The following is a 115343-nucleotide window of genomic DNA, read 5'->3' as shown; positions in this document are numbered from 1 at the left end:
GGCGGGCCTGAACCCCGAAAAGGACTTCCGCAACGTCGCCTTCTCCGGCGCGCATGACGCCACGGTGGCCTTCGTTGCCGCGGGCCGCGCCGAGGCCGGCGTGCTCAACGCCTCGGTCTGGGACAAGCTGGTCGAGGAAAAGAAGGTCGACACCGGCAAGGTGCGCGTCTTTGCCACCACGCCGCCCTATTTCGACTACAACTGGACGGTGCGCGGCGACCTGGACCCGGCGCTGGTCAGCAAGCTCACCCAGGCCTTCCTGCAGCTCGATCCGGCCAATCCGCAGCACAAGGAGATCCTGGCCCTGCAGCGCGCCTCGAAGTTCATCCCGACCGAGGCGAAGAACTACGTCGGCATCGAAGACGCCGCCAAGTCGGCCGGCCTGCTGAAATAAGACACGCGCCGCATGAGCTTTGCGTTGGACGGCGTGGGCCTGACCCACGGGCAGGGCAGCACGGCGCTGGCCGATATCCGGCTGGCGGCGGCGCAGGGCGAGAGCATTGCGCTGATCGGCCCCTCGGGCGCGGGCAAGACCTCGCTGCTGTCGGTGCTGGGCACGGCGTGGGCGGCGCAGCCGCAGCGGCTGCGCGGCTCGGTCCAGGTGCTGGGCAATGACCTGCAGGCGCTGAACGCCCATGCGCTGCGCGGGCTGCGCGCGCGCATCGGCACCGTACACCAGGCACCGCCCCTGCCCGCGCGCCAGCGCGTCGTCACCAGCGTGCTGGCGGGCCGGCTGGGCCAATGGCCGGCGTGGAAGGCGCTGGCTTCGCTCGCCTATCCCATGGATATCCCCGGCGCGCGCGCCGCGCTGGCGCGTGTCGAACTCGAGGGCAAGCTGTTCGCGCGCTGCGACCAGCTCTCGGGCGGGCAGCTGCAGCGCGCCGGCATCGCGCGCGTGCTGTACCAGCAGCCCGCGCTGGTGCTGGCCGATGAACCGGTGTCGGCGCTGGACCCGGCGCTGGCGCTGGCGACCATACGGCTGCTGGTCGACGATGCGCGCGCGCGCGACGCAACGCTCGTGGCGAGCCTGCATGCGGTCGATCTCGCGCTGGGCTGCTTCGCGCGCATCGTCGGCATCCAGGCCGGGCGCATCGCCTTCGACCTGCCCGCGGACCAGGTGAGCGAAACGCAGCTGCAGGCGCTGTATGCCGGCGAAGGCCAGCAGCTGCCTGCACTGCTGCCGCTTGCAGCCACGCCGTTGCCCATGAACGCATGCCGCTAGATCCCGCAACGCGCGACCCCGCCAGCCGCGGACGCCTGGCGCAGGCGCTGCTGGCGCTGTGCATTCTCTGGCCGCTGTTCGAGGCGGCGCAGGTGCGCCCGGGCGCGCTGTTCGAGGCCGGCAACCTGCAGGTCATCGGCAGTTTCCTCGGCGCCTTCCTGCCGCCGGCCACGGGCGGCGAGTTCCTGGGCTATCTGGGCCAGGCCACGCTGCAGACGCTGGCGATTGCCACGGCCGGCATGGTGCTGGCCTGCGCGCTGGGCGTGCCGCTGGCCTATCTGGCCAGCGCCGCGGGGCGCGAGCGGCGCCCGCTGAACCCGCTGGTGCGCGGCTTGCTCACGGTGCTGCGCGGCATTCCGGAGCTGGTGTGGGCGCTGGTGTTCGTGCGCGTGTTCGGGCTGGGGCCGGCCGCGGGCGTGCTGGCGCTGGGGCTGACCTATGGCGGCATGCTGGCCAAGGTCTACGCCGAAATCCTCGAATCCGCCGACCCCGCCCCCGCGCGCGCGCTGCTGCACAGCGGCGCGCGCCGGCCGCTGGCCATTCTCTACGGGCTGGTGCCGCAGGCGGCGAAGGAGCTGGTGTCATATACCGTCTACCGCTGGGAATGCGCGGTCCGCGCCTCGGTGGTGATGGGCTTCGTCGGCGCGGGCGGGCTGGGCCAGCTGATGGACCAGTCGATGAAGATGCTCAATGGCGGCGAAGCCTCCAGCATCCTGATCACCTTCCTGGCGCTGGTATTCGCCGCCGATGCCCTGTCGCATCTGCTGCGCCGCGCGCTCGATGCCGCGCCCGGCGCGCAGCGTTCACCCTGGGGCTGGCGCAGCGCCGGCGGACTGCTGGCGCTGCTGCTGGCGGTCTGGGCCAGCTTCAGGCTGCTGGACATGGACTTCGCGGCGCTGTTCTCGCGCGAATCGGCCGGCGCCATGGGCCAGTTCATCGCCAGCTTCTTCCCCATGGATCTGAGCGCCGATTGGCTGCGCCGCGTGGCCCTGGGCACCTGGGAGACGCTGGCGATCTCGGTGGTCGGCACGCTGCTGGCGGCCGTGCTGGGCCTGCTGCTGGCGCTGGCGCCGATGCGGCCCGCGAGCCACTTCCTGCTGAATCTGCTGCGCTCGGTGCCGGAGCTGGTATGGGCCACCATCACCGCGCTGGCGGTGGGCCTGGGGCCCTTTGCCGGGGCCCTGGCGCTGGCGCTGCACACCGGCGGGGTGCTGGGGCGGCTGTATGCGCAGGCGCTCGAGAACGCGCCGCGCGCACCGGCCACGGCGCTGCGCCTGAGCGGCGCGGGGCGGGGCCTGGCCTTTGTGTTCGGCACGCTGCCCGGCGCCGCACCGCAGCTCGCGGCCTACACGCTCTATCGCTGGGAAATGAACATCCGCATGGCGGCGATCCTGGGCTTCGTGGGCGCGGGCGGCCTGGGGCAGCTGCTGTATTTCGAGCTTTCGCTGTTCCACTACGCGCAGGCGGCCACGGTGATCTGCGCCATGCTGCTGCTGTCGATGGCCGTGGACCATGCCAGCGCCCGGCTGCGCCGGCGCATGGGGTGAGCTTGCCGGCAGGGCCGCGGCAATGGCCCTGCCTCAGCACGGCGCCCCGAGGCCCACGCCTGCGTCCGCCAGGGCCCGCACGATGGACGGCTGCCCTGCCTGCGCGGCAATCATGAGCGCCGACCAGTTTCTGGCGTCCCTGGCATCGAGATCGGCGCCCGCCGCCAGCAGGGCATGCACCACGGCCGCATGCCCGCTCTGCGCGGCAAGCATCAGCGCCGTCATGCCCCCGCGGTCGCGGGCTTCGAGGTCCAAGCCGGTTTTCAGCAGCGCCTCGACCCTTGCCAGGTCGCCGCGCGTGGCGGCGCGCAGCAGCGCATGCGGAGCATGCATGCCTGGCGCGGGCGCCGCTTCAGGGCCATGCGCCGCAGCATGCGCCTGCCGGCCTGCGGCATCGAGGCATCGGGAGAGAAGTGTTTTCCACATCCACAGGTCGTTTTCAGGGTGCGCTGCCCGGCGGTCCGAAGGAGCGGGGAACGCGGGCCGATGGCGCCGCATGCCGCGTATCCCGCGAACCGCCTGCTGCCAGCCGCTCAGCGCAGCACCGTGATGCGGTCGACCTCGAACTCGGTCTTGCGCAGGCCCTTGTCGAATTCGCCCAGCAGTTCGACGCGCTGGTCGGCGCCGATGGTCTGGCCCGCGGGGAAGTCCTCGTCGTCGATCTCGATGCTGATGCGGCCGCTGGCGTCTTCGAAGGTATAGCGGTCGCCGCCATCGTGCGAGACGATGCGGCCCTGCAGCCGCGCATGCTGGTCGTCCTTGCCGGTATCGAGCAGCTGCTTGACGGTCAGCAGCGGCACATTGCTCGGGCCGCTGTAGCTGCCCTGGGCTGCGGGCTTGGCCGCATTGCTCGGGCCGGTGTAGCCCGCGGGCTGGGCGGTGGCCGCGGCCGTGCCCAGGGCCAGCAGTGCGGACAGGGTCAGGGTGGAAGCAATGGTACGCATAGTGTCACTCCTTTGGTGGATCGAAGGGCCGCGTGCTGCGGTATGTATGTATTGGATAGCGCGAAGCTGAAGGCAATCTGATGCCACCTCAAGACTGCGGGAAATCCAGCACCACGCCCAGGCCGCGCCGCTCCAGCCCCTCCTCGAAGTGCAGCGCCGCGCCATGCAGCGCCGCGATGCGCGCCACGATCGACAGGCCCAGCCCATTGCCCGGCTGCCCCGTGCCCAGCACGCGGAAGAAGCGCTCGCCCAGCCGCTGGCGTTCGGCCGGCGCCACGCCCGGGCCATCATCGCGCACCGCCAGCCGCACGCCGCCGCCGGCAAGCCGCGCGGATTCGATGCGCACCCGCCCGCCTTCGCCGCCATAGCGCACCGCGTTGTCCACCAGATTGCGCAGCGCGCTGGCCAGCAGCGCGGGCGTGGCCTGCAGCGCCGGCACCGCCAATGCGCGTTCGAGGCGCATGCCCTTGGCGCGTGCCGGTGCCGGGTCCAGCGTATCGATCAGCGCCGCCAGGTCCACCGCCTCGCGCGGCAGCGGCTCGGCCTGGGGCTCCAGGCGCGCCAGCGCCAGCAGGCTTTCTATCAACCCGGTGCAGCGGTCCAGGTCGGCGCGCAGCTGCTGCAGGTGGTGGCCCGGCAGCTTCAGTTCGCGCTCGATGAGCTGCACGCGCATGCGCAGCGCGGCGAGCGGCGTGCGCAGCTCGTGCGCCGCGTCGCTGGTGAAGCGCCGTTCGCTGTCGAGCGCCGTGCCCAGCTGCGCCAACAGCGCGTTGAGCGCGTCGAGTATGGTCTGCAGCTCGCGCGGCGGGTCGGGCACGGCCACCGGCGCCAGATCGCCGGGCGTGCGCGCGCCAATGCGCAGCGCCGCGTCTTCCAGCGGCCGCAGCAGCCGGCGGATCAGCACCCAGCTCACCAGGCCCAGCAGCACCAGCAGTGCCAGCGCGGGCCAAGCCAGGCTTTCGGCCATGTCGGCCAACAGCTCCAGCCGCTCCTCGACCGGCTGCGCCACCTGCGCCACGCTGCCATCTGCGGCGCGGCGCAGATGCACGCGCCAGAGCTCGCCATCGGCCCAGACATTGGCCCATTCCTTGGCTTTCACGCTTTCGCCCACGAAGGGCGTGTCCGGCGTGTCCTCGCCGCGCAGCATGACGCGGCCGTCGGGCGCGACGATCTGGTAGTACATGCGCAGCTTCATGGCCTTGCCGTGGCTGTCGTGCAGCTCCTGCCGCCCGGCCGCGGCATCGGCCTCGGAGCCCAGCTGCAGCACCAGGCGCGAGCCCTCCTCCAGCGCCTCGTCGAAGACTTCGCTGGTGGCGAACCAGGCGACGCCGATGACGATCGCCAGGCTGACCAGCGACAGCGTGAGGCTGCTGCCCATCACCATCAGCAGCAGGCGCCGGCGCAGCGACCAGCCCGCGGTCTCGTTGCGGCGCCAGGGCTGCCACGAAGCGAATTTCATGGCGCCGCCAGCCCGTAGCCCTGGTTGCGCACCGTCACGATGAAGCCGCTGCCCAGCTTCTTGCGCAGGTTGTAGACATGCGCCTCGATGGCATTGCTCTCGACCTCCTCGCCCCAGCCGTAGAGCGCCTCCTCCAGCTGCGCACGGCTGAGGATATGCGTGGGGTGGCGCATCAGCGCCTGCAGCAGCGCGAATTCGCGTGCGGTGAGCGTGAGCGGCGCGCCATCGAGCGTCACGCGCTTGGCGGCCGGGTCCAGCGCCACCGCGCCATGGCGCAGCTCGGGTGTCTGCTGAGGGGTGCCGCGGCGCAATGCCGCGCGCACGCGCGCCGACAGTTCCTCGAGATCGAAGGGCTTGACCAGATAGTCATCGGCGCCCAGGTCCAGCCCCTGCACGCGCTCGGCCAGCGTGTCGCGCGCGGTGATCATGATCACCGGCAGCTGGGCGCCGGGCGCGCCGGCCGCACGCAGCGCGCGCAGCACGGCGTCGCCATCGAGCCCCGGCAGGCCGCGGTCGAGCAGCACGCACTGGTAGCTGTGCGTGGCCAGCGCCGCCGCGGCCTGGTCGCCGCGCTGCAGCCAGTCCACGGCATAGCCATCGAGCTGCAGCCAGGACTGCAGCGAGCTGCCAAGGGAGGGGTCGTCTTCGATCAGGAGTATGCGCATGCCCCGACCCTAACGCACAAAGATGAAGCGAATCTGATTCAGAAGCCGGCTTCGTCCATTTCCGCGCAGGTCATGTCGCGTTCGCGCACCACCCGCAGCCAGGCGCCGATGCGCGGCAACTCGTAATGGAAGAAATAGCGCGCCGCCGCGCGTCGGCCCACGTTGGCGGGCGACTGCGCATCGGCGCGCAGCGTGGCCTGCGCCACGTCCAGCCACATCCACGCCAGCACGACATGGCCCAGCGCCTGCATATAGGGCACGGCATTGGCCAGCGCCTCGGCCGGCCGGCCCGTGGCCCACGCGGCTTCGGTCGCTTGCAGCGCCTGCCGCAGCGCGCCAGCCAGCTGCGCGGCGGCATCCGCCAGCTCCGTGCCGGCCGCTGCCTCGATGCACGCCTCGATGCGCCCGGCCAGCAGCTGCAGGCCGCGCCCGCCCTCCATGCGCACCTTGCGCCCCAGCAGGTCCAGCGCCTGGATGCCATGCGTGCCTTCGTGGATCATGTTGAGCCGGTTGTCGCGCCAGTACTGCTCCACGGGAAATTCGCGCGTGTAGCCGTAGCCACCGTGGATCTGGATGGCCAGGGAATTGGCCTCCAGGCAGAATTCGCTGGGCCAGCTCTTGGCAATGGGCGTAAGCACCTCCAGCAGCAGCCGCGCCTCATCAGCGGCTTGCGGCCCCCCGGTGTGCTGCTCGTCCACCAGCCGCGCGCAGTACAGGTTCAGCGCCAGCGCGCCCTCGCCATAGGCCTTCTGCGCCAGCAGCATGCGCTTGACATCGGCATGCTCGATGATGCGCACCTGGGGCTGGGTCGCATCCTTGCCGCCGGCTTCCATCGGCCGGCCCTGCGGGCGGCTGCGCGCGTAATCGAGGCTGGCGTAATAGCCGGCCAGCCCCAGCATGGTGGCGGCCATGCCGATGGCGATGCGCGCCTCGTTCATCATGTGGAACATGTACTGCAGCCCGCGGCCTGGCTCGCCCACGCGGTAGCCAATGGCACCGGCCGCGCCGCGCACGGGGTACCTGCCCTCGCCGAAATTCAGCAGCGTATTGGTGGTGCCGCGCCAGCCCAGCTTGTGGTTCAGCCCGGCCAGCGCCACATCGTTGCGCTCGCCCGTCAGCGCGCCGTGGACGTCCACCAGATGCTTGGGCACGATGAACAGCGAGATGCCCTTGACGCCCGCAGGCAGCCTGCCGTCATCGCCGGGAATCTTCGCCAGCACCAGATGCACGATGTTCTCGGTGATCTCATGGTCGCCCGCGGAGATCCACATCTTGTTGCCCGTCAGCCGGTAGCGCGGGCCCAGCGGATCGTCCCCATCCGGCGTTGCGCGCGTCGTGATATCCGACAGCGAGGACCCCGCCTGCGGCTCGGACAGGCACATGGTGCCGGCCCAGCGGCCATTGAATTCATTGTGCGCAAAGACCTCTTTCTGCAGCGCGCTGCCATGCGCCATCAGGGCGCTGGCGCTGCCCGTCGTGAGCAGGTGCGCGCTGATGCTGATGGAGGCCGCGGCAAAGAAGCTGTTGGCCGCCGCTTCCAGCACATAGGGCAGCTGCATGCCGCCGATGGCATAGTCCTGCGCAGCGCCCAGCATGCCCGACTCGGCATAGGCCAGCCGCGCCGCACGGGTACATTCGGGCAGGACCACCTTCTCGCCATCGAGGCGCGGCTCCTGGGTATCGACGGTGCGGTTGAAGGGCGCGTATTTCTCGCGAGCGATGCGCTCGCAGGTGTCGAGCACCGCGTCGAAGGTCTCGCGCGAATGGTCGGCAAAGCGCCCGCGTGCCGTCAGCGACTGCACCTGCAGCCAGTCATACAACAGGAAATCCAGCGTCGCGCGCAAAGCCATGGCCACTCCTCGATGCCGAAAAAGGCCGCACGCCGCGGCCCGGAAACAGACGCACAGACGCTTACAGCACCTCGAAGATGCCGGCCGCGCCCATGCCCCCGCCAATGCACATCGTCACGCACACGCGCCTGGCGCCACGGCGCTTGCCTTCGATCAGCGCATGGCCCGTGAGCCGCTGGCCCGACACGCCATAGGGATGGCCCAGCGCAATCGCGCCGCCGTTGACGTTCAGGCGGTCGGCGGGAATGCCCAGCCGGTCGCGGCAATAGAGCACCTGCACCGCAAAGGCCTCGTTGAGCTCCCACAGATCGATGTCCTGCACCGTCAGGCCCAGTTTCCCGAGCACCTTGGGCACCGCGAACACCGGGCCGATCCCCATCTCGTCGGGCTCGCAGCCGGCCACCGCAAAGCCCAGGAAGCGGCCCATGGGCGTCAGGCCGCTGCGCCCCGCATACTCCTCGCTGACCACCACGCAGGCACCCGCGCCATCCGAGAACTGGCTGGCATTGCCGGCCGAGATCAGCCCGCCGGGCAAGGCGCTGCGCAGGCCGCTGATGCCTTCCCTGGTCGTGCCCTCGCGCGTGCCTTCGTCCTTCGACACGGTGAGCTGCTGCGTGATCAGGCCGCGCACCTTGTCCACCACGCCGGCGGTGACGGTGATCGGCGCGATCTCCGCGTCGAACAGGCCCGCGGCCTGCGCCGCGCAGGCCCTTTGCTGGCTGGCCGCGCCATATTCATCCATCGCGTCGCGCCCGATGCCATAGCGCTGCGCCACGTTCTCGGCGGTCTGCAGCATGCTCCAGTAGATCTCGGGCTTGCTGCGCAGCAGCGCCGGGTCCTGCAGCATGTGCTTGTTCATCTCCTGCTGCACGCAGGAAATCGACTCGACGCCGCCGGCCACGTAGACCTCGCCCTCGCCGGCGATGATGCGCTGCGCCGCGGTGGCAATGGTCTGCAGGCCAGAGGAGCAGAAACGGTTGATGGTCATGCCCGAAGTCGTCACGGGCAGGCCTGCGGCCAGCGCGATCTGGCGTGCGATGTTCGCGCCGGTCGCGCCCTCGGGGTTGGCGCAGCCCATCAGCACGTCATCGACAGCAGCCGGGTCGATGCCGGCACGCTGCACGGCGTGCTTCACGGCATGGCCGCCCAGCGTCGCGCCATGGGTCATGTTGAAGGCGCCCTTCCAGCTTTTTGTGAGAGGCGTGCGGGCGGTGGAGACAATCACTGCGGAGGTCATTCGATATCCTTGGATTCAGTTCGTTTCGGAGCGGGGCATCAGCTGAAGCTCTTGCCTTCGGCCGCCAGGCGCGCCAGCAGCGGCGCGGGCTGCCAGAACCGCGCGTCGTCATGCGGGTTCTGCGCGAAGCGCTGCATGGCCTGCACCACGTTGATCAAGCCCACTTCGCCCGCGTAATGCATGGGCCCGCCGCGGTGGATCGGGAAGCCGTAGCCCGTCAGATAGACCATGTCGATATCGCCGGACTTGCCCGCGATGCCGTCCTCGAGGATGTGCGCGCCCTCGTTGACCAGCGAGAACACCAGCCGCTGCACGATTTCCTCGTCGGAGATCCTGCGCGGCGTGATGCCCTGGTCCTTGCGGTGCTGCGCGATCATCTCGTTGACCAGTTCGGAGGGGATGGCATCGCGCTTGCCGGGGGCATAGTCGTACCAGCCGGCGCCGGTCTTCTGGCCGAAGCGGCCCAGCTCGCAAAGCCGGTCGGCCGTGGCGCTGTATTTCATGTCCGGCTGCTCCACGGCGCGGCGCTTGCGGATCGCCCAGCCGATGTCGTTGCCCGCCAGATCGCCCATGCGGAACGGCCCCATGGCAAAGCCGAACTTCTCTATCGCCTGGTCCACTTGCTGGGGCGTGGCGCCCTCGTCGAGCAGAAAGCCGGCCTGGCGGCTGTATTGCTCGATCATGCGGTTGCCGATGAAGCCGTCGCACACGCCCGACACCACCGCCGTCTTCCTGATCTTCTTCGCCAGCTGCATGACGGTGGCCAGCACCTCCTTGGCCGTTTCCCGGCCGCGCACCACCTCCAGCAGCTTCATCACATTGGCCGGGCTGAAGAAGTGCATGCCCACCACATCCTGCGGGCGCTGGGTGAACGCCGCGATCCTGTCGACATCGAGCGTCGAGGTGTTGGAAGCCAGGATCGCGCCGGGTTTGGCCACGGCATCGAGCTGCCTGAACACCTGCTCCTTCACGCCCAGCTCCTCGAACACGGCCTCGATGATCAGATCGGCGTGCTTGAGATCGTCATAGGACAGCGTGGGCGTGAGCAGCCCCATGCGCTCCTCGTATTTGTCCTGCTTGAGCTTGCCCTTCTTGACCTGCGCCTCATAGTTCTTGCGAATCGTCGCCAGGCCTCGGTCCAGCGCCTCCTGCCTGGTCTCCAGAATGGTGACCGGGATGCCGGCGTTGAGGAAGTTCATGGCAATGCCGCCGCCCATGGTGCCGGCGCCGATCACGCCCACCGTGCGGATCTCGCGCACCGGGGTGTCCGCGGGCACATCGGCAATCTTCGATGCCGCGCGCTCGGCCAGGAACAGATGGCGCAGCGCGCGCGACTCGGGCGTGAACATCAGCTGCGTGAACAGTTCGCGCTCGAGCTGCATGCCGGCCTCGAACTTGCGCTGTGCGGCGGCCGCAACGGCATCGACGCATTTGAGCGGCGCGGGGAGGTTCTTCGACATCCCCTTGACCATATTGCGCGCAAACTGCAGATAGGCCTCGGCCTGCGGATGCTTGCAGGGCAGCTCGCGCACCAGCGGCAGCGGGCGCCGGTCCGCAATCCCGCGCGCAAACTCCAGGGCTTCGGCGCGCAGGCTGTCGGCCGAGGCCGCCACCACATCGAACAGCTTCTGGCCGGGAATCTGGGCCAGCAGTTCGCTTTTCACCGTCTCGCCGCTGACGATCATGTTCAGCGCCGTCTCCAGCCCCAGCACGCGCGGCAGGCGCTGCGTGCCGCCGGCGCCGGGCAGCAGGCCCAGCTTGACCTCGGGCAGCGCCACCGAGGTGCCCGGCGCCACCACGCGGTAATGGCAGCCCAGCGCCAGCTCCAGCCCCCCGCCCATGCACACCGAATGGATGGCCGCGACCACCGGCTTGGCCGATTGCTCGATGGCGCCGATCACCGACAGCAGGTGCGGCTCCTGCGTCGCGCGCTCGGTGCCGAATTCGGTGATGTCGGCCCCGCCCGAGAACGCCTTGCCCGCGCCGGTGATGACGATGGCCTGGACCTCGGCATCGGCATTGGCCTGGTTCAGCGCCTCGACCACGGCCCGGCGCGTCGCCAGGCCCAGGCCGTTGACCGGCGGATTGTTCAGCGTGATGACGGCAATCTGCCCGTCCTTCTGGTAGTCAGCGCTCATGCGGAGGTCCCTTGTGGAATGGAAAAGAACGATCGTGCGATTTATTGTAGGAAGTTGGGGGGAGATGAACAGGGGGGGTTTGTCTCGCCAGGGACAAGGCCGGGGCGCCGGGGTGGTGCCAGACGAGGCACTTTCCTGACTGTCCGACAGGGCAAGGAATCCGCAGCAACTCGAGGACAGGACGTTCATCCTTCGACAGGCTCAGGACGAACGGATAGTTCATCCTTTGACAGGCTCAGGACGAACGGATAGTTCATCCTTCGACAGGCTCAGGACGAACGGATAGTTCATCCTTCGACAGGCTCAGGACGAATGGATAAATAGGCGCTGCGCTCACGCCTCACCGTTCGTGGTGAGCCCGTCGAACCATGGACGGCCTGCCCTCGGGCCCAGGCACGCCCTTCCCGAGCAGCACGGCCCTCCCCTCACACCTCCAGCCATTCCCTGCGCACCCGATCATCGGCCCGCAACCCCTCGGGCGTCCCATCGAACACGATCGCCCCATGCCCCATCACCAGCGCCCGGTCCGAGATGCGCATGGCAATCGTCAGCTTCTGTTCGATCAGAAGCACCGCCACACCACGCGACTTGATGGTCTGGAGATATTCGCCGACCAGTTCCACGATCTTCGGCGCCAGGCCCTCGGTGGGCTCGTCGATGATGATCAGGTCCGGGTCGCCCATCAGCGTGCGGCACAGGGTCAGCATCTGCTGCTCGCCGCCCGACATCACGCCGGCCTCGGTGTGCTGGCGCTCCTTGAGGCGCGGGAACATCGCGTACATGTCGTCGAAGCTCCAGCGGCTGCCGCGGCCGTTGCCCTTGCGGCCCAGCAGCAGGTTCTGGTGCACCGTGAGGTTGGGGAAGACATCGCGGCTCTCGGGCACATAGCCGATGCCGAGGTGCGCGATCTCGTAGGCCTTGCAGCCAGCCAGCGGCCTGCCCTTCCATTCGAGGGTGCCCTCCCAGTCCACCAGTCCCATCACCGCCTTGGCCGTGGTCGAGCGGCCCGAGCCGTTGCGCCCGAGCAGCGCGACGATCTCGCCGGGGCGCACCTCGAAATCCACGCCGTGCAGCACATGGCTCTTGCCGTAATAGGCATGCAGATTGGCGATCTTCAGCATCTTCAGTGCGCTCCCGCCTGCTGATCGGCCACGGCCGATCCCAGATAAGCCTCCTGCACGCGCGCATTGGCGCGCACCTTGTCGGGGGTGTCGAAGGCAATCACCTCGCCATAGACCACCACCGCGATCTTGTCGGCCAGGCCGAACACCACGCCCATGTCGTGCTCCACGGTGAGCAGCGTGCGCCCTTCGGTCACCTGCTTGATCAGCTGGATGAAGCGCGCGGTCTCGCTGTTGCTCATGCCGGCCGTGGGTTCGTCCAGCAGGATCACGCTGGCCCCGCCCGCGATCGTGATGCCGATCTCCAGCGCGCGCTGCTCGGCGTACGTCAGGTTCATGGCCAGCACGTCGCGCTTGCTCTCGAGCTGGATCATCTGCATCAGCTGCGCGGCGCGCGCGTTCGCATCGTGCAGCCGCGACAGGAAGCGCCAGAAGCTGTAGCCGTAGCCCATGCTCCACAGCACGCCGCAGCGCAGGTTCTCGAACACGCTGAGCTTGGGGAAGATGTTGGTGATCTGGAAGCTGCGCGACAACCCCATGCGGTTGATCTCGAAGGGCTTCCTGCCGTCGATGCGCTGGCCATGCAGCAGCACCTCGCCGCTGCTGGGAGCAAAGCGCCCGCTGATCAGGTTGAACAGCGTGGACTTGCCGGCGCCGTTCGGGCCGATGATCGCCACGCGTTCGCCGGCTGTGACGGCAAGGTTCACCCCGCGGATGATGTCGGTCTTGCCGAAGCGCTTGTGCAGGTCCCTGAGTTCCAGTGCATAGGTGGTCTGTGTCATGGCTGTGCCTCCCCGCGTTTGATCTGCCCTTCGATTTCTTCCTGGACCTGGCTCCACTGGCGCACGAAGCGCCGGCGCACCAGCTCGAAAGCGCCACCGCCGAGCAACAGCAAGGCAATGGCCCCTGTCCAGCTCGCGCTGCTGCGCGTGTCGAGCAACAGGCCCATGAAGCGCAGCTGGTCGCCCAAAGCGGCATTGAGCTGCAGGTGGTAGATCATCTCGACCACCGCCGCCAGGCCCGCGACGCCCGCCAGCGCGCACGCCGCCAGCAGCGCGTAGCCGGGCAGCAGCCGCCCGAGCCGGCCGAACTTCGCCACGCGCAGATTCATCATGATCAGGCTGGCCACGCCGCCGGGCGCATACATCACCATGAACAGGAACACCAGGCCCAGGTACAGCAGCCAGGCCTTGGACAGCTCCGACAGCAGGATCGAGGCGAACACCAGCAGCACCGCGCCGATGATCGGCCCGAAGAAGAAGGTCGCGCCGCCGAGGAAGGTGAACAGCAGGTAGCTGCCCGAGCGCATCACGCTCACGCTGTCGGCGGCGGTGATGATCTCGAAGTTGATGGCCGCCAGCCCCCCGCCGATGCCGGCAAAGAAGCCCGCGATGATGAACGAGAACCAGCGCACGCGCTGGGTGTTGTAACCCACGAACTCCACGCGCTCGGGGTTGTCGCGCACCGCGTTGAGCATGCGCCCGAGCGGCGTGCCGGTGAAGGCGAACATCAGCGCGGTGCAGACGAAGCAATAGACGGCTATGAGGTAGTAGACCTCGATCGCCGGGCCGAAATCCATGCCCAGGAAGGGCTGCCCGTAGACGCGGTCGGTGGTGATGCCGCCCTCGCCGCCAAAGAACTCGGGAAACATCAGCGCCATCGACGCCACCAGCTCGCCGATGCCCAGCGTGATCATGGCAAAGGTGGTGCCGGACTTGCGCGTGGTCACATAGCCCAGCAGCACGGCAAAGAACATGCCGCCCAGCCCGCCGACCACCGGGATCAGCACCAGCGGGATCTCCACGCCGCCGATCCTGTTCATTGCATGGATCGCAATGAACGAGCCCATGCCGGTATACACCGCATGCCCGAAGCTCAGCATGCCGCCCTGCCCCAGCAGGATGTTGTACGACAGGCAGATGATGATCAGGTAGCCGATCTGGCTGAGCATCGTGAGCGCCAGGCTGCTGGTGAACAGATGCGGCGCCACGGCCAGCGCCAGCGCGAACAGCGTCCAGAGGATGAAGCGGCCGATATTCAGGGGCTTGAAACGGTAGGCTGCCGCCGCAGCGGCAGGCCGCACCGCGCCCGCGGGCCCGGCCTTGCCGGCCGCCAAGGTGGGGGTGGAAGTGTTCATGGTCAATCCTCGCGGGTGCCAAGCAGGCCCTTGGGCCGGAAAATCAGTATCAGCACCAGAAACAGATAGGGCAGGATCGGCGCCATCTGCGAAATGGTCAGCTTCAGCACGGGATAGCCGAAGCTCTGCTCGGTCACCCTGGTGCCCAGCGCGCTGAGGAAATTCACCATCGAATAGTCCAGCGCCACCGCAAAGCTCTGCACGATGCCGATCAGCAGCGAGGCGAGGAAGGCTCCGGCCAGCGAGCCCATGCCGCCCACGACCACCACCACGAAGATGATCGAGCCCACCGACATCGCCATGGCCGGCTCGGTCACATAGGTGTTGCCGCCGATCACGCCCGCCAGGCCGGCCAGCGCGCAGCCGCCGCCGAACACCAGCATGAACACGCGCGGCACGTTGTGGCCCAGCGCCTGCGCCATCTCCGGGTGCTTGAGCGCGGCCTGGATGACCAGGCCGATGCGCGTGCGCGTGAGCATCAGCCACACGGCCAGCAGCATCAGCAGCGCCACCAGCATCACGAAGGAGCGCGACTTGGGGAACTGCGTGCCGTAGAGCGTGAACAGCGGGCCCTGCAGTTGCGGCGGCAGCGCGTAAGGCACCGTGCCCCGGCCCCAGACCAGTTGCACGATCTCCAGGATCAGATAGGACAGGCCAAAGGTGACCAGCAACTCGGGCACATGGCCGAACCGGTGCACCCGGCGCAGGCTGTAGCGCTCGAACAGCGCCCCCAGCGCCCCCACCAGCAGCGGCGCGATGAACAGCGCCGGCCAGTAGCCCACCACGCCGCTGAGCGTGTAGGCGAAATAGGCGCCCAGCATGTAGAAGCTGGTGTGGGCGAAGTTGAGCACGCCCATCATGCTGAAGATCAGCGTCAGCCCCGAGCTGAGCATGAACAGCAGCAGCCCGTAGCTCACGCCGTTGAGCAGCGAGATCGTCAAGAATTCAGCAGTCATCTGGAGACCCGGAAGAGAAAGCCGTCAAAGGGAGGGGGCGCGTGCCCCCTCGGCGTCACTTGGCCCAGGAGATCAAGACGGGCGTTTCATCTGGCACGAGGTCGGCGTGCTGGCCACATAGGGCTCGAAGTATTTGACGGGCGCCAGCGTATAGCCGGTGTTTTCCGAGTCGATCGGATACTTGCCGCCGGCCTTTTCCCAGCGGCTGATGTACAGGCCCTGCTGCAGCTGGTGGTCGCTCTTGCGCATCTCGACCTCGCCATTGAAGCCCTTGAACTTCATTCCCTCCATGGCCGCCGCGACCTTGACCGGGTCGGTGGACTTGGTGCGCTGGAAGGCCTCGGTCAGCATCGCGAAGGCGTTGAACACCGAGGCGGTGTACATGTCCTCGTTGAAGCGCTTCTTGAAGTCGGTGACGATGCGGCCGATCTCGCCGGGCAGGTTCAGGTGGCCGTAGCCGACCATGTACACCTTGCCCGCGGCATTCGCGCCCATGGCCGTGGGAGCGCCCGTGGCAATCGCGTAATAGGTGTAGAACTTGACGTTGTTCAGGCCCGCGTCGTTCGCCGCCTTGATCAGCAGCGCCAGGTCCGAGCCCCAGTTGCCGGTGATCACCGAGTCGGCGCCCGACTGCTTGATCTTGGCGATATAGGGTGAGAAGTCGCGCACCTGCGCCAGCGGCGCGAGGTCGTCGCCGACGATCTGCACGTCGGGGCGCTTCCTGGCCAGCATGTCCTTGGCATACTTCGCGACCTGGTGGCCGTGCGCGTAGTTCTGGTTGATGAGGTAGACCTTCTTCACGTCGGGAAGGTCCTTCATGTAGGTGGTGAGCGCCTCCATCTTCATCGAGGTGTCGGCGTCGAGGCGAAAGTGCCAGTAGCTGCACTTGCTGTTCGTCAGGTCCGGGTCCACCGCCGCGTAGTTGAGGTAGACGACCTCCTTGCCCTTGTTGCGCGCGTTGTGCTTTTCCAGCGCATCCATGATCGCCAGCGCCGGGCCGGAGCCGTTGCCCTGCACGACATAGCGCGCGCCCTGGTCCATGGCAGAGCGCAGCGCGCTGGTGGTCTCCTGCGGGCTGAGCTTGTTGTCGATGCCTATCACCTCGAACTTGACCCCCGCCGGGTTCTTCTTGCTGAACTCCTCGGCCAGGAACTGGAAGCTCTTGAGCTGGTTCGATCCCAGCGCCGCCATCAGCCCGGACAGCGGATCGAGCCAGGCGATCTTCACCGTCTCGCCCTGCTGGGCCATAGCGCCGCCCGTGCCTGCCAGAACAACCGCTGCCGCCACTGCCTTTAAAGCGAACTTCATTTGTCTGTCTCCTTATGGTGGATAAGCAAATGCAGCGTAGCGGCTTGACCTTCGAGCTTGGGATGGGGATTGCCCTAGCGGGTATCGCGCAGGTGACTGGGTATTTCCGATGAGAATGAAGAAGCGCCATGCACTGAGGCAGTGCATGGCGCAAGATCTGTGCTTTGTGTTTGTAGGTGGGCCGTTCACCCTTCTACAGGCTCAGGGCGAACGGTAGTTTCCGTTCGTGCCGGGCCCGTCGACAACCATTCATGCTGAGCCTGTCGAAGCATGGATGGCCAGCCCTACAAACACCCATACCCGCCCGCTACCGGGCAGACACCCAAACTCAAACCCCCGGCAACCGGTAATCCCTCAACTGCTCCCGCAACCGCGTCTTCAGCATCTTCCCCGTGGCCCCCAGCGGAATTGCATCGACGAACACGACATCATCGGGAATCTGCCACTTGGCCGTCTTGCCCTCGTAGAAGCGCAGCAGCTCCTCGCGCCCCAGCTGCGCGCCGGGCTTGAGCGCCACGGCGACGATCGGGCGCTCGTCCCATTTCGGGTGCGGCATGCCGATGCATGCCGCCATCGCCACGGCCGGGTGCGCCATGGCGATGTTCTCGATGTCGATGGAACTGATCCATTCGCCGCCGGACTTGATCACATCCTTGCTGCGGTCGGTGATCTGCATGAAACCGTCGGCGTCGATGGTGGCGACATCGCCCGTGGGAAACCAGCCGCGGCCCTGTTCGTCATAGACCAGCGGGCTGCCCTCGCCCTTGTAATAGCTGTCGATGATCCATGGCCCGCGCACCAGCAAGTCGCCATAGGTCTTGCCGTCCCAGGGTTGCTCCTGGCCGTCATGGCCGACGATCTTCATGTCCACGCCGTAGATCGCCCGGCCCTGCTTCTGCAGGATCTTCATCTTCTCGTCCCCGGGCATATCGAGGTGCTTGTTCTTGAGCGTGCAGAGCGTGCCCAGCGGGCTCATCTCGGTCATGCCCCAGGCATGCAGCACCTCGACGCCGTAGTCTTGGAAGGTGGTGATCATGGCCGGTGGGCAGGCCGAGCCGCCGATCACCGTGCGCTTGAGCGAACTGAAGCGCAGGCCATGGGGCTGCATGTAGCCCAGAAGCATCTGCCAGATCGTCGGCACGCCCGCGGCATAGGTCACGCCCTCGGCCTCGATCAGCTCGTAGAGCGACTTGCCGTCGAGCGCCGGGCCGGGAAACACCACCTTTGCGCCCGTGAGCGCGGCCGAATACGGCACGCCCCAGGCGTTGACGTGGAACATCGGCACCACCGGCAGCACCGCATCGCGCGCCGAGATGCCCATGACGTCGGGCAGCGCGGCCGCATAGGCATGCAGCGTGGTCGAGCGGTGGCTGTAGAGCGCGGCCTTGGGGTTGCCCGTGGTGCCGCTGGTGTAGCACATGCTCGAAGCGGTGTTCTCGTCGAACTGCGGCCAGTCGTAGTCGGCCGAATGCGCGCCGATCCACTCCTCATAGCTGCACAGGCCGGGAATGCCGCTGTCCGCGGGCAGCCGGTCGGCGTCGCACAGCGCCACCCATTTGCGCACCGTCGGGCACCTGGCATGGATGGCCTGCACCAGCGGCAGGAAGCTGAGATCGAAGCACAGCACGCGGTCTTCGGCATGGCCCACGATCCAGGCCACCTGATCCGGGTGCAGGCGCGGATTGATGGTGTGCAGCACGCGGCCCGAGCCGCTGACGCCGAAATACATCTCCATGTGGCGGTAGCCATTCCATGCCAGGCTCGCCACGCGGTCGCCATGCGCCAGCTCCAGCGCGCCCAGGGCGTTGGCCAACTGCTTGGAACGCGCCGACAGCTCACGGTAGGTATAGCGGTGGACGTCGCCCTCCACGCGGCGCGAGACGATCTCGGCATCGCCATGGTGGCGGGCCGCGAAATCGATCAGCGACGAAATCAGCAGCGGTTGGCTTTGCATCAATCCCAGCATGAATGGTCTCCTTGTTCCCAGATGTTTTATCCATCCATCCTAACGCGCGATTGCGCGCCGCGGTCAGCGGACTGTCACCAAGGTAACGGATGGCCCGACATTGGCCCAGGTCGCCCGCGGTGGGTCACAATCAACGCCATGAACCCGCTCGACCCCACCCGCCCCGATCCTGCCGGCGGCCCCGTCTGGGGCTGGCAACCCGGCTTTGCCGCGCTGGGCCCGGCATTCTTCACCGCGCTGCAACCCACGCCCGTGCCCGCGCCCTACTGGGTGGCCGTGAGCCAGGATGCCGCCAACACCCTGGCGCTGCCGCCGGACTGGCTGCAAAGCGACGAGGCGCTGCAGGCGCTCAGCGGCAACCAGCTGCTGCCCGGCAGCCAGCCCATGGCCACGGTCTACAGCGGCCACCAGTTCGGCGTCTGGGCCGGCCAGCTTGGCGACGGGCGCGCCATCCTGCTGGGCGAGACCTTCGGCAACACCGAGATCCAGCTCAAGGGAGCGGGCCGCACGCCCTATTCGCGCGGCGGCGACGGCCGTGCCGTCCTGCGCTCGAGCATCCGCGAGTTCCTGTGCAGCGAGGCCATGCATGCGCTGGGCATCCCGACCACGCGCGCGCTGGCCGTCACCGGCTCGCCGCTGGCGGTGCAGCGCGAGACGCGCGAGACCGCGGCCGTGGTCACGCGCCTGGCGCCCAGCTTCATCCGCTTCGGGCATTTCGAGCATTTCGCCGCGCGCGACATGCAGCCCGAGCTGCGCGCATTGACCGATTACGTGATCGACCGCTACTACCCCGCCTGCCGCAAGGCCGCCAACCCCGCGGCCGCGCTTTTGCAGGCCGTGAGCGAGCGCACCGCCGAACTGCTGGCCCTGTGGCAATCCGTGGGCTTTTGCCATGGCGTCATGAACACCGACAACATGAGCATCCTCGGGCTCACCATCGACTACGGCCCGTTCCAGTTCCTCGACACCTTCGACCCGGGCCACATCTGCAACCACAGCGACGTGCAGGGCCGCTATGCCTTCAACCGCCAGCCCCAGGTCGCCTACTGGAACCTGTTCTGCCTGGCGCAGGCGCTGATGCCGCTGATCGAGACGGAAGAGCCGGCAGTGGCTGCCCTGTCCACCTACAAGGCGGTGTTCGCGCAGGCCTTTCTCACGCGCATGCGCGCCAAGCTGGGCCTGGCGCAGGCCCAGGACGACGTGCAGCGCAGCGACAGCGACGGCACGCTGATCGAACAGCTGCTGGCGCTGCTGGCAGCCAACCGCGTCGACTACACGGTGTTCTGGCTGCGCCTGACCGAGGCCGTGGAATCGGGCGATTTCACGCCGGTGCGCGACCTCTTCCTCGACCGCGAGGGCTGGGACGGCTGGCTGGTCGGCTACTCCGCGCGCCTGGTGCAGTCCGATGGCGCCAGTGCCGCCGCGCTGATGCGCCGCACCAACCCACGCTTCGTGCTGCGCAACCACCTGGGCGAACTGGCGATCCGCGCCGCCAGCGAAGGCGATTTCAGCGTGCTGCACCAGCTGCAGCAGGTGCTGCAACGACCTTACGATACCCATCCGGAACATGCGCAATGGTCCGGATTTGCGCCAGAATGGGCTTCTTCCATCGCCATCAGCTGTTCATCATGAGCTTTCCCACACAGAAAACCGACGCCGAGTGGCACGCCGTGCTGCAGGAAAAGGGTGCCGAGCCCGGCGCCTACCAGATCACGCGCCACGCGGCCACCGAGCGCCCCTACACCGGCAAGTACGAGCAGCACTGGGCAGACGGCAGCTACCACTGCATCTGCTGCGGCGCCAAGCTGTTTGCCTCCGGCACCAAGTTCGATGCCGGCTGCGGCTGGCCGAGTTTTTCGCAGGCCCTTCCCGGAACCATCCGCGAGATCGTCGATCACAGCCATGGCATGACGCGCACCGAAACCGTCTGCGCGCAATGCGGCGCGCACCTGGGCCATGTGTTCGAAGACGGCCCGCAGCCCACGGGCCTGCGCTACTGCATGAACTCGGCGTCGCTGGACTTCTCGCCCAGCACGTCCTGACCCACACGGCCGCCGCCCGCCGCAACGGCCGTGCCCTATTGCCCCTTGGCCCGCGAGCCCCATGAAACTCCTGATCGACTTCTTCCCCATCATCCTGTTCTTCGTGGCCTTCAAGGTCTGGGGCATCTATGCGGCCACGGCCGTGGCTATCGCGGCCACGGTGGTGCAGATCGCCTATCTGCGCCTGCGCAACGGCCGGGTCGAACCCATGCAATGGGTGAGCCTGGGCGTCATCGTGCTGTTTGGCGGCGCCACGCTGCTGGCGGAGAGCGAAACCTTCATCAAGTGGAAACCCACCGTGCTGTACTGGCTCATGGGCGGCGCGCTGCTGGGCGGCCAGTTGCTGTTCAAGAAGAACCTGCTGCGCTCGGTCATGGGCGCCCAGCTGCAGCTGCCCGAGGCCGTCTGGCTCAGGCTCAACTGGGCCTGGGCTGCGTTCTTCGCCGGCATGGGCGCGCTCAACCTGTGGATCGCCTACCACTTCAACACCGACACCTGGGTCAACTTCAAGCTGTTTGGCGGCATGGGCCTGATGCTGGTGTTCGTGGTGGCGCAGGCGCTGTATCTGAGCCGCTACCTGAAGGAAGACGGCGCCGAAGCCGCCGCCGCGCCCAAGGAACTGCCATGAGCGCGCTGCCCGCGATAAGCGCCGAAGCCATGGAGGCTGCACTGCGCGCGCGCCTGGCGCCCACGGTGCTGCAAGTCATCGATGAAAGCCACCAGCATGCGGGCCATGCGGGTGCCAACGGCACGGGTTTCGGCACCCATTTCAGGGTGCGCATCGCGGCCCCGGAATTTGCCGGGCGCGCGCGCGTGGCACGCCATCGCCTTGTGTATGATGCGCTGCAAGACTTCATTGACCAGGGTGTTCATGCCATCGCCATTGAAGTGCTTTGACTACAGGCCTGCCTTTCGGGGCCTGGCAACGTGGAGCCTCCACGGTTCCCTACCTTTCTTTCGGAAATTCGCATGAATAAACAGTTCTTGTCCAGCCTGGTGACGGCTGCCGTTCTGGGCGGCACTGCCCTGGGTGCTTCGGCCCAAAACCTGGCCATCGTCAACGGCAAGCCCGTTCCCAAGGAACGCGTGGAAGTGCTCAAGCAGCAGATCGAACGCTCGGGCCGTCCCATGTCTCCCGAGATCGAAAGCCAGATCAAGGAAGAAGTCATTGCGCGCGAAGTCTTCATGCAGGAAGCACGCCGCCGCGGCCTCGAGGCTTCCCCCGAGTACAAGTCGCAGATGGAACTGGCCCGCCAGACCGTGCTGATCCGCGAGCTGTTCGAGGACTTCCGCAAGAAGAACCCGGTGACCGATGCCGAGATCAAGGCGGAATACGACAAGTTCGTGGCCGCCAACCAGGGCCAGGAATACCGCGCCAGCCACATCCTGGTGCAGACCGAAGAAGAAGCCAAGGCCATCATCGCCTCGCTCAAGCAGGGCGGCAACTTCGCCGAGATCGCCAAGAAGCAATCCAAGGACCCGGGATCGGGCGCGCGCGGCGGCGACCTGGACTGGGCCAACGCCAACAGCTTCGTGCCCGAGTTCACCGAAGCCATGGTCAAGCTGCAAAAGGGCAGCTACACCCAGACGCCCGTCAAGAGCCAGTTCGGCTGGCACGTCATTCGCCTGGACGATACCCGCCAGGCCGAGCTGCCCAAGCTGGAGGACGTCAAACCCCAGGTGGCCCAGCAGCTGGAGCAGCAGAAGCTGATCCAGTTCCAGGAAGGCCTGCGCGCCAAGGCCAAGGTGGAGTGATCCGGATGGCGCCTGGATGGGCGCCACGGCATGGAAAAAGCGGCCTCGGCCGCTTTTTTCGTTCTGTGTGCTGGCACCGCCGTGCGGCGGCGCCGGCGCCTCAGGGACGCGGCACGTTGGCCCACTTGCGCAGGCCGTCGGTGCCGGACGCGGCGCGCGCGAACAGGATGCCGGCCAGGGTGGCATGCAGCACGGCGCGGCCGCGGCCCGGGGCACGCAGGGCACACATCAGCAGGCCCAGACCGAGCAAGGCCGTGGTTTCATGTTCATACGGCGCGCTGACGCGCGCATCGTCATAGCTGATCATTTCGTGGACGCAATCCTTGACGCTCTTTTCCATGGCAGTGCTCCTTGAGGCGATGAAAGAAAGCTTCAAAATTAACTGCTCGGGCCGAGGCGCGGGGCCGGTGCACAGGCCGCAGCCACGTAGGCCATGGGGAGACAAGGCCCGGAACGCTCACATCTTCGACAGCGACTGCTCCGGCTTGGAAGTCGCCGCGGATTGGACGGCGCTGGCGAAGCCCTGGATGGGCTCCTTTGCGTCTGCCGGCCTTGGTGGATGGAACGCAGGCTGGGCAGACGTCGACGCAAACAGGATGCGGCCCTCGCGCGAGCCGCCCAGGCGCTGGATGACGATCGCCCCGTCGTCATGGATGTAGATGCGCAGCTGCGGTACCTTGGGGCTCTGCCAGTAGCAGGGATCGCCATCAAGGCAGTGCCAGTCGTTGTCTTCCGACATCTTCTTCTTCAGCAAGGCATCGAGATACGCCTTGTCGTCGTGGTAGCTGGACTCGACCGCGTGCCAGTGGCGCAGCAGGCTGTCATAGGCCTGCTGGCGGGAAGCACAGGGCTCCATGCCTTCAACGCGCTTCAGGAAGGCGACTGCACGGCGTTCAAACTCGTAAAACAATTTGAGCTCCTTGTCTGTAAGCCGATTTCGTCCAAACAGGTTACGAATAGTCGTCAATGCGTCAGTTCTAACAGACGGGCTCGCCAACTCGCGTAACCCGGAAGTAAGTTTCAACCGGTTTCACTTACAAGTTGAATTCACTCAACAGCTTGTATCGTCTCCATGGTTCAATCAGCCATCGAGGAACGAAATGCACCGACCACAACCGAACGATCCACCCGTCCCGTCGCCACTGCCTTCTGAACAGCCAGAGGAAATGCCCATTGGAGACCCACCGGCAGCCCCTGGAACGGCGCCTCCGATCCAGGATCCCAGACCGGATCGAGAGCCCGCCTGACGGGCTTTGGACCTCACTTGGAATGGGGTGCGGCGATGTTGGCAGGGCAAGCGCAAATCAAGTAACAATAGTGACTGATAGCACCACGATCAGGCCTTTGCCGCAGCTTGGGCATTGAGGGATACTGCCTTCGGCCTGCGGCAACGGCGCAGGCCGAAGGGGTTTGCAATTCTTTTCGCCACGCTCCGGAACTTCACTTCCGGGGCTGGACTCACACAGGCTTTTTTTCAATCTCGACGTTTGAACAGGAGCCTCTTCCGTGCTGTCCATGCCCCGCCGCTTCCCGCATTTCCTTGCCGCCGCCAGCCTGGCCCTGGGCGCCCTGGCCCCCACCCTGGCAAGTGCCGCCCCCCACTTCGTGAGCATCCGGGGAGAGTCGGTGAATGTGCGCGAGAAACCCAACACCCGTTCGGCCACGCTGTGGGAGCTGGGCCGGGGCTATCCATTGCAGGTGACGCAGCGCCAGGGCCAGTGGCTCAAGGTTCGCGACTTCGAATCGAGCCTGGGCTGGGTGCACTCGCCGTTGACGGCCAAGACACCGCACATGGTGATCACCGCGCGCAGCGCCAATCTGCGCTCTGGGCCCGGCACGAAGTTCAAGCGCGTGGCAAGGCTCGAGCAGCACGAGGTGGTGCGCACGCTGAAGAAATCCGGCAGCTGGGCCCAGGTGCGGCGCGACAACGGCCAGCAGGGCTGGATCGCAAAGAGCCTGGGCTGGGGCTGGTAAGCGGCCTATCTCCGCACGATCCTTTGCGCCAGCGGCGCGTAGCCATGGTTGAGCGGTCCATGGCCGCTGCCGGTGCGCACCTGGGCGCCAGCGGCAATGGCCCCCAGGATATAGGCGCGCGCGCGCGCCACGGCTTCGGGCAGCGCCGCGCCAGCCGCGAGTTCGCAGGCAATGGCCGATGACAGGGTGCAGCCCGTGCCGTGGCCGTTGTGCGTGGCAATGCGCTCGGACTCGAAACGCTGGCCCGCGCCGCTGCGCTCCACCAGCTGGTCCACGACCCAGTTGCCGGGCAGATGCCCGCCCTTGAGCAGCACGGCCGGCGCGCCCAGCGCCAGCAGCTGGCGCGCGGCGGCTTCGAGCGCCGTGGGGCCGTCGATGGACTGGCCCAGCAGCCAGCCGCCCTCGTCGAGGTTCGGCGTGATCAGCTCCACCAGTGGAAACAGCTCGCGCACCAGCGCATCGGCGGTCTCGGCCGCCACCAGGCGGTCGCCGCTGGTGGCCACCATCACCGGGTCCAGCACCACGTGCGGCAACTGGTATTCGCGGATGGCGTCGGCCACGACGCGCACCGTGTCGGGGGTGGCCAGCATGCCGATCTTCACGGCATCGACGCCGATGTCCTGCACCACGGCATCGATCTGCGCCTTGAGCATCTCGGCCGGCACCGCGTGGATCGCGCGCACGCCGCAGGTGTTCTGCGCGGTGATCGCGGCAATGGCCGTCATGCCATAGCAGCCCAGCGCGCTGAAGGTCTTCAGGTCGGCCTGGATGCCCGCGCCGCCGCCGCTGTCGGAGCCGGCAATGGAGAGTACGCGCAGGTAGCGCGCAACGCGCACGGGAGCAGGCGCCGCGCCGGGCACCTGGGCGAAGTCCGCCGGGAGAGGGTTTGTCATGGGCGCATTTTAGGGTTCATCCCATACCCTGCGCGGCGCCGGATCAAGCTGGCCGCGTCAAAGTGAAATCCTCGCCCCGGTCCATTTCAAGGCGCGGCAGCGGCGCGCTTTCATCCTTGAGCGCCACGCCGGTGAGGCCGCGCTCGCGCGCCGCGCGCAGCAGCCAGGCGGTGCGCGCCGCGGCCTCCGGATAGTCCAGGCCCGCGGGGCGCACGTTGGAGACGCAGTTGCGCTCGGCATCCGTGCGCCCGCGCCGCGGAGTCCAGGTCAGGTACAGGCCCAGGCTGTCGGGCGAGCTCAGCCCCGGGCGCTCGCCGATCAGCACCAGCACCAGCTGCGCGCCCAGCAGGGCGCCGATCCCGTCGCCAATGGCCACGCGCGCCTGCCGGACCAGCACCGCCGGGGTCAGGCGCCACGCCGGCGCATCCTGCCGCAGCCGGGCCAGCAATGCCGCCAGGAATGGCGCCGCATGCCTCTCGATCGCCAGCGCCGACAATCCATCGGCCACGACGATGCACAGGTCCGGCGCCTCGCACATACCGGCCGACTGCAGCGCCAGCGTCGACCCTTCGTCCAGCTGGCGCCCCAGATCCGGCCGCTGCAGGTAGCTGGCGCGATCGGCCGCCGCGCTGTGCGCGCGCAGCGTGGGCATGCCCAGCGCTTCGATGGCCGCGGCGGTGGCATCCATGTCGAGCGCCCGGTGCACCGCGTCGCGCGCCTGCGCATGGGCCAGCTGGAAGGCCAGCTGCTGCGCGGTGGGCAGGCTGATGCCGCTGCGGCCCAGCGCGATGCGCGCCGGCGTATAGCGGCGCAGCTGCTCCCAGGCATCCATGGCGGGTTCCTCCTTCATGGCAGCAAATGCCCAAACGGACCCGCGCCGGCCTGCGCGAGCCGCGCAGCGCCGCCGGGCAAAAAGATGCCCGTGCGCTCGAGCCAGGCCTCGAATTCAGGTGCGGGCCGCAGCCCCAGCACGCGCCGCGCATAGAGCGCGTCGTGGAAGGAGGTGCTCTGGTAGTTGAGCATGACGTCGTCCGAGCCCGGAATGCCCATCACGAAGGTGCAGCCGGCCACGCCCAGCAGCGTCAGCAGCACGTCCATGTCGTTCTGATCGGCCTCGGCATGGTTGGTGTAGCAGATGTCGCAGCCCATCGGCAGGCCCAGCAGCTTGCCGCAGAAATGGTCCTCGAGCCCGGCGCGGATGATCTGCCGGCCGTCGAACAGATATTCGGGACCGATGAATCCCACCACCGTGTTGACCAGCAGCGGCTCGAAGCGCCGTGCCACGGCATAGGCACGCGCCTCGATGGTCTGCTGGTCGCAGCCGTGGTGCGCATGGGCCGAAAGCGCGCTGCCCTGCCCGGTCTCGAAATACATCACGTTGCGCCCGCGCTGCCCATCCCCGAACAGGCTGCCACGCTGCAGCGACAGGGCCGCCGCCTGCGCCTCGCCCAGGAGCGCCAGGTCGATGCCGAAGCTGCGGTTGGTGGCTTCGGTGCCGCCAATGGACTGGAACACCAGGTCCACGGGCGCGCCGCGCTCCATCGCCTGCAGCGTGTTCGTGACATGGGTCAGCACGCAGGACTGGGTGGGAATGCCGTATTGCTGGATCACCGCGTCCAGCATCTCCAGCAGGCGCATGACCCGGGGCACATTGTCCGTGGCCGGGTTGATGCCGATGGTCGCATCGCCCGAGCCATGCATCAGGCCGTCCACCACGCTGGCGGCCACGCCCGCGGCCGCATCCGTCGGATGGTTGGGCTGCAGCCGCGTCGACAGCCGCCCCGGCAGGCCGATGGTGTTGCGAAAGCGCGTCGTCACCTGGCACTTGCGCGCCACCTGGATCAGGTCCTGGTGGCGCATCAGCTTCGATACCGCGGCCGCCATCTCGGGCGTCAGCCCGGGCGCGAGCGCCGCCAGCGTGGCGCTGTCGACCGCATCGGACAGCAGCCAGTCGCGAAATCCGCCAACGCTCAGATGGGCCACGGGTGCGAAGGCCTGCGCATCGTGGCCGTCGAGGATCAGGCGCGTGACCTCGTCGGACTCATAAGGCACGATGGCTTCCCGAAGGAACTGCGCCAGCGGCACATCGGCAAGCGCCATCTGCGCCGCCACCCGCTCCTCGGCCGAGTGCGCCGCGACGCCGGCCAGTTGGTCGCCCGAGCGCTCGGGCGAGGCCCGTGCCAGCAACTGCGCCAATCCGTCGAAGACATGGCGGCGCACGCCAATGGTTTGGTGGTAAACGGGCATGGGCTCTGAACCTGATGCAGCGGATGGAGTCATCATCTTAGGCGCACGGGCGCAGCGCGCGCGGCGGATTCCCGACCCAAGCCGCCCTCGAAGCCACGCAGCTGCCCGGCTTGTGCTGTAATCGAAGCTTCAACGGACGAAACAGGGGTGTCCCATCGCCAGCGGCTGAGCAGCCGCCACGCGATGCGCGACTGAGAAACACCCTGGGGCTGGGCGCCAGGCGCCCGGCGGCGCCTTGGCGCTGCCCGCCCCGACACCCGATCCAGGTCATACTGGCGTGGGGAGTTTCCCAGGGCGTGGCCGCGCCTGTTTGTCCTGCCGTATTGACGGGACCGATCGACTCCATTCCATGCCTTGCCTTCAACCTTCCTCGCGCGTTGCCATCCTGGGCGCGGGACTCATGGGCCGCCTGCTGGCCTGCCAGCTCGCGCGCCAGGGCCACCGCATCGCGCTGTATGACGCCCAGGGCCCCGAGGCCGGCGGCGCGGCGGCGCGCGTGGCCGCGGCCATGCTGGCGCCGCTGGCCGAATCGGCCGTGACCGAACCGGGCGTGGTGCGCATGGGCCAGTACGCGCTCGAGCGCTGGCCGCAGCTGATCGCCGGCCTGGACCAGCCAGTGTTCTTCCAGCAAAACGGCACGCTGGTGCTCTGGCACCGCCAGGATGCGGGGGACGCGCAGCGCCTGTGCGCACTGTTCGAGAAGAACCGCCGCATCAACCCGACGCTGCCGGCGCTGCAGAACCTGTCGGGCAGCGCGCTGCACGAGATCGAGCCGGCCACCACGCACCGTTTCAACCAGGGCGTGTATCTGCCCGGCGAAGGCCAGCTGGACAACCGCCAGCTGCTCGACGCGCTGCGTGCCACGCTCACGCGCCTGAATGTGGAGATGCACTGGAACACCCCGCGCGAAATGGGCGACTTCGCGCCCGGCACTGCGGGCCAGCCCGACTGGGTGCTGGACTGCCGCGGCCTGGGCGCGCGCGGCGCCTGGCGCCAGTTGCGCGGCGTGCGCGGCGAGGTGCTGCGCGTGCATGCGCCCGAGGTCCGCTTGCTGCGGCCGACGCGGCTGGTGCATCCGCGCTATCCGCTGTACATCGCGCCCAAGGAGGACCATCTGTTCGTCATCGGCGCGACCGAGATCGAGTCCGACGACATGTCCGCCCCCAGCGTGCGTTCCACGCTCGAGCTGCTGAGCGCTGCCTACACCGTGCATTCGGGCTTTGCCGAGGCGCGCATCGTGGAAATCTCCACCCAGTGCCGCCCGACCCTGCCGGACAACCTGCCCGCCGTGCGGCGCCTGTCCGAGCGCGTGATCGAGGTCAATGGCCTCTACCGCCATGGCTTCATGATCTCGCCGGCGATGCTGGACGTGGTACTGGAGCTGCTGGCCACCGGAGACTCCCAGCTCGCGCGCCGTTTCGATGTGGCCGTGCACACGGCCCCTGCCCCTTGATGAGCTTTGCATGAACATTCTTCTCAACCAAAAGTCGCTTCCGCTGCCCGAGGGCGCGAGCCTGGCCGATGCGCTGGCGCTGCAGGCGCTGCGCCCGCCCTATGCGGTGGCCGTCAATACCCAGTTCGTGCCGCGCGCGCAGTATGCGCAGTGGCTGCTGTCCGAGGGCGACCGCGTCGAGGTCGTGTCGCCCGTCACCGGCGGCTGAGCTGCCCGCACCAAGGAATCTGCCTCCCATGAACACCACCACCCCCATCTCCGACCCGCTGGTCCTGTATGGCCACAGCTTTGCCAGCCGGCTGTTGCTGGGCACCTCGCGCTACCCCTCGCCCGCAGTGCTCGAAGCCGCCGTGGAGCGCGCGCGCCCGGCCATGCTCACCGCCTCGCTGCGCCGCCAGGGCAGCAATGCGGCCGAGACCGGCGCCAGCTTCTGGGAGCTGCTGCGCCGCCTCGACGTGCCGGTGCTGCCCAACACCGCCGGGTGCCTGAGCATCCAGGAGGCGGTGACGACGGCGCAGATGGCGCGCGAGGTCTTCGACACGCCCTGGATCAAGCTCGAGCTGATCGGCGACGACTACACGCTGCAGCCCGACACGTTGAACCTGGTCGAGGCGGCGTCGATCCTGATCAAGGATGGCTTCCTGGTGCTGCCCTACTGCACCGAGGACCTGGTGCTGTGCCAGCGCCTGGTCGATGTCGGCTGCCAGGCGGTCATGCCTTGGGCCGCGCCGATCGGCACCGGCCGCGGCCCGGTCAACCCCTACGCGCTGCAGACGCTGCGCGAGCGCCTGCCGGTGCCGATGATCATCGATGCCGGCCTGGGCCGCCCGTCGCATGCCTGCCAGGTGATGGAATGGGGCTTCGACGGCGTGCTGCTGAACACCGCGGTGGCGCTGTCGCAGGACCCCGTTGCCATGGCCGGCGCCTTTGCCGACGCCACGCACGCGGGGCGCGCCGCCTGGCATGCGGGCGCGATGGCCGAGCAGCAGTCCGCCCAGCCCAGCACGCCGGTGCTGGGCACGCCCTTCTGGCACCATGACGGCCCCTGAAAGCGCACGCACCATGAGCTCCACCGATATCGATGCCCTGGCCCAGGCTTCCATGGCCCAGGCCTCAATGGCCCAGGCCATCGTCCGGCACCACGCGCCGGTCTTTGCCCCCGAAGGCGGCGACAACAGCGCGCTGCCGCCCCAGCCCGTGCCGCGGGCGACCCAGTCGCAGCCGGCCTACCTGGCGGCGCTGCGGGCGTGCAGCGCGCTCGGCTTCATTGCCCAGGATGCCGAATGCCTGGCGCGCGCCTGGCAGGCGCAGACCGAACGCACCGGGCAGTTCGATGCCGCGCACTGGCCCGACGACGCGCGCGACTTCGGCCTGATCCCGGCCGATGCCGCCCTGCCTCCGGCCTTTGCCAGCTGCCCGCAGTCGCTGGGCCTGTATGCCGTGCTGCCCGATGCGCAGTGGGTGGGCCGCATGGCGCGCGCCGGCGTGCCGACGGTGCAACTGCGCTTCAAGTCTGAGGACCCGCAGGCCATCGAGCGCGAGGTGCGCGCGGCGGTGGCGGCGGTTCAGGGAACGCCAGCACTGCTGTTCATCAACGACCACTGGCAGGCGGCCATCGACGCCGGTGCCTATGGCGTGCATGTGGGGCAGGAAGACCTGGATGGGATGCGCGCCGAAGACCTGGAGAAGATCCGCGCGGCCGGCCTGCGGCTGGGGGTCAGCACCCATGGCTACGCCGAGATGCTGCGGGCCCAGGCCGTGCGGCCCAGCTATGTGGCGCTGGGCGCTGTTTTCCCGACGACGCTCAAGCGCATGGCCACCGCGCCGCAGGGCGTGGCGCGGCTGGCGGCCTATGTGCGGCTGATGCGCCAGTACCCGCTGGTGGCGATCGGCGGCATCGGCGCGCAGCAGTTTGCCGAGGTGCTGGCCACCGGCGCGGGCTCGATTGCCGTGGTGCGCGCGCTGGTCGCGGCCGAGGACCCCGAAGGCCAGGCGCAGGCGCTGCGAGCCGCCTGGCGATAAGCTGCCGGCGCGGCTTCAGCCGCGCCCTTCCCCAGGCTTGTCCTTGCCACTGTCTTCGGCGGGCGGCTTGGCGATCACCCGGTCGGTGCGGGCTGCGTTGAAGGCCGAGAGGATGCTGTCGGGAGAATCCTCCATGTCCCAGGGCGTGAGCTCCAGATCGTCGGGCAGGGGCAGACGCGGATCGATGGGATTGAAGCCCACTGTCTGGTCCACGCCCGAGCCGACGATCGGCCGCGTTGGGAATTCCTCCAGATCGAAAGGCAGCGACTCCACGGCGGGCAGATCCAGCGGCTGCGCGCGGCCCACGTCGCTCAGGTCGATGTCCAGCAGCGGCGGCATTGCCGGCAGGCTGCTGTCGGCACTGTCCGGCGCCAGCGGCTCGGAGCGCGCGAACACGCCAGGCGGTGCTTCGAAATCCAGCGGCATGTCCAGCGACAGCGGCGGCTGCTCCAGCACCGGCGGCAGCGGCATCAGCGTGGGCAGGCCGGCCCGCTCGAGCGTGGCCCAGGGCTGGTCCCCGGGCGTCGATACGCCGGGCGTCGATACGCCGGGCGTCGATACGCCGGGAACCAGCGCATCGAGCCCCGGCGCGTCAGGCACCAGCACCGTGGGCATATCCGGGGCCGAGGCATCGAAGGCCGCCGCACCCGCGGTCGCCGCCATGGCGGCAGCGGCCACCGGCGTGGGTTCGGGGACCGAGGCGGGCGCGTGCACGGGGCCTGCTGCGGGCGTGGTGCGCACGCGGCCGGCCACCACGCCGCGCATGTCTGCCGGCGTGGTGCGCGCCACGGCCTGCAGCAGCAGCAGGTCGTCGAAGGCTTCCAGATCGAACAGCAGCTCGCTGCCCTGGCCCGGCGCGCGGAACAAGGCGCCCTCGATCAGCTCGCAGACATGGTCGGTGGGCCACAGCGCCTCGATGCGCGCCAGCAGCTCCGGTGAATGCTCGAGCGACTGGCCGCGCTGGGCGAACTGCGCCATCTCGGGCACGCGCACTGCGAAATGCTGCTCGAACTGCTGGCGCAGCGCGTCATATTCGGCGCGCCGGCTGAGCTGATAGAACAGGCCGAGCAACTCCAGGTAGGCCAACGGCGACGAGTCCTCGTGCTCGTCGATGTGCTTGCGCAGCACCGCGATGGCCTGCTCGTATTCGCCCACCGAGGTGAAGAACTCGGCCTGCTGGCGCACGTCGAACAGGTCCTCCGGCTTGACCAGTTCGCGCGGCCCGTGCACGGGCATCGCATCCGGATCGAAGACCATCGAAGTGCGCAGCGTGGAGGGGCCGAATCCGGAGACCGGAGCAGCGCCGGCGGTCGCACGCCCCAGCGGCGGCAGCGAGGCCGACGCGGGACCCGCCGGGGCGACGCCTGCGGCAAACGCCGGGTCGTCCATGCGCGATGCGTCGCCCAGGGAATGCAGCCAGGCGTTGGCGGGCGGCGCCTGTGTCAGGCTGCGCAACCGCAGCAGCAGCCAGGCCAGCACGGCAAGCGCGACGGCCAGCGCCATCAGCAGTGGCAGGGTCCAGGGGCTGCCCTGGTCGGTCTGCATGGCCTCGAGCTGGCTGCGCATTTCGGCGAGGCTGGCGGCGTAGCGTGCATCGCGCGCCCTGAGCGCCTGCAATTCGGCCTCGAGCGCCAGAATTCGCGGATCGGCTTCGGCGGGGCCGGCCGCCGCCACGGGCGCCTCGGCCACCGCTGCGGGTGCCGGCGCGGGCGCCGTGGCAGCGGATGGAGGGGCAGCCGCGACAGCCGGCGCAGCGGGTGCGGGTGCGGGAGGGACAGGCACGGGAGCGGCTGCGCCTGCGGCCGCGCCTGACGCACCCGCCGCAGCGCCGCTGCCAGCTGCACCCGTGACACCGGCAGGGGTGCCCAGCCAGGTATTGAGCGGCTCCATGCGCAGGCGCGATTCACCTGGCGCGGCGCCTTCCTGCGGCTGTGCCGGCGCCGGCGCCACCTGAGGCGGCCTGGCGGCGGGCTTGCGCGGGCGCGGTGGCGGTGCCGGCCGGGCGCTGGCGTTGTCGGTGCGGACCCGGGGAACGGCGGCGGCATCGCGCAAAGCCGGCCTTTCCCGGCGCGCGGGCGCGGCTGCGGCGCTGGCCGCGGACGCCGCACCGAACTGCGCGATATCCAGCGGCATGGCGCTGCGCTCCACCGTTTCAGGCAGTTCCGCGAAGAAGGTATAGCTGCGCGACATCTGGCCCACGCAACCGGCGGACAGGCGCACGGTGACCACTGGCTCGTCGACCATCACCGACGCGCGCACGCGCACCGCCGCAGGCTGGCCGGCACGCGTGGACAGCGGCGTGACGCGCACGCGGCTGCCGTCGACGCGGCGATCGCCCATCATCACCTCGGCAGCCACACAGGAAGCAGCCGCATCCAGGCCCGCATCCGGCTCCAGTTGGAACACGAGATCCAGCGGGGCGCCCAGTACGGCCTGGCCTTGGCTTTGACCCAGAGACAACGCCGACGCGGTCAGTGACAGCGCGAACAGTCCTACCCCGCCTACCGTAGAGTAAATTTTCACAAGCAGCTCTCCCTGGACATGAATTTTGGCATACAAGGATGGCGCGCCCAACAGGACAACGCATTTGCTTGCAGCCGGGCAGCGCAGGACCGGCGCGGCTTCAGGGTTATCACGTAAGCCGCCCGCCGCGGGCGCCGCGCTCGCGCACGCGACAATCGCAAAGTCATCAGTCATGGAAAAGACAGGCATGGACGATCCGATTCTCACCATCGAAGAACGCGAAGCGATCAACTCCGGACGCTGGTTCACATCGCTTTCTCCCTCGCTGCGGCACGACATCCTGCGCTGCGCCTATGTCAAGCGCTACAAGGACGGGGCACTGATCAGCGCGCGCGGCGAGCCGCCGGAGGAGTGGATCGCCTGCGCCCGGGGCGCCGTGCGCGTGAGCTCGACGTCGATCTCCGGCAAGCTCATCACCCTGACCTATGTGGAGCCGGGCATCTGGTTCGGCGATGTCGCGATCCTCGACGGCGACCGGCGCACGCATGACGCCTATGCCCATGGCGAGACCACCATCCTGTGCGTGTCCAAGGCCGACTTCAAGAAGATCCTCGCGGCGCACGCCGAATTCTCCGAAGCCATGCTGCGCCTGCATGCGCGGCGCATCCGCCAGCTCTACGGCCTGGTCGAAGACCTCAACACCCTGCCGCTGCGCGCGCGCCTGGCCAAGCAGCTGCTGCACCTGGTGCGCAGCTATGGCGTGCCCAGCCTCAGCGAGGCGCAGGAGATCCGCATCGGGCTGCAGTTGGCCCAGGAAGAGCTGGCGCAGCTGCTGGGCGCCTCGCGCCAGCGCGTGAACCAGGAACTCAAGTCCATGGAGCGCGAGAACACCATCCGCATCGAGCCGGGCGGGCTGGTCGTGCGCGACCGCCCCACGCTGCTGCGCATCGCCGAAACCGAACAGTGAACCCGAGGAGCCACCGAGCCATGAACGACTTCGACCAATTTGTCGGCACCCGTCCCCTCCCGCAGCAGCACGCGTTCGACACCACCGCGCTGTCGGATTGGCTCGCGCGCAACATCCAGGACTTCGAAGGCCCGCTGAACGTCGAGATGTTCAAGGGCGGACAGTCCAACCCGACCTACAGGCTGGTGACGCCGACGCAAAGCTATGTGCTGCGCGCCAAGCCCGGGCCGGTCGCCAAGCTGCTGCCCTCGGCGCACGCCATCGAGCGCGAATTCGCCGTGATGTGCGGCCTGCAGGACACCGACGTGCCCGTGCCGCGCATGTACGCGCTGTGCGAGGACGAATCGGTCATGGGACGCGCGTTCTATGTGATGGAGTACATGGAAGGCCGGGTGCTGTGGGACCAGGCGCTGCCGGGCATGACTCCTGCCGAGCGCGGCGCGGTCTACGACGAGATGAACCGCGTGATCTCCGCGCTGCATGCGGTGAAGTTTGCCGAGCATGGCCTGGCCGACTACGGCAAGCCGGGCAACTACTTCGAGCGCCAGATCGCGCGCTGGAGCAAGCAATACCTGGCCTCGGTGACCCAGCCCATTCCCGAGATGGACCACTTGATGGCCTGGCTGCCGCAGCACATGCCGGCCAGTGCATGCGATGCGGCGCAGGTCTCCATAGTGCATGGCGACTTCCGCCTCGACAACCTGGTGTTCCACCCGAGCGAGCCGCGCGTGATCGCCGTGCTCGACTGGGAGCTGTCGACCCTGGGCCACCCGCTGGCCGATTTCAGCTATCACTGCATGGGCTGGCACATTCCGGCGGCCATGGGCCGAGGCATCGGCGGCATCGACCTCGCGGCGCTGGGCATTCCCGACGAGCAAAGCTATATCCGCCGCTATTGCGAGCGCACCGGCATCGCCATGCCCGAGGCGCTGCAGGCCGACTGGAATTTCTATCTGGCCTACAACCTGTTCCGCATCGCCGCCATCCTGCAGGGCATCGCCAAGCGCGTCGAGGCCGGCACGGCGTCGAGCGACCAGGCGAAAGCCGCAGGCGATACCGCACGTCCCATGGCCGAACTGGCCTGGTCCTTTGCACGCAAGAGCCGGGCCTGAGCCGCAGGCAGGCCCCCACAGGGGGCATGGCGACCTCACGCGATTTCCAGCAGATATGTAACTGATTGCGAACGTCATCAGATTCAGCTCAGGGTTTGCGCCGGCGCACCGATAACCCCGGCAGGGAAGTGGCGCAGGGCATGCATGAGAACACGCTCGCGCCGCCCCCGTCACTTTCGGAACTCTCGCCTGCCTCCATGACCTTCTTTCACAATCTGAAGCTTGCCAACAAGCTGCTTGCTTCCTTTGCCGCCCTGCTGCTGCTGTCCGCCAGCGTCGGCCTCTTCGCCCTGCTCCAGCTCGACCTCGTCAACCAGACTGCCACCGATCTGACGCGCCAATCGCTGCCCGCGGCGCGCGCGCTGCAGGACATGAAATACCAGCTGCAGCGCCACCGCGCGCAGCTCACGCAGCACCTGCTGGCCGCCACGCCTGCCGAGGCCGAAACCTACGAGAAGACCATGCCCGTCCTGTGGGACGCCGTGAACAGGCAGCACGCCGGCTACGCCGCGTTCGCCAAGACGCCCGAGGAGCAGCAATTGCTGGCCGACATCGCCACCGACCTGAAGGCCTATGCGACCCACGCGGCGCAGATCCTGCAGCTGTCGCGCGAGGTGCAAAGCGAGCAGGCGGCCTACCAGCTGCGCGGCGATTCGCTGAAGGTGACGCTGGCCATCCAGAGCAAGCTGGAGGCGCTCGACAAGATCAACGAAGCCCGCACCGAGTCCATCAATGCCCGTGGCGACGAGCTGTTCGAGGCTGCGCGCTGGTGGATCATCGGCCTGCTGACCGGCTCGGTGCTGCTGGGTTTTGCGCTGGCGCTGGGCATCGCGCGCGCCGTTTCGCGCCCGCTGCAGAACGCGGTGAAGCTGGCGCAGCAGGTGGCGGCGGGCAATCTCGCCAGCCGCATCGAGGTGCATTCGCGCGATGAGACCGGCCAATTGCTGCAGGCCCTGCAGGACATGAACGCCAGCCTGCAGCGGATCGTCGGCCAGGTGCGCCAGGGCACGGACTCGATGGCCACGGCCAGCAGCCAGATCGCCTCGGGCAACCAGGACCTGTCGGCGCGCACCGAGGAGCAGGCCAGCTCGCTGGAGCAGACCGCGGCCTCCATGGAGGAGCTCACCGCCACCGTCAAGCAAAACGCCGCCAACGCGCAGCAGGCCAACCAGCTGGCCAGCGCCGCCTCCCAGGTCGCGGTGCGCGGCGGCGCGGCCGTGTCGCAGGTGGTGCAGACGATGTCCGACATCAATGCCTCCTCGCGCCGGATCGTCGACATCATCGGCGTGATCGACTCGATCGCCTTCCAGACCAACATCCTGGCGCTCAACGCCGCGGTGGAAGCCGCGCGTGCCGGCGACCAGGGCCGGGGCTTTGCCGTGGTGGCCTCCGAGGTGCGCACCCTGGCGCAGCGCTCGGCCTCGGCGGCCAAGGAGATCAAGCAGCTGATCGATGCCTCGGTCACCAAGGTCGAGGAAGGCAACGGGCAGGTCGAGCAGGCCGGCCGGACCATGGAGGAGATCGTCACCAGCGTGCGCCGCGTGACGGACATCATGGGCGAGATCACCGCCGCCAGCCACGAGCAGACCACCGGCATCGAACAGGTCAACCAGGCCATCATCCAGATGGACCAGATGACGCAGCAGAACGCCGCGCTGGTCGAGGAAGCCGCCGCCGCGACCGATGCGCTGCAGGGCCAGGCCGCGGCATTGTCCAAGGTGGTGAGCGTATTCGACCTGGGACAGGCAGCGGCACTGGCCGCCGCGCCTGCCAACGCCCCCCTTGCGCCGGCGCCCAAAGCGGCCCCTGCCCGCCCCGCTGCCGCCGCCGCACCGGCCCCCGGCGTGGCCGCCGCGCCGATGGTTGCCGCCCCGCCCGCCCGCGCCGTCAAACCCCGCCCTTCGCAGGCGCCGGGCAGCGACGGCGACTGGGAAAGCTTCTGAGCTGCCGCGGGGCGCACCGCGCCCCGCTTTTTTCCATCCAAAAGCCCCTGCCCCGGGGCTTTGCCTCCAGATGCCTGCTGTGCATGAGAAAATCCCTGATTCATTCTCAAGAACACACAGGACAAGCACCATGGAAGCAGAACGCATCAACCTCATCGGCAACACCCTCGAAGACCTGACGCAGCGCGCGGCCGACTTACGGAGGTATCTTTGACTACGATGCCAAATACGAACGCCTGAGGACCGTCAACGCCTCGCTGGAAGACCCCGCCGTCTGGAACGATCCCAAGAAGGCCCAGGAACTGGGCAAGGAGAAGAAGCTGCTCGACGGCGTCGTGCTGACGCTCGAGAAGCTGGCCAATGAACTGGCGGACAATACCGAGCTGTTCGAGATGAGCCGCGAGGAGGACGACGAGGACGGCCTGCGCACCATCGAGGCCGAGACCGAGAAGCTGCGCCCGCTGGTCGAGGAGCTCGAGTTCCGCCGCATGTTCCGCCACGAGGCCGATCCGCTGAACTGCTTCGTCGACATCCAGGCCGGCGCCGGCGGCACCGAGGCCTGCGACTGGGCCAGCATGCTGCTGCGCCAGTACCTCAAGTACGCCGAACGCAAGGGCTTCAAGGCTGAGGTCCAGGAAGAGACCCCGGGCGACGTGGCCGGCATCAAGAGCGCGACCATCCGCATCGAGGGCGAGTACGCGTTCGGCCTGCTGCGCACCGAAACCGGCGTGCACCGCCTGGTGCGCAAGAGCCCCTTCGACTCCTCGGGCGGACGCCACACCAGCTTTGCCTCGCTGTTCGTGTACCCCGAGATCGACGACTCGATCGAGATCACGATCAACCCCTCCGACGTGCGCACCGACACCTACCGGGCCTCGGGCGCGGGCGGCCAGCACATCAACAAGACCGACTCGGCCGTGCGTCTGACACACATTCCGACCGGCATCGTGGTGCAATGCCAAGACGGCCGCAGCCAGCACAGCAACCGCGACGTGGCCTGGCAGCGCCTGCGCTCGCGCCTGTACGACTTCGAGATGCGCAAGCGCCTGGAAGAGCAGCAAAAGCTCGAGGACACCAAGACCGACGTCGGCTGGGGCCACCAGATCCGCTCGTACGTGCTGGACAACAGCCGCATCAAGGACCTGCGCACCAACGTCGAAATCTCGGCCACCCAGAAGGTGCTGGACGGCGATCTCGACGCGTTCATCGAAGCCTCGCTCAAGCAGGGCATATAAGGGAGGAACATCATGCTGCGTGAAGGACAAGCGAAACCCACACAACGCGCCGACTACCAGGCTCCGGCCTGGTGGATCGACACCGTGGACCTGACTTTCGATCTCGACCCGGCCAAGACCCGCGTGCTCAACCGCATGCGCGTGCGCCGCAACCCCGCCGTGGCGGCCAAGCCGCTGCGCCTCGATGGCGACGAGCTCAACCTCGCGCGGGTCATGGTCAACGGCGAAGGCACCTCGTTCAAGATGGACGGCAGCGCGCTGGTGCTGGAGAACCTGCCGGCGGGCGAAGAGCCCGTCGAGCTGGAGATCTTCACCACCTGCGCCCCGGCCAAGAACACCAAGCTCATGGGCCTGTACGTGAGCGAGGGCACGTTCTTCACGCAGTGCGAAGCCGAGGGCTTCCGGCGCATCACCTACTTCCTCGACCGTCCGGACGTCATGGCGATGTACAGCGTCACGCTGCGCGCCGACAAGAAGCTGTTCCCGGTGTTGCTGTCCAACGGCAACCTGGTCGAGAGCGGCGACCTGCAGGGCCCGGGCAACGAGGGCCGGCATTACGCCAAATGGGTGGACCCGCACCGCAAGCCCTGCTACCTGTTCGCGCTGGTGGCGGGCGAGCTCGTGGCGCGCGAGCAGCGCATCACCAGCCGCGCCGGCAAGGAACATCTGCTGCAGGTCTACGTGCGCCCGGGCGACCTGGAAAAGACCGAGCACGCGATGAACTCGCTGATGGCCAGCGTGGCCTGGGACGAAGCGCGCTTCGGCCTGCCGCTGGACCTCGACCGCTTCATGATCGTCGCCACCAGCGACTTCAACATGGGCGCGATGGAGAACAAGGGCCTGAACATCTTCAACACGAAGTACGTTCTGGCCAACCAGGCCACCGCCACCGACGTCGACTACGCCAACATCGAGAGCGTGGTCGGTCATGAATACTTCCACAACTGGACCGGCAACCGCATCACCTGCCGCGACTGGTTCCAGCTGAGCCTCAAGGAAGGCCTGACGGTGTTCCGCGACCAGGAGTTCAGCATGGACCTGGCCGGCACGCCCTCGGCGCGCGCCGTCAAGCGCATCGAGGACGTGCGCGTGCTGCGCACCGTGCAGTTCGCCGAGGACGCGGGCCCCATGGCGCACCCCGTGCGCCCCGACAGCTACCTCGAGATCAACAACTTCTACACCGTCACGATCTACGAGAAGGGCTCGGAAGTCGTGCGCATGATGCACACCCTGGTCGGCCGCGAAGGCTTCGCCAAGGGCATGGCGCTGTACTTCGAGCGCCATGACGGCCAGGCCGTCACCTGCGACGATTTCGCCCAGGCCATCGCCGATGCCAACCCGGACAGCGAGCTGAGCGCGCGCCTCGAGCAATTCAAGCGCTGGTACAGCCAGGCCGGCACGCCCCAGGTGGCGGCCAGCGGCGTCTACAGCGCCGAGGCCCAGACCTATACGCTGACGCTGCGCCAGCATTGCGCGCCCACGCCGGGCCAGCCCGAGAAGCTGCCCTTCGTCATTCCCGTCGAGGTCGGCCTGCTGACCGAGGATGGCGTGGCCCAGACGGTGCAGCTGCTCGATGCCGCAGGCGCCGCCGGCGAGCCGGCCGCCAGCCGTCTGCTGGTGCTGAGCGAGCCCGAGCAGTCCTTCGTGTTCGCCAATGTTTCAATGCCCCCCGTGCCCTCGCTGCTGCGCGGCTTCACGGCGCCGGTGGCGCTGCACTACGACTACAGCGAAGAGGCGCTGCTGACCCTGCTGGCGCAGGACAGCGATGCCTTCAACCGTTGGGAAGCCGGCCAGCAATTGGCGCAGCGCATCGCGCTGGGCGCGATCAACAACCCGGCGGTGGTGATGCATGCCGACGGCACCATCGACCAGAACCTGCTGCCCGAGCGATTCGCCGAGGCCATGCGCAGCGTGCTGCGCCATCCCGAGCTGGATGCGGCCTACAAGGAGCTGGTGCTGGGCCTGCCTTCGGAGAGCTATCTGTCCGAACAGCTGGAAGAAGTGGACCCGCAGCGCGTGCACGCGGTGCGCGAGACGCTGCGCCAGCAACTGGCCGCCGCGTTGCGCGACGACTGGGTCTGGGCCTTCGAGAACCACCAGGACACGGGTGCCTACAGCCCCGACCCGGTGTCCGCGGGCCGGCGCGCGCTGACCGGCATGGCGCTGCACATGCTGTGCCTGGACGCGCGCCAGACCGGCGACACGGTGTGGCCCGCGCGCGCCTACCAGAGCTTCAAGGACGCGGCCAACATGACCGACCGCCTCAATGCGCTGTCGGCCCTGGTGCACAGCGGCCACCCGCTGGCGAGCAACGCGCTGGCGCGCTTCCACGCGCTGTTCAAGACCGAGGCGCTGGTGCTCGACAAGTGGTTTGCGCTGCAGGCCGGCGCGACCGACCGCGGCGGCCAGGTGCTGCCGGCCGTCAAGCAGCTGATGCAGCACCCCGACTTCCAGCTGCAGAACCCGAACCGCGCGCGCAGCGTGATCTTCAGCTTCTGCAATGGCAACCCCGGTGCCTTCCACCGCGCCGACGCCGGCGGCTACCGCTTCTGGTGCGAGCGCGTGATCGAGCTCGATGCCATCAACCCGCAGGTCGCGGCGCGCCTGGCGCGCGCCCTCGACCGCTGGAAGAAGCTGGCCGAGCCCTACCGCAGCGCCGCGCGCGAAGCCATTGCCCGCGTGGCAGCGCGCCCGGACCTGAGCAACGATGTCCGCGAAGTGGTGACACGCGCCCTCGCCGACTGAATATCCGCAGACGCCACCCGGGCGCAGGCTTCAATGCCTGCACCCGGGTTTTTTGCGGCGCCTGCCCTCCCCTTTTTTCATATCAACGGATTCCCGCCATGAGCAAACGCCCCAGTTTCACCCGCTATCTCGTCGAGCAGCAACGCGTCGACGGCCGCATCCCGCCCCAGCTGCGCCTGCTGCTGGAAGTCGTCGCCCGCGCCTGCAAGCGCATCAGCTTCGCCGTCAACAAGGGCGAGCTCGGCGATGTCATGGGCTCGGCCGGTTCCGAGAACGTGCAGGGAGAGGTGCAGAAGAAGCTCGACATCATCGCCAACGAGGTGCTGATCGAAGCCAACGAATGGGGCGGCCACCTGGCGGCCATGGCCTCCGAGGAAATGGAAGGCATCTACGTGGTGCCCAACCGCTACCCGCAAGGCGAATACCTGCTGACCTTCGATCCGCTGGACGGCTCCTCGAACATCGACGTCAACGTCTCGATCGGCACCATCTTCAGCGTGCTCAAGAAGCCCGAAGGCCACCCCGGCGTGCATGACGATGACTTCCTGCAGTGCGGCTCGGAACAGGTCGCGGCCGGCTATTGCATCTACGGCCCGCAGACCACCCTGGTGCTCACCGTGGGCGACGGCGTGGCCATGTTCACGCTCGACCGCGAGCAGGGCTCCTTCGTGCTGGTGCGCGAGAACATCCGCATTCCCGAGGACACCAAGGAATTCGCCATCAACATGTCGAACATGCGCCACTGGGACGCCCCGGTGAAGCGCTACGTCGACGAATGCCTGGCCGGCGAGGAAGGCCCGCGCGGCAAGAACTTCAACATGCGCTGGATCGCCTCGATGGTCGCCGACGTGCACCGCATCCTGATGCGCGGCGGCATCTTCATGTACCCCTGGGACCAGCGCGAGCCCAACAAGCCCGGCAAGCTGCGCCTGCTGTACGAAGCCAACCCCATGAGCTGGCTGATCGAGCAGGCCGGCGGCGCGGCCACCAACGGCAAGCAGCGCATCCTGGACATCAAGCCCACGCAGCTGCACGAACGCGTGAGCGTGATCCTCGGCTCGAAAAATGAAGTCGATCGCGTGACCAGCTACCATTCTGGTATATAATTTGAGCTTCAGCCGGTGTAGCTCAGTCGGTAGAGCAGCTCATTCGTAATGAGAAGGTCGGGTGTTCGATTCATCTCTCCGGCACCAAATGAAAGCCCCTGATTCGCAAGGATCAGGGGCTTTTTCCTTTTGCCGTTGCCGAGCCAGCCAAGGATCTATTTCCTGCGCCTTGGAACTATTGTTCACGCCCATCATCTCTCATGGCTTGCGTCCCGCACGGAAAGCGACTCACATTTGGCGAAGTCCCGGTGCAGGCACTTATTCCATCCACACAGTGAACAGCATGAAACGACAATTCCTCGCCTTCGCCGCCCTCACGGCCGCAGCCGGCGCCATGGCCCAAAGCTCCAGCGTGACCCTCTTCGGCGTGGCGGACGTCTCCGTGGGCCATGTCTCCACGGCCGGCAAGAGCGTCTCCGGCCTGGCCAGTGGCGGCAGCGCCAGCAGCCGCCTGGGTTTCCGGGGCGAGGAGGATCTGGGCGCGGGCCTGAAGGCCGGTTTCTGGCTCGAAGGCGGCTTGGACCCCGATGACGGCAATGCCGAGGGTTTCGGCTTCGACCGCCGTTCGACCCTCAGCCTGAGCGGCGCCTTCGGCGAGTTGCGCCTGGGCCGCGACAAGACGCCGACTTTCCTGAACATGGAGCATTTCCACCCGTTTGCCGACGCCGGCCTGGGCGCCGTCAACGGCCACAACCTGATCGACGACTCCGCCGCCGGCACGCCCGATGGCTCGAACCCCAAGCGGGTGTCCAACAGCGTGAGCTACCTGCTGCCGAAGATGGATGGCGTGTACGGCCAACTGACCCACAGCTTCGGCGAGCAGGCGGACGACAGCCGCCTGTCGAGCAGCACCGCCGTGCGCCTGGGCTATGCCGCGGGCGCGCTGGACGTGGGCGCCGCCTACGGCAGCGTGCGCGGCGGCACGGCCGCGGCGGGCGTGAACTACAGGAATTTCAATATCGGCGCGTCCTATAAGCTTGGCGCCTTCACCCCCATGCTGCTGGTGGCCTCGGAGCGCGGTGACGGCAGCCGCGTGGATCTGTACAGCGTGGGCCTGAAGATGGCGCTGGGCCAGGGCGAGCTGCGCGCGGCCTACTCCATGTTCGAGGACAAGAATCGCGGCGATGCGGACTCGCAGCGCCTGGCCTTGGGCTATGGCTACCAGCTGTCCAAGCGCACGGAGGTCTACACCACCGTGGCGCACATGCGCAACGACGCCCTGGCCGCACGCGCGCTCGACTCCTCGCTGAGCCGCACGCCCAATGCCGGCAGGAAGGTCACGGGTTACGAGATCGGGCTACGCCACAATTTCTGAACGTCCGCGGGCGTTTGCCGCCCGCATGGGAAGACAGCGCTACTGCGCGCCTTGGCGCAGGCGCTCCAGCAAAAACAGCGCAAGCCGCTGCGCCGAAGCTTCATGCCCTTCCTGCGCCGTATGCAGCACCAGCTCCGGCGCCAGCGGCACCTCGTAGGGCGAGCTCACTCCAGTGAAATCCGAGATCAGTCCTTGCGCAGCCTTGGCGTAGAGGCCCTTGGGATCGCGCTGCCGGCACACTGTCAGCGGGCAGTCGCAATGCACTTCGATGAAGCCACCGGCAGGCATGCGTGCCCGCATCAGGTCGCGCGCGGCGCGCAGCGGCGAGACCAGGGCCACAAGGACCACGCTGCCCTGCGCGGCAAAGAGGCGGGCGACTTCGCCCACGCGGCGCATGTTCTCGCGCCGGTCCTCGAGCGAGAAACCCAGGTCGGCGCACAGGCCGTGGCGCAGGTTGTCGCCGTCGAGCACCGCGGTCTGGAATCCCTGCGCATGCAGCTGCAACTCGGCCGAAAAAGCCAGCGTGGACTTGCCCGAACCGGGCAAGCCGGTCAGCCAGACCACGGCGCCGCGGTGGCCGTTGCGCCGCTGGCGCGTGGCTTCATCGAGCAGGCCGGGCTGCCAGACGACGTTGGGGGATGGCCCGGAACTGCCGGCCATATTCATTGATGCGCCGATGGCGCGGCGGCGGTGAAACCCGGGTAATAGCGCTCGTAGTACCAGGCGCAGGCCAGCTCGATGCGCGCCTGGATGCGCGCCGGGATCTCATGCGGGCGCGGCGTGGAGATGCGCGCCGACTGGCGGTGCATGTATTTCATGCGGTAATGGCTGTCGCTTTCCGGCGCGCCTATGGGCAGGTTCTCCGGATCGATGGCAAAGGGCGCGATGCCGAGCCAGGCGAACAGGTGCGACATGCAGGCCGCGGGGTTGGCCATCAGATCCTCGAAACGCAGGAAGTACAGGCGCTGGCGCACCTCCAGCGGCAGATCGTCGATGGCCTGCAGCGCCGCCAGCGGCGCGCCGATCGTGCGCTCCTTGGCGAACAGCGCGTCGGCGCGGCCGAAGCGGTCGAGATCGGCCAACTGGTCGACGAAGTCCAGCAGCGGCGTTTTCTGGTGCCTTGCCTCGACCGAGCCATAGACCTGCCCCAGTTCGCGCAGGCAGACGATGAGCTTCGCCTCGGGTGCCAGTGCCAGCAGCGTTTCGACGGAGTTCAGCCAGGCCCGGCTCTTGTCCACCACCACCGGCTTGCCGACATCCCGGTACCAGCCGCGCAGGAAGCCCTGCATGGCCGACTCGAGGTGCCCATAGGCGGTGTCGAAGCCGCCGTCGAGCTGCGACAGGAAAAACGGCTCATGGCTGATCTGGCGCCGGATTCCCTGCAGCGTGGAGCACAGCGGCGAGCTGTTGCCCTCGCAATGCACTTCGGGATGCTGGGCCAGCAACTGGCCCAGCAAGGTGGAGCCGGCGCGCGGCAGACCGGTGATGCCGACGAAGTTGAAAGACATGACTTTCCTCTTACCGTTGTTCCTGCGCGCCACCACCGGCAGGAGCCTGCAGAACAGACAGGTTCACGCCGCTGCCCACCACGTCGAGCGCCATGCCCTGCAATGCCGAAGGCAGCACGCCGACGTCGTTGCGCACGGCCGGGCCGGTGCCGCCGGACTCGGACCGCGCACCACCATCGGGCGTGGCGGGCTGCTGTGCCAGCACCATCTGGGGCGCCACGACGTTGCCGCCCAGCGATACCGGCGCCGCGACGGACTGGGCCGCGGCAATCGCATCGCTGGCGGCGGAAGCCGGCCGTGTTTCGGCCGCAATGATGCTGGCCGAAAGCCCCGTGGGGTTTTCCACGCGGTAGTTGCTGGCCAGGCCCGTGCCATCCAGCAGGGTCAGGCCGCTGACGGTCACGGGTTTGGCCGTGCCGGCGTCAGCGTTGTCGAAACGTCCGGTCTGCCCGGCAAAGCCCAATGTTTCCGCGCCCACCAGGCCGCTCAGCGCGCCGCCGGCCAGCGAGGCGACGGCGTTGCCGTCGGCAGTCTTGTCCAGAGCGGTCATGCCGGTGACGGTCAAGACTTTAGGCGTGATGTCGGCCGTGACGCCCGTGGCGTTGCTCACGGTGTAGTTGCTGGCCAGGCCCGTGCCATTGCCCAGCGTGGCGCCGGTCACCGTCACGGCCTTGCCGGTTCCTGCGTTCTGGTCGCTGAAGGCACCGGTCAGGCCCGACAGGGTCAGCGTTTCGTTGCCGACCAGGCCGGTCAGCGTGCCGCCCGACAGCGTTGCCACCGTCGTGCCGTCATAGGTCTTGTTGGCGGCCGTCACTCCGGTCACCGTCAATGCCTTGGCTGTGATATCGGCAGTCACGCCCGTCGCGTTGCTCACGGTGTAATTACTGGCCAGGCCCGTTCCATTGCCCAGCGTGGCACCGGTCACGGTGACGGTCTTGCCTGCACCGGCGTTCTGGTCGCTGAAGGCGCCCGTCTGGCCCGACAGGGTCAGCGTTTCGTTGCCGACCAGGCCGGTCAGCGTGCCGCCCGACAGCGTTGCCACCGTCGTGCCGTCATAGGTCTTGTTGGCGGCCGTCACTCCGGTCACCGTCAAGGCCTTGGCTGTGATATCGGCAGTCACGCCCGTGGCATTGCTGACGGTGTAATTGCTGGCCAAGCCCGTGCCATTGCCCAGCGTGGCGCCGGTCACTGCCACGGCCTTGCCGGTTCCCACGTTCTGGTCGCTGAAGGCACCGGTCTGGCCGCTCAGGGTCAACGTTTCATTGCCGACCAAACCATTCAGCGTGCCGCCCGACAGCGTTGCCACCGTGGTGCCGTCGTAGGTCTTGTTGGCGGCGGTCACGCCGGTCACCGTCAAGGCTTTGGCGGAGATATCGGCAGTCACGCCCGTAGCGTTGATGACCGTGTAGTTGCTGGCCAAGCCCGTACCATTGCCCAGCGTGGCGCCGGTCACGGTGACGGTCTTGCCTGCACCGGCGTTCTGGTCGCTGAAGGCACCGGTCTGGCCCGACAGGGTCAGCGTTTCGTTGCCGACCAGGCCGGTCAGCGTGCCGCCCGACAGCGTTGCCACCTTCGTGCCGTCGTAGGTCTTGTTGGCGGCGGTCACGCCGGTCACCGTCAAGGCCTTGGCCGTGATATCGGCTGTCACACCCGTGGCATTGCTCACCGTGTAATTGCTGGCCAAGCCCGTGCCGTTGCCCAGCGTGGCGCCGGTCACGATAACGGCCTTACCGGTTCCTGCGTTCTGGTCGCCGAAGGCACCCGTCTGGCCGCCCAGGGTCAGCGTCTCGTTGCCCACCAGGCCTTCGAGCGTGCCGCCCGACAGCGTTGCCGCCGTGGTGCCGTCATAGGTCTTGTTGGCGGCCGTCACGCCGGTCACCGTCAAGGCCTTGGCGGTGATGTCCGCAGTCACGCCTGTGGCGTTGCTGACCGTGTAGTTGCTGGCGAGGCCCGTGCCATTGCCCAGCGTGGCGCCGGTCACCATTACGGCCTTGCCGGTTCCCACATTCTGGTCGCTGAAGGCACCGGTCTGGCCCGACAGGGTCAGCGTTTCGTTGCCGACCAGGCCGGTCAGCGTGCCGCCCGATAGCGTTGCCACCGTCGTGCCGTCATAGGTCTTGTTGGCGGCGGTCACTCCAGTCACCGTCAAGGCCTTGGCCGTAATATCGGCCGCTACGCCCGTGGCATTGCTGACGGTGTAATTGCTGGCCAAGCCCGTTCCATTGCCCAGCGTGGCACCGGTCACGGTGACGGTTTTGCCTGCACCGGCGTTCTGGTCGCTGAAGGCACCGGTCTGGCCAGAAAGGGTCAGCGTCTCATTGCCGACCAGGCCGGTCAGCGTGCCGCCCGACAGCGTTGCCACCGTCGTGCCGTCGTAGGTCTTGTTGGCGGCGGTCACGCCGGTCACTGTCAAGGCCTTGGCGGTGATGTCCGCAGTTACGCCCGTGGCATTGCTGACGGTGTAATTGCTGGCCAAGCCCGTTCCATTGCCCAGCGTGGCACCGGTCACGGTGACGGTTTTGCCTGCACCGGCGTTCTGGTCGCTGAAGGCACCGGTCTGGCCCGACAGGGTCAGCGTTTCGTTGCCGACCAAACCGTCGAGCGTGCCGCCCGACAGCGTTGCCGCCGTGGTGCCGTCATAGGTCTTGTTGGCGGCCGTCACGCCGGTCACCGTCAAGGCCTTGGCGGTGATGTCCGCAGTCACGCCTGTGGCGTTGCTGACCGTGTAGTTGCTGGCGAGGCCCGTGCCATTGCCCAGCGTGGCGCCGGTCACCATTACGGCCTTGCCGGTTCCCACATTCTGGTCGCTGAAGGCACCGGTCTGGCCCGACAGGGTCAGCGTTTCGTTGCCGACCAGGCCGGTCAGCGTGCCGCCCGACAGCGTTGCCACCGTCGTGCCGTCGTAGGTCTTGTTGGCGGCGGTCACGCCGGTCACTGTCAAGGCCTTGGCGGTGATGTCCGCAGTTACGCCCGTGGCATTGCTGACGGTGTAATTGCTGGCCAAGCCCGTTCCATTGCCCAGCGTGGCACCGGTCACGGTGACGGTTTTGCCTGCACCGGCGTTCTGGTCGCTGAAGGCACCGGTCTGGCCAGAAAGGGTCAGCGTCTCATTGCCGACCAGGCCGGTCAGCGTGCCGCCCGACAGCGTTGCCACCGTCGTGCCGTCGTAGGTCTTGTTGGCGGCGGTCACGCCGGTCACTGTCAAGGCCTTGGCGGTGATGTCCGCAGTTACGCCCGTGGCATTGCTGACGGTGTAATTGCTGGCCAAGCCCGTTCCATTGCCCAGCGCGGCGCCGGTCACCGTGACGGTTTTGCCTGCACCGGCGTTCTGGTCGCTGAAGGCACCGGTCTGGCCCGACAGGGTCAGCGTTTCGTTGCCGACCAAACCGTCGAGGGTGCCGCCCGACAGCGTTGCCACCGTCGTGCCGTCATAGGTCTTGTTGGCGGCCGTCACTCCGGTCACCGTCAATGCCTTGGCTGTGATATCGGCAGTCACGCCCGTGGCATTGCTGACGGTGTAATTGCTGGCCAGGCCCGTTCCATTGCCCAGCGTGGCGCCGGTTACGGTGACGGCCTTGCCGGCCCCGACGTTCTGGTCGCTGAAGGCGCCCGTCTGGCCCGACAGGGTCAGGGTCTCGTTGCCCACCAGGCCAACGAGGGTGCCGCCAGACAGGCTTGCCGCCGTCGTGCCGTCATAGGTCTTGTCTGCCGCTGTGACGCCGCTGACCGTCAGCGCCTTGGCGGTGATATCCGCGGTGATGCCGACGGGGCTGGCTACCGTGTAGTTGCTGGCCAGGCCAGTGCCGTCGATCAGGCTGGCGCCCGTGACGGTGACAGCCTTGCCGGTGCCGGCGTTCCGGTCGTCGAAGGTCCCGCTCAGGCCCGACATACCCAGCGTTTCGCCAGCGACCATGCCGGCGAGCGTGCCGCCGCTGAGGGCCGCAGTGGCATTGCCGTCGTAGAACTTGTTGTCTGCCCGGACCCCGCTCACCGTGAGCGCCTTGGGCGTGATGTTGCCGGTGACGCCGGTGGGATTGCTCACGGTGTAGTTGCTGGCTAGCCCCGTGCCATCGCCCAGCGTCGCGCCGGTTACCGTGACGGCCTTGCCGGTCCCGGCATTCTTGTCGCCGAAGGTACCCGTCTGGCCCGACAGGGTCAACGTCTCGTTGTCCACCAGGCCAACGAGCGTGCCGCCCGACAGGCTGGCCGCCGTCGTGCCGTCATAGCTCTTGTCTGCAACCGTGACACCGCCGACTGTCAACGCCTTGGCGGTGATATCCGCGGTGATGCCGACCGGGCTGCCTACCGTGTAGTTGCTGGCCAGGCCACTGCCGTCGATCAGGCTGGCGCCCGTCACGGTGACGGCCTTGCCGCTGCCGGCGTTCCGGTTGTCGAAGGTCCCGCTCAGGCCCGACAGGCCCAGCGTCTCCCCGGCGACCATGCCGGCGAGCGTGCCGCCGCTGAGGGTTGCCGCGGCATTGCCGTCGTAGACCTTGTTGTCCGCCCTGACACCGCTCACCGTGAGCGCCTTGGGCGTGATGCTGCCGGTGACCCCGGTGGGATTGCTCACGGTGTAGTTGCTGGCAAGGCCGCCGTTCGTGCCGTTGGACAGCGTAGAGCCCGTCACCGTCACTGCCTTGCCGGTGCCGGCGTTCTTGTCGTCGAAGGTGCCCGATTGTCCGGACAACACGAGCGTCTCCGCACCCACCAGGCCTTCGAGCGTGCCGCCCGACAACGTGGCGGTCGTGGTGCCGTCATAGGTCTTGCTGGCAGCCGTCACACCGCTGACGGTCAGGGCCTTGGCGTTGATATCGGCGGTCAGGCCCGTGGGGTTGGCGACCGTGTAATTGCTGGCCAGGCCCGTGCCGTTGCCCAGCGTCGCGCCCGTCACGGTCACCGCCTTGCCACTGCCGGCGTTGCGGTCGCCGAACGTGCCGGATTGTCCCGACAGCACCAGCGTTTCGCCGCCCACCAGGCCCTCGAGCGTGCCGCCCGACAAAGTCGCCGCATCCGTGCCGTCATAGGTCTTGCTGGCCGCCGTCATGCCGCTGACCGTCAGGGCCTTGGCGTTGATATCGGCAGTCACGCCCGTGGCGTTCGTCACGGTGTAGTTGCTGGCCAAGCCACCATTCGTGCCGTTGGACAGGGTGGCGCCCGTGACCGTGACGGACTTGCCGGAGCCGGCATTCTTGTCGCTGAAGGTGCCGGTCTGGCCGGAAAGCCCCAGTGTTTCGCTGCCCACCAGGCCATTCAGGGTCCCGCCCGACAGCGTGGCGACGTCGTTGCCGTCATAGGTCTTGCTGGCCGCCGTCACGCCGCTGACCGTCAGGGCCTTGGCGTCGATATTGGCCGTCACGCCCGTGGCGTTCGTCACGGTGTAGTTGCTGGCCAGGCCGCCGTTCGTGCCGTTGGAGAGCGTCGCGCCCGTCACCGTCACGGCCTTGCCGACTCCGGCATTCTTGTCGCCGAAGGCACCGGACTGGCCCGACAGCACCAGCGTCTCCGTGCCCACCAGGCCGTTGAGCGTGCCGCCCGAGAGGATCGCCGTGTCGGTGCCGTCATAGGTCTTGCTGGCCGCCGTCACGCCGCTGACCGTCAAGGCCTTGGCGTTGATGTTGGCCACCAGGCCCGGTACATAGGAGTTCACGATGTAGTTGCTGGCCAGGCCCGTGCCGTTGACCAGTACGTAGCTCGACAGGTCCACCAGCTTGCCGACGCCTGCGTTGGCATTGCCGAACCTGCCGCTCAAGCCCGCCAGGGTCAGCGTTTCACCGGCCACCAGGCCCTGCAGCGTGCCGCCCGACAACGTTGCCGCCGTCGTGCCGTCATAGGTCTTGCTGTGGGCCGTCGCTCCGGTGATGGTCAGAATCTTGGGATTGATATTGGCCGTCAGGCCCACCGGGCCGCTCACCGTGTAATTGCTCGACCGGCCCGTGCCGTTGATCAGGGAAGCGCCGGTCACGACCACCGCCTTGCCAAAGCCCGCGTTGGCATCGCTGAACGCAGCGCTCAGCCCCCCCAGGAACAGTGTCTCTCCGGCAACCAAACCATTGAGCGTGCCGCCCGCCAGCGTGGCGGTGGTGTTGCCGTCATAGGTCTTGCTATTGGCCGAAACGCCACTGACCGTCAATGCCTTGGGCGTGATGGTGCCGACGACGCCGGTGGGGTTGCCGACCGTGTAATTGCGCGCCAGGCCGGTGCCGTCGACCAGGCCGACGCCCGTGACGGTCACGGCCTTGCCGCTGCCAGCGTGCTGGTCGTTGAACGTCCCGCTCAGGCCCGACAGGCCCAGGGTTTCGCCGGCAACCAGGCCCGCGAGCGTGCCGCCCGTGAGCGTGGCGCTGGTGGTGCCGTCATAGGTCTTGGTAGTGGCGGCCACACCGGTCACCGTCAGCGCCTTGGCGGTGATCTCGCCAGTGCCCCCGGCGAACACATAGTTGCTTGCCAGCCCGCCGCCCGTGCCGTCGGCCAGCGTGACACCGGTCACTGTGATGGCCTTGCCGGCGCCGACGTTCTTGTCGCTGTAATCGCCTGCGGTGCCGCCGGAGAAGTTCAGCGTTTCATTGCCGACCAGGCCCGTGAGCGTCGCGCCCGCCAGGTTGGCCGTCGTCGTGCCGTCGTAGACCTTGGTGGCGTTGAGACTGACCTGGCGCTGCGTCACGGTCATACTGCCATCGACGTAGCTGATCGCGTAGCCGGTCTGCCCGCCCAGCGCATGCAGGCCGCTAGCCGACGCCGCATAGGTACCGACATTGACGCCGCCTGCGGTGCTGTACTGCAGCGTGCCGGCCACGTCGCCGTTGATCACGTTGGAGTAGGAGACGGTATTGGTGCCGCCCGAGGCGGTGCCGTCATAGACCTTGGTGCCGGATCCCACGGTGACCACCAGCGGCTTCATGAAGGCGCGCAGGAGCGGCGCGGATTGGCCGTCATACACGACCCATGTCTTGGTCAGGTCCCAGTTCGGATTGACCGCGCCATTGGCAACGGTGGCGCTGTTGTAGTTGGCGAGCTTGTTCAGTTCCGCCGTCGCGAGGCCGATGCCGCGGTTGCCATCGACCGCGCCGCTGGTGGGCTGGCCGCTGGTCGACATGTTCCAGAAACTGTTGTTGACGCTGCCCACGTTGCCCACGCCGACCAGGCCGCCGCTCTGGCCAGGATTGCCCATCACCATCCCCGCCGCATAGGAATTGACCACCGTGCCGCTGTTGCTGCCGACCAGGCCTCCCACGCCGCTGGAGCCGATCACCGTACCGGTCGCATAGCTGTCGGTGACCGACGCTGCGATGGTATTGGCGCCCACCAGCCCGCCCACATTGGAAGTGCCGTTCACCGCCGCGGTGCTGAAGCTGTTGGAAACCGTGCCGCGGGCGTTGTAGCCCACCAGGGCGCCGGTGGTCGAGCCGCCGGTGATGCTGCCGCCGTCCAGGCCGATGTTGGCAACGGCGCCGCCATTGCCCAGCCCGCCGAACAGGCCGACGGCCGTCGCGCCGGCCCGGTAGATGTTCAGGTTGGAGACGATGTGCCCCGTGCCATCGAGCTTGCCGGTGAAGCCGTTCATCAGGCTGCCCACCGGAATGAAGCCGGTACTGCCCCAGATGTCCTTGGCCGTGCTGGCCGTGCCTGCGGCGCTGAAGCTGGAACCCAGGGTATAGCTGGCGCTCTTGTCCATGACCATCAGCTGCAGCTGGTGGGCGGAGTGGATGGTCTTGCTGTATTCGGACGCCAGCATGGGCATGGTGCCCGCGGCCGCGGTGCCGCCATTGGCCGCCAGCGTGCCATCGGCGTTCACCATGACCCAGTTGTTGCCGGCCAGACCGCCGGTATTGGTGAAATTGAAACCGGCAAAACTCGAGGCCTGCTTCATCTGGGCCGTGGTCAGGCCGGCTCCCATGGGAGGGCCGCCGGCGCCGTTGCTCGGGGTGTTGTCCGTGCGGGCAAAGGCGCTTATCCCTGGGTTGAGCGTCGAGTTGTAGTAGGTGTTCCTGACAACGCTGTTGTTGAGTGTGCCCACGACACCCCCTGCGCCGCCAGCCATCGAAGAGCGGACCGTACCGCTGCTGTAGACGTTCTCCAGCCTGCCGCCGGTGGTGCTGTATCCGGCAATGCCACCCGCGTAGGCGGCTCCGGATACATTGCCAGTGACATAGCTGTTCCTGATGGCGCCGAAGCTGTAACCGGCGATGCCACCGATGTACTGGCTGCCGCCGCTCACGTTGCCGCTGAAATAGCTGTTGTCGATCGAGCCGCCGCTGTTGTCGGCCACCAGGCCGCCAGCCATGTTGTAGGCCCCCACCACATTGCCGGTGGCGTGGCTGTTGTCGATCGAGCCGGTGCCGCCGTTGTAGGCGACCAATCCAGCGGCGAGGTGGCCGCCGCTGACGTCCCCGGTGGCAAAGCTGTTGCTGATGCCGCCCGAATTCTGCCCCACGAGGCCGGCGCCCACGGCGCTGGCCGTGATCTTCATGCTGCTGGAGCTGTTGCGGATGGAGGCCGGAGTCGCGCCGCCAAACTGTGTTCCGTTGTAGACGGCGATGCCGGCACCGTAGACGAAACCATCGCGGCCAGGAGTGCGCACCTCGGCGGTAAGCATACCGCTGCTGTGGCTGTTGTCGATGGTGCCGAGGTTGTAACCCACCAGCCCCCCCACCCTGCCGTAGTCGAAAGCCGTGAAACTGCCGCTGACCCGGACATTGTCGATGGAGCCCTCGTTGACGCCCGCCAGTCCTCCCGAGCTGCCGTAGCCGTAAATGGCCGCACCCGTGCTCAACGACATGTTCACCAGGCCTAGATTGCGCACTTGGCCGCTGCTGCCGATGCGTGTGAACATGCCGAAATCGCCGGCAGGCCCGCCGTAGCCGGCGCCACCCGCGCTGCTACGGTTGATGGTCAGTCCATGGATCTCATGCCCCAGGCCGTCGAAGCGGCCCGTGAAGGGCCGGTCATCGGCGCCGATGGACTTCCACCCCGCCCCGCCGTTCCAGCCGACCGTAGCCCGCGCATCGATATTGCTGCCCAGCACATAGTTGCCCGACAGATTGCCATCGATGCCCTGGAGGTCGGCTCCGGTCTGGCTGCCCGGCGCGCCCAGGGCATTGATGACCCGGTAGTTGACCACCGCGCCGGTGCTTCCCTGCTGGGTGCTGAAGTTCATGCCGCTGGGCAGGTCGACCTCGGCGTTGACCTTGTAGCCGCTGCCGGTGCCGGCCGCGCTGGCCTGGCCGTACTGCAGCGCCAGGCTGGCGCTGCCGGAGCCGCGCATGGCCTGGTTGATGACGATGTCGTTGTGCGCTTTCAGCGTCAGCTTGTTGGCGGCCCAGGAGACGTTGTCGTTGACGGTGATGTTGCCGGCGTCGGAGCCGGCGGCCACCGTTTCGATGACCACGTTGGTGGTCTTGAGCCGGTTGCCCAGATCGGTGCCGGTGATGTCGCCGCCCGACGCCGCGATGTTGTAATTGGTCGGGTCGATCAGCCAGCTGCCCGTGATGCCGTGCGGCGCGGCGGTGGTCACCAGCGCGCCCTGGTCCCTGACCTTGGCCGCCGAGGTTTCGATGAAGCCGCCGTTGCCGCCCTGCGGCGCGCTGGCATCCAGGGTGCCGCCGACGTTCACGGTGCCCGACTGCATGTCGCCCAGCAGCTTGATGGTGCCGCCGCGCTTGTCGATGCTCTGCGCCTGCACCACGCCGGTGTTGTTGACCACGGTGTCCAGCAGATTGCCCGCCGCCTGCGCCGTCATCAGCACCTGGCCGCCATCGGCCTGGATCAGTCCGCCGTTGTCGATCAGCCCCTTGACCGCGCCCTGGTCCACGCTTAGATTGAGCAGGCCGTCGCCCGCCACATCCAGCGTCACCGCCTGGCCCGCCGCCAGCGCCACGCTGCCCATGCGCGCGGCGATCACGCCGGTGTTGCTCACGTTCGCGCCCAGCAGCGCCACATAGCCGCCTGGTGCATCGATGCGGCCCTGGTTGTTCACGCCCGCCGTGCCGCTGCCCGCGAAGCGATAGCGCCCGGCCATGAAGTCGCTGTCCGTGATGTTCAGCGTCGAGGCCACCAGGCCGCCGACATTCACCGATGCGCCGCGGCCGAACAGGATGCCGTTCGGGTTGACCAGGAACACCTTGCCGTTGGCCGACAGGCTGCCCAGGATGCTCGAAGGATCGCCGCCGACGACCCGATTGAGCGCCACCGCGTTGGCATTGGGCTGCACGAAGCGCACGGACTCGCCGGCGCCGATATTGAAGCTCTGCCAGTTGATGGCCGCGTTCTGGCTGCCCTGCGTGATGGTGGTGCTGCCGGGCGCGGAAGAGATGGCGGCCGAACCGGCGGTGACCACGCCGCCCACCGGATTCGCCAGCGCCGCCCCGCCCCAGCCCAGGCACAGCGCGGCCGCCAGCGCCGTCACCGCGAAATGCGCGGCGCCGCTGCGGCTCGATGAGACCTTCTTGCCGGCGCTGACTGCGGTCTCGGCGACGGCGACATAGGTGCCGAGCTTTTCATTCCAGAGGGAGCGGTAGATGTGATTCATGGCGGGCGATCGGAAAAAGGGAAGCGGCCGCCAGGGCGGCCGAAGAGGCGTGCGTTGCGGGGGTCAGAAGTACTTGACGCCCTGGAGCCAGAAGCGGCTGCTGGCCGGCGGCGCGGACGTGGCCTGCGCGCTGCCGATGGTGTGGGCGTAGAACGCCTTGACGACGAAGCTGCGGTCCACGACCCAGTTCACGCCGATCCCGCCGCCGCTGAGCGTGCGGCGGTTGTCGGCGCTGGTCCAGGGGTTCTTGCTGATGCGGGCGGCGCCGGTATCGACAAAGCCCACCAGCTGCAGCTGCCCGGGCACGGCGGCGGCCAGTTGCCCCAGGTTGTGGCGCGCCTCGATGGTGAGCACATAGGCCTCGTCGGCTTGGGTCTCGCCTTCGGGATAGGCACGCACCGCGGACGAGCCGCCCAGCGCCATCTTCTCGGAGGCATCGAGGTTCTTCGAGGCGAACTGCCCGCCCAGCGCCACCGAAAGATAGGTGTTTGGCGCCACGGCCTGCAGGTGGCCCAGGCTGAAGCCCAGCTTGGAGAAGCTGCCCTCGGTGCGCGCGCTGGCGGCGTCGGCCGCGCGCAGCGGCGCGCTTTGCGGGTCGAAGCGGCCCAGGCCCAGGGACAGCTGGTAGGTGCTCAGCGACTCGCCGCCAAACAGCGCCCGTTGGTCGCCATTGAGATTGACGGTGAGCAGGCGGCTTTTCTTGTCGTTCTGCACGCCGGTGGAGTCCACGCGGTCGTCGAAGCGCTTGTCGTCGAAGCTCCACTGCAGGTAATGGCTGGCATTGCGGCTGCGCAGCAGCGGGTAGCTGCCGAACACGCTCGCCACCTTCGCCGTACCATGCGCCCGCAGGCTGGCGAACTCCTTGCCCAGGCGGTAATCGAGATGGGCATAGGCCAGGCCGAGCTTGCCGCGCCCGGCCTGCACCTGGTAGGAAGCGCGCGCGTACTTGAGGCCGTCGCCCGCCGTGAGCAGGCGCAGGCTGGCGACGTCGCCCAGGCCGGCCGGGTTGTTGAGGTTCAGGATCGCGCCCACCCGCTCGCGGCCGGTGTAGCGGTTGCCCTGGTTGTCGGCATCGATGCTGCCGCTGAATGCCGCGCCAGGCACGATGTCGACAAACAGATCGGAAGTGCCCACGGCCACGCCCGGTGCCAGGGTCGAGCGCACCGCCACGCCGGGAAGGTCCGACAGCAGCAGCAGGCTGCTTTCCAGCGGCGCGCTGCGCACCGTCTCGCCCGCCGCCACCTCGCCCATCAGGCCGCGGGCCACCGACGGCGACAGCCGCGACTGGTTGCGCGGCTCGACCTTGCCGTAAGTGCCTTCCACCACCGAGATCGTCACCTGGCCGTCACGCACCTCCTGCGCCGGCAGGTAGGCGCGCGCGACGAAGTAGCCCGCGCTGCGGTAGAAGTCGGTGATGCGCGCCGCCAGCGAGCGCAGTTGCGACAGGTCGAGCTCGGATCCAGGCACGAAACCCGCCTGCGCCAGCAATTCGCTGGCCGTGAACGCATTGACGCCTTCGATCTGAACCGAAGAGACCACGATGCGCGCGCCGCCCTCGGCGCCAACCGGCGCCTGGGCATCGGGAGACTGGATACGGAGCTCGGGTGCCGGACGCAGCGGCTGAGGCACCGGAGCGATCTGCCGCAGCTGGGTGCCCGCGTCGGGCAACTGCTGGGAATGGGCGATGGGAGCGGCCAGCCCGACAAGCGAGCAGGTCAAGACACTGAGATTGCGGGAGTAGGACAACATCGGAAAAAATGTGAGCAGGTTGCTCGAAATGTATCTTCAAGTTATTTAACGAACCACTCTCATGACAACAAATGCAGGTCTTTGTTACAAAAAAACATGGAACCAAAATCAACAAAATGTTACGAAGCTTGACTTAAATAAAAATTGAGGTGGGCTGGCGCCAGCGCACCCGCAGCACCCGCAGCACCCGCAGCACCCGCAGCACCCGCAGCACCCGCAGCACCCGCAGCACCCGCAGCACCCGCAGCACCCGCAGCACCCGCAGCACCCGCAGCACCCGCAGCACCCGCAGCACCCGCAGCACCCGCAGCACCCGCAGCACCCGCAGCACCCGCAGCACCCGACGCCCCGGCACTGGCGCCAGAAGTGCCATGTGCCCGCGCGGCGCACCCGAAAAGCCGCTGGCGCTGCAGTCCGGCCCCTGCCCGCTTCTTCAGCCGTAACGGCCCGGCGCGATGATGTCGTCTGGATCCAGCGCGGCCTTCAGGCAGGCGTGCAGCCGCGGGTGCTCCCCCGCCACGCGCAGGCCCGCGAGCGTCGCCATCGATTCGATGTTCAGCCGGTACGGCGGCATGCCGGCCTGCGTGCAGGCAGTCACCAGTTCCTGGTAGCAGGCGTGCGCGCGGCGTGCGTTTTCCTGCGTCTTTGGAAAGATGAGCGGGATGGTGGCAATGCCCGCGCGCGGATTGCGTATGGTCAATGCCAGCAGCGCGTCGAATCCATGCCTGACCAGGATGCCCCGGATGAGCGCCATGCCGCCGCGCACGCCGGATGGCGTCAGCGGAATGAGCGGTGCGAACCACAGGATGCCCTGGCCATCCTTTGCCGGGTCGCTGCCGGCATGGACCTGCGGCGCGGGCTGGCGGGCGGCGTACGCGAGCTTCAGGAACTCATGGGACGGCGTGCCGTCGAGCAGCGCAAGGGCAGAGGCCAGCGAGCGCGCATTGCGGTGCAGGCGCGCCAGGCGCTCCGAGCGCGACAGCAAGCCGGCAGGCAGCATGCCGCAAAGCCGGCCCAGCAGTGCCAGCTGCCCTCTCGACAGGCACAGCAACCGGGCGCCCTCGAGCTGGCGCCGGATGTCCTTGCAAGCGCCGGCCGTGGCGTGCCGCGGCCCGAAGATGGTCGCCATGCTGATGAATTCCTGGCGCGCGGGCTGGGCCTCGTGGCGCGCTGCGCACTGCATGGATGGGTCGCGCAGTGCGAGCTGTCCATTCGTCGCCTGCAGGCGCTCCTTGTTGACCGAATAGACGGAGGTCATCGCGGGGATGACTTCCTGGAGTCCGGCCAGCGTCTCCATGCCTTTCTCGAAGGCCTGCTCGGAGTCCCATCGAATGGCGATGAGGCGCGCATGCGGCTGCCTGGGCGCCAGTTGCAGCGTGGCGGCCGTGACGATGCCCAGGTTGCCCTGGCGCAGCAGGCTGCGCGGGTTCATGCCGATTCCCGCAGGCCAGCGGCGCGCCATGTCGGGGCTTGCCAGTTCCGCCAGCGGATCGGACATGGGGCTGCCGTTGCCCCAATAGCCCTGGAAGTGGCTCAGGCCGTCGAAATGGTCCGGCACCGGCGTCATGCCGTAGCCGCCATCGAGCGCATTGCCGATGAGGCTGCCATGCGGCCCGGCGCCGGTCGTCGGCACCAGGTAGGGCAGCCTGTTCGATGCAAGGAAGTGCTGGAGATCGCCTTGCGTGACCCCGGCTTCCACGGTGACGGTATGCGATTCGGCGTGGAATTGCATCCCCTTCAGCCCGGACAGATCGACGATGAGCGCACCATCTCGCACAGGCAGCGCGGTCCCGTAGCCGAAATTCCGCCCGCCGCAGATGGGCCAGAGCGCCAGGCCATGGCAGCGCGCGAGGCCGATGAGGGCAGCGACCTCCTGTGGCTGCGAGATCCTGACGGCCCCGTACAGCGCGCGCTGCGCGCCGCCGGTGTCGGCGCCGTAGTGCTGGAGGGCGGCAGCGCCGGGGATGAAGCGGTGGCGGAACAGCTGATACAGCTGCAGTGACAACAGATTTTTCATCTGAATTAACTATATGAATTTACCATTCAATAGTCTTACTGCATTTAACGGGTTTCAATCTGTGCTTTCCCGCAGGCGCTATGCTTGGTCCCCATGTCCCGCAAGTCCTTGCTGATCGTCCATCACTCCCTCACCGATGGCACGCGCCAGATGGCGCTGGCCGCGCATGACGGCGCGGCAGCGCAAGGCAGCGTCGAAGTGCGGCTGCTGCATGCCAGCGCGGCAGGCGCCGACGACGTGCTGGCGGCCGATGGGTATGTCTTCGCCACGCCCGAGAACCTCGCCGCCATCAGCGGCCAGCTCAAGGATTTCTTCGACCGCAGCTATTACGGGGCGCTCGGGCGCATCGACGGCCGGCCCTATGCCAGCCTAGTCTGCGCGGGCAGCGACGGCAGCAACGCCGCGCGGCAGATCGCGCGCATTGCCACCGGCTGGCGGCTCAAGGCCGTGGCCGAGCCGCTGATCGTCTGCACCCATGCGCAGACGCCCGAAGCGATTCTGGCGCCCAAGCGGATCGCGGCGGCAGATCTGGAGCAATGCCGGGCGCTGGGCGAAGCGCTGGCCGAGGGGCTGGCGATGGGGATCTTCTGACGCAATACTGATCAGTCGGCGGCGTGGTGCGCCGCAATTTCCCGGCCCCTGCTGCGCAGCAGCTCCACGATGCGCCGGGCAGCGGGCGACAGCTCGCCGCTGGCGCGCACCGTCACACCCAGCTTGCGCCGCAGTGTCGTGGCCTTGAGCCGCACTTCGCGCAGATCGCCACCGCCCTGCAGCTCCAGCGTATGCCGCGAGACAAAGCTCAGCAGATGGGTGCGCGCGATCATGCGCGGCAGCAGCGCGATCGAGCTGGCCTCGATCTGCACGCCGGGCGTGGCCAGGCCCTTGGTGGAGAAAGCCATGTCCAGCCATGCGCGGCTTGGAATGTTGGGCGCGGGCAAGGCCCATGCGTAGCCCAGCAGCGTCTGCATCGTGATGCGCGGCTCCCGGAACACCGGGTGCGTGCGGCTGGCGGCAACGACCACCACATCTTCCACGATCGGATAGGAGACCGTGTTCGGATCGCCATCGATGGTGAGACCGATCAGCAGGTCGATACGGCCCTCGCGCAGCTGTTCGCGCAGCTCCCAGCTCGGGCCGACGACGATGCCGATGGTGGTCTTGTGCCCGCCCTCCATCGCCAGCGCGCACAGCTGCGGCAGCAGGTGGTCAGCCGCCACAGGGCCGCTGCCCACGCGCACGTGGCCCGCCTGGCCCTGCGCGAATTCGTTGACCTGGCGCACCAGCTCCTCGGCGTTGTTGCGCAGCAGGCGCGCGCGCCCCAGCAGCATCTCGCCCACGGGCGTGAGCCTGACACCGCGCCCCTCGCGCACGAACAGCGGGCTGCCGAACGCCTCCTCCAGCCGCTGGATGCACTTGGTGAGCGCCGGCTGGCTGCGCGCGAGCTGGTCGGCAGCCTGGCCGAAGTGACCCAGTTCGGCTGCGGTCTCGAAATAGCGCAGATCGCGCAGATGCAGGTCCATGGCAGGCCTCGATCGATCACCAAAAGAAATGAATGAATGAACATTATCGAATGGACCGAATGAATGCGGGTGCGCAAAATCCCCGTTCCAAGAGATCCACAACGAGAGAACATGGCATTCACGATTTTCGTCACCGCCCCGAAGCTGGCCCCGGCGGGCCTGCGCATCCTGGAGGACGCGGGCTGCCGCGTGCTGTTCATGCGCGATGGCAGCAGCGCCGCAGAAGTCGAGGGCGTGATGGCCAGCGAGGCCATCGATGCCGTCATCTCGCGCACCGTTGAACTGTCTGCCGCGGCCATCCGCTCCTGCCCCAGCCTCAAGGTCATTTCCAAGCATGGCGTGGGCGTGCCGAATATCGATGTGGCCGCGGCCACTGCGGCCGGCATTCCGGTGTATGTGACCCCCGGCGCGAATGCCCAGTCGGTGGCCGAGTTGACACTGGGGCTGATGCTGGCCACGGCGCGCAAGGTGGCATGGCTCGACGGCGAACTGCGCGCCGGCCGCTGGACGCGCGCGCAGGACGGCCTGCAGCTCGGCGGCCGGCGCCTGGGGCTGGTGGGATTTGGACAGGTCGGCCAGCGCGTGGCCAAGGTTGCGCTGGCGCTGGGCATGGAAGTGCATGCGTTTGATCCGGCACTGAGCGGGCCCTCTCCCGTCGAGGGCGTGGTGCTGCATGACTCGCTCGATGCGCTGCTGCCGCTGGCCGATGTGCTGAGCCTGCACATTCCGCTCAACGCCCATACCCGCGGCCTGTTCGATGCGCAGCGCCTGGCGCGGCTGCCGCGCGGCGCGATCCTCGTCAACACGGCACGCGGCGAAGTGGTCGACGAGCCGGCGCTGGTCGAAGCGCTGCGCTCCGGCGCCCTGTTTGCCGCGGGGCTGGACACCATGGCCGTCGAGCCCCTGCCCGCCGGCAGCGCGCTGGCCGCTTTGCCCAATGTCGTTCTCACTCCCCATGTCGGAGGTTCCACCGCCGCTGCGCTCGAAGGCATGGCCACGGGCGCGGCGCACAACGTGCTGGGCTTTCTGAGCGGCCGGGCCCCTGATCCCTCTTCCTGCGTGAACCCGCAGGTGCTTATTCGAAACAACCGGAGCATTGCATGAGCAACAACACCGCGTGGCCCGCCGGCTATCGCATCAATCCGCGCGCCGCCGGCCCTGATGCCGACACCGTCGCGGCTTTCAGAGACATGCCCGTGGCGGCCATCGGCGACTCGATGAGCCGCAACGTCGGCACTGTGGGCCTGCGCCAGTACCACCGCCGGCTCGAGACCGTGCTGTGCGGCCCGGCCGTCACGGTGCGCGTGCGCCCCGGCGACAACCTGATGATCCACAAGGCGCTGATGATGGTCGAGCCGGGCGACGTGCTGGTGATCGACGGCGCAGGCGATGTCTCCCAGGCGCTGGTCGGCGGCCTGATGCGCACTACCTGCGTGGCGAAGCGGCTGGGCGGCCTGGTCATCGATGGCGCCATCCGCGACCTGTGCGAATGGGCCGAGGACGGCATGCCGATCTTTGCCAAGGGCCACACGCACCGCGGCCCGAGCAAGGACGGCCCAGGCGAGGTGAATGTGCCGATCTCCTGCGCCGGCCTGGTGGTGATGCCCGGCGACCTCATCGTGGGCGACGCCGATGGCGTCATTGCCGTGCCGGCCGATCAGGCTGCCGAGGTGCTGGCCAAGACCCGCGCGCATCTGGTCAAGGAAGAAAAGATCCGCGAGGCCAACCGCAGCGGTACCTCGGACCCCGAGCGCTTCGACGCGGTGCTGCGCGAAAAGGGCTTGCCCATCTAGGCCGCGCCCTCGAAGAAACAACACAACAACAGGAGACAAACCATGCAACGACGTCACTTTCTTCAATCCGGTGCCGCCCTTGCGGCCACTGCCGCCACCGGTACCTGGGCGCAGGGCAAATGGCCCGCCAAGCCGATACGGCTGATCGTGCCCTTCCCTCCCGGCGGCGGCACCGATGCCAACTCGCGCCTGGTCGCCGAGAAACTGACGGTGCTCAACCAATGGACCGTGGTGGTCGAGAACCGCCCCGGCGCGGCCGGCAATATCGGCCTGGACATGGTGGCCAAGGCGCCGGCCGACGGCTACACCATCGGCATGGGCCAAGCCTCGAATTTGTCGATCAATCCGGCGCTCTACAGCAAGATGCCCTTCGATCCCCTGAAGGACTTCACGCCCATCGTCGAGATCGCGGTGCAGCCGGTGGTGCTGGTGGTGCGCGCCGATTCGCCCTTTCGCACGCTGGCCGACTTCATCAAGGCCGCCAAGGCCAAGCCCGGCGGCCTCAGCATCGCCCATGCGGGCAACGGCACCGTGGGCCATCTCGCCGGCGAGATGCTGGCGCGGCGCGCCGGCATCGAGGTGCTGCAGGTGCCCTACAAGGGCGCGGGCCCGGCCATGAACGAGCTGCTGGGCGGGCAGGTGCAGCTGTATTTCGGCAACAGCGTGTCGGTCATGTCGCAGATGACGGCGGGCCGGGTGCGCGCGCTGGCCGTGAGCTCCGCGCAGCGCCTGCCGGCGATGGGCGATGTGCCGACGGTGGCCGAGCAGGGCTTTGCCGGCTTCGACGCCAGCACCTGGCTGGGGCTGGTCGGGCCGGCCGGCATGCCCGCGGACATCGTGGCGCGCATCAACAAGGAAGTCGTCGCCATGGTGGCGCGCAAGGACGTGCAGGACAAGCTGGCCTCCGAAGGCAATATTCCCGTCACCGGCACGCCGCAGCAGTTTGGCGCGTTCATCAAGGCCGAACATGCGAAATGGGGCAGCCTGATCCGCGAGGCTGGCATCAAGCTGGAGTGAGGGCTTGGCGCTCGGGGCGCCACGCGCCGGTATCCACTGGATGCCGGCGTTTTTTCTTCAGGCGAGATGCTCGCGGCCCAGGTCGGCCGGGCTGGTAACGCCGATCAGCGCCATGTTGCGCAGGACTTCCGAGCCCAGGATGGCAATGGCATGGCGCACGCCGGCCGCGCCCGCCACCGCGCCCGCGTAGTTGAAGGGCCGGCCCACGAACACGAATTTCGCGCCCAGCGCCAGCGCCAGCAGCACATCGTTGCCGCGGCGGAAACCGCTGTCGATCATCACCGGATAGTCGGGGCCCAGCGCCTGCACGATGCCCGGCAGCACGCGCAGCGGCGAGACCACGCCATCGAGCTGGCGGCCGCCATGGTTGGAGAGGATGATGCCGTCGGCGCCGTGATCGCGGGCTTGGATGGCGTCGTCCTTGTGCAGGATGCCCTTGATCACCAGCCGGCCCTTCCAGCGCCGGCGTATCAGATCGAAATGCTCCCAGCTCAGATGGTCGCGGGCGCCAAAGTCGCGCGTCACGGTCGATGACAGAATGGGCGCGCCGCGCTTGGCCTGGGAGTTCTCGAAATGCGGCATGCCGTGCCTGAGCAGCGTGCGCAAGGCGGTGCCGCACAGCCAGCCCGGGTGGGTGATTCCCTCCCATGCCAGGCGCAGGCTCGGGCGCAGCGGCGTGGAAAATCCCGCGCGCAGGTTGTTCTCACGGTTGCCTGACACCGGCGTATCGACGGTCACCACCAGCGTGCCGAAACCGGCGCGCTCCACGCGCTCGAGCAGCAAAAGAATGCGCTCCGGCTCGCCTGGCACATAGGCCTGGAACCAGGCCCGGGGGTTGGCCTGCACGACCTCCTCCATGGGAATCAGCGAGGTACCGCTGAGGATCATGGGAATGTTGGCGGCGGCCGCCGCCTGCGCCTGCACCAGGTCGCCGCGGTAGGCGGACAGCGCGCTGATGCCCATGGGCGCGATGCCAAAGGGCGCGGCATAGGTCTCACCGAGCAGCGTGGTGTCCAGCGTGCGGCGCGAGGTATCGGTGAGCATGCGCGGTTGCCAGGCATGGTCGGCAAAGGCGCTGCGGTTGGCCTGCAGCGAGCGGTTGGTTTCGCAACCGCCGGAGACATAGGCAAAGATCGGCTTGGGCAGGAAGTCGCGTGCGGCGTATTCGAAATCATCGAGCGACAGGATGCCGCGCAGGCGGCGCGGCAATGCGGGCACGCCGGCGCTGGCGGGGGACGAGGAGCTGGGCGCGGCGTAATCCTCTACGCGGAAAGTGGCGGTCATGGATGGGTATGCGGGTTGGAAGTGCCTTGATGCTAGGAGACAATGCCGCATGGATGTTCGATGTTTCGTCGTTCGATACAAAAGTAAAACTCATGAAAATGCAATGGCTTGCGACCCTCTCCGCGGTCGTGCAGCACGGCAGCTTTGCCCAGGCCGCCGAGCAGGTGAACCTGACGCCCAGCGCCGTGAGCCTGCAGATGAAGCAGCTGGAACAGTATTTCGGCCAACCGCTGTTCGACCGCTCGGCGCGCAATGCGCGGCCCACGCCCTTTGCCATCGCGTTGGCGGCCGTGGTGAACCGCAATCTGGCCGAGCTGGAATCCATGCGCCACGCCACGGATGCGCCGCCCGCGGGCAATGTGCGGCTGGGCATCACCGAGTCGGCCATGACCACCCTGCTGCCCCAGGCCTTTGCTCAGTTGCAGCGCCACGCGCCCGGCATTGCGCTGCAGATCGACCGCGGCACCACACCCGACCTGTTGACCAGCCTCAAGGCCGGACGCGTCGATGCCGCCATCGTCGTGCGGCCGGTCTCGGGCGGATCCAGCCGACTGCTGTGGACGCCCCTGCTGCGCGAGGAATTCGTGCTGGTGGTGCCTGCCGCCATGGCGCCCGGCACCACGCGGCAGATCCTCAGCCATTCGCCCTGGATACGGCTGGACCGTTCGGTGGTCGCAGGCCAGATGGCGGCGCGCTTCGTCAACCAACTGGTGCCGCAGCGCCAGCCATTGCTCGACGTGCCGGGCATCGATGCCATCATCGCCATGGTGGCGGCCGGCCTGGGGGTATCGGTGCTGCCGCGCATCCGCTACCAGCTGCGCGATGCCTATGGCGTGCGCGAGCTGCCGCTGGGGCGCGGCGCCCCGGTGCGCCAGATCTGCATGGTGCGGCGCCTGGCCGATGCCGGCATGCGCAGCCTCGATGCCGTGGAGCAGGCCTTCGTTGCCGCAGCGGCCCTGCCCTGAACGAAAGCCTGAGCGAGCTCAATGCCCGCCCAGCGCCATCAGCGAAGCATTGCCTCCCGCCGCTGCCGTATTGGTGCTGACCACGCGCTCGATCAGCAAGCGCTCCAGCGGCACGGGGGCCCCGTCATCGTCCACATGGATCAAGGCCGGCAGCGCGCCAGCGCGCGCCGCAAGCCGCTGCTGCAACGGCAGCAGGGATTCCGCCGGGCCCGCATGCAGCACCGCATCGACGCGCACCCGCCGGTCCGCCAGCGCCTGTGCCCAATCGCTCACCAGCAGCAGATGCCGGGCGACCGGGGCCGGCAGGCGCGCATGCAGCGCGGCAAGCTCGGCGGGCCAGACGGCATGGCCGCCCACCGCCAGCACCGCGGCCAGCAGCCACAGCGCTCCTTCCGGGGTGGAAGACAGGCACAGCGTCGCCGGCCGCGCCACCAGCCGCAAGCTGTTGCGCTCCCCGGTGGGGCCAGGCAACAGCACTTCCAGATCCGCCGGCGACTGGCCCGCATACAGTGCGCAGCGCTCGGCCAGCGCCGGCATCGAGGTCTCGGCCCAGCGCTGCAGCGCCTGCAGCGCCGGGTGCATTGCCGGGCCGGGCGCATCCTGCGGCGCCAGCGCCTCCTGCAGCAGCACTTCGCGCGCATCCGCCGGGTGGCTTGCCAGCAGCCGGCGAAGGTACAGCGGCCCGCCGGCCTTGGGCCCGGTGCCCGACAGGCCCTCGCCGCCAAAGGGCTGCACCCCGACAACGGCGCCAATGGTATTGCGGTTGACATACAGGTTGCCGGCGCGGCAGGCGGCCGTCACCTGCGCCGTGGTTGCCGTGAGCCGTGAATGCAGCCCCTGGGTCAGGCCATAGCCCGTGCCGTTGATTTGCCCCAGCAGCGCATCCAGGCGCGCGCGCGGATAGCGCAGCACATGCAGCACCGGCCCGAAGACTTCCTGCTCGAGATCGCCCATGCGTTCGATCTCGATCACCGTGGGCGCGACGAAACTGCCCTGCGCGGCAGCCGCAGGCAGCGCGCACTGGCGCATCACATATCCCTTGGCGCGCATCGCCTCGACATGCTGCTCTATGCCGGCCTGTGCCTGCGCGTCGATCACCGGGCCCACATCGGTGGCCAGCTGCCGCGGATCGCCCACCTGCAGCTGCCGCATCGCGCCATCGAGCATCTGCAGCAGCGGCTCGGCGCAATCTTCCTGCACGCACAGGATGCGCAGCGCCGAGCAGCGCTGGCCCGCGCTGTCGAAAGCCGAGGCCAGGATATCGGGCACGGCCTGCTCGGCCAGCGCCGTCGAATCCACCAGCATGGCGTTGAGCCCGCCGGTTTCGGCAATCAGCACCACCGGCTGGCCATCGGGGCGCAGCCTGTGGCTCAGCGCCTGTGCCAGCTGCCGCGCGACTTCCGTCGATCCCGTGAACACCACGCCCATCACGCGCGCATCGGCCACCAAGGCCGAGCCGACATCGGCCCCCGCGCCAGGCAGCAGCTGCAGCGCGGCCAGGGGCACGCCCGCGGCATGCAGCAATCGAACCGCGTGCGCCGCGATCAGCGGAGTCTGCCGCGCGGGCTTGGCCAGTACCGCATTGCCCGCGGCCAGCGCCGCCGCCACCTGGCCCGTGAAGATCGCCAGCGGGAAATTCCAGGGGCTGATGCAGGCCACGGGCCCCAGCGCGCGGTGCGTTTCCGGGTGGAAGTCGCGTGCAGCCTGCGTGGCGTAGTAGCGCAGGAAGTCCACTGCCTCGCGCACCTCGGCCAGCGCATTGGCCGCGGTCTTGCCGCCCTCGCGCACCAGCAGCGCCATCAGCTCCAGCATCTGCTGCTCGAAGGCATCGGCTGCGCGCAGCAGGCATTGGGCGCGCTGCGGCACGGGCGTCTGGCCCCAGGCGGCAAATCCGGCGCCGGCCTCGGCCAGCGCCGCCTCGACCTGTGCGGCATCGGCTTCCTGCACCTGCCCCACCACCTCCTCGCGCCGCGCCGGGTTGTGCACGGGCCGCGGCGCATGCGTCGATTCCAGCGGCCGCGCGATCAATGGCTTGGCCAGCAGGCGCGGCTGCTGTGCCAGCACTGCGGCAAAGGCCTGCACGCTGGATTCATCGGCCAGATCCAGGCCGCGCGAATTGGCGCGCCGCGCGCCAAACAGCGCTGCAGGCAAGGGAATGTTCGGATGGGCCGCCCCGGCCACGCCTTCGATCTCGCCGGCCTCATCGATGCGCGCCACCGGCGAATGCAGTAGCGCTGGCAGGGCCACCGCCGTGTCCGCCGCCTGGTGCACGAAGGAGGAATTGGCGCCGTTTTCCAGCAGCCGCCGCACCAGATAGCCCAGCAGATGCGCATGCCCGCCCACGGGCGCATAGATGCGGCAGGTGCGCCCCAGCCCAGCATGTCCGGCACTGCCCACCACCTGCTCGTACAGCGGCTCGCCCATGCCATGCAGGCACTGGAATTCGTAGCGCGCCTGCGGGAACTCGGCCGCGGCCAGGTGGTACACGGTTGCCAGCGTGCGCGCGTTGTGCGTGGCGAACTGCGGGTACACCGCATCGGGCGCGGCCAGCAGTCGGCGCGCGCAGGCGATATATGACACATCGGTATGGGCCTTGCGCGTGAATACCGGATAGCCGTCGAGGCCCAGCACCTGCGCGCGCTTGATCTCGCTGTCCCAATACGCGCCCTTGACCAGCCGCAGCAGGAGCATGCGCTGGTGTCGGCGCGCCAGATCGATAACGAAGTCGATGGCGCTGGCGCAGCGCCTCTGGTAGGCCTGCAGCACGAAGCCCAGGCCGTTCCAGCCTGCAAGCTCGGGCGCCTGGCAGAGTTTTTCCAGCAGATCCAGCGACAGCTCCAGCCGCTCGGATTCCTCGGCATCGATATGCAGCGCGATGCCATGGCTGCGCGCCGCGCGCGCCAGCCGGAGCAGGCGCGGATAGAGCTCGGACATGACACGCGCGTACTGCGCCCGGCTGTAGCGCGGATGCAGCGCCGTCAGCTTGATCGACACCCCGGGCCCGTCATGGATGCCGCGCCCCAATGCCGCGCGGCCCACGGCTTCGATGGCATGGCAGTAAGCCGCCAGATAGTGCTGCGCCTGCGCTTCGGTCAGCGCGGCTTCGCCCAGCATGTCGTAGGAATGGCGAAAGCCCTGGGCCTCGCGCGCGCGTGCCCGGGCCAGCGCCTGCTCGATGCTCTCGCCGGCCACGAACTGCCGCGCCATCAGCCCCACCGCAGCATCCACCGCGGCGCGCACCAGCGGCTCCGCCCCCTTTGCGCCCAGCCGGTGCAGCGATGCGCTCATGCCCGACGGCTCGGGTGCCTCCACCAGCCGCCCGGTGAGCAACAGGCCCCACACGGTGGCATTGACAAAAAGATGCGGACTCTTGCCCAGATGGCCCTGCCATGCGCCCCCGCCGATCTTGTCTCGTATCAGCTCGTCGCGCGTGGCGGCATCGGGAATGCGCAGCAGCGCCTCGGCCAGGCACATCAGCGCGATGCCCTCTTCGGATGCCAGGGAGAATTCCTGCAGCATGCCCTGCACCATGCCTGCCGAGAACCCGTTGCTGCGCGCGCGCAGGCCACGCGTCAGCCGCGCCGCGGTGGCCTCGATGGCCTGCTCCAGCGCGTCAGGCACACGCGCCTGCGCCAGCAACGGCGCAACGGTTTCGGGTTCTGTCAGCGCCTGGGCGCGGGCGATGGCCTCGCGCAGCGGGTTGGGCTCGGCGCTGCGTGGCGCGAAAGCGGTTGTGGAGGCTAGCAGCATGGTCTTGCAGATGCAAGCCGCTGCGTTGCGGCGGCCGCACCAGTCCTTCCGGCGAAAAGATGCAAGAAGCCAGCGTATCCGTTTCCGGTCGCGGCGATAAGCTTGGCCGCGCCGCGTCTGTTGCTACTTACGCAATGCCAACCACCTTGTGCGTCTGTATCGACAGCCGCCACTGCGGATGCGCCATGCAGTACTCGATCGCCAGCCGCGTATTGCGCTGCTGCTGCGGCCCGTCCATCGGCTGCAGGAAGTGGTGCGTGAACGCCAGATGCGCGAACTGCTCCGGCATCGCGCCGGGCTGCGGAAACACCAGCTTGAGCTCCGAGCCCTCGGTCAGCACCAGCGGCGCGCCGGCTTTGGGGCTCACGCAGATCCAGTCCAGTCCCCGGGGCGCCGGCTGGGTGCCGTTGGTTTCCACCGCAATCTCGAAGCCCTGGGCATGCAGCGCATCGACCAGTGCCTGGTCCAGCTGCATCAGCGGCTCGCCGCCGGTGCACACGACCAGCGGGCGGCCCGAAGGCGAGTCGGGCCACAGCGAATGCACCTTGGCCGCCAGCGCCTCGGCCGTGGCGAACTTGCCGCCGCCCTCGCCATCGGTGCCGACGAAATCGGTGTCGCAGAACTGGCAGATCGCCTTGGCGCGGTCCTTCTCGCGGCCGGTCCAGAGATTGCAGCCGGCAAAGCGGCAGAACACTGCCGCGCGCCCGGCCTGGCCGCCCTCGCCTTGCAGCGTGTAGAAGATTTCCTTGACGGTATAGGTCATTGCGTGGCTCCGGCCAGCGAGACCAGCGCGCCGCAGCCGCGCGTCTCGTACAGTTCCACGCCATCGAGCTGCGGCAAGTCCTGCCGCGCCTGCGCCAGGATCCATCGCGCCAGGCTTGCCGTGTCGCAGTCCTCGAGACCCGGGATTTCATGCAGTGGCTGATGGTCGAGCGCCTTGAACAGCGGGTTGAACAGCTGCTTCACATCGCCGAAATCCACCGTCCAGCCCATGATCTGGTCCAGCGGCGCACTCAGGTGCAGGCGCAGCGTATAGGTGTGGCCCTGCAGGCGCCGGTGCAGGCTCCCCTCGGGCGCGCGGCGCAGCTGGCGCGCGCTGTCGAGCGTCATGTCCTTCCAGATGCGATAGCGCTGGCCGTCGTGGCGCGCGCCGCACGAGGCGGTCTCGAAGACCGTGACCTGCGACAGCGTCGGCAACTGCGGCTTCAGCCGGCGCCAGATCCAGCCCGAGAGCATCTCGCTGGTCGGGTTCTCCAGCCCCTCGATCTCGTTGAGGCAGGCATAGTGCAGCTCCTGCTGCAGGGGCGCCCAGAGCGCGTCGAGCTGGTCGTAATCGACATGGCCGCCGGCCTGCACGATGGCCTCGAAGCCATGGCCATGCATGCGTCCGCACTTGTGGCCCGCGGGCACATTCGGCAGGCGGTGCGCCGACTGAAATACATAGCGGCGCCAGAACTGGGCCTGGCCCGCGGCATCGAGCACCGCGCCTTGCTGTGCGGTGCTGTCCACGCCGACTTCCAGGTGGCCCAGTGCCGGGTCAGCCAGCTGCTGCGCGATCCAGCGCGCCAGCTCGATATCACTGGGCTCGGGCAGCAGATCATTCAGATTCCGGTAATCGAGCCGGGCAACGGCCGCCGCCAGCCGCTGCTGCAGCTGCTCGACCTCGCCGCCGGGAAACGCGGCCCAGTCCGCGGGAATGGTGCACTGCACGCGTGCGTTGAAGCCATGTCCATGCAGGCGGCCTGCCGGGTGCGCGGGCGCAAGCCCGCCCAGTTGCCGCGCGGCCTCGAAGGTGGCGGCGGCGGTGTAGAAAATCTCGGTATTCATGTCGCTCATTCACAAACCGCGGCAGGCGCTTCATGCCCGCCGCAAAGGTGAATTCTGCCTGTCATGGTAAGGTGGCGGGGCCGGCGCGGACCCTTGGACCACAGGGGCTTCCGGCGGCGCGCGTTATTTGCAGGGATGCTCGCGGCGGTACAGCTGCGACTCGTCGACCAGCGAGCCGTCGGGCAGGAAGCACAGCGTTTCGCGGCCCTCGGCCGTGTAGCCCAGCAAAGTGCGGCCGCCCTGCGCATGGCAGAAGGTAGTGGCGGGAGTGACCAGCCCCGCCGGCCGCGGCGGCTGCACGGGCTGCGGGGTGCAGGCCGCCATCAGCGCTGCGGACAGCAGGCAGGCGGCGCCGCGAATCGGATACCGATGCATGGTTTCTCTCTTTGCGAACCCTTCGCTTCCTATCATAGGAACCCAGGGGTGCTGCCATGCCGGATACCGCCGCCTTGCCATGCAGCCCGACGCCGCGGGCAGCCCCTGCCCGGCGCCGGTGGGTTTGCATGTCCGAATACTGGCGCCAGTGCGCCGCCGCCAGCCTGCTGGCGCTGCTGGCCGGCTGCGCGCTGCGGCCCGCGCCGCAGTTCTCGCCCGACAGCACGCGCTTTGCCGAGTGCCCGCAATTCTTTCCCGCACAGGCCCCGCCCCGGGTGCCGCCGGAGCCCGGGCAGCGCGAACTGTGCTACAGCGCCTTTGCGGTGCTGCACAGCGGCACCTCCAAGACCCCGGTGTTCGTCGTCGAGCACCTCGACCGCGCCACGATCGACGCCGCGCGCGGGCAAAAGCGCAGCAACCGCTTCTTTGCCGATACGCGCCTGCCCCCCCCCGAGCGTGCGGAGCTGACCGACTACCGCGGCTCGGGCTATTCGCGCGGCCATATGGCGCCGGCCGGCGACATGAGCACCCGCGAGGCCATGAAGCAAAGCTTCAGCCTGGCCAACATGGTGCCGCAGGACCAACGCTTCAATGGTGGCGCCTGGGCGCAGATCGAGCAGCAGACGCGCCAGTACGTGCTGCGCGCCCAGGCCGATGTCTACGTCTACACCGGCCCGGTGTTTGCGGCCGACGCGCCCACCATCGGCGCCGGCCGGGTGCAGGTGCCCAGCCATCTGTTCAAGCTGGTCTACGACCCCTGCAGCGGCAGGAGCTGGGCCCACTGGCTGGCCAACGCCCCCGACACCACGGTTTTGCCGACCATCAGCTACGAGGAGCTGGTGCAGCGCACGCGCATTCGCTTCCTGCCGCCCGCCGCCCGCGCGCTGCATGCCGGCAAAGGCTGCGCACGCGCGGCCGCGCCGCACGCCAGCGCAGCGGAATCTCCGACCCCGTGAGACGCCGGCACGCCGCAGAACGCGATAAAGTGGTCGCTGTCGCGTCTACGCATCTGCGCGCCGATTTCATCCACTCTTTGCAAAGGAGCCAGCCGTGCCCAAGAAATCCGTCTCCCCCACAGCGCAATCGCATGCCATCAACATCGGCATCTCGGCCGAGGACCGCCAGGCCATCGCCGAAGGCCTGTCGCGCCTGCTGGCCGACAACTACACGCTGTACCTGACGACGCACAACTTCCACTGGAACGTCACCGGCCCGATGTTCAACAGCCTGCACCAGATGTTCATGGAGCAGTACACGGAACTGTGGAACGCAGCCGACCTGATTGCCGAGCGCATCCGCGCGCTCGGCCATGTCGCGCCTGGGTCGTATGCCCAGTACGGCGCGCTGGCCTCGCTCGATGACGCTCCCTCCACGCCGCCCGCGGCAATGGAGATGGTGCGCATCCTGGTCAATGGCCACGAAGCGGTGGCGCGCACGGCGCGCGCCATGCTGCCGATCGTCGACGAGGCTTCGGACGAGCCCACCGCCGACCTTCTGACGCAGCGCCTGTCGGTGCACGAGCAGACCGCCTGGATGCTGCGCTCGCTGCTGGTGGAGCAGTAAGCCCTGCGGGCACCATGAAAAAAGCCACCCGCAGGTGGCTTTGGAGATCAAGGGCCGGCTTGCCGGCCCTGTTCATTGGGCTCAGCGCTTGTCGGGCAGCGCGTAGGCAATCACATAGTCGCCGCGGTCCACCGACTGGCGCGCGCCGCCGGCCGAGATCACCACATACTGCTTGCCGGTCTTGGGCGATTTGTAGGTGATGGGCGTGCCCTGGCTGCCCACGGGCAGGCGCTTCTTCCAGACTTCCTTGCCGGTGGCGGACTCCAGCGCGCGCAGGTAGTAATCCTGCGTGCCGGCAAAGAACACCAGGCCGCCCTGCGTGGCCACCGAGCCGCCCAGCGTGGGCATGCCGACTTCCATCGGCAGCAGCATCTTGATGCCATAGGGGCCGGTGTCCTGCACCGTGCCCAGCGGCACCTGCCAGGCCACTTTTTGCGTCTTCAGATCGACGGCGGTCATGGTACCGAAAGGCGGCTTCTGGCAGGGAATCTGCAGCGGCGACAGGAAGCGGTTCTTCACCACCGAATACGGCGTGCCGCCCAGCGGCACCTCGCCCATGCCGGCATTGGGCGACTCGCCGCCCTCCGACAGCTTGGCATCCTGCTTCTGCTCGACCATCGTCACCCACAGGCCCAGGCGCATGTCGTTGATGAACAGCAGCTGGTTGTTGGGATCGACGGACATGCCGCCCCAGTTCATGCCGCCCAGCGAGCCGGGGAAGGACAGGGACTTGTCGGTGTCGGGCACGGTGTACAGCCCGTCGTAGCGCATGCCCTTGAAGTCGATGCGGCACAGCAGCTGGTCGAAGGGCGTGGCGCCCCACATGTCGGCTTCGCGCAGGGTGTAGGCGCCGATCTGCGGCATGCCCGTCGAGACCGGCTGGGTCTTGGCATAGGCTTCATTGGCGATGCGCCCGGGCTTGACCTCCTTTTCCTGCACCTCGGTCAGGGGCCGGCCCGTCATGCGGTCGAGCACATAGATCTGGCCGGCCTTGGTCGCCACCGCGACGGCCGGCACCCTGGAGCCATCGGCCTTGGGAAAGTCGATCAGCGAAGGCGCCATCGGCACGTCGAAGTCCCACAGGTCGTTGTGCACGGTCTGGTAGACCCACTTCTCCTTGCCGGTCTCGGCGTCGAGCGCCAGCACCGAGGCGCCGTACTTGCGGTCCAGCGCGGTGCGCGTGCCGCCGTACAGGTCGACCGAGGCCGAGCCCACGGGCAGGAACACGGTGTTCATCGCCGGGTCATAGGAGATGCCGGCCCACACATTGGGCGTCGAACGCTTGAAGTTCTCGTTGCCCTGCAGCGGCGCATTGGGGTCGCTCATGCCCGGATCGAAGTGCCAGCGCATGCGGCCGGTGACCACGTCGAAGCCGCGCATCACGCCGCCGGGCATGTCCACCTGCACATTGTCCGCCACGCGCCCGCCAACGACGATCGTCGTGCCGGCCACCGTGGGCGCCGAGGTCATGGTGTAGTAGGCCGGGTTGGCCACCGCGCCCATGTGGGCCTTGAGATCCACCACGCCCTGGCTGCCGAACTCGGCGCACATCTCGCCGTTGTCGGCGTTGATGGCCACCAGGCGCGCATCGATGGTGTTCATGATCACGCGGCGCTCGCAGCCGCCCGAAGCCGGCAGCGACACCGGCGTGACCGGGGTCGAGCCTGGCACCGTCGGCGCGGCAATGGCGGCGTTCACGTCGAAATACGCCAGCCCGCGGCAGCGTTCCCAGACGCCGCCCACCGACGCGTTGAAGTCGCGGCGCCACAATGGCTTGCCGGTGTCCACATCGAGCGCGATCACGTTGTTGTGCGGCGTGCAAAGGAACAGCTTGTCGCCGATCTGCATCGGCGTGAGCTGGTCTTCGGCGCCGGCACCGGTGGATTGCGGCACGTCGCCATGCTGGAAGGTCCAGGCCACTTCCAGCTCCCTGACGTTCTCGGCATTGATCTGGTCCAGCGCGGCAAAGCGCTGCGTGCCGGCATCATTGCCGTAATGGGCCCAATCCTTCTGCTCCGCTCCGGGCGCGATCGGCACCTGCTGCGCCGCGGGCGCCTGGGCCGCCACTTCGGGGTGCTTCTGGAACATGCCTACGAAGCCCCACAGGCCCAGCACGGCCAGCACCGCGCCGATCACGATGCCGGGTCGGCGCGCCGCGGCGCGGCCCTCGGCACGGTTGAGCAGCGGCAACGTGAACGCGACGACGACGCCCAGGAACACCAGCGCCAGCAGGCGCGAGATCAGGCCCCAGAAGTCGAGGCCGACTTCGGCCAGCGCCCATACCGCGGTACCCGCCAGCGCCAGCAGATAGAGCCACGCGCCCGAAGCGCGCGCGCGGGCCATCTGCACGCCCGCCGCCACGAGAAACAAGCCGGCGATCGTGAAGTACCAGCTGCCGCCGCGCGCTATCAGCACGCCGCCGCCAATCACGAAATACAGGCCGGCCGCCAGCAGCACCAAGGCCAGCACATACAGCCATATGCGCCACTTGCCCAGGTTTGAAGTTGTGTTGTTTTCCATTTTCACTCCGCTTCCAAAGACGAGGCCGTCCGCGCCATGCGGAAGGCACGGCGACCATCTGAACACGGGCGATTGTGCTCGCGTGCTACCAGCCATGCACATGACGCGGTCTATAAGGGTAATCCCGAATTAATGCGGCACATGCATTTTCGAAGCGAAAATGAAAAAGCCCCGGCTGCTGAAAGCAACCGGGGCGAATAGGGTGGCAGGGGAAGAAGGATTCGAACCTTCGCATGCTGGAATCAAAATCCAGTGCCTTAACCAACTTGGCGACTCCCCTGCAATGAACGCAATCATAGCATCGCAAAAAAGCGCTTGAAACGAAATCGCGCAAAAATGCAAAAAAATCCTGTTTCGAGCCGCAGTGCCGCGCTGGCTGGGGTGCCGGACAAAGTCCGGATTACCGCCAGCGTGCCTGGAAACCGTCCGAGGCCATCCGGCGCTCCAGGTCAATCCCCACTGTAACCGGACTTCATCTCCACCCCCTAGCATGTAAGCTGCATTCATAGAGGTATGCCGGACTGGGAACACGCTGTGCCAGGCTATCCTGGCACAGCGTCGCAGGCAACCACACGGGCCAAGCCGGCATGGCGCCCGCTGGTTCAGGCATGGCGGCCGCCCCATTCAGCATGCGCCCTGCCCATCCCGCTTCACGCCTGGATCAATCCAGCGTCGCGCCCGAGCGGCGGATGACATCGGCCCAGACCGGGCGTTCTTTCTTTGCCAACTCGAACAGCGCCTGGCGCGGACCCACATGCACCTCGTAGGCCTGGGCATTGAGCTGCTGCTTGACGGCAGGCGAAGACAATGCCTTGTTGAATGCCGCGTTCAGGAAGTCCAGCACCTTCGCATCGACACCCGCCGGCGCAACGTAGCCGTTCCAGGCCACGGCCTGGTAGTTGGCCAGGCCGCTTTCGGCCAGCGTGGGCAGATGCGGCAGCCGGGGGTCGCGCATGGCGCCGGTGACGGCCAGCGCCACGGCTTTGTCGCCCTTGAGATGCGGCGCGATCGAAGTGATGTTCTCGAACACCACATCCACCTCCCCGCGCAGCAGCGCCAGGTCGGCCTCGAGGCCGCCCTTGTAGGGAATGTGCACGATGGACACCCCGGCCATGCTCTTGAACATCTCCGCGCTCAGATGGCCCGTCGTGCCGTTGCCGCCCGAGGCCACCGTCAGCTTGCCGGGCTGCTGCTTCGCCAGCGCCACCAGCCCCGCGACGTCTTTCACGCCCAGGCTGCTGCGCACGGCCAGCACGTTCTGCACCGAGCCGATCAGGGCCACCGGCGCCAGCTGCTTGTCGGCGTCATAGGGCAGCTTCTTGTACAGAGACTGGTTGATGGCCAGCGTCGCCACATTGGCGAAGCCGATGGTGTAGCCGTCGGCCGGCGCATTGGCCACGGCCTGGGTGCCGATGATGCCGGAGGCGCCCACGCGGTTCATCACCACCACCGGCTGGCCGATGTCGCGGCTCACCGCCTCGGCCAGCAGGCGCGAGACCATGTCGGGCGTCGTGCCAGCGTTGAAGGGCACGATCAGCGTGATCGGCTTGTCGGGAAACGCTGCCTGCGCATGGCCGCACAGTGCCAGCGCGGCCAGGGGTGCGGCCAGGCTCTTGAGCAGCAGGCGGCGCGAAGGCAGGGAGGAAAAGGAAAAACGCAACATGTTGGGGACTTTCTGGAACGCGGTGAACACAGGGTTTGCAGTCTCCTGGGCCGGGCTGCACCGCTGGGCGGTGGCGCCGGCCTCGTTGTTCTGGTCTTCAGGCATCGGTCTTGGCCATCACGGCCTGCAGCAGCGCCATGTCGACATTGCCGCCGGACAGCACGATCACGGCGCTGCGCCCTTCAAGCCGCAGCTTGCCAGCCAGCAAAGCCGCCAGCGCCACGCTGCCGCCGGGCTCGACCACCAGGTGCAGCTCCTCGAGCGCAAAGCGCATGGCGCGCGCCACTTCGTCATCGCTCACGGCCACGGCTGCGCTGAGCAGCGGCTGGTTGATGGCAAAGGGCAGCTCGGCCGGCGTGGCGGCCTGCAGCGCGTCGCACAGCGTGCGCGCGCCCGCGGCGTTGCTCTCGCGCCGGCCGCTCGCGAGCGAGCGCACGGTATCGTCGAAGGCCGCGGGCTCGACGGCCACGCGGCGTGCGCCCGGGCTGAGCGCATCGAGCGCCAGGCAGCAGCCGGCCATCAGGCCGCCGCCGCCGCAGGGGGCGGCAAACAGGCCCAGTGCGCCGCGCACCTCGGCCGGCAGGTCTTCCAGCGCCTCGAGTGCCACCGTGCCCTGGGCAGCAAGCACCTGCGGATGGTCGCCGGGCGGCACCAGCGTGCCGCCGGTCTCGGCCAGCAGGCGCATGCCGATGTCCTCGCGGCTTTGCTTTTCGCGGTCGTAATGCACGACCTGCGCGCCCTGGGCCAGCGCACGCGCAATCTTGTTCTTCGGCGCATCGACAGGCATGACGATGGTCGCCGGCACGCCCAGCTGGCGCGCGGCCCAGGCAATGGCCTGGCCATGGTTGCCCGTCGAATAGGCGACCACGCCGCGCGCGCGCTGCTCGGCGTTCAGCGCCAGCAGCGCATTGAAGGCGCCGCGCAGCTTGAACGAGCCCGTGGTCTGCAGGTTCTCGGCCTTGAGCCAGACCGGGCCGCCGGCAATGGCATCGAGCGCGGCCGAACGCAGCAGCGGCGTGCGCTGCACATGCGGCGCGATCGCCTGCGCCGCGGCCTGGACATCGGCAAAGCGCGGCACGGCCATCGCGCCGAGCATGGCGTGCTCTATGGAGGTGGGAAGCGAAGCGGCCATCATCACACCTCGCCCTGGCCCGGCTGCCATACGGCAGGTGCGCTGCTGCCGGTCTGCGATGCGAGACGCTGGTAGGCTTCGAGGCGGCGGTGCTGCGCGAAGTTGAAGATGGTGGTGCGGCCCAGCTCGCACATCGCCAGGTTGCAGTCGGCCACCACCAGTTCGTCATCCCAGCTGGTGGCCATGGCCATGATCTCGCCTTGCGGGTTGACGATGATCGAGTGGCCCATGAGCTCGAAACCGTCCTCGTTGCCGGCCTTGGCCACCCCCACGCCAAAGGTCGCGTTCTGGTAGCAGCCCGCCTGTATCGACAGCTGCGAATGGAAGTTGCGCAGATGGTGCGCCTCGAAGCCGCGGTTTTCCTGGTTCACGGCCGGCGTGTTGTAGCCCAGCATGGTCAGCTCGACCTGCTGCAGTCCCAGCTCGCGCCAGGCCTCGGGCCAGCGGCGGTCGTTGCAGATCAGCATGCCCAGGTTCACGCCATCGACCGGGCCCACGGGCGCCCGCACCACCGGGAAGCCCAGGTTGCCGACCTCGAAATAGCGCTTTTCCAGATGCTGCACCTTGCGCAGCGTGGAGAATTCCTTGTGGCCCGGCAGATGGATCTTGCGGTACTTCAGCACGATCTCGCCCGAGGGTGCGATCACCACCGAGGTATTGAAGCGGCGCTTGCGCAGCACGCCGTTCTCGTCGGGCTCATGGGCGATTTCCGCATACCCCAGATAGCAGGTCAGGCCGTAGCGGCGGATGGCATCGAACAGCGGCTGCGTTGCCGGCGAGGGCAGCGTCTGCTCGTACCAGCCATCGGCCTCGTCGAGGTCCTCCACATACCAGCGCGGAAAGAAGGTGGTGAAGGCGAGCTCCGGGAACACCACGACATGCGCGCCCTTGCGGTGCGCCTGTTCGAGCAGGCGCACCATGCGCGCCACGACCACATCGCGGCCTTCGGCTTTCTGGATCGGGCCAAGCTGGGCAGCGGCCACGGTGATGAGACGTTTCATAGCGGTCATTCAAGTGAATCTGGCGCCATCATCGGCAGCGCGGCGCGCACCGCCAAATACGCCAGAACCACCTTTGCAGCCCGCCGGAAAATGCCTCGACCGCGGCGCAAGTGTTTGTTGCGCAAGGGATTTGTCCAACCCCGGCACTGGCTTCAGCTGCCCTGCCCTTAACCTGTGGTTATGGGTTTGCGACAAAAGGTGATGTGCCCTGCCCGCGGCCGTGCAATGGCGGCAACGGCGCTTTCAGGCCCGGTGCACCAGAACGCGCGCGGTGTCGTGCACCCCGGGCGCGGGCACCGCATCCCGCCCCTCTTCCTTGAGCAACCGCTTGACGGTGGCCAGGAATTCCTTGGCCATTGCCGACAGCGGGCTGGTGTTGGCATGGATCTGGTAGATGCGATGCGAGAGCATGGGCCGCAGTGGCTTGAGCACCACGCCGTCCTGGCTCGGGCGGCGCGCGCCAAAGGCCTCGATCAGCGCCACGCCCACGCCGGCGCGCACCAGGCCCATGGCCTCGGGCGTGGAGCGGATCTCCACATCGGCGCGCAGCGCCAGCCCGGCAGCGGCGAAGAAGTCCGCGGCCAGGTTGCCGAAGGGGGTGTCGCCACCATAGCTGATGAAGGTCTGGCCCAGCAGATCGGCCGCGCCCACGGACTCGGCCTGCGCCAGCGGATGGCGCTCGGGCACCGCGCATTCGATGAAACCCTGGCCGATGGCGCGCGCCGCGACGTTCGCGCTCGGCGGCGCGGGCATCGAGGAGATCGCCAGATCGGCATGTCCCAGCAGCACATGCGGCAGCAGCGCATCGAAGGGCAGCGGCCGGTACTTGATGCGCACCTCGGGGTAGCGCGCGCGAAAGCGCCGGATGGCGACGGGCATCAGCCATTCGGCATAGCTCGGGCTGGAGACCAGCGACAGCTCGCCATGCGTGCCCACCGCCATGTCGGCGGCCAGCGTGTTGAAGCGGCGCACGCCATCGATGATGCCCTGCACCTCGCAAAACAGCCGCTGCGCCTCGGGCGTGGGTTGCAGCCGTCCGCGCACGCGCTCGAACATCAGCATGCGCAGCCGGCTCTCGGCCGTCGCCAGCATGCGGCTCACGGCGGGCTGCGACACGCACAGCATGCGCGCGGCGCCGCTGAGCGTGCCGGCCAGCATGATGGCGTGGAAGACTTCGATCTGCCGCAGGTTCAGCGGCACGGGTGGGGATAAAGGGGTGGCGGACATGGGACAGGCCTGGGGCGGGAACACCTGGAATCGCAAGCAAGGAGCACGCCAAAGGTGCAGCACAGGGCCTTTCCACTGCGCGCCCCAGCGACGTAACGCAACGAAACAAGACACCGAATGGCATTTTTCTTGCTTGTCGAACACCCATGACTCAATCCCTGCGCATCGTGGTCATCGTCCCGGACCCGCTTCTCGCCGACGAGCAGGAGCATGCCGAGCAGCAGCTCGAAAGATCACGCTCGCTGCGCATGGGCCTGCTCGAGGCCCAATACGATGTGGTGGCCACGCTGCCTGCCGATGTCTTCCTGCACGAGCGCATCGCGCAGCTGCACCCCGACCTGATCATCGTCGACGCCGAAAGCGAGGCGCGCGATGCGCTGGAGCATGTGGTCATGGCCACGCGTGGCGAGCGCCGCCCGATCGTGCTGTTCACCAACGACCCCGACACCACCCATGTACCCGATGCGGTGGCCGCGGGCGTATGCGCCTATATCGTCGAGGGGCTGTCGCCGCAGCGCATCCGCCCGATCCTGCAGGTGGCGATGGCGCGCTTCCAGCACGAGCAGTCGCTGCGCGCCGAGCTGCAGAACGCGCGCGACGAGCTCAAGGACCGCAAGACCATCGACCGCGCCAAGGGCATCCTGATGCAGCGCCAGGCGCTGAGCGAAAAGGAGGCCTACGACCGCCTGCGCAAGCTTGCAATGGACAAGGGCGTCAAGATGGTGCAGATCGCGCAGAGGATGATTGACGCGGCGGAGTTGCTGGGTTGAAGCTGCATCGACATCCTTCGGCAGGCTCAGGACGAACGGGTCATTTCCGTTCGTGCTGAGCTTGTCGAAGCATGAGCGGCCACGCCACGAATAGAGCGCGCTTTTCACGCCCCAACTCAGCACACACGCACGGTAATGGCGCATCGTCCAATCCATCGTGGGGCCGACACTGGATGGCACTCCGCCCCGCTCGCTCCTTGCTTCGCCTGCTATCGTTTTAATAGACCCCAAGACACTCCACTGCCTGGCACCGAACTTGCTTGAAGCTATCCAGGGTCAATGAAGACCCACCGACCGGCATTCAACGATCGATTGCCGCTCACCGGACAAAGGCGTCCCCATCCCAGTGCCCAGGCCCCGCCTGGACGCGTGATGTGGACGCCTTTTTTTTGCCACTTTTTTTGCCGAGACTGCATATGCCCGACCTGATGAAAGCCGGACTCCAGCGCCGCACCGTATTGCAAGCCGCGACCGTGGGCGCCGCGGGGATCTCCCCCGCGCTGCGCGCGCTGGTGCATGCCCAGGGCTCGGACGCACCCGAGAAGAAGGAAGTGAAGATCGGCTTCATTCCGCTCACCGACTGCGCCAGCGTGGTGATGGCCTCGGTGCTGGGCATCGACCAGAAATACGGCGTCAAGATCATTCCCACCAAGGAAGCGAGCTGGGCCGGCGTGCGCGACAAGCTGGTCAATGGCGAGCTCGACTGCGCGCATGTGCTCTATGGCCTGGTCTACGGCGTGCATCTGGGCATTGGCGGGCCGAAGAAGGACATGGCCGTGCTGATGAACCTGAACAACAACGGCCAGGCCATCACGCTGGCCAAGAAGCTCGCCGACAAGGGCGCCGTCAACGGCGCGGGCCTGGCCAGGCTGATGGCCAGCGAGAAGCGCGAATACACCTTCGCGCAGACCTTCCCCACCGGCACGCATGCAATGTGGCTGTACTACTGGCTCGCAGCCAACGGCATCAATCCGATGAAGGAGGCCAAGGTCATCACCGTGCCGCCGCCGCAGATGGTGGCCAACATGCGCGTCGGCAACATGGACGGCTTCTGCGTCGGCGAGCCATGGAACCACCGCGCGATCATGGACGGCATCGGCGTCACGGCCGCCACCACCCAGGAAATCTGGAAGGACCATCCCGAGAAGGTGCTGGGCTGCACGGCCGAATTCGCCGACAAGTACCCGAACACCGCGCGCGCCGTCACCGCCGCCATTCTCGAGGCCGGACGCTGGATCGATGCCAGCATGGCCAACAAGAGCCGGATGGCCGAAACCATTGCCGCCAAGTCCTATGTGAACACCAGCGTCGATGCGATCAACCAGCGCATCCTGGGCCGCTACCAGAACGGCATGGGCAAGACCTGGGACGACCCCGACCACATGAAGTTCTACAACGAGGGCGCGGTGAACTTCCCCTACCTCTCGGACGGCATGTGGTTCCTCACGCAGCACAAGCGCTGGGGCCTGCTCAAGGACCATCCGGACTATCTCGCGGTGGCGAAGTCCATCAACCGCATCGAGCTCTACAAGCAGGCGGCCACGGCCTCGAAGACGCCGCTGCCCAAGGGCGACCTGCGCAGCAGCAAGCTCATCGACGGCGTGGTGTGGGACGGCACGCAGCCACAACGGTACGCCGACGGTTTCAAGATCAAGGCCTGAGCCCGGCGCCGGCCCCTGCCTCCCATCCAAGGAAAGCACGATGAACACACAGATCCTGTCGCCCGCGGCCGCGCCGCTGCGCCCTGCCCGCCCGGCCGAGCCCGTGGAATCCGCTGCCACCGAGCCCACGCTGCTGGCCAAGGCGCCTGTGCAAGCCGGCGCCCGGCCGCCCAGCCGGCTGGCGCCCCATGTCCAGCAAGCGGTGCGCGCCACCGTGCCGCCGCTGCTGGGCCTGGCGCTGCTGGTGCTGGCCTGGGCCGGCATCTCGATAGCCACGAGCCAGAGCATTCCCGGCCCGGCCGCCACCTTCGACCAGGCCGTCGAGCTGTTTAGCGATCCGTTCTACAGCAACGGCCCGAACGACCAGGGCGTGGGCTGGAACGTGCTGGCCTCGCTCGAGCGCGTGGCCATCGGCTTCGGCCTGGCGGCCCTGGTCGGCATTCCCGCGGGCTTCGTGATCGGGCGCTTTCGCTTCCTGTCGAAGATGTTCAATCCGATCATCAGCCTGCTCAAGCCGGTCTCGCCGCTGGCCTGGCTGCCCATCGGCCTGCTGGTCTTCAAGGGTGCCAATCCCGCCGCCATCTGGACCATCTTCATCTGCTCGATCTGGCCGATGGTGATCAACACCGCGATCGGCGTGCAGCGCGTGCCGCAGGACTACATGAACGTGGCGCGCGTGCTCAATCTCTCCGAATGGAAGATCGCCACGAAGATCCTGCTGCCCTCGGTGCTGCCCTACATGCTGACCGGCGTGCGCCTGGCCGTGGGCACGGCCTGGCTGGTGATCGTCGCGGCCGAGATGCTCACGGGGGGCGTGGGCATCGGCTTCTGGGTCTGGGACGAATGGAACAACCTCAACGTCACGAACATCCTGATCGCCATTGGCGTGATCGGCCTGGTGGGCCTGGGACTGGAGCTGCTTCTGGTACAGATCGCCAAGGCCTTTACTTATGAAGAGGTGAAATCATGAGCGACCGATTCATCGAGCTGCAAGGCATCTCGCAAAGCTTCAAGACGGCCAAGGGCCCGTTCCTGGCGCTGGAGAACATCGATCTGCGCATTTCCAAGGGCGACTTCGTCGCGCTGATCGGGCATTCCGGCTGCGGCAAATCGACGCTGCTGAACCTGATTGCCGGGCTCACCACGCCCACCCGCGGCGTGCTGCTGTGCGCCAACCGCGAGATCCAGGGCCCGGCGCCCGAGCGCGCGGTGGTCTTCCAGAACCACTCCCTGCTGCCCTGGCTCACCTGCTACGAGAACGTGCATCTCGCCGTGGAGCGCGTGTTCGGCCAGGCCGAGAGCCGCGCCCAGCTGAAGGAGCGCAGCGAGGCGGCGCTGGCACTGGTGGGCCTCGCCCATGCGCGCGACAAGCGCCCCGGCGAGATCTCCGGCGGCATGAAGCAGCGCGTGGGCATCGCGCGCGCGCTGTCGATGGAGCCGCAGGTGCTGCTGATGGACGAGCCCTTCGGCGCGCTCGATGCGCTCACGCGCGCCAAGCTGCAGGACGAACTGCTGGAGATCGTCGCGCGCACGCGCAGCACCGTGGTCATGGTCACGCACGATGTCGATGAAGCCGTGCTGCTGTCAGACAAGATCGTGATGATGACCAATGGTCCGGCGGCGCACATCGGCGAGATCCTGCAGGTCGACATCCCGCGCCCGCGCCGGCGCGTGGCGCTGGCCACCGACCCCGAATACCTGCGCTGCCGCCAGGCGGTGATGGACTTCCTCTACACGCGCCAGGCGCATGTGGAAAAAGCCGCCTGAAGCGCGGCGACCACCCTGGGACGGCGGTATATTGGAGCTCAGGATGCTGACCGGGCATCCTGGCCCTACGAAAGCCGCTGATTCATGAAAACCATCGACGAAATGCTGCACCTGGACCTGCTGACGCGCGAGCAGCACAACGAGATCGCGGCCTGGATCGCGCGCGCCGAGACGCCTGAGGAAATCCTGAAGATGCCGGCACAGCTGTGGACCGCCATGGAACGCGCCAGCGAAGTCATGGGCATCGACAAGGACTTGCTGCGCCCGCCGGCACTGGACGCCACGGGCCTGTGATCCGGCTCAGGCCATGCGCCCCAGAACGGCCTGCTTGAGGCCGTCGATCAGCTCGATCTTCGGCGAGTTGCGCAGCCAGGCCAGCCCCACGGGCGGCAGGCTCCAGGGCAGCACCTGCTCCAGCACTTCGGCCGCCCCGCCCGCGCAGACCGCCTGGGCGATGTCGTCGGGCAGCACGGTGATGCCGCGCGGCAGGTTGCGCAGCGCCGAGGTGATGGTGCGCACGGCGTAGGCCTCGAGCGCCGGGGTGGGCACGCGGCGCCCCGCGGCCGAGAAGATCGCGTCGATCACGCCGCGGATCGGCGTGTCGGGCGGCGGCAGGATCCAGTCCATCTCAGACAGGCGCGCGATGTCCACCTCCGGATAGCGCGTCAGCAGCGCGGCGCTGGGCTTGGCCACCACCAGCCGCGGCTGCTGGTGGTAGAGCAGCACCTGCTCGATGGAATCGCCCGGATCGCCTTGCGAGAAGCGGCAGATCGCGCAGTCCAGCGTGCGCGCGCGCAGCGCCGCAAACAGGTTTCCCGTCACATCCTCGGTCGACACCGTGGCGATCTTCGGCCGCAGCGAGAACAGGTAGGACCAGGTGCTGTCGAGCACCCGCGTCGAGGCATAGGGCAGCACGCCCACGCGCAGCCGGCCCTGGCGCCCGGCGCGCACGCCGTCGAGCTCGACCAGCAGTTCGTCGTTCTCGGCGATCGCATGCGCCGCGTGCGCAATCACCACCCTGCCCGCCGCCGTCGGCTCCAGCCCGCGCCCGGTGCGCTCGAACAGCACGGCATGGAAGATGTCCTCGATATCGGCCAGCGCGCGCGTCACGGTGGGCTGGCTGCTGCCCAGGATCTCGGCCACGCGCGTGATCGAGCGGTGGCGCTCGAGCGCCACGATCAGGCGGTAGTGGCGCAGCTTCAGGCGGGCATTGATGGCGCGTTCAATGGTTTGCAGGCTCATGCCAGAACTATAGCCTGCGATGCATGACTCGATACGAATTCATTCACCCTGGCCTATTCCATGCTTCTATAGTTCGAGCCTTCTTTCATTGCATCCAGACGCACCAGATGAGCGCATTCACCACCCGTCCAGAAATCACCGGCACCTTTGGCGTGGTCTCGTCCACCCATTGGCTGGTCTCGCAAACCGCCATGGGCGTGCTCGAGCGCGGCGGCAACGCATTCGACGCGGCGGTTGCCGGCGGCTTCGTGCTGCAGGTGGTCGAGCCGCACCTCAACGGCCCGGGCGGCGAGGTACCGATCCTGCTGTGGAGCGAGCGCCTGCAGCAGTCCCAGTCCATCAAGGGCCAGGGCGTCGCGCCGGCCGAAGCCGACGCCCAAGCCTTCCGCCGCCTGGGCTTCGAGCAGGTGCCGGGCATCGGCATGCTGCCCGCCACCGTGCCGGGCGCCTTCGGCGCCTGGATGACGATGCTGCGCGAGCACGGCACCTGGTCTCTGGCCGATGTGCTGGCCCCCGCCATCGGCTATGCGCGCGACGGCTTCCCGCTGATCCCGCGCGCGGTGCAGGCGATCTACGCGGTGCAGGACCTGTTCCGCGAACAGTGGACCAGCTCCGCCGAGGTCTGGCTGCCGGGCGGGCGCGTGCCCCAACCCGGTGCACTGTTTCGCCTGCCGAAGCTGGCCGGCACCTTCGAGCGGCTGCTGCACGAGGCGCAGGCACGCTCCACCAGCCGCACCGAACAGATCGACGCGGCCATCAACATCTGGTATCGCGGCTTCGTCGCCAACGAGATCGACCGCTACTACCGCACAGAAAAGGTGCAGGACACCAGCGGCGAGCGCCATGGCGGCCTGCTGCGCTACGACGACATGGCGAACTGGGAAGCCACTATCGAGCAACCGCTGACGCTGGACTTCGGCCGCTACACGCTGGCCAAGTGCGGCTTCTGGAGCCAGGGCCCGGCCTTCCTGCAGCAGATCGGCATGCTGCGCCACGCCGACCTTGGCAGCCACCTGCCCCACACCGCGGGCTTCGTGCACCGCATTGCCGAGGCCGCCAAGCTGGCGATGGCTGACCGCCTCGCCTGGTATGGCGACGCGCCTGGCGCGCAGCGCGCCGCGCAAATGGCGCTGCTGTCCGACGACTACCTGCGCGCGCGCTGGCAGGAGACCGGCGAACGCGCCTCGGCCGAGCTGCGCCCCGGCGCCCCGCAGGGCTTCGCGCCGCGCCTGCCCGACCTGCAGGTGGCCGAGCGCACGCTGCGCACCGCCGACATGCGCTTCGGCATCGGCGAGCCCACCTTCGCCGCGCTGCCCCCGGTCAGCGAATGGGCCGAGCGCGAAGTGTTCGTCGGCGACACCTGCCATATCGACGTGATCGACAGGGACGGCAACATGGTCGCGGCCACGCCCTCGGGCGGCTGGCTGTCGTCGAGCCCGGTCGTGCCGGCGCTGGGCTTCGCCATCAACACCCGCCTGCAGATGACCTGGATGGACGAGGGCCTGCCCAACACCGTGACGCCGCGCGTCATGCCCTGCACCACCCTGTCGCCCTCGCTGGCATTGCGCGATGGCGAGCCCTACATGGTGTTCGGCACCCCTGGCGGCGACCAGCAGGACCAATGGTCTCCGGCCTTTTTCCTGCGCCATGCGGTGCACGGCATGAACCTGCAGGAAGCCATCGACGCGCCCGCCTGGCATATCGACCATTTCCCCGCGTCCTTCTGGCCGCGCCAGACCAAACTCAACCAGCTGACCCTCGAATCGCGTTTCGCGCCCGAGGAGATCGCCGCGCTGCGCGCCGCGGGCCATGAGGTCAAGATCGGCGACGCCTGGTCCGAAAGCCGCATGTCCGCCTGCTCGCGCGAGCGCGACGCCCAGGGCCGGCTGCTGCTGCGCGCCGCCGCCAATCCGCGCGGCATGCAGGGCTACGCCGTCGGCCGCTGATTCCCTTTCCTTTCCTTTCATCCACTGGAGCCACCATGATCTCTTCACGCATCCGCGCCCTGTGCGCCACCGCCCTGCTGGCCGTTGCCGGCGCCGCCTCCGCCGCCTACCCCGACAAGCCGATCACGCTGATCGTGCCCTGGGCGCCGGGCGGCTCGACCGACATCCTGGCGCGCGCGCTGGGCGAGCGCATGACGAAGGCGCTGGGCCAGCCGGTCATCGTCGACAACCGCGCCGGCGCCTCGGGCAACATCGGCTCGAACATCGTCGCCAAGGCGCGCCCCGACGGCTACACGCTGCTCGTGGGCTCGATGAGCACGCACGCCATGAACCCGGCGCTGATGGCCAGCATGCCCTTCAAGGGCGTGGAGGACTTCACGCCGATCGCGCAGCTGGCCAACGTGATCAACACCATGGTCGTGAGCACCTCGGTGCCGGCCAACAACCTCAAGGACTTCATTGCCTACGCCAAGGCCAACCCGGGCAAGCTGAACTACGCCAGCGCCGGCCAAGGCTCGACCAACCACCTGAGCGCGGTGCTGTTCGAGAAGGCCGCGGGCGTCACCATGGTGCACGTGCCCTACAAGGGCGGCGCGCCGGCGGTGGTCGATACCGTGGCGGACCAGACCCAGGTGCTGTTCTCGGCCGGCACGCAGACCCTGCCGCACGTGAAGTCGGGCAAGCTCAAGCTGCTGGCCGTGACCGAAGCCAAGCGCTCGGCGCTGATGCCCGAGGGCGTGCCCACCGTGGGCGAGACGCTGCCCGGCTACGAGCTCGGCGTCTGGTACGGCCTGTTCGGCCCCGCCAACATGCCCAAGGACCTGGTGGACCGCCTGAACGCGGTGGCCAACGCCGCCATGGCCGACCCCGCCGTCAAGGCGCGCATGGACAGCCTCGGCGTGGAAGTCGTCAAGACCACGCCGGCGCAGTTCGCCGCGGTGCTCAAGTCCGATGCGGACCGCTACGGCAAGATCATCCGCGAACTGGGAATCAAGGGTGAGTGACGCCCTGTTGACGTTGCCGGCCTCGGCCGTCCAGGCGCTGTGCCGCGAACTGCCGCGCGCGCCGGGACTCGACGCCGCGATGCAGGTGATCGAGCGCGTGCGCCAGGAGCTGCTGGGCGATGGTCTGCTCACGGTGAACCACGTCGAGTGGCCCGCGGCCGGGAAGCAGGCGGAGATCATCGACCTGCAGCGCATCTGGTCCTCGCGCCCGGCCGAATACCCGGTCGCCGGCCGCAAGCGCAAGCAGCTCACGCCCTGGACGCGCCAGCTGCTGCTGTCCAGCGAGATCTTCATTGGCGAGGGCCCCGAGGCGCTGGCGCAGGTGTTCGACGACAACCGGCTGATCCTGTCGATGGGGTTGCGGTCGGTGATGAATGTGCCGCTGGTGGGCGCCGACGGCCGGTGCTTCGCGACTTTCAATGTGCTGGGGCCGCAGGACCCCTGGACAGAAGTCGAGAAGATGCAGATCGAGGTGCTGGCGGCGTTTGCGCGCGTAGTTGTGGCGGATTGCGTTCGCAAGCTATAGGACAGGACGTCCATCCTTCGATCCTTCGACAGGCTCAGGATCAGGACGAACGGTTAACATCCACCGAGCGCCCTCAGCTTGCTAACGGGAGACGGATTTGACCGTTCGCCCTCAGCTTGCCAACGGGAGACGGATTTGACCGTTCGCCCTGAGCTTGTCGAAGGGTGAAGGGCCAGCTCACAAGCTCTACCCCGGCCTCATCCAGGGCACCGCCCCCTAAACCCCCCGCAAATGCAGATGCGAGGAGTTCTTCACCTCCTCCATCACCGCATAGGTGCGCGTCTCCCGCACCCCCGGCAGCTGCCAAAGCACATTGCCGGCAAACACCCGGTAGGCGTTCATGTCGGCGCTGCGCGTCTTCAGCAGGTAGTCGAAGCCCCCGGCGACCATGTGGCACTCCATGATTTCCGGCTGCAGCTGCACCGCCACCTTGAACTCCTCGAACACATTGGGCGTGGTGCGGTCCAGCAGCACCTCGACGAACACCAGCATCCCCGCATCCAGTTTGATGGGGTTGAGCCGCGCCTCGTAGCCCAGGATGAAGCCCTCGCGCGTGAGGCGCTGCACGCGCGCCAGCGTGGCGGTGGGCGACAGGCTGATGGCCTCGGCCAGCTTGAGGTTGGACAGGCGGCCATCGCTTTGCAGCAGCGAAAGGATGCGCAGGTCCATGCGGTCGAGCTGCTGCGGTGTCGGGTCGGTATCCATCGGTAGTTATTTATGCGGCGCAGTGAGGAAATTTCGAACGAATATTCTAGTCAGCTCGATGCAACATTGCCGCATCCACTAATTTGTCGACATCATGTCTCTCAACTCCGCCCCGGTCCCCCGTCCCGCCTTCGTCGAACAGCTGCCTGCAGCGAGCGAAGCGCTGCGCCAGGCCATCACCGACACGACGCGCCTGCCGGAATCCGAAGCCGTCACCCGCCTGTTGCCGCTGGCCCGCGCCAGTGCCGCCGATGCCCAGGCCACCGATGCCCTGGCGCTGCAGCTGGCGCGCGGGCTGCGCGAGCGCAAGACCGCCAGCGGCCGTGCGGGCCTGGTGCAGGGCCTGCTGCAGGAATATTCGCTGTCTTCGAGCGAGGGCGTGGCGCTGATGTGCCTGGCCGAGGCGCTGCTGCGCATTCCCGATACCGCCACGCGCGATGCGCTGATCCGCGACAAGATCGCCGAGGGCGACTGGCGCCAGCATCTGGGCCGCAGCCCCTCGCTGTTCGTCAACGCCGCGACCTGGGGCCTGCTGCTGACGGGCCGGCTGGTCGCGACGCACAGCGAGACCGGCCTATCGAATACGCTGGCGCGCCTGATCGGCAAGGGCGGCGAGCCGCTGATCCGCAAGGGCGTGGACATGGCCATGCGCGTGATGGGCGAGCAGTTCGTTGCCGGCGAGACCATCGACAGCGCACTGCAGCATGCGCGCGGCCTGGAGGAAAAAGGCTTTCGCTACTCCTATGACATGCTCGGCGAAGCCGCGCTGACCGAGCACGATGCGCAGCGCTACCTGGCCGACTACCGCCAGGCCATCGATGCGATCGGCCAGGCCGCCGGCGGCGCGGGCATCCAGGCCGGCCCGGGCATCTCGATCAAGCTGTCGGCGCTGCACCCGCGCTACAGCCGGGCGCAGTATGCGCGCGTCATGGACGAGCTCTATCCGCGCGTGCTGCAGCTGGCCGTGCAGGCCAAGGGCTACGACATCGGCCTGAACATCGACGCCGAGGAAGCCGACCGCCTGGAGCTGTCGCTGGACCTGCTCGAGCGCCTGTGCTTCGAGCCCCAGCTGGCCGGCTGGCAGGGCATCGGCTTTGTCGTGCAGGCCTACCAGAAGCGCTGCCCGCAGGTCATCGATTTCATGATCGACCTGGCACGCCGCAGCGGCCACCGGCTGATGGTCCGCCTGGTCAAGGGCGCCTACTGGGACAGCGAGATCAAGCGCGCCCAGGTCGACGGCCAGGACGGCTATCCGGTCTACACGCGCAAGCCCCATACCGACCTCGCCTACCTGGCCTGCGCGCGCAAGCTGCTGGCGGCGCCCGACGCCGTGTTCCCGCAGTTCGCCACGCACAACGCACACACCGTCGCCGCCATCCACCAGATGGCCGATCCGGCGCGCTATACCGCCGGGCAGTATGAATTCCAGTGCCTGCACGGCATGGGCGAGCCGCTGTACGAACAGGTCGTCGCGCAGCTGGGCCGCCCCTGCCGCATCTATGCGCCCGTGGGCACGCATGAAACGCTGCTGGCCTACCTGGTGCGCCGGCTGCTGGAAAACGGCGCCAACACCTCCTTCGTGAACCGCATTGCCGACCCCGCGCTGCCGCTGGAGTCGCTGGTCGAAGACCCGGTGCGCACGGTGGAGCGCATGGCCGACGCGGACGGCCAGCTCGGCGCGCCGCACCCCGCCATTCCCCTGCCCGTGGCGCTCTATGGCACGGCGCGCGCCAACTCGCGCGGCCTGGATCTGTCCAATGAAAACACGCTGCAGGTCTTGGCCCATGCCCTGCAGGCACCTACCGACTGGTCCGCAGTCCCGATGCTGGCGCCCGGCATTGCCGTGACGGCGGCACCCGCTGCATTCGAGGGCGCCAGCGTGGAGATACGCAACCCCGCGGATCTGCGCGATCTGGTGGGTCGGGTGCGGGAAGCGTCTTCGCATGAAGTCGAGCATGCGCTTGCCGCCGCCGAGCAGGCCGCCGGTGCCTGGGCTGCCACAGCCCCTGCCGAGCGCGCAGCCATGCTCGAGCGTGCCGCCGATCTGCTGGAAGCCGACATGGCGCAGCTGATTGCCCTGCTGGCGCGCGAAGCCGGCAAGACCGCCGCCAACGCCATTGCCGAAGTGCGCGAAGCCGTGGACTTCCTGCGCTTCTATGCGGGCCAGGCACGCGCCGACCTGGTGGCCGGCAGCCATCTGCCGCTGGGCCCGGTGGTCTGCATCAGCCCCTGGAATTTCCCGCTGGCCATTTTCCTGGGCCAGATCAGCGCTGCCGTGGCCGCCGGCAATCCGGTGCTGGCCAAGCCCGCAGAACAGACCCCGCTGGTGGCCGCGCATGCAGTGCGGCGGCTGTGGGACGCAGGCATTCCGCAGGCCGTGGTGCAGCTCCTGCCCGGCCAGGGCGAAACCGTGGGCGCGACGCTGGTCGGCGACGCGCGCGTGCAGGGCGTGCTGTTCACGGGTTCCACCGATGTGGCGCGCATCCTGCAGAAGTCGCTGGCAACGCGCCTGGGCCGCAACGGCCAGCCGATCCCGCTGGTTGCCGAGACCGGCGGCCAGAACGCGATGATCGTGGATTCGTCGGCATTGGCCGAGCAGGTGGTGGCCGATGTCGTGGCCTCGGCCTTCGACAGCGCGGGCCAGCGCTGCTCGGCGCTGCGCGTGCTGTGCCTGCAGGAGGACTGCGCCGAGCGCACCATCGAGATGCTGCAGGGCGCCATGGCGCAAAGCCGCATCGGCAACCCCGGCCAGCTGGCCGTGGACGTAGGCCCGGTGATCGACGCCCAGGCGCGCGACGGCATCGAGGACCACATTGCCGCCATGCAGGCCAAGGGCCGCAAGGTGCTGCGCACCGGCTGGCAGATCGACGCCGAGGCGCTGGCGCGAGGCACCTTCGTGCTGCCGACGCTGATCGAGCTCGACTCCATTGCCGAGCTCCAGCGCGAGATCTTCGGCCCGGTGCTGCACGTGGTGCGCTATCGCCGCAGCAACCTGCCGCAGCTGCTCGAGCAGATCAACGCCACGGGCTACGGCCTCACGCTGGGCCTGCACACGCGCATCGACGAAACCATCGCCCAGGTGGTGGGCGCCGCACACGCGGGCAATGTCTATGTGAACCGCAACATGGTGGGCGCCGTGGTCGGCGTGCAGCCCTTTGGCGGCGAAGGCCTGTCGGGCACCGGCCCGAAGGCCGGCGGCCCGCTGTATCTCTACCGCCTGCTGTCGCAGCGTCCGGGCGATGTGCTGCAGCAAGCCATGCCGCAGGGCGCGCAGGAGATCGATACCTCGGCGCACTGGCGCGCGGGCGCGGCATTGGGCGAACTGCAGCGCTGGGCCGAAGGCTCGGGCCTGAACGAGCTGGCCTCGGCCTGCGCGCGCTTCCAGTCGCTGGTGCCGCGCCAGGCCGCGCAGACGCTGCCGGGCCCGACGGGCGAGCGCAATGTCTACACGCTGGTCCCGCGCGAAGCCGTGCTGTGCCTGGCCGAAGGCGACCAGGCCCGGCTGGTCCAGCTGGCGGCGGTGCTGGCGGTGGGCAGCCGCGCCATCTGGCCCGCCGATACCCAGCCCCTGTTCGCGCGCCTGCCCCAGGCCGTGCGCCAGTCCATTGCGCTGGTGCCCGACTGGACGGCCTCCGAAGTGGCTTTCGACGCCGTGCTGCACCATGGCTCGGCGATCGGCCTGCAGCAGATCCAGCAGGCGGTTGCCGCCCGCAAGGGGCCGATTGCCGGCATCACCTCCACGCTGCACGACGTGCCGCTGGAGCGGCTGGTGATGGAACGCGCGCTGAGCGTGAACACGGCGGCGGCGGGGGGGAACGCGAGTCTGATGACGATTGCTTGAGGGGACTTCCTCGGGGTCGAGTCGCGTCGCATCACGACGGCTTGGGGCGAGCGGTAGGTCAGGCCGCCCACCCTTCGACAGGCTCAGGGCGAGCGGGGGCCCAGGGGCCCAGGGGCCAAGGGGACCGGGGGCCGGGGGACCGGGGGCCCAGGGGCCGGGGGCCAGGGGCACCGAGGCGGGCAGGTTTTAGTCCGTTCGTCCTGATCCTGAGCCTGTCGAAGGATCGAAGGATGACGGGCCTGTCCTCAAGAAATAGCATGGATTTTCCACGTCCACAAATGCATTTTCCTCACCGCGCACCCAAAAGCAGCATCCACCTCCCCATAGCGGTGCATAACCAACGCACCCCAAACCACCTCTGCGCGTAACCGCCCTGGCCCGCAACTTGCTTAACCCATCCCGTGGCCACCGAAGGCCACAAAGGGTTTCGGTGCAACGGTGGACCTGAACCCATGACGAAGGCGTCTTTCCCCACAGCCAGGCTGTGCAGGGACAGGCGCCTTTTTTGTTTTCAGCACTGCCCACGAAAGACAAGCAATGAAGAAATCCAGACTGGTCATGGTCGGCAATGGAATGGCGGGCGTGCGCGCGCTCGAGGAGCTGCTCAAGCTCGCGCCCGACATGTACGACATCACCGTGTTCGGAGCTGAGCCGCACCCGAACTACAACCGCATCATGCTGTCGCCGCTGCTCGCCGGCGAGCAGACGCTCGAGCAGATCGTGCTCAACGACTGGAACTGGTACACCGACAACGCGATCACGCTGCATGCGGGCTTCACCGTCACGAGGATCGACCGCCAGACGCGCACCGTGCACGCCGTCAACGCTGCGGGCGAGGAACTCAGTGCCCCCTACGACCGGCTGATCATGGCCACCGGCTCGAATGCCTTCATCCTGCCGATTCCCGGCAGCCGGCTGCAGGGGGTGCTGGGCTACCGCGACATTGCCGATACCCAGGCCATGATCGATGCCTCCACGCAATACCGCCACGCGGTGGTCATCGGCGGCGGCCTGCTGGGGCTCGAAGCCGCCAACGGGCTGGTGAAGCGCGGCATGCAGGTCACGGTGGTGCATGTGAACGAATGGCTGATGGAGCGCCAGCTCGACGAGGCGGCCGCCAGGCTGCTGCGCAAGTCGCTGCAGGAGCGCGGCATGCAGTTCCTCATGGGCGCGCAGACGCAGGAACTGCTGGGCAACGATGCGGGCCGCGTGCGCGCCGTGCGCTTCAAAGACGGCAGCGAGGTGCCGGCGGATCTGGTGGTCATGGCCGTGGGCATCCGCCCCAATACCGCACTGGCCGAATCGGCGCGGCTGCATGTCGACCGCGGCATCGTCGTGCACGACACGCTGCAGACCACGACCGACCCGCGCATCTACGCGGTGGGCGAATGCGCGGCGCACCGCGGCGTGGCCTACGGGCTGGTGGCGCCGCTGTTCGAGCAGGGCAAGGTGCTGGCGAACCATCTGGCGGAACTGGGCATCAGCCGCTATGAAGGCTCCGTCACCTCGACCAAGCTCAAGGTCACGGGCATCGACCTGTTCTCCGCCGGCAACTTCCAGGGCTCGGCGGAGACCGAGGAAATCGTGCTCAGCGACCCGATCGGCGGCGTGTACAAGAAGCTGGTGATCGCCGACGACAAGCTGGTCGGCGCCTGCCTCTATGGCGACACGGTGGACGGAAGCTGGTACTTCAAGCTGCTGCGCGAGGGCAAGAGCATCGCCGGCATCCGCGACCGGCTGATGTTCGGCGAATCCAACCTGGGCGACAGCGGCCACGAGGGCCACAGCAAGGCCGCCGCCATGGCCGACGGCGACGAGGTCTGCGGCTGCAACGGCATCACCAAGGGCAGCATCTGCAAGGCCATCAAGGACAAGGGCCTGTTCACGCTGGAAGAGGTGCGCAAGCACACCAAGGCCAGCGCCAGCTGCGGCTCGTGCACCGGGCTGGTCGAGCAGATCATCATGTTCACCGCCGGCGGCGACTATTCCGCCAAGCCCAGGCTCAAGGCGATGTGCGGCTGCACGGAGCACGGCCACCAGGTGGTGCGCGACGCCATCCGCGCCAACAAGCTGCTGAGCATCCCCGAAGTCTACCGCTTCATGGACTGGAGCACGCCCAACGGCTGCGCCAGCTGCCGCCCGGCGATCAACTACTACCTGCTGAGCACCTGGCCCAAGGAGGCCAAGGACGACCCGCAAAGCCGTTTCATCAACGAGCGCAGCCACGCGAACATCCAGAAAGACGGTACCTACAGCGTGATTCCGCGCATGTGGGGCGGAGAGACCACGGCCGACGAGCTGCGCCGCATCGCGGACGCCGTGGACAAATACCAGATCCCCACCGTGAAGGTCACAGGCGGCCAGCGCATCGACCTGCTGGGCGTGAAGAAGGAAGACCTGGTCAACGTCTGGCGCGACATCGGCATGCCCAGCGGCCATGCGTATGCCAAGGCGCTGCGCACCGTCAAGACCTGCGTCGGCTCGGAATGGTGCCGCATGGGCACGCAGGACAGCACGCAGATGGGCAAAGACCTGGAGCGCGCGATGTGGCGCATGTACGCGCCGCACAAGGTCAAGTTCGCGGTCTCGGGCTGCCCGCGCAACTGCGCCGAGAGCGGCATCAAGGACGTGGGCGTGATCGGCGTGGACAGCGGCTGGGAGCTGCACATCGCGGGCAACGGCGGCATCAAGACCGAGGTCGCGCATTTCTTCACCAAGGTCAAGACCGCGGCCGAGGTGCTGGAGTACACCGGCGCGTTCATGCAGCTGTACCGCGAGGAAGGCTGGTACCTCGAGCGCACCGTGCACTACGTCAACCGCGTGGGGCTCGATTACGTTAAGAAGCGCATTCTCGAAGACCACGCCGGCCGCGCCGAGCTCTGGGAGCGGCTGCAGTTCGCGCTCGATGGCGAGCCCGATCCCTGGTTCGAGCTGCAGAAGGCGGCCGTGGATGAGCGTCAGTTCACGCCGGTTGCCCACGTCGCCACCGCCCTGCCCGCCTGAAGGAGAAAACATGTACGACTGGATTGCCATCTGCGCACTGGACGATATCCCCCGGCTGGGCGCGCGCCGCGTGGCGCGCGAGAACGGCCTCGATGTCGCGATATTCCGCAACGAGGCCGACGGCCTGTTCGCGCTGCTCGACCGCTGCCCGCACAAGGGCGGGCCGCTGTCGCAGGGCATCGTGCTGGGCAACAGCGTGGCCTGCCCGCTGCACAACTGGAGCATCGGCTGCGACGGCCATGCCGCCGCGCCCGACGAGGGCTGCACGCCCAGCTTTCGCGTCAAGCTCGAGGAGGGCCTGGTCTATCTCGATGCCGAGCAGCTCGCCGAACATGCCACCGGGCAGACCCGGCCCATCGCCGGCCCCGTCTCGCGCAAGACGGCCTGCACGCACTGAGCAGGAGCCGCCCATGAGCGCCCTCCCCGTCACCCACACGCGCTCGACCTGCCCCTATTGCGGCGTGGGTTGTGGCGTCGTCATCGAAGCGCAAGGCGGCCGCATCACCGGCGTGCAGGGCGATCCGCTGCACCCGGCGAATTTCGGCAAGCTGTGTACCAAGGGCAGCACGCTGCATCTCACGGCGACGGCCGAAGTCACGCGCCAGGCCCGGCTGCTGCAGCCAATGCAGCGCCTGGAGCGCGGCGCGGCGCCGGTGCCGGTCAGCTGGGATGCGGCGCTCGACACGGCCAGCAGCGAGATCGCGCGCATCGTCACCGACCATGGCCCCGACGCCGTGGGCTTCTATCTCAGCGGCCAGCTGCTGACCGAGGACTATTACGCCTTCAACAAGCTGGCCAAGGGCTTGCTGGGCACCAACAACCTCGACACCAACTCGCGGCTGTGCATGAGCAGCGCGGTGGCCGGCTACAAGGCCACGCTGGGCGCCGATGCGCCACCGGCGTGCTATGAAGACATCGAGCGCGCGCATTGCGTGTTCATCGTCGGCAGCAACATGGCCTGGGCGCATCCGATCCTGTTCCGGCGCCTGGAAGCCGCCAAGGCCGCGAACCCGGCGATGAAGATCATCGTTGCCGACCCGCGCCGCACCGACACCGCCAGCCTGGCCGATCTGTTCCTGCCGATCGCGCCGGGCAGCGATGTGCTGCTGTTCCACGGCATGCTGCACCTGATGCTCTGGGAAGGCTGGATCGACAGCGATTACATTGCCGCCCACACCACGGGCTTCGAAGCACTCAAGAACCTGGTACGCAGCGCCACGCCCGAGCGCGTCGCGCAGGAATGCGGGGTGCGCGTCGACGACGTGCTGCAGGCCACGCGCTGGTTTGCGCAATCCCCTGCCAGCTTGAGTCTCTACTGCCAGGGGCTGAACCAAAGCAGCAGCGGCACCGCGAAGAACGCGGCGCTGATCAATCTGCATCTGGCGACGGGCCAGATCGGCAAGCCCGGCGCCGGGCCGCTGTCGCTCACCGGCCAGCCCAATGCGATGGGGGGGCGCGAGGTAGGCGGCATGGCAAATCTCCTGAGCGGCCACCGCGATCTGGCCAACGCCACGCACCGCGCCGAAGTCGCGGCGCTCTGGGGCATTCCCGAGGTGCCGGCCGCGCCCGGAAAGACCGCGATCGAGATGTTCGAGGCCGCGGCCGACGGACAGATCAAGGCGCTGTGGATCGCCTGCACCAATCCCGCGCAGAGCATGCCCGACCAACGCATGGTGCAGCGCGCGCTCGAGCGCGCCGAGCTGGTGGTGGTACAGGAGGCCTTCACCACCACCGAAACCGCGCGCCATGCGCATCTGCTGCTGCCGGCCAGCAGCTGGGGCGAGAAGATCGGCACCGTCACCAACAGCGAGCGCCGCATCTCGCGCGTGCGCGCCGCCGTGCCCGCGCCCGGCATGGCGCGCCATGACTGGCAGATTGCAGTGGAGCTGGCGCATCGCCTGGAAGCCAGGCTGCGGCCCGGCCAGCGCACGCTGTTTCCCTATGCAGGCCCACAGGCGCTGTGGGAGGAGCACCGCAGCAGCACCGCGGGGCGCGATCTCGATATCACCGGCCTGTCATGGGAGAGGCTGGAACAGGGCCCGCAGCAGTGGCCCATGCCTGAAGGTGCCAGTCAGGGCCAGGCACGCCTCTATGAAAACGGCATCTTTCCCACCCCCGATGGCAAGGCGCGCTTCCATTCGGCGTCCTACCAACCGCTGGCCGAGCCCGTCGATGCGCGCTATCCGTTCGGCCTCACCACCGGCCGGCTGCGCGACCAGTGGCATGGCATGAGCCGCACCGGCACGCTGGGGCGCCTGTTCAGCCACACCGCCGAGCCACGCCTGCACATGCACCCGCAGGACATGCAGCGCCGCGGCTTCGCCGAAGGCGAGCTGGTGCAGATCGCCAGCCGGCGCGGCACATTGATGGTGCCCGTGCAGGCCGATACCCAGCTGGCGCCCACGCGGCTGTTCATGGCCATGCACTGGGGCAGCGAATTCCTCGGCGGCCGCGCTGAAAATGGCGAGCGGCTGCTGGGCATCAACGCGCTGACGCAGCCGGCCTTCTGCCCCACCTCCAAGCAGCCCGAGCTCAAGCATACGGCCGTCAAGGTCAGCAAGGTGGAGCTGCCCTGGTCGCTGCTGGCCATGGCCTGGCTGCCCGCGGAAAGCGTGCTTGAAGCGCGCCAATCGCTGGCCGCGCTGATGGGGGAATTCGACTTCGCCACCTGCGCGCCCTTTGGCAGCCAGGTGCCGCTGAGCGCCGCCGCGCGAACACGCACCGGCGTGCTCCTGCGCGCCGCGGCACACCAGCCGCCTGCGCCCGAAGTGCTGCAGCAGATCGAGCAGTTGCTGGGACTGAGCGGCGCCCACGCCATACGCTACGAAGACAAGCGCCGGCAGCAAAGCCGCACGCTGCAGCTGCAGCCCCTGGACCAGGGCGCGCTGCGCCTCGAGGTCCTGCTGCTGACCGGCGACACGCGCGCCGGCAGCTGGCTCGCGCAGCTGCTGGCCGACGAACTGCCGCTGCCCCAACCCACCCATCTGCTTCTGACCCAGAGCGCCCACCCGCCCAGCGGGGCCGCGCCACGCAGCGCCCAGGTCTGCAGCTGCATGAACGTCAACGCCGATCGCATCGGGCAGACGCTGGCGCAATGCGCGGGCTGCGATGGCGAGCGCCTGGCGCAACTGCAGCAGCGCCTGGGCTGCGGCACGCAATGCGGCTCCTGCATTCCCGAACTCAAACGCCTGGTGCAGGCCATACCTGTGGCCGCACTACCCGAAACCACCAACGCCTGAGGCCCTATGTCCCACATCACCGAACCGTCTCGCTCCCCGGGCCGCTGCACCTTGGTGGGCGCCGGCCCGGGCGATCCCGAGCTGCTGACGCTCAAGGCGCTCAAGGCAATACAAGCCGCCACGGTGCTGCTGGCCGATGATCTGGTCAGCGATGCGATCCTCGCGCTGGCCCCGCCTGGCGCGCGCATCATCCCGGTGGGCAAGCGCGGCGGCTGCATGAGCACGCCGCAGCCCTTCATTGAAAAGCTGATGCTGAGCAACGCGCTGGCGGGCGAGAACGTGGCGCGCCTCAAGGGCGGCGACCCGTTCATCTTCGGACGCGGCGGCGAGGAAGCCGAGCACCTGCGCGCTGCGGGCGTCGAAGTCGATGTCGTCAACGGCATCACCGCGGGCCTGGCGGGGATCACGCAGATCGGCGCGCCACTGACGCACCGCTCGCATGCGCAGGGCGTGGTATTCATCACCGGCCACACCCGCCCGGGCGGAGCCCCCATCGACTGGCCGGCGCTGGCCGCCACCGCGCATGCCGCGCAGCTGACGCTGGTGATCTACATGGGCATGAAAGGCGTGGCCGGCATCGCGCATGGCTTGCTGCAGGGCCTGCCCGCGGATATGCCCGTGGCCGTGATCCAGAACGCCTCGCTGCCACAGCAGCGCCACGCGATTGCGCGGCTCGATGCGCTCACGCAGGTAGTGGCGCAGGAAAAGCTGGGCAGCCCCAGCGTGCTGGTGGTGGGGAACGTGGTGCGCTGCGCCAGCAGCTTTGCCCAGTGGATGGAAAGTACGCCGCTGGCCGCCTGCGCCTGAGTTCTAGCGCTCGGTGATGCCCAGCTGCTCGAGCTGGGACTCCAGCACCTTGCGCCGGCGAACCGCCTTGGCCGCGGTTTCGCTGGCCAGCTGGATGGCCCGTGGGCCCTTGGCCGCAACCACGCGCACCAGTTGCTCCTTTTGCTGGGCTTCGGCCGCTGCCTTGCGGTAGCGGGCCAGGAGATCGGCATGGGCCGGATGATTCATAGACGCCTCGATTGCTCAAAGGCGCCATTGTCGCCCGGTAGGCAGCGCGTCATGCGTAATTGGCGACCAGCTGGGGCATGCCCGGCACAGCGATGTCCAGCAGCAGACGCTGATCTGCCTTGAACACGATCGCCTCCTGTCGGACCTGCTCTTTCAGTGCCTGAAAGTGCGCAGCGAGCCTGTCGACAGACCAGCCGGAGTAATCCTGGCTGACCGCCGGCAGTGGGGCGCGGGACATATGCGGGGCGGTCCTCATCCGGTCCATTACCCGAGCTTCGTTTGCCAAAGGCTGGTAGACAGGACGATCACCCTGTGCCGTGAACGACAGCCGCAGCCCGACAGTATTCGATTCCTCGTCCACCACCGACTCGATCTGCATGCTGTGCATGCCCCCAGGCATGCCGGCACGGTGATCATCGATGGTGATTGCCGTGGAAAGCGCCGCATCTTTGCGTCCCGCCATGATCGCGGTATGTGCGGTCGGCGCACTCATCAAAAATCCGGCCAGGCGGCGCTGCGGATCGGCCACTATCAAGCTGTTTCCCCTGCGCTTGACTTCCGGAGTGCCAGGCGACGCCCGCCTGGCATCTGCATCCAGATCGGCAATGGCATCGAGATACCAGGCGACGGCGCGCGCGGTGGCTAGCGTGGAAGACACAGCATTCAAACCACCATGTGCGTTTGCGCCGTCATAAGCTATGGACCCAAAGCTCGGCACCTTGGCACTCATCAGTGCACGTACGAGGTTCTCGCCCATGATGAATTGTTTGCCCACCTCCGGATACTCTCGGTGGGCGACGCCCGCCTTGATCGCGCGAAGCATTGCCTGCGCTTCAAGGCACAGTTTGTTGTTCAGCAGGCTGTGTGGCGCAATGGTCTGCAGGGCCCTCAGAGTCGACTCGATTCTTTTGGCATGTTGCTGCTCATGCAGACGTGCCGCGTCGCGCCCGTCATCGGTGGCCGGCCCGAAGAAGGCATATATCCAGCCCAGCGCCGCACCGGCATGCGTGAGGAATGCGTCGAAGGCGGTCTTGGCGCGCTCCGCCAGGCCCAGCACCTGCGCACGCAGGCCGCCATCGCTCAGACGAACCTTCCTGCCCGGCGCCACCATGGCGGCCCTGCCCGAAATGGCTACGCTCTCCGCTTCGAAGCGCAAGCTGCGCAGCTTCTGCGCGCGCGCATGTTGCACCATGGTCATACGCGCTTCGACATCATGGCGGCCTTTCAGCCAGTCCAGCCGGTACTCGATTTGTTCGAGCTTGGCTTTCGACTCGCTTATTCTTGTCCTGATACGGCTCACCGTATATTTATAGGTCGTCGCCAATTCGGGATGCTCGCGCAACGCCTTTAAGCACAGGTAAGCGGCCCCAGTCGTCCCGACGCTCTGCGCCGCAAAGTCAGACTTCGGCACGCCGGCCACTGCGGCCATGCTCGCTGCTTCCGGTGCTGCAGGTGCTGCCGGTACCGCTGGTGCAGCCAACATCTCGTCCAGAGCCGACTGAAATGCTGTCAATCCCCCCGACATCGCCTGCGCCCAATTGCGCAGCTTATCTGGCACGCCGAACTCCGCTGGCAATAGACGATCGGGGTGTGGCACAGTCATCGGTCCGCCATCGCAAGAATTTATCAAATCATGCAGATGATAGCAATCATCATCCAATGAGATGGCCTCATTCTTTGCTTCGCTCATGTACTGTCTAGCGATAGCGGCTGTCGTACCGTTAGAGAGCGGCTGGCATATGCTGACGCCGGCAGCCGCAATCAAGGGCACAGTATGCGGCACATCATCTGCCGACCACGGGACAAGCCACTGACCCTCATCCACTTCGATGGGCCCGGGCTGCGGCAGGCTGTTTTCGGGCATGTGTCCCACACCACCGGGTGGTATTCCTTCATTATGCGAGGCGCGGGCCATAGGGCGGGGGCCACCATGAGCGGCAATGGCTGGATAATTCATCATGGATGTTCCTTGTCCCATTGCATGGCGGAGTCGATGGCCAATTCCACCCTTTCGTCCTTGTAGTTCTCGAGCAGCGCCTCCGCAGGCGCGACGCCCATCAGCTGTTTTTCAAGCAGATCCTGGTAACGGTTCATCATCTTCCTTCCAATACGGTTTTGCGAGTTGAATCGGTAGTGCATCGCTACAGGCCCGGGTCGGGCGCTGCCAGCTGGACAGCAGCGACTGCGGTCAACCTGCGATGTAGGCTGACAGCCGATCCAGCAGAGATAAGCTGGCATCTCCCATGACCTCTCTTACAGCGTCCGTATCAGCTGCCCGCCAGATCAAGGAGCAAGTAGCATCCGCTCAAGAAAACTATTGGTAACCGATATGCGATTTAAGTTCACTATTTTTGAGGCATGCTTTTGCTGATGGCCGAAGACAGCCAGGAGTCTGTGTTGAAAGTCTGGGCACGGTGCTGCTTGCCAGGCACTAGCGGTGCTTCGCATTTCCTTGATGCTGCACAGTGCGTTCGCATTGCGCCTCTAGGTGACAAGGCGCTATCGCGCCATATCATGCTTACAGGCTTGAAGTCCGTGTTGTGGTGGTTCAGCTGCGCAAAGTTACCAGTCTTGGCAGCCGCTTTGCGATAGCGGTTCGGCTTGTGGACATGGGCTGAATTGCTCCGCGAATCCTTGACGCCTCAAAAAAGCCATTTCTTGCGAGAGAGCGCACCGATTCACGAGAGTCGGGGGCCAAACCGAGGGTTTTCCCAGACATCGGCGGCTTCAAGCATATGTTGTTCCGTATTGAAGAGAACAAGTTCCTGGGCCAACTGCTTTTCCAGTTCCAGATGGCGCGCATCGAGCTCTTCTTTGGTCCAGTACGAGTAATCCTGGCTTGTCGCTGGCGGCGCGGAACCTGTGTTGTGCAGGGCAACTTTCATCCTCTCAATAGTTGGACGTTCGTTGCCCAAAGGCTGGTAGACCGGAGCCTCGCTCCGCGGCATGAATGACAACCGCAACTCGACAGTGTTTGATTCCGTGTCCACCACCGACTCTAACTGCATGCTGTCCCTGGCCCCGGGCATGCCGGATCCGGGATCGTCAATGGTGATTATCGGGGAAGGCGCTGCATCTTCGCGCCCTGCCATCGCAGCGGTGTAAGCGGTCGGCGCACTGATTAGAAATCCGGCGAGCCGGAGCTGCGGATCGGTTACCAGCAGGTTGTCCCCTCTACGCACGACTTTAGGAGTTCCAGGGACCTGGTTTCTGGCTCCTTCGGGCAGGTCGGCAATGGCATCGAGATACCAGGCGATGGCGCGCGCCGATGCCAAAGTGGAGGATACGGCACGCGGACCACCATGCACCTTTCCGCCATCGTAGGTCATGACTCCGAAGCTCGGTTTCTCGGACGTCATCAGTGTGCGCACGAGATTTTCGCCCATGGCAAATTGTTCGCGCGCATTTGAATAACTCATGCTGCTGCCGGCTCTTTCGGCTCGCTGCCAAGCGTCCACTTCAACGCCCAGGCCTTTGATCTTCAGCAGGCTGTCCGGCGCAGTGGACCGCAGGCTCTTCAAGGTCGCTGAGATTCTCTTGGCTTCCTCCTGTTCCAGCAGGTGTGCCGCGCTGCGCCCCTGATCAGCGGTCGGCTTGAAAACTCCACCCAGCGCTGCACTGACGCGCTTGAAGAACTCGCTGAAACCTGCTTTCGCTCGTGCTGCCAAGCGCAGCACCTGCGTCAAAATGCCGCCATTGCCAAGACTGACCTTGTTAACCCGAACAACTATTGCGGCAGCGCGGGCCTTGGACACACTCTCCATCTCATGACCCAGGTTGGAGATCTTCTGCAAGCGCGCCATCTGCAGTGTGTTGATACGGGTTCCGACATCGTTACGCCTCTCCTCCGCGTTTACCAAGCGCTTGAATTGTTCCAGTTTGGGATTTGCCCAACGAATGGTGTCCTCGATCATTCGCACCATCTTTTGATCGGATGCCAACTTGGGAAATTCGCGCAGTGCCTTCACACACAGATAAGCCGCCCCAGTCTTCGCTGCAGCGTTCGCCGCAAAGCCAAATCCCGGCACACCCACGCTGGCCGCGATGTCCACGGCCGCCGCTATCGTCGTCGCGCCCGTCATCTTGCCCAGAGTGGTCTGCAATGCTGCCATTCCACCCGAAATGTTGTACCACCACCCCCGGAGCTTGTCTGCCACCTGAAAATCCGGAGGATTAAGGCGGTCGGGGTCTTGGTCCATGGCGATCTCGCCATGTGTCCTATTTATTTCGTCCATCAATTTATAGAAACGGTCATCCACTTCACTAGCCAATTTCTGTGCCCGATCCAGATACGGCGTAGCTATTTCTGCCACTTTACTGGCCGATTGCGCATGGTCTGCTTCGACACTGTCCCCTGCGGCGGCCGAAAGTGGCGGCAAATCATCTGCCGGCAACGGGATAAGCCACTTGCCGTCATCCATTTCAATAGGCACATGTTGAATCACGGGCGCTGTGCTGAACTTACTGACCACTACATTTGAAGATGGTGGCGGGTAAGCCTTGGCGCTGCTGGAAGGAGCCGTAAAAACCGGTGACGTGGCAGTTGGAGATTCGTACGGGGGCAAATTCGCGAATCGATCAGCGCTCTCATACAGGTTGAATATTCCCCTTGCGATTCGCTCGGCTGTTGGATATTGATGCATCAAGCCCTGGACACTTTGCAACAAGCCACTTTTCGCGGCATCGAGACCTTGCGACATCTCCTCATCCTCTGCGTACTCCATCGCTGGATCTCCGGTCGCCAAAGGATCGCGCGGCACGCTGGCTGCTGCCCCCTTGGCTGGCGGTAGCACATCCGCTGGCGAAAGAAAGCTTGGCAGACGCGCAGTGATGAACCCCGGCAACCAACTTCCACAATAGTCAACCACTTTCCGGTGGATGCCCGAGCTTTGCTGCTGCAGCTCGTTTTCGGTCTCCTGGCGCTGCCGCGCCCCCTTGTCATCCACTACGAACAGCGCCATCTCACTGTGCGTGCCGGCCGTGGTGTCCAGGTGTTCCTCGATGGTGTCCAACGACCTGCCGACGGCGCGGGTCGCGTTGCCAGACTCCACGTCTTGATGCCCATCAGCCGAATCCAATCGCACACGCACGGGGTTGTGCAGCGCAGCGTCTTCGTCCTTTTCGGAAGACACATTGCCATCAAGGCCTGCAATGTCCTCGGGAGTTCCGTCCATCTCATAGAACACGTCGTCGATGTCGTCATCATCATCGTCGCCGGGCGCCTCAGCCATCCTGGCATCCTGATGCAGCACTTTGCGAGCAAGGCCATCGCCCACCGCCACCAGCGTGCCCTGCGCCGCGCCCATTCCGCAAATGCTGCCCGGCAAGTCCTTTTCCGCCTCGTCCGTCACGGGCTCCTGCGGCAACAGGGGCATCGAGGCGTGCGGGCTGCCTGGTGGCGATACGGAGTAGTTCATGATGTCCTCGCAGTACTCACGCGGCGAGCGCCGTGATATCGAGCTCCTGCCGCCCCTGCACGACCTCCCGCCACAGCAGCGCCACCTCGGCAAACGCATCGACCACGGCCGCGAACGCCGGCGCATCGCACAGCGCCAGCGGCGCACGCGCGCATACCAGCACCGCGCCCGTATGCCCCTGCAGGCCCAGCGTGCAGCCGCCGGTGCCGGCCCAGAAGGCATTGGCTTCGAGCATGAACTGCATCAGGCGCTCGCGCGGCACCTGCGGCGCGGGCAGGCCCAGGCTGGTGAACAGCACGACGCTGCCGTCTTCCTCATCCCCTTCCACAGTGAAACCCACAGCCAGTTCTGCGACCTGCACCTCCTGGGTTTCCAGCAGATCGGCTGCGGGCTCGATACCGATCAGGCGGGCGTAGTTTTCAAGCAGCTGCTGGTAGCGGGTCATGGCGTCATTCCAAATCATGCGTTTCGATCGATGCACGGTCAGGCTGATCCAGACGCTGGTCGAGCGCTACCGGCCCGCCTTCTGCAACTCATGCAACTGCGGGCAGGATTCTGTTCAATACATATGCGCTTGCAGCACCACGCGTCCTGGTGCAGCATCTGCATCGCGCCGCGCATACCGGACCAGCAAGGATCAGTAGCAGCATCGCCTCGATGCCGCTCCCATGAGTGACAATTGGCAGATCAAGGTTCCTCGCCCTGACTTCCTGGATACCTGGACGCTGCTACCAGACACAAAGGACAGCATGCAGATGGGTCGGAAGCTCGAGCTCCCGAGGCGGGGCATGTACGCGCTGCACGCGCTTGGGCTCGGGGTCTCTGCCCGCGTCACTGTGCAGAAAGCAGCATCGGATCGCCGGATACACCGGGCCAATCGATCGGCATGGGCCGGGATGTCGATGGTCCCGGCGAACATCGCGTCACGCGTAATTGGCGATCAGCTGGGGCATGCCCGGCACAGCGATGTCCAGCAGCAGACGCTGATCTGCCTTGAACACGATAGCCTCCTGTCGGACCTGCTCTTTCAGTGCCTGAAAGTGCGCGGCGCGCCTGTCGACAGACCAGCCGGAGTAATCCTGGCTGGCCGCCGGCAGTGGGGCGCCGGACATATACGGGGCGGTCCTCATCCGGTCCATTACCCGAGCTTCGTTTGTCAAAGGCTGGTAGACAGGGCGATCACCCTGTGCCGTGAACGACAGCCGCAGCCCGGCAGTATTCGATTTCTCGTCCACCACCGACTCGATCTGCATGCTGTGCATGCCCCCGGGCATGCCGGCACGGTGATCATCGATGGTGATTGCCGTGGAAAGCGCCGCATCTTTGCGTCCCGCCATGATCGCGGTATGTGCGGTCGGTGCACTCATCAGGAATCCAGCCAGGCGGCGCTGCGGATCGGCCACGACCAGGCTGTTCCCGATGCGTTTGACTTGCGGAGTGCCAGGCGACACGCGCCTGGCTTCTGCATCCAGATCGGCAATGGCATCGAGATACCAGGCGATGGAGCGCGACGTGGCGAGCGTGGAGTACACGATATGCCTGCCACCATGCTTTTCTCCGCCATCGTATTCCATGCTTCCGAAGCTCGGTACCTTGGCAGTCATCAGCGCACGCACGAGGTTCTCGCCCATGATGAATCGCTGGCGTGCCTCCGAATACTCCAGGTCGGTGACGCCAGCCTTGATCGCCCGCTGCATTGCCTGCGCTTCAAGGGACAGTTTGTTGTCGATCAGGCTGTCTTGCGCACTGGACTGCAGGGCCCTCAGGGTCGGCGTGATTCTTTTGGCATCTTCCTGCTCCTGCAGGAACGCCGCGCGGCGCCCGTCACCGGCGCCCGGCACGAAGAAGGTGTAGACCCGGCACAGCGCCTTGCCGACGTGCGTGAAGAAGGTGCCGAAGGCAGTCTTGGCCTGTGCCGCCAGGCCCAGCACCTGCGCGCGAAGGCCGCCATCGCTCACACGAACCGTCCTGTCCGGCGCCGCCATGGCGGCATTGCCTGCAGTGGCTACGCTTTGCGCCTCAAAGCGCAGGTTACGCAGCTTCTGCGCGCGTGCATACTGCACCGTGGTTATACGCGCTTCGACATCATGGCGCCCTTTGAGCCACGCCAGCCGGTGCTCGATTTGCTCGAGTAGGGCATTCAAGGGGCTGAGCCCTGCATTCAGTGAGCTCATTATTTCTTTATCATTCGTCAATTTAGGACATTTGCGCAGTGCCTGCGCGCACAGGTAAGCCGCCCCGGTTGTCGCTGCGCTCTGCACCGCCAAGCTGCTTTTCGGCACCCCTACCGTTGCTGCCATACCCACGGCCGCTAACGCCGCTGACGCCGCTGGTGCAGCCAAAAGCTCGTCAACGTTGGATTGGAATGCTGCCAAACCACGCGACATCGTTTGCGCCCAATATTGAAGCGTATCTAGCGAACCGAATTCCATGGGTAGCATTCGATCGGGATGCGGTAAATGCATGGTCTCGCCAGCGGCCTCATTCATCACAGCCAGCAACTGGTAGCAAGATTCATCCAATTGAATGGCTGAGACTTTCGCCTCGGTCATAAATTTCATGGCTCTGTTGGCTACCTCCATGTTCAACTGCGACTGATCTGTCTTGACGCTGCAGGCAGCACCAGCAATTGATGGTGCAGCAGGCGACAAATTATCTGCCGGCCATGGTACGAGCCAGTTGCCATCGTCCACTACGATGGACTCAGACTGCATCAGACTTCTTGCGGACGCGTTTCTCACACCACTGGCCGGTATTTCTTCACAATGAAAGGCTTGAACCAAAGGTTGGCGGCTGCCATGCGCGGCAATCGTTTGGTAATTCATCATGGGTGCTCCTTATCCAATTGAGCGGTAAAGCCGAAATTCATGCGCGCCGATCTTCCTGATCGGCTGCATGTCGATGGGTATCTCTTGGGCGCGGTTCTCAAACAGATACTGGTGGCAGGTCGCAGTCTTCCTGTGAAAATGGTTTGCGAGCCACCTGCATCAGAGCGTGAACAATCAATGGCATTGTCTCATTGATAAAAACTATTTGCAAATTTAATTTAATTAAAATTTGCTATTCCCGGTGCGTTATGGCGACGTTCGCCAAAGGAAGTACTGCTGCTGCGGCTTCGCGCATGCAGCAGTGTGAGCGTGCATCCAGATGCGCCGAAGTTTTTACCGCGCTTGTCGAATTGCGCGGACTCACAGCCACTAACGTGTGCAGGCCGGAGCCCACAGCGCTTGAACGCCATGTGTCCCCTTGCGTCCGAACTCCAGCGCTCTGTTAATCCCCAGCTAGTCGAGTCAGGCTTCAATGCCATTGCGTCTGCGAACGGCCTCGGCCGCGAGCTCGGTCGGCAGAACCAGGACCCGTGGATCCTTGACGGCTTTAACGGGTACCAAATGATTTTCACTGAGGGGTTTCAGCCGCCTCCTTGGCTGGCAAGCCCAAAGATCGGCATGGGCCAGACGATTCGTGGCGCCTTATCAAGCCACCAGAATCGCGCATGGATACGGCAACGCCCGCGTTGCGGGCCGCGCACAAGCCGCTAATGCGGGGCAATTCGCGCACGCTCCACCGCGCTCTCCGGATCGTGCCAATTCGCCAGAACCTGTAGCCGCTCCATGTCTTCCAATTCAAGCGCGTGCAGCGGCTTCAGCTTCGCCTCGAGATCGCCGCGCAGCGCAAGCAGTCCCTCTGGTGAACGCCCGGCGATATCGTCTTGCGGCTGGCTTGCGGCAGCACTTGCCTCGCGCAGTGCAACCGAAAGTCGGACCAATTCCTTGTGATGGTCCATTTGCTGGAATACCTGGTTGCTGCTTTTGGGCACAAAGGACAGCTTCAAGACATGGCTGTCCTTGCTCGGTTCCGTGCTGAATCGAAGGCCGGACATCGCGCCAGGCATGCCGGGAGAGTGGTCGTCGATCAGTATCCCATCCTCCCCGCGGGCCGCGCCAGCATGGGCCGTGGGAACTCCCATGAGGAAGTTCGAGAGCTTGCGCCCGGGATCCTCCACCGTCAGAACACCGTCGTCGCCGCGCGTCACCCGCGGCGCGTGGGAATAATTTTCCCACTCTTCCTCCGGCAGATCCGCCAGTGCATCGAGGTACCAAGCCAGCATGCGCGCCGTGGACAACGTCGCGGCAACGGCGCGCTCGCCAGCAAGAGCATGCTTGAATGCCACTCCCCCGAAACCCAGCTCCGCCGCCACCAACGCCCGCACCACATTCTCCCCCTGCACCAATCGCTGGCGCAGCGCCATGCCCCTCATGGTCCGCTGGCTTGGTGCCAATCGCTTTTCCGCTTCCACTTCCAGTGCGTTGAGGCGGCTGCCGAGCGCTGGCATGGACAACGCTTCGAAGGTCTTCCTGTTACCAGCCTCGATGACATAGGCATGCTCTCGATTGGCCGCGTTCCGGCGCGCAAAGAAGAAATCAGCGATGCGGCGGAAAAAGCGGCTGAATTTCTGTCGCATTCCCACCGCTGTATCAAGCAACTGCGCGCGCCGCGCGCCATCGCCCACAGTCACAGGGTGCCGCAGTGGCCGCGCCGCTTCCCTGGCCGCGCCAGCCTTTTGCGGAGTATTGGCTTGCAGCGCCTTGTCTATGTGCGACAGCTGCTTTCTCAAGTCATTGATCTGCTGCGATCGGGGCTTGGCTGCCAACCGGATGAGGTCTTCGACATCTGCGCGCACCTTCTCCTCTCTTTCGATGATGCGCAGCTCCTCGTGCGCGTTCTTGAGCTTGCCTTCTATCTCCGCGATCATCGACTTCGCGGTCGCGTCGGTGACCTTCTCGCCAAGGCCCTGCAGTGCCCTGAAGGCCAAAAATGCACCTGTCGCATAGCCTGCCACATTACCCAGCATCGATACGCCCAGCCAGGGAGCCACCGCGCCCGCGACGATTGGTACCGCCGCAGCACCTGCCAACTTGCCCAGTACAGGAGTTGCCGCCGAGAACGCTCCGGCCACCATATGGCGCGCAGCGAACAACCTGTCCCATCCATCCATTTCCACTGAAGTCAGATCGCCCGTCAGGTCAACGATATCCTTGACATCCTCGTCGGTCGTATTCCTGACATGCTGGTTGAGCTTGACAAGCTCCTGGTGGATCTGGGATCTCAGTTCCAGGATCCGGTCAGAATTCTGCTGCTGCGCGGTTTTTTTTGGTGCGACAAGCTGGGGTTGCGCTGGCACACCGCCCACAAGGAGTTGCGCTTGATTGAAAGCGCTACCTACGGCATAGGCAAGCTGACGCTTCCAGGTGCCCTTAATCTGCGGCTCGACATCTGCCGCTGAATCGCGCGGCGCGCTGATTGCCACTGGCTGCACAGCAGCAGGCGGGGCATCCTCCCCCAGCAATGCGTTTTCATGAAGCAGGTCGCCAGGCAATGGCAGTTCAAACGAGAACCAGTTCTTTATCTTCTGCCACAGGCCCTGGTTTTGCTGCTGCAGCCGAGTCTCGTTGGCCAGACGCTCCTGTGCCGCATCTTCATCCACTGCGAAATGCGCCGGCTCATCGCTTGGGCCGGCCACGGCGTGCAGGTCTTCGGCCGCATCCAGCGACAACGGAGCCGAATTGGCCAAAGCGGCGTCATAGCGCTCTTCACCCTCATCGTGATGCGCTATGCCGCCGGGTTCCGAACGGTACCTAACCGCATCATCGGGCGCTTCCCGCGCATCCTCGAACACGTCGTTGTCATCGTCATCGTCGTCCTCATCGCCGACCGATTCCGCGTCCCGGTACAGTGCCTTGCTCAGGCTACCGTTGCCTACCGCCACCAATGCTCCCTGCAAGCCACCCTGCGCTGGCCTGCTTGCCGGCATGGGCTCATCCGCCTTGTCCACCACGGGCTCCTGCGGCAACAGGGGTATCGAGGACTGCGGGCTGCCCGGTGGCGATATGGAGTAGTTCATGATGTCCTCGCAGTACTCACGCGGCGAGCGCCGTGATATCGAGCTCCTGCCGCCCCTGCACGACCTCCCGCCACAGCAGCGCCACTTCGGCAAACGCATCGACCACGGCGGCAAAGGCCGGCGCATCGCACAGCGCCAGCGGCGCGCGTGCGCATACCAGCACCGCGCCCGTATGCCCCTGCAGGCCCAGCGTGCAGCCGCCGGTGCCGGCCCAGAAGGCATTGGCTTCGAGCATGAACTGCATCAGGCGCTCGCGCGGCACCTGCGGCGCGGGCAGGCCCAGGCTGGTGAACAGCACGACGCTGCCCTCCTCCTCATCGCCTTCGACGGTGAAGCCGACGGTCATGTCCGCCACCTCCACTTCCTGGATCTCGAGCAGGTCCGCTGCGGGCTCGATGCCCATCAGCCGGGCGTAGTTCTCGAGAAGATGCTGGTAACGCGTCATGGTGTTTCCCTGGGAATCATGCAGTCGATTGATCCAATGTCAGCCAGCCCCTGGTCAGCGCCGCGGGGCTCGACGGCTGCGATTTCGGCTTGCCTTCAGCAAGCAGTGCCTATACGGCATGCCTACGAATGCGCCCCCACAGCTTCCAGTCCATCGGCGCTGTGGCGCAACTCCAACGCGGCGCCGCCAAAAGCCGCCATGCGATCACCCGCGAAAAAAGGCTGTATCGCCCGGCGCGGGATCGGCCTGGTTGAAATTCTGTTGGAGCGCTGCAGACCAGATGCCCGCAATGTCCGTCAACATCCGGCAGGCGCGCGCCAGCGCCGCTGGCGGCGTGTCCAGTGGATGGGCGCTGGCCAGCACCACATCATCCGCCCCATGCTGCAGCCCCAGCGTGGCGCCGCCGGTGATGAAACCCAGCGTATTGGCCTGCAGCAGCAGGCGCAGTACGGGCAACGGCTGCTGCGGCAGGGGGCCGACCTTGCAGGCCATCTCCATGCCCTCCACGCCGGCATGCCGCGACGCACGGAGCGCCACAGGAATGCCGTCGATGACCAGCTCTTCGCACTTGGCCAAGCCCTGGGGCTCAAGCCCGATTTCAAGGGCCAGCGCCGCTATTGCCGCGTGGTACGGGGTATCAGGTAGGTTCTGCATCGTGCGAAGCGCTCAAACGCGCATTTCAAGGAACATGGCAAGCGCGTCATCGGTATGCGTGAGCTTCTCCACCCAGCGTCCGGCCTCGCGGTACAGGCTGTTGAGCATATGGGCCAGTCCAGCGCCGTCCAACGACGCGATTCGTGCCGAGATGCCAAGCATGACGGTGTCGTCTCCGCGCAGCGCCAGCGTCGCGCCATGCGTGCCGGCCCAGAGGTTGTTGGCATGCAGCAGTTGCCGGCAGACTTCCTCGGATGCGGGGGCCGGCAACTGCACCACGTCGCAGCGCAGAACGATGCGGTCCTCACCCCGATCGCTGGCATCGCGTTGCACGAAAAAATCAATGCGCCGATTGTTCATCTGCAGGCACTGTGCCTGCACCAGGCGCGCCGGCTCCACACCGGGCAGGCGGCGCGCCAGCGCATCAAGCAAAATCAGATAGGGATCTTCAGGCATCGGATGTCAGCAGCATCGTCAGTTCGACACCCATGAGTAACACGCACCAGACCAAGGTTCCGTGACCTGGGAAATGCCCCAGCGCGGCCACCAACGTGGTGACGGACTGTTGCGCCCGATACATCCCTCCGTATCCAATTTGTTGCTTTTTTGTTGAAAACAAACTTTATTGCGATTGACAAGTTGACACGTCGCAACAAAAGGTAATAGCCAGGCCGTCCTACAGTGTTCTTTGCGATGGCGGTGCAAAGTAAGGGTTCAGTGGTTTTCGATCACTGTTCACTTACCAACACCGCAACCTGAGGAGTATGGAAATGACACAGCAGAGCCAAAACGCAAACAACCAGAACAACCTGAACCAGCAGCAGCAAAGCGATCCGGCCCGCACGAGCCAGCAGGATCAGCAGCAGCAGCAGACTTACCCCAATGAGCAGTCCTCGGGCCGTTCCAATCCCGGCCAGCAGCAGCAATCCAATCCTGGCCAACAATCGAA

89 protein-coding genes and 2 tRNA genes (2 of these 91 only partly in view) are annotated in these 115343 nt (G+C 67.0%); 41 read left to right on the top strand and 50 right to left on the bottom strand.

The annotated features are described in order from the left end of the window. The 3 genes in view from M9799_RS15485 to M9799_RS15475 are tightly spaced (at most 12 nt apart) and all read left to right on the top strand, a layout consistent with a single transcriptional unit that may run on beyond the window. Positions 1 to 394 carry the end of a putative selenate ABC transporter substrate-binding protein gene (locus tag M9799_RS15485; protein ID WP_231042219.1) on the top strand. Its footprint begins 488 nt before the window's first position, so 394 of the gene's 882 nt are visible here — the last part of the coding sequence; its start codon lies beyond the left edge, outside the window; its stop codon occupies positions 392 to 394. A gap of 12 nt (positions 395 to 406) precedes the next feature. After that, on the top strand, positions 407 to 1222 hold the full coding sequence (locus M9799_RS15480) for a phosphonate ABC transporter ATP-binding protein (protein ID WP_231042218.1): 816 nt from the start codon (positions 407 to 409) through the stop codon (positions 1220 to 1222). After that, positions 1213 to 2769, top strand: a complete 1557-nt coding sequence (locus tag M9799_RS15475) for a PhnE/PtxC family ABC transporter permease (RefSeq protein WP_231042217.1) — start codon at positions 1213 to 1215, stop codon at positions 2767 to 2769. The genes M9799_RS15480 and M9799_RS15475 overlap by 10 nt, the downstream gene beginning before the upstream one ends. 33 nt (positions 2770 to 2802) lie before the next feature. On the opposite strand, the gene M9799_RS15470 is transcribed toward M9799_RS15475, so the two are convergent. From M9799_RS15470 to M9799_RS15410, 13 genes are all read right to left on the bottom strand, one after another. Beyond that, on the bottom strand, positions 2803 to 3102 hold the full coding sequence (locus M9799_RS15470; RefSeq protein ID WP_231042216.1) for an ankyrin repeat domain-containing protein: 300 nt from the start codon (positions 3100 to 3102) through the stop codon (positions 2803 to 2805). Between the two features lie 200 nt (positions 3103 to 3302). Further along, positions 3303 to 3713 carry a YgiW/YdeI family stress tolerance OB fold protein gene (locus M9799_RS15465; protein ID WP_231042215.1) on the bottom strand — a complete coding sequence of 137 codons (411 nt, stop codon included), beginning with the start codon at positions 3711 to 3713 and terminating at the stop codon, positions 3303 to 3305. A gap of 88 nt (positions 3714 to 3801) precedes the next feature. Next, complete coding sequence (locus M9799_RS15460; RefSeq protein ID WP_231042214.1) at positions 3802 to 5172, bottom strand: ATP-binding protein; 1371 nt, start codon at positions 5170 to 5172, stop codon at positions 3802 to 3804. Beyond that, the gene (locus M9799_RS15455) at positions 5169 to 5837 is read right to left on the bottom strand and encodes a response regulator transcription factor (RefSeq protein ID WP_231042213.1); all 669 of its coding nucleotides are present in this window, start codon (positions 5835 to 5837) and stop codon (positions 5169 to 5171) included. The genes M9799_RS15460 and M9799_RS15455 overlap by 4 nt, the downstream gene beginning before the upstream one ends. Before the next feature lie 38 nt (positions 5838 to 5875). Then, positions 5876 to 7687, bottom strand: a complete 1812-nt coding sequence (locus M9799_RS15450) for an acyl-CoA dehydrogenase (protein WP_231042212.1) — start codon at positions 7685 to 7687, stop codon at positions 5876 to 5878. A 61-nt stretch (positions 7688 to 7748) separates the two neighbouring features. Beyond that, positions 7749 to 8924 carry an acetyl-CoA C-acyltransferase gene (locus M9799_RS15445; protein WP_231042211.1) on the bottom strand — a complete coding sequence of 392 codons (1176 nt, stop codon included), beginning with the start codon at positions 8922 to 8924 and terminating at the stop codon, positions 7749 to 7751. A gap of 38 nt (positions 8925 to 8962) precedes the next feature. Next, the gene (locus tag M9799_RS15440; protein WP_231042210.1) at positions 8963 to 11062 is read right to left on the bottom strand and encodes a 3-hydroxyacyl-CoA dehydrogenase NAD-binding domain-containing protein; all 2100 of its coding nucleotides are present in this window, start codon (positions 11060 to 11062) and stop codon (positions 8963 to 8965) included. A 425-nt stretch (positions 11063 to 11487) separates the two neighbouring features. Continuing rightward, on the bottom strand, positions 11488 to 12183 hold the full coding sequence (locus M9799_RS15435) for an ABC transporter ATP-binding protein (RefSeq protein WP_231042209.1): 696 nt from the start codon (positions 12181 to 12183) through the stop codon (positions 11488 to 11490). A gap of 2 nt (positions 12184 to 12185) precedes the next feature. Further along, positions 12186 to 12965 (bottom strand): ABC transporter ATP-binding protein, encoded by a 780-nt coding sequence (locus tag M9799_RS15430; RefSeq protein WP_231042208.1) that lies wholly within the window; start codon positions 12963 to 12965, stop codon positions 12186 to 12188. Further along, positions 12962 to 14320, bottom strand: a complete 1359-nt coding sequence (locus M9799_RS15425) for a branched-chain amino acid ABC transporter permease (RefSeq protein ID WP_231042207.1) — start codon at positions 14318 to 14320, stop codon at positions 12962 to 12964. The genes M9799_RS15430 and M9799_RS15425 overlap by 4 nt, the downstream gene beginning before the upstream one ends. A 2-nt stretch (positions 14321 to 14322) precedes the next feature. After that, entirely contained in the window at positions 14323 to 15276 is a 954-nt protein-coding gene (locus tag M9799_RS15420) for a branched-chain amino acid ABC transporter permease (protein WP_231042206.1), read from the bottom strand. A gap of 72 nt (positions 15277 to 15348) precedes the next feature. Continuing rightward, positions 15349 to 16584: a branched-chain amino acid ABC transporter substrate-binding protein gene (locus tag M9799_RS15415; RefSeq protein ID WP_231042205.1), complete on the bottom strand. Its 1236-nt coding sequence runs from the start codon at positions 16582 to 16584 to the stop codon at positions 15349 to 15351. Positions 16585 to 16912: 328 nt separating this feature from the next. Next, positions 16913 to 18550, bottom strand: coding sequence for a 3-(methylthio)propionyl-CoA ligase (locus M9799_RS15410; RefSeq protein ID WP_231042204.1), 1638 nt, complete (start codon positions 18548 to 18550; stop codon positions 16913 to 16915). A 138-nt stretch (positions 18551 to 18688) separates the two neighbouring features. On the opposite strand from M9799_RS15410, the gene M9799_RS15405 reads away from it, so the two are divergent. The 5 genes from M9799_RS15405 to M9799_RS15385 all read left to right on the top strand — a co-directional run bounded on the left by M9799_RS15405 (position 18689) and on the right by M9799_RS15385 (position 22347). After that, on the top strand, positions 18689 to 20182 hold the full coding sequence (locus M9799_RS15405; protein ID WP_231042203.1) for a protein adenylyltransferase SelO: 1494 nt from the start codon (positions 18689 to 18691) through the stop codon (positions 20180 to 20182). Next, positions 20179 to 20592 carry a peptide-methionine (R)-S-oxide reductase MsrB gene (gene msrB / locus M9799_RS15400; protein ID WP_231042202.1) on the top strand — a complete coding sequence of 138 codons (414 nt, stop codon included), beginning with the start codon at positions 20179 to 20181 and terminating at the stop codon, positions 20590 to 20592. The genes M9799_RS15405 and msrB overlap by 4 nt, the downstream gene beginning before the upstream one ends. Before the next feature lie 61 nt (positions 20593 to 20653). Beyond that, positions 20654 to 21220 carry a septation protein A gene (locus M9799_RS15395; protein WP_231042201.1) on the top strand — a complete coding sequence of 189 codons (567 nt, stop codon included), beginning with the start codon at positions 20654 to 20656 and terminating at the stop codon, positions 21218 to 21220. Further along, on the top strand, positions 21217 to 21489 hold the full coding sequence (locus tag M9799_RS15390) for a BolA family protein (protein WP_231042200.1): 273 nt from the start codon (positions 21217 to 21219) through the stop codon (positions 21487 to 21489). Before M9799_RS15395 ends, M9799_RS15390 begins: the two co-directional genes overlap by 4 nt. 72 nt (positions 21490 to 21561) lie before the next feature. Beyond that, entirely contained in the window at positions 21562 to 22347 is a 786-nt protein-coding gene (locus M9799_RS15385; RefSeq protein ID WP_231042199.1) for a foldase protein PrsA, read from the top strand. A 100-nt stretch (positions 22348 to 22447) separates the two neighbouring features. Here the strand turns inward: M9799_RS15385 and M9799_RS15380 are convergent, their stop codons facing one another. Both M9799_RS15380 and M9799_RS15375 read right to left on the bottom strand, forming a co-directional pair. After that, positions 22448 to 22687, bottom strand: a complete 240-nt coding sequence (locus tag M9799_RS15380; protein WP_231042198.1) for a hypothetical protein — start codon at positions 22685 to 22687, stop codon at positions 22448 to 22450. 117 nt (positions 22688 to 22804) lie between these two features. Next, complete coding sequence (locus M9799_RS15375) at positions 22805 to 23203, bottom strand: hypothetical protein (protein ID WP_263725522.1); 399 nt, start codon at positions 23201 to 23203, stop codon at positions 22805 to 22807. Positions 23204 to 23862: 659 nt separating this feature from the next. Here M9799_RS15375 and M9799_RS15370 point away from each other — a divergent pair. Beyond that, positions 23863 to 24321, top strand: a complete 459-nt coding sequence (locus M9799_RS15370; protein WP_231042692.1) for an SH3 domain-containing protein — start codon at positions 23863 to 23865, stop codon at positions 24319 to 24321. A gap of 5 nt (positions 24322 to 24326) precedes the next feature. Here M9799_RS15370 and thiD read toward each other — a convergent pair whose 3' ends face one another. The 3 genes from thiD to M9799_RS15355 are packed head-to-tail and all read right to left on the bottom strand — an operon-like array spanning position 24327 to position 27461. Further along, the gene (gene thiD, locus M9799_RS15365) at positions 24327 to 25214 is read right to left on the bottom strand and encodes a bifunctional hydroxymethylpyrimidine kinase/phosphomethylpyrimidine kinase (protein ID WP_231042196.1); all 888 of its coding nucleotides are present in this window, start codon (positions 25212 to 25214) and stop codon (positions 24327 to 24329) included. A gap of 43 nt (positions 25215 to 25257) precedes the next feature. Beyond that, the gene (gene eutC / locus M9799_RS15360) at positions 25258 to 26064 is read right to left on the bottom strand and encodes an ethanolamine ammonia-lyase subunit EutC (protein WP_231042195.1); all 807 of its coding nucleotides are present in this window, start codon (positions 26062 to 26064) and stop codon (positions 25258 to 25260) included. Further along, the gene (locus M9799_RS15355; RefSeq protein WP_231042194.1) at positions 26061 to 27461 is read right to left on the bottom strand and encodes an ethanolamine ammonia-lyase subunit EutB; all 1401 of its coding nucleotides are present in this window, start codon (positions 27459 to 27461) and stop codon (positions 26061 to 26063) included. Before M9799_RS15355 ends, eutC begins: the two co-directional genes overlap by 4 nt. Positions 27462 to 27861: 400 nt before the next feature. Here M9799_RS15355 and M9799_RS15350 point away from each other — a divergent pair, with 400 nt between their 5' ends. The 4 genes from M9799_RS15350 to M9799_RS15335 are packed head-to-tail and all read left to right on the top strand — an operon-like array spanning position 27862 to position 30936. After that, the gene (locus M9799_RS15350; protein WP_422692662.1) at positions 27862 to 28914 is read left to right on the top strand and encodes an FAD-dependent oxidoreductase; all 1053 of its coding nucleotides are present in this window, start codon (positions 27862 to 27864) and stop codon (positions 28912 to 28914) included. Positions 28915 to 28924: 10 nt separating this feature from the next. Continuing rightward, positions 28925 to 29122 carry a sulfur carrier protein ThiS gene (gene thiS / locus M9799_RS15345; RefSeq protein WP_231042192.1) on the top strand — a complete coding sequence of 66 codons (198 nt, stop codon included), beginning with the start codon at positions 28925 to 28927 and terminating at the stop codon, positions 29120 to 29122. 28 nt (positions 29123 to 29150) lie between these two features. Then, entirely contained in the window at positions 29151 to 29963 is an 813-nt protein-coding gene (locus tag M9799_RS15340) for a thiazole synthase (RefSeq protein ID WP_231042191.1), read from the top strand. Positions 29964 to 29976: 13 nt separating this feature from the next. Next, positions 29977 to 30936 (top strand): thiamine phosphate synthase, encoded by a 960-nt coding sequence (locus M9799_RS15335; RefSeq protein WP_231042190.1) that lies wholly within the window; start codon positions 29977 to 29979, stop codon positions 30934 to 30936. Between the two features lie 15 nt (positions 30937 to 30951). Here M9799_RS15335 and M9799_RS15330 read toward each other — a convergent pair whose 3' ends face one another. Continuing rightward, positions 30952 to 33459, bottom strand: coding sequence for a hypothetical protein (locus M9799_RS15330; RefSeq protein WP_231042189.1), 2508 nt, complete (start codon positions 33457 to 33459; stop codon positions 30952 to 30954). Positions 33460 to 33646: 187 nt separating this feature from the next. On the opposite strand from M9799_RS15330, the gene M9799_RS15325 reads away from it, so the two are divergent. The 8 genes from M9799_RS15325 (at position 33647) to M9799_RS15290 (ending at position 43822) form a co-directional block, all read left to right on the top strand. Next, positions 33647 to 34366, top strand: a complete 720-nt coding sequence (locus M9799_RS15325) for a Crp/Fnr family transcriptional regulator (protein ID WP_231042188.1) — start codon at positions 33647 to 33649, stop codon at positions 34364 to 34366. Positions 34367 to 34386: 20 nt separating this feature from the next. Continuing rightward, positions 34387 to 35478 carry a phosphotransferase gene (locus tag M9799_RS15320; protein WP_231042187.1) on the top strand — a complete coding sequence of 364 codons (1092 nt, stop codon included), beginning with the start codon at positions 34387 to 34389 and terminating at the stop codon, positions 35476 to 35478. Between the two features lie 197 nt (positions 35479 to 35675). Further along, positions 35676 to 37421: a methyl-accepting chemotaxis protein gene (locus M9799_RS15315; protein WP_231042186.1), complete on the top strand. Its 1746-nt coding sequence runs from the start codon at positions 35676 to 35678 to the stop codon at positions 37419 to 37421. A gap of 130 nt (positions 37422 to 37551) precedes the next feature. Next, a protein-coding gene (gene prfB, locus M9799_RS15310; RefSeq protein WP_231042185.1) for a peptide chain release factor 2 occupies positions 37552 to 38656 on the top strand; the annotation gives its coding sequence in 2 pieces (ribosomal slippage) (positions 37552 to 37632 and positions 37634 to 38656; 1104 coding nt in all). Positions 38657 to 38668: 12 nt separating this feature from the next. Next, positions 38669 to 41401 carry an aminopeptidase N gene (gene pepN / locus M9799_RS15305; RefSeq protein ID WP_231042184.1) on the top strand — a complete coding sequence of 911 codons (2733 nt, stop codon included), beginning with the start codon at positions 38669 to 38671 and terminating at the stop codon, positions 41399 to 41401. A gap of 98 nt (positions 41402 to 41499) precedes the next feature. After that, positions 41500 to 42507 carry a class 1 fructose-bisphosphatase gene (locus M9799_RS15300; RefSeq protein WP_231042183.1) on the top strand — a complete coding sequence of 336 codons (1008 nt, stop codon included), beginning with the start codon at positions 41500 to 41502 and terminating at the stop codon, positions 42505 to 42507. Positions 42508 to 42518: 11 nt separating this feature from the next. Beyond that, positions 42519 to 42594, top strand: a tRNA-Thr gene (locus tag M9799_RS15295). A 196-nt stretch (positions 42595 to 42790) separates the two neighbouring features. Continuing rightward, a complete protein-coding gene (locus tag M9799_RS15290; protein ID WP_231042182.1) occupies positions 42791 to 43822 on the top strand; it encodes a porin in 1032 nt (343 codons plus the stop codon). Between the two features lie 39 nt (positions 43823 to 43861). Here the strand turns inward: M9799_RS15290 and cysC are convergent, their stop codons facing one another. From cysC to M9799_RS15260, 6 genes are all read right to left on the bottom strand, one after another. Continuing rightward, positions 43862 to 44482 (bottom strand): adenylyl-sulfate kinase, encoded by a 621-nt coding sequence (gene cysC, locus M9799_RS15285; protein WP_231042181.1) that lies wholly within the window; start codon positions 44480 to 44482, stop codon positions 43862 to 43864. Positions 44483 to 44484: 2 nt separating this feature from the next. Continuing rightward, positions 44485 to 45330 carry a sulfotransferase family protein gene (locus M9799_RS15280; protein ID WP_231042180.1) on the bottom strand — a complete coding sequence of 282 codons (846 nt, stop codon included), beginning with the start codon at positions 45328 to 45330 and terminating at the stop codon, positions 44485 to 44487. A 10-nt stretch (positions 45331 to 45340) separates the two neighbouring features. Then, a complete protein-coding gene (locus tag M9799_RS15275; protein ID WP_263725521.1) occupies positions 45341 to 55855 on the bottom strand; it encodes a YDG domain-containing protein in 10515 nt (3504 codons plus the stop codon). A gap of 63 nt (positions 55856 to 55918) precedes the next feature. Next, entirely contained in the window at positions 55919 to 57604 is a 1686-nt protein-coding gene (locus tag M9799_RS15270) for a ShlB/FhaC/HecB family hemolysin secretion/activation protein (RefSeq protein WP_231044729.1), read from the bottom strand. A gap of 133 nt (positions 57605 to 57737) precedes the next feature. Next, the gene (locus M9799_RS15265) at positions 57738 to 57977 is read right to left on the bottom strand and encodes a hypothetical protein (RefSeq protein WP_263725520.1); all 240 of its coding nucleotides are present in this window, start codon (positions 57975 to 57977) and stop codon (positions 57738 to 57740) included. Between the two features lie 60 nt (positions 57978 to 58037). Next, entirely contained in the window at positions 58038 to 59609 is a 1572-nt protein-coding gene (locus M9799_RS15260) for an FAD-binding oxidoreductase (RefSeq protein WP_231044727.1), read from the bottom strand. Between the two features lie 105 nt (positions 59610 to 59714). On the opposite strand from M9799_RS15260, the gene M9799_RS15255 reads away from it, so the two are divergent. After that, entirely contained in the window at positions 59715 to 60212 is a 498-nt protein-coding gene (locus M9799_RS15255; RefSeq protein WP_231044726.1) for a flavodoxin family protein, read from the top strand. An 11-nt stretch (positions 60213 to 60223) separates the two neighbouring features. Here M9799_RS15255 and M9799_RS15250 read toward each other — a convergent pair whose 3' ends face one another. Then, entirely contained in the window at positions 60224 to 61141 is a 918-nt protein-coding gene (locus tag M9799_RS15250; protein WP_231044725.1) for a LysR family transcriptional regulator, read from the bottom strand. Between the two features lie 111 nt (positions 61142 to 61252). Between M9799_RS15250 and M9799_RS15245 the strand changes: the two genes are divergently transcribed. From M9799_RS15245 to M9799_RS15235, 3 genes are read left to right on the top strand one after another with little or no spacing between them, the layout of a single operon-like run. Then, positions 61253 to 62245 (top strand): hydroxyacid dehydrogenase, encoded by a 993-nt coding sequence (locus M9799_RS15245; RefSeq protein WP_231044724.1) that lies wholly within the window; start codon positions 61253 to 61255, stop codon positions 62243 to 62245. Then, positions 62242 to 62934, top strand: a complete 693-nt coding sequence (locus tag M9799_RS15240; protein ID WP_231044723.1) for an RraA family protein — start codon at positions 62242 to 62244, stop codon at positions 62932 to 62934. Before M9799_RS15245 ends, M9799_RS15240 begins: the two co-directional genes overlap by 4 nt. A gap of 42 nt (positions 62935 to 62976) precedes the next feature. After that, on the top strand, positions 62977 to 63951 hold the full coding sequence (locus M9799_RS15235) for a Bug family tripartite tricarboxylate transporter substrate binding protein (protein WP_231044722.1): 975 nt from the start codon (positions 62977 to 62979) through the stop codon (positions 63949 to 63951). 57 nt (positions 63952 to 64008) lie between these two features. Here M9799_RS15235 and M9799_RS15230 read toward each other — a convergent pair whose 3' ends face one another. Further along, positions 64009 to 65235: an alpha-hydroxy acid oxidase gene (locus M9799_RS15230; protein ID WP_231044721.1), complete on the bottom strand. Its 1227-nt coding sequence runs from the start codon at positions 65233 to 65235 to the stop codon at positions 64009 to 64011. A 92-nt stretch (positions 65236 to 65327) separates the two neighbouring features. Here M9799_RS15230 and M9799_RS15225 point away from each other — a divergent pair, with 92 nt between their 5' ends. Then, a complete protein-coding gene (locus M9799_RS15225; RefSeq protein WP_250621346.1) occupies positions 65328 to 66200 on the top strand; it encodes a LysR family transcriptional regulator in 873 nt (290 codons plus the stop codon). Positions 66201 to 66218: 18 nt separating this feature from the next. On the opposite strand, the gene putA (M9799_RS15220) is transcribed toward M9799_RS15225, so the two are convergent. From putA (M9799_RS15220) to M9799_RS15205, 4 genes are all read right to left on the bottom strand, one after another. Continuing rightward, positions 66219 to 69950 (bottom strand): bifunctional proline dehydrogenase/L-glutamate gamma-semialdehyde dehydrogenase PutA, encoded by a 3732-nt coding sequence (putA, locus tag M9799_RS15220; protein WP_231044719.1) that lies wholly within the window; start codon positions 69948 to 69950, stop codon positions 66219 to 66221. Positions 69951 to 70077: 127 nt separating this feature from the next. Further along, a complete protein-coding gene (gene queE, locus M9799_RS15215; RefSeq protein WP_231044718.1) occupies positions 70078 to 70713 on the bottom strand; it encodes a 7-carboxy-7-deazaguanine synthase in 636 nt (211 codons plus the stop codon). Further along, positions 70710 to 71777 carry a 6-pyruvoyl trahydropterin synthase family protein gene (locus M9799_RS15210; protein ID WP_231044717.1) on the bottom strand — a complete coding sequence of 356 codons (1068 nt, stop codon included), beginning with the start codon at positions 71775 to 71777 and terminating at the stop codon, positions 70710 to 70712. Before M9799_RS15210 ends, queE begins: the two co-directional genes overlap by 4 nt. Positions 71778 to 71900: 123 nt before the next feature. Beyond that, the gene (locus tag M9799_RS15205) at positions 71901 to 72152 is read right to left on the bottom strand and encodes a putative hemolysin (RefSeq protein ID WP_231044716.1); all 252 of its coding nucleotides are present in this window, start codon (positions 72150 to 72152) and stop codon (positions 71901 to 71903) included. A 128-nt stretch (positions 72153 to 72280) separates the two neighbouring features. On the opposite strand from M9799_RS15205, the gene M9799_RS15200 reads away from it, so the two are divergent. Both M9799_RS15200 and M9799_RS15195 read left to right on the top strand, forming a co-directional pair. Then, positions 72281 to 73108, top strand: coding sequence for a DNA/RNA non-specific endonuclease (locus M9799_RS15200; RefSeq protein ID WP_231044715.1), 828 nt, complete (start codon positions 72281 to 72283; stop codon positions 73106 to 73108). Positions 73109 to 73202: 94 nt separating this feature from the next. Further along, positions 73203 to 73715 carry a Dps family protein gene (locus M9799_RS15195; RefSeq protein ID WP_231044714.1) on the top strand — a complete coding sequence of 171 codons (513 nt, stop codon included), beginning with the start codon at positions 73203 to 73205 and terminating at the stop codon, positions 73713 to 73715. Between the two features lie 81 nt (positions 73716 to 73796). Here the strand turns inward: M9799_RS15195 and M9799_RS15190 are convergent, their stop codons facing one another. From M9799_RS15190 to M9799_RS15165, 6 genes are all read right to left on the bottom strand, one after another. Further along, positions 73797 to 76235, bottom strand: a complete 2439-nt coding sequence (locus M9799_RS15190; protein WP_231044713.1) for a membrane-bound PQQ-dependent dehydrogenase, glucose/quinate/shikimate family — start codon at positions 76233 to 76235, stop codon at positions 73797 to 73799. Positions 76236 to 76438: 203 nt separating this feature from the next. Further along, a tRNA-Gln gene (locus tag M9799_RS15185) sits at positions 76439 to 76515 on the bottom strand. Between the two features lie 381 nt (positions 76516 to 76896). Next, positions 76897 to 77898 carry a Bug family tripartite tricarboxylate transporter substrate binding protein gene (locus M9799_RS15180; protein ID WP_231044712.1) on the bottom strand — a complete coding sequence of 334 codons (1002 nt, stop codon included), beginning with the start codon at positions 77896 to 77898 and terminating at the stop codon, positions 76897 to 76899. Between the two features lie 97 nt (positions 77899 to 77995). Beyond that, positions 77996 to 79030, bottom strand: a complete 1035-nt coding sequence (locus tag M9799_RS15175; protein WP_231044711.1) for a threonine ammonia-lyase — start codon at positions 79028 to 79030, stop codon at positions 77996 to 77998. A 2-nt stretch (positions 79031 to 79032) separates the two neighbouring features. Then, on the bottom strand, positions 79033 to 80031 hold the full coding sequence (locus M9799_RS15170) for an N-carbamoyl-D-amino-acid hydrolase (RefSeq protein ID WP_231044710.1): 999 nt from the start codon (positions 80029 to 80031) through the stop codon (positions 79033 to 79035). 243 nt (positions 80032 to 80274) lie between these two features. Further along, on the bottom strand, positions 80275 to 81258 hold the full coding sequence (locus M9799_RS15165) for a LysR substrate-binding domain-containing protein (protein WP_231044709.1): 984 nt from the start codon (positions 81256 to 81258) through the stop codon (positions 80275 to 80277). A gap of 146 nt (positions 81259 to 81404) precedes the next feature. On the opposite strand from M9799_RS15165, the gene M9799_RS15160 reads away from it, so the two are divergent. The 5 genes from M9799_RS15160 (at position 81405) to M9799_RS15140 (ending at position 85750) form a co-directional block, all read left to right on the top strand. Continuing rightward, entirely contained in the window at positions 81405 to 82028 is a 624-nt protein-coding gene (locus M9799_RS15160) for an ANTAR domain-containing response regulator (RefSeq protein WP_231044708.1), read from the top strand. 416 nt (positions 82029 to 82444) lie between these two features. Next, the gene (locus M9799_RS15155) at positions 82445 to 83689 is read left to right on the top strand and encodes a CmpA/NrtA family ABC transporter substrate-binding protein (protein WP_231044707.1); all 1245 of its coding nucleotides are present in this window, start codon (positions 82445 to 82447) and stop codon (positions 83687 to 83689) included. 40 nt (positions 83690 to 83729) lie between these two features. Then, the gene (gene ntrB / locus M9799_RS15150) at positions 83730 to 84659 is read left to right on the top strand and encodes a nitrate ABC transporter permease (protein WP_231044706.1); all 930 of its coding nucleotides are present in this window, start codon (positions 83730 to 83732) and stop codon (positions 84657 to 84659) included. Further along, positions 84656 to 85456, top strand: a complete 801-nt coding sequence (locus M9799_RS15145) for an ABC transporter ATP-binding protein (RefSeq protein ID WP_231044705.1) — start codon at positions 84656 to 84658, stop codon at positions 85454 to 85456. The genes ntrB and M9799_RS15145 overlap by 4 nt, the downstream gene beginning before the upstream one ends. Positions 85457 to 85540: 84 nt before the next feature. Beyond that, positions 85541 to 85750 (top strand): hypothetical protein, encoded by a 210-nt coding sequence (locus M9799_RS15140; RefSeq protein ID WP_231044704.1) that lies wholly within the window; start codon positions 85541 to 85543, stop codon positions 85748 to 85750. 6 nt (positions 85751 to 85756) lie between these two features. On the opposite strand, the gene M9799_RS15135 is transcribed toward M9799_RS15140, so the two are convergent. Beyond that, positions 85757 to 86698 (bottom strand): LysR family transcriptional regulator, encoded by a 942-nt coding sequence (locus M9799_RS15135; RefSeq protein ID WP_231044703.1) that lies wholly within the window; start codon positions 86696 to 86698, stop codon positions 85757 to 85759. A gap of 107 nt (positions 86699 to 86805) precedes the next feature. Between M9799_RS15135 and M9799_RS15130 the strand changes: the two genes are divergently transcribed. Genes M9799_RS15130 through M9799_RS15120 form a run of 3 tightly spaced genes read left to right on the top strand, consistent with a single transcriptional unit; the run spans position 86806 to position 90174 of the window. Continuing rightward, entirely contained in the window at positions 86806 to 88644 is a 1839-nt protein-coding gene (locus M9799_RS15130; RefSeq protein WP_231044702.1) for a gamma-glutamyltransferase family protein, read from the top strand. Between the two features lie 35 nt (positions 88645 to 88679). Further along, positions 88680 to 89648 (top strand): Bug family tripartite tricarboxylate transporter substrate binding protein, encoded by a 969-nt coding sequence (locus M9799_RS15125; protein ID WP_231044701.1) that lies wholly within the window; start codon positions 88680 to 88682, stop codon positions 89646 to 89648. Beyond that, complete coding sequence (locus M9799_RS15120; RefSeq protein WP_231044700.1) at positions 89641 to 90174, top strand: GAF domain-containing protein; 534 nt, start codon at positions 89641 to 89643, stop codon at positions 90172 to 90174. The genes M9799_RS15125 and M9799_RS15120 overlap by 8 nt, the downstream gene beginning before the upstream one ends. A 216-nt stretch (positions 90175 to 90390) precedes the next feature. Here the strand turns inward: M9799_RS15120 and M9799_RS15115 are convergent, their stop codons facing one another. Further along, entirely contained in the window at positions 90391 to 90879 is a 489-nt protein-coding gene (locus M9799_RS15115; RefSeq protein WP_231044699.1) for an Lrp/AsnC ligand binding domain-containing protein, read from the bottom strand. Between the two features lie 94 nt (positions 90880 to 90973). Between M9799_RS15115 and putA (M9799_RS15110) the strand changes: the two genes are divergently transcribed. From putA (M9799_RS15110) to cobA, 5 genes are all read left to right on the top strand, one after another. Continuing rightward, on the top strand, positions 90974 to 94720 hold the full coding sequence (gene putA, locus M9799_RS15110; protein ID WP_231044698.1) for a trifunctional transcriptional regulator/proline dehydrogenase/L-glutamate gamma-semialdehyde dehydrogenase: 3747 nt from the start codon (positions 90974 to 90976) through the stop codon (positions 94718 to 94720). 537 nt (positions 94721 to 95257) lie between these two features. After that, positions 95258 to 97723, top strand: coding sequence for a nitrite reductase large subunit NirB (gene nirB / locus M9799_RS15105; RefSeq protein WP_231044697.1), 2466 nt, complete (start codon positions 95258 to 95260; stop codon positions 97721 to 97723). A 10-nt stretch (positions 97724 to 97733) separates the two neighbouring features. Beyond that, positions 97734 to 98120: a nitrite reductase (NAD(P)H) small subunit gene (locus M9799_RS15100; RefSeq protein WP_231044696.1), complete on the top strand. Its 387-nt coding sequence runs from the start codon at positions 97734 to 97736 to the stop codon at positions 98118 to 98120. 13 nt (positions 98121 to 98133) lie between these two features. Next, entirely contained in the window at positions 98134 to 100962 is a 2829-nt protein-coding gene (locus M9799_RS15095; protein WP_231044695.1) for a nitrate reductase, read from the top strand. A gap of 15 nt (positions 100963 to 100977) precedes the next feature. Continuing rightward, complete coding sequence (cobA, locus tag M9799_RS15090) at positions 100978 to 101769, top strand: uroporphyrinogen-III C-methyltransferase (protein ID WP_422689483.1); 792 nt, start codon at positions 100978 to 100980, stop codon at positions 101767 to 101769. A gap of 3 nt (positions 101770 to 101772) precedes the next feature. Here cobA and M9799_RS15085 read toward each other — a convergent pair whose 3' ends face one another. The 11 genes from M9799_RS15085 to M9799_RS15035 form a co-directional block, all read right to left on the bottom strand. Next, a complete protein-coding gene (locus tag M9799_RS15085) occupies positions 101773 to 101976 on the bottom strand; it encodes a hypothetical protein (protein ID WP_231044693.1) in 204 nt (67 codons plus the stop codon). A 49-nt stretch (positions 101977 to 102025) separates the two neighbouring features. Continuing rightward, a complete protein-coding gene (locus tag M9799_RS15080) occupies positions 102026 to 103936 on the bottom strand; it encodes a hypothetical protein (protein WP_263725519.1) in 1911 nt (636 codons plus the stop codon). Continuing rightward, positions 103933 to 104070 (bottom strand): hypothetical protein, encoded by a 138-nt coding sequence (locus tag M9799_RS15075; RefSeq protein ID WP_231044691.1) that lies wholly within the window; start codon positions 104068 to 104070, stop codon positions 103933 to 103935. Before M9799_RS15075 ends, M9799_RS15080 begins: the two co-directional genes overlap by 4 nt. A gap of 584 nt (positions 104071 to 104654) precedes the next feature. After that, a complete protein-coding gene (locus M9799_RS15070; protein WP_231044690.1) occupies positions 104655 to 107393 on the bottom strand; it encodes a hypothetical protein in 2739 nt (912 codons plus the stop codon). A gap of 16 nt (positions 107394 to 107409) precedes the next feature. Continuing rightward, on the bottom strand, positions 107410 to 107838 hold the full coding sequence (locus tag M9799_RS15065; protein WP_231044689.1) for a type III secretion system chaperone: 429 nt from the start codon (positions 107836 to 107838) through the stop codon (positions 107410 to 107412). A 478-nt stretch (positions 107839 to 108316) separates the two neighbouring features. Further along, entirely contained in the window at positions 108317 to 110221 is a 1905-nt protein-coding gene (locus tag M9799_RS15060; protein ID WP_231044688.1) for a hypothetical protein, read from the bottom strand. Between the two features lie 707 nt (positions 110222 to 110928). Next, positions 110929 to 113295, bottom strand: a complete 2367-nt coding sequence (locus M9799_RS15055) for a hypothetical protein (RefSeq protein ID WP_231044687.1) — start codon at positions 113293 to 113295, stop codon at positions 110929 to 110931. A 16-nt stretch (positions 113296 to 113311) separates the two neighbouring features. After that, positions 113312 to 113740, bottom strand: a complete 429-nt coding sequence (locus tag M9799_RS15050; RefSeq protein ID WP_231044686.1) for a type III secretion system chaperone — start codon at positions 113738 to 113740, stop codon at positions 113312 to 113314. A gap of 204 nt (positions 113741 to 113944) precedes the next feature. Next, the gene (locus M9799_RS15045; protein ID WP_231044685.1) at positions 113945 to 114394 is read right to left on the bottom strand and encodes a type III secretion system chaperone; all 450 of its coding nucleotides are present in this window, start codon (positions 114392 to 114394) and stop codon (positions 113945 to 113947) included. Between the two features lie 12 nt (positions 114395 to 114406). Next, positions 114407 to 114850 (bottom strand): type III secretion system chaperone, encoded by a 444-nt coding sequence (locus M9799_RS15040; protein ID WP_231044684.1) that lies wholly within the window; start codon positions 114848 to 114850, stop codon positions 114407 to 114409. A gap of 272 nt (positions 114851 to 115122) precedes the next feature. After that, positions 115123 to 115343 carry the 3' end of a hypothetical protein gene (locus tag M9799_RS15035; RefSeq protein ID WP_231044683.1) on the bottom strand. 457 nt of this gene lie beyond the right edge of the window, so 221 of the gene's 678 nt are visible here — the last part of the coding sequence; its start codon lies beyond the right edge, outside the window — the gene reads right to left on this strand; its stop codon occupies positions 115123 to 115125.

This window comes from Comamonas endophytica (assembly GCF_023634805.2).
In the GTDB taxonomy this organism is placed as follows: domain Bacteria; phylum Pseudomonadota; class Gammaproteobacteria; order Burkholderiales; family Burkholderiaceae_C; genus Comamonas; species Comamonas endophytica.
Note: the sequence above shows the minus strand (reverse complement) of the source record. Positions and strands in the feature narration are given on the sequence as shown.

Excerpts from the sequence above, each read along its gene's own strand:
- M9799_RS15480 (WP_231042218.1), top strand. The coding sequence starts at position 407 with ATGAGCTTTGCGTTGGACGGCGTGGGCCTGACCCACGGGCAGGGCAGC.
- M9799_RS15475 (WP_231042217.1), top strand. The coding sequence starts at position 1,213 with ATGCCGCTAGATCCCGCAACGCGCGACCCCGCCAGCCGCGGACGCCTG.
- M9799_RS15470 (WP_231042216.1), bottom strand. The coding sequence starts at position 3,102 with ATGCATGCTCCGCATGCGCTGCTGCGCGCCGCCACGCGCGGCGACCTG.
- M9799_RS15465 (WP_231042215.1), bottom strand. The coding sequence starts at position 3,713 with ATGCGTACCATTGCTTCCACCCTGACCCTGTCCGCACTGCTGGCCCTG.
- M9799_RS15460 (WP_231042214.1), bottom strand. The coding sequence starts at position 5,172 with ATGAAATTCGCTTCGTGGCAGCCCTGGCGCCGCAACGAGACCGCGGGC.
- M9799_RS15455 (WP_231042213.1), bottom strand. The coding sequence starts at position 5,837 with ATGCGCATACTCCTGATCGAAGACGACCCCTCCCTTGGCAGCTCGCTG.
- M9799_RS15450 (WP_231042212.1), bottom strand. The coding sequence starts at position 7,687 with ATGGCTTTGCGCGCGACGCTGGATTTCCTGTTGTATGACTGGCTGCAG.
- M9799_RS15445 (WP_231042211.1), bottom strand. The coding sequence starts at position 8,924 with ATGACCTCCGCAGTGATTGTCTCCACCGCCCGCACGCCTCTCACAAAA.
- M9799_RS15440 (WP_231042210.1), bottom strand. The coding sequence starts at position 11,062 with ATGAGCGCTGACTACCAGAAGGACGGGCAGATTGCCGTCATCACGCTG.
- M9799_RS15435 (WP_231042209.1), bottom strand. The coding sequence starts at position 12,183 with ATGCTGAAGATCGCCAATCTGCATGCCTATTACGGCAAGAGCCATGTG.
- M9799_RS15430 (WP_231042208.1), bottom strand. The coding sequence starts at position 12,965 with ATGACACAGACCACCTATGCACTGGAACTCAGGGACCTGCACAAGCGC.
- M9799_RS15425 (WP_231042207.1), bottom strand. The coding sequence starts at position 14,320 with ATGAACACTTCCACCCCCACCTTGGCGGCCGGCAAGGCCGGGCCCGCG.
- M9799_RS15420 (WP_231042206.1), bottom strand. The coding sequence starts at position 15,276 with ATGACTGCTGAATTCTTGACGATCTCGCTGCTCAACGGCGTGAGCTAC.
- M9799_RS15415 (WP_231042205.1), bottom strand. The coding sequence starts at position 16,584 with ATGAAGTTCGCTTTAAAGGCAGTGGCGGCAGCGGTTGTTCTGGCAGGC.
- M9799_RS15410 (WP_231042204.1), bottom strand. The coding sequence starts at position 18,550 with ATGCTGGGATTGATGCAAAGCCAACCGCTGCTGATTTCGTCGCTGATC.
- M9799_RS15405 (WP_231042203.1), top strand. The coding sequence starts at position 18,689 with ATGAACCCGCTCGACCCCACCCGCCCCGATCCTGCCGGCGGCCCCGTC.
- msrB (WP_231042202.1), top strand. The coding sequence starts at position 20,179 with ATGAGCTTTCCCACACAGAAAACCGACGCCGAGTGGCACGCCGTGCTG.
- M9799_RS15395 (WP_231042201.1), top strand. The coding sequence starts at position 20,654 with ATGAAACTCCTGATCGACTTCTTCCCCATCATCCTGTTCTTCGTGGCC.
- M9799_RS15390 (WP_231042200.1), top strand. The coding sequence starts at position 21,217 with ATGAGCGCGCTGCCCGCGATAAGCGCCGAAGCCATGGAGGCTGCACTG.
- M9799_RS15385 (WP_231042199.1), top strand. The coding sequence starts at position 21,562 with ATGAATAAACAGTTCTTGTCCAGCCTGGTGACGGCTGCCGTTCTGGGC.
- M9799_RS15380 (WP_231042198.1), bottom strand. The coding sequence starts at position 22,687 with ATGGAAAAGAGCGTCAAGGATTGCGTCCACGAAATGATCAGCTATGAC.
- M9799_RS15375 (WP_263725522.1), bottom strand. The coding sequence starts at position 23,203 with ATGGAGCCCTGTGCTTCCCGCCAGCAGGCCTATGACAGCCTGCTGCGC.
- M9799_RS15370 (WP_231042692.1), top strand. The coding sequence starts at position 23,863 with ATGCCCCGCCGCTTCCCGCATTTCCTTGCCGCCGCCAGCCTGGCCCTG.
- thiD (WP_231042196.1), bottom strand. The coding sequence starts at position 25,214 with ATGACAAACCCTCTCCCGGCGGACTTCGCCCAGGTGCCCGGCGCGGCG.
- eutC (WP_231042195.1), bottom strand. The coding sequence starts at position 26,064 with ATGAAGGAGGAACCCGCCATGGATGCCTGGGAGCAGCTGCGCCGCTAT.
- M9799_RS15355 (WP_231042194.1), bottom strand. The coding sequence starts at position 27,461 with ATGCCCGTTTACCACCAAACCATTGGCGTGCGCCGCCATGTCTTCGAC.
- M9799_RS15350 (WP_422692662.1), top strand. The coding sequence starts at position 27,862 with ATGGGCCGCCTGCTGGCCTGCCAGCTCGCGCGCCAGGGCCACCGCATC.
- thiS (WP_231042192.1), top strand. The coding sequence starts at position 28,925 with ATGAACATTCTTCTCAACCAAAAGTCGCTTCCGCTGCCCGAGGGCGCG.
- M9799_RS15340 (WP_231042191.1), top strand. The coding sequence starts at position 29,151 with ATGAACACCACCACCCCCATCTCCGACCCGCTGGTCCTGTATGGCCAC.
- M9799_RS15335 (WP_231042190.1), top strand. The coding sequence starts at position 29,977 with ATGAGCTCCACCGATATCGATGCCCTGGCCCAGGCTTCCATGGCCCAG.
- M9799_RS15325 (WP_231042188.1), top strand. The coding sequence starts at position 33,647 with ATGGACGATCCGATTCTCACCATCGAAGAACGCGAAGCGATCAACTCC.
- M9799_RS15320 (WP_231042187.1), top strand. The coding sequence starts at position 34,387 with ATGAACGACTTCGACCAATTTGTCGGCACCCGTCCCCTCCCGCAGCAG.
- M9799_RS15315 (WP_231042186.1), top strand. The coding sequence starts at position 35,676 with ATGACCTTCTTTCACAATCTGAAGCTTGCCAACAAGCTGCTTGCTTCC.
- pepN (WP_231042184.1), top strand. The coding sequence starts at position 38,669 with ATGCTGCGTGAAGGACAAGCGAAACCCACACAACGCGCCGACTACCAG.
- M9799_RS15300 (WP_231042183.1), top strand. The coding sequence starts at position 41,500 with ATGAGCAAACGCCCCAGTTTCACCCGCTATCTCGTCGAGCAGCAACGC.
- M9799_RS15290 (WP_231042182.1), top strand. The coding sequence starts at position 42,791 with ATGAAACGACAATTCCTCGCCTTCGCCGCCCTCACGGCCGCAGCCGGC.
- cysC (WP_231042181.1), bottom strand. The coding sequence starts at position 44,482 with ATGGCCGGCAGTTCCGGGCCATCCCCCAACGTCGTCTGGCAGCCCGGC.
- M9799_RS15280 (WP_231042180.1), bottom strand. The coding sequence starts at position 45,330 with ATGTCTTTCAACTTCGTCGGCATCACCGGTCTGCCGCGCGCCGGCTCC.
- M9799_RS15275 (WP_263725521.1), bottom strand. The coding sequence starts at position 55,855 with ATGAATCACATCTACCGCTCCCTCTGGAATGAAAAGCTCGGCACCTAT.
- M9799_RS15270 (WP_231044729.1), bottom strand. The coding sequence starts at position 57,604 with ATGTTGTCCTACTCCCGCAATCTCAGTGTCTTGACCTGCTCGCTTGTC.
- M9799_RS15265 (WP_263725520.1), bottom strand. The coding sequence starts at position 57,977 with ATGGCACTTCTGGCGCCAGTGCCGGGGCGTCGGGTGCTGCGGGTGCTG.
- M9799_RS15255 (WP_231044726.1), top strand. The coding sequence starts at position 59,715 with ATGTCCCGCAAGTCCTTGCTGATCGTCCATCACTCCCTCACCGATGGC.
- M9799_RS15250 (WP_231044725.1), bottom strand. The coding sequence starts at position 61,141 with ATGGACCTGCATCTGCGCGATCTGCGCTATTTCGAGACCGCAGCCGAA.
- M9799_RS15245 (WP_231044724.1), top strand. The coding sequence starts at position 61,253 with ATGGCATTCACGATTTTCGTCACCGCCCCGAAGCTGGCCCCGGCGGGC.
- M9799_RS15240 (WP_231044723.1), top strand. The coding sequence starts at position 62,242 with ATGAGCAACAACACCGCGTGGCCCGCCGGCTATCGCATCAATCCGCGC.
- M9799_RS15235 (WP_231044722.1), top strand. The coding sequence starts at position 62,977 with ATGCAACGACGTCACTTTCTTCAATCCGGTGCCGCCCTTGCGGCCACT.
- M9799_RS15230 (WP_231044721.1), bottom strand. The coding sequence starts at position 65,235 with ATGACCGCCACTTTCCGCGTAGAGGATTACGCCGCGCCCAGCTCCTCG.
- M9799_RS15225 (WP_250621346.1), top strand. The coding sequence starts at position 65,328 with ATGAAAATGCAATGGCTTGCGACCCTCTCCGCGGTCGTGCAGCACGGC.
- putA (WP_231044719.1), bottom strand. The coding sequence starts at position 69,950 with ATGCTGCTAGCCTCCACAACCGCTTTCGCGCCACGCAGCGCCGAGCCC.
- queE (WP_231044718.1), bottom strand. The coding sequence starts at position 70,713 with ATGACCTATACCGTCAAGGAAATCTTCTACACGCTGCAAGGCGAGGGC.
- M9799_RS15210 (WP_231044717.1), bottom strand. The coding sequence starts at position 71,777 with ATGAATACCGAGATTTTCTACACCGCCGCCGCCACCTTCGAGGCCGCG.
- M9799_RS15205 (WP_231044716.1), bottom strand. The coding sequence starts at position 72,152 with ATGCATCGGTATCCGATTCGCGGCGCCGCCTGCCTGCTGTCCGCAGCG.
- M9799_RS15200 (WP_231044715.1), top strand. The coding sequence starts at position 72,281 with ATGTCCGAATACTGGCGCCAGTGCGCCGCCGCCAGCCTGCTGGCGCTG.
- M9799_RS15190 (WP_231044713.1), bottom strand. The coding sequence starts at position 76,235 with ATGGAAAACAACACAACTTCAAACCTGGGCAAGTGGCGCATATGGCTG.
- M9799_RS15180 (WP_231044712.1), bottom strand. The coding sequence starts at position 77,898 with ATGTTGCGTTTTTCCTTTTCCTCCCTGCCTTCGCGCCGCCTGCTGCTC.
- M9799_RS15175 (WP_231044711.1), bottom strand. The coding sequence starts at position 79,030 with ATGGCCGCTTCGCTTCCCACCTCCATAGAGCACGCCATGCTCGGCGCG.
- M9799_RS15170 (WP_231044710.1), bottom strand. The coding sequence starts at position 80,031 with ATGAAACGTCTCATCACCGTGGCCGCTGCCCAGCTTGGCCCGATCCAG.
- M9799_RS15165 (WP_231044709.1), bottom strand. The coding sequence starts at position 81,258 with ATGTCCGCCACCCCTTTATCCCCACCCGTGCCGCTGAACCTGCGGCAG.
- M9799_RS15160 (WP_231044708.1), top strand. The coding sequence starts at position 81,405 with ATGACTCAATCCCTGCGCATCGTGGTCATCGTCCCGGACCCGCTTCTC.
- M9799_RS15155 (WP_231044707.1), top strand. The coding sequence starts at position 82,445 with ATGCCCGACCTGATGAAAGCCGGACTCCAGCGCCGCACCGTATTGCAA.
- ntrB (WP_231044706.1), top strand. The coding sequence starts at position 83,730 with ATGAACACACAGATCCTGTCGCCCGCGGCCGCGCCGCTGCGCCCTGCC.
- M9799_RS15145 (WP_231044705.1), top strand. The coding sequence starts at position 84,656 with ATGAGCGACCGATTCATCGAGCTGCAAGGCATCTCGCAAAGCTTCAAG.
- M9799_RS15140 (WP_231044704.1), top strand. The coding sequence starts at position 85,541 with ATGAAAACCATCGACGAAATGCTGCACCTGGACCTGCTGACGCGCGAG.
- M9799_RS15135 (WP_231044703.1), bottom strand. The coding sequence starts at position 86,698 with ATGAGCCTGCAAACCATTGAACGCGCCATCAATGCCCGCCTGAAGCTG.
- M9799_RS15130 (WP_231044702.1), top strand. The coding sequence starts at position 86,806 with ATGAGCGCATTCACCACCCGTCCAGAAATCACCGGCACCTTTGGCGTG.
- M9799_RS15125 (WP_231044701.1), top strand. The coding sequence starts at position 88,680 with ATGATCTCTTCACGCATCCGCGCCCTGTGCGCCACCGCCCTGCTGGCC.
- M9799_RS15115 (WP_231044699.1), bottom strand. The coding sequence starts at position 90,879 with ATGGATACCGACCCGACACCGCAGCAGCTCGACCGCATGGACCTGCGC.
- putA (WP_231044698.1), top strand. The coding sequence starts at position 90,974 with ATGTCTCTCAACTCCGCCCCGGTCCCCCGTCCCGCCTTCGTCGAACAG.
- nirB (WP_231044697.1), top strand. The coding sequence starts at position 95,258 with ATGAAGAAATCCAGACTGGTCATGGTCGGCAATGGAATGGCGGGCGTG.
- M9799_RS15100 (WP_231044696.1), top strand. The coding sequence starts at position 97,734 with ATGTACGACTGGATTGCCATCTGCGCACTGGACGATATCCCCCGGCTG.
- M9799_RS15095 (WP_231044695.1), top strand. The coding sequence starts at position 98,134 with ATGAGCGCCCTCCCCGTCACCCACACGCGCTCGACCTGCCCCTATTGC.
- M9799_RS15085 (WP_231044693.1), bottom strand. The coding sequence starts at position 101,976 with ATGAATCATCCGGCCCATGCCGATCTCCTGGCCCGCTACCGCAAGGCA.
- M9799_RS15080 (WP_263725519.1), bottom strand. The coding sequence starts at position 103,936 with ATGATGAATTATCCAGCCATTGCCGCTCATGGTGGCCCCCGCCCTATG.
- M9799_RS15075 (WP_231044691.1), bottom strand. The coding sequence starts at position 104,070 with ATGAACCGTTACCAGGATCTGCTTGAAAAACAGCTGATGGGCGTCGCG.
- M9799_RS15070 (WP_231044690.1), bottom strand. The coding sequence starts at position 107,393 with ATGAACTACTCCGTATCGCCACCAGGCAGCCCGCACGCCTCGATGCCC.
- M9799_RS15065 (WP_231044689.1), bottom strand. The coding sequence starts at position 107,838 with ATGACCCGCTACCAGCAGCTGCTTGAAAACTACGCCCGCCTGATCGGT.
- M9799_RS15060 (WP_231044688.1), bottom strand. The coding sequence starts at position 110,221 with ATGATGAATTACCAAACGATTGCCGCGCATGGCAGCCGCCAACCTTTG.
- M9799_RS15055 (WP_231044687.1), bottom strand. The coding sequence starts at position 113,295 with ATGAACTACTCCATATCGCCACCGGGCAGCCCGCAGTCCTCGATACCC.
- M9799_RS15050 (WP_231044686.1), bottom strand. The coding sequence starts at position 113,740 with ATGACGCGTTACCAGCATCTTCTCGAGAACTACGCCCGGCTGATGGGC.
- M9799_RS15045 (WP_231044685.1), bottom strand. The coding sequence starts at position 114,394 with ATGCAGAACCTACCTGATACCCCGTACCACGCGGCAATAGCGGCGCTG.
- M9799_RS15040 (WP_231044684.1), bottom strand. The coding sequence starts at position 114,850 with ATGCCTGAAGATCCCTATCTGATTTTGCTTGATGCGCTGGCGCGCCGC.